The 113,932-nt window shown below is 56.1% G+C and carries 106 protein-coding genes, 4 tRNA genes, 1 pseudogene and 1 other annotated feature (2 of these 112 running past the window's edge); of the genes and pseudogenes, 54 read left to right on the forward strand and 57 right to left on the reverse strand.

Features of this window, described 5'->3' with window-relative positions:
* Positions 1-625: the 3' portion of a UDP-glucose 6-dehydrogenase gene (gene ugd, locus AC3WOK_RS09295; protein ID WP_492354387.1), read on the forward strand. It extends 542 nt beyond the left edge of the window; the window shows 625 of its 1,167 coding nt (coding positions 543-1,167); its start codon lies beyond the left edge, outside the window; its stop codon occupies positions 623-625.
* Positions 626-677: 52 nt separating this feature from the next.
* Here the strand turns inward: ugd and AC3WOK_RS09300 are convergent, their stop codons facing one another.
* Positions 678-1,682, reverse strand: coding sequence for an NAD-dependent epimerase (locus AC3WOK_RS09300; protein ID WP_492354388.1), 1,005 nt, complete (start codon positions 1,680-1,682; stop codon positions 678-680).
* Positions 1,683-1,875: 193 nt separating this feature from the next.
* On the opposite strand from AC3WOK_RS09300, the gene wzzB reads away from it, so the two are divergent.
* Entirely contained in the window at positions 1,876-2,856 is a 981-nt protein-coding gene (gene wzzB / locus AC3WOK_RS09305; protein ID WP_492354389.1) for an LPS O-antigen chain length determinant protein WzzB, read from the forward strand.
* A 41-nt stretch (positions 2,857-2,897) separates the two neighbouring features.
* Here the strand turns inward: wzzB and hisIE are convergent, their stop codons facing one another.
* The 9 genes from hisIE to hisL form a co-directional block, all read right to left on the reverse strand.
* Complete coding sequence (gene hisIE / locus AC3WOK_RS09310) at positions 2,898-3,509, reverse strand: bifunctional phosphoribosyl-AMP cyclohydrolase/phosphoribosyl-ATP diphosphatase HisIE (protein ID WP_492354390.1); 612 nt, start codon at positions 3,507-3,509, stop codon at positions 2,898-2,900.
* On the reverse strand, positions 3,503-4,279 hold the full coding sequence (gene hisF / locus AC3WOK_RS09315; protein WP_106504324.1) for an imidazole glycerol phosphate synthase subunit HisF: 777 nt from the start codon (positions 4,277-4,279) through the stop codon (positions 3,503-3,505). The genes hisIE and hisF overlap by 7 nt, the downstream gene beginning before the upstream one ends.
* Positions 4,261-4,998, reverse strand: a complete 738-nt coding sequence (hisA, locus tag AC3WOK_RS09320) for a 1-(5-phosphoribosyl)-5-[(5-phosphoribosylamino)methylideneamino]imidazole-4-carboxamide isomerase (protein ID WP_492354391.1) — start codon at positions 4,996-4,998, stop codon at positions 4,261-4,263. The genes hisF and hisA overlap by 19 nt, the downstream gene beginning before the upstream one ends.
* Positions 4,998-5,588 (reverse strand): imidazole glycerol phosphate synthase subunit HisH, encoded by a 591-nt coding sequence (gene hisH, locus AC3WOK_RS09325; RefSeq protein WP_059311171.1) that lies wholly within the window; start codon positions 5,586-5,588, stop codon positions 4,998-5,000. The genes hisA and hisH overlap by 1 nt, the downstream gene beginning before the upstream one ends.
* The gene (gene hisB / locus AC3WOK_RS09330; RefSeq protein WP_063432296.1) at positions 5,588-6,655 is read right to left on the reverse strand and encodes a bifunctional histidinol-phosphatase/imidazoleglycerol-phosphate dehydratase HisB; all 1,068 of its coding nucleotides are present in this window, start codon (positions 6,653-6,655) and stop codon (positions 5,588-5,590) included. Before hisB ends, hisH begins: the two co-directional genes overlap by 1 nt.
* The gene (gene hisC, locus AC3WOK_RS09335) at positions 6,652-7,713 is read right to left on the reverse strand and encodes a histidinol-phosphate transaminase (protein ID WP_492354392.1); all 1,062 of its coding nucleotides are present in this window, start codon (positions 7,711-7,713) and stop codon (positions 6,652-6,654) included. Before hisC ends, hisB begins: the two co-directional genes overlap by 4 nt.
* The gene (gene hisD, locus AC3WOK_RS09340; protein WP_492354393.1) at positions 7,710-9,014 is read right to left on the reverse strand and encodes a histidinol dehydrogenase; all 1,305 of its coding nucleotides are present in this window, start codon (positions 9,012-9,014) and stop codon (positions 7,710-7,712) included. Before hisD ends, hisC begins: the two co-directional genes overlap by 4 nt.
* Before the next feature lie 5 nt (positions 9,015-9,019).
* Positions 9,020-9,919 (reverse strand): ATP phosphoribosyltransferase, encoded by a 900-nt coding sequence (gene hisG, locus AC3WOK_RS09345; RefSeq protein ID WP_000886595.1) that lies wholly within the window; start codon positions 9,917-9,919, stop codon positions 9,020-9,022.
* 45 nt (positions 9,920-9,964) lie between these two features.
* Positions 9,965-10,088: a sequence feature (His leader region), on the reverse strand.
* Complete coding sequence (gene hisL, locus AC3WOK_RS09350) at positions 10,064-10,114, reverse strand: his operon leader peptide (protein WP_001364200.1); 51 nt, start codon at positions 10,112-10,114, stop codon at positions 10,064-10,066. (Overlaps the previous feature by 25 nt.)
* Positions 10,115-10,289: 175 nt before the next feature.
* Between hisL and AC3WOK_RS09355 the strand changes: the two genes are divergently transcribed.
* From AC3WOK_RS09355 to plaP, 4 genes are all read left to right on the forward strand, one after another.
* Positions 10,290-11,114 (forward strand): SDR family oxidoreductase, encoded by an 825-nt coding sequence (locus tag AC3WOK_RS09355; RefSeq protein WP_047346457.1) that lies wholly within the window; start codon positions 10,290-10,292, stop codon positions 11,112-11,114.
* Positions 11,115-11,155: 41 nt separating this feature from the next.
* The gene (locus AC3WOK_RS09360) at positions 11,156-12,085 is read left to right on the forward strand and encodes a LysR substrate-binding domain-containing protein (protein WP_492354394.1); all 930 of its coding nucleotides are present in this window, start codon (positions 11,156-11,158) and stop codon (positions 12,083-12,085) included.
* 219 nt (positions 12,086-12,304) lie between these two features.
* Positions 12,305-12,367, forward strand: coding sequence for a membrane protein YoeI (gene yoeI, locus AC3WOK_RS09365; protein WP_099458931.1), 63 nt, complete (start codon positions 12,305-12,307; stop codon positions 12,365-12,367).
* Positions 12,357-13,715: a putrescine/proton symporter PlaP gene (gene plaP, locus AC3WOK_RS09370; protein ID WP_047346455.1), complete on the forward strand. Its 1,359-nt coding sequence runs from the start codon at positions 12,357-12,359 to the stop codon at positions 13,713-13,715. The genes yoeI and plaP overlap by 11 nt, the downstream gene beginning before the upstream one ends.
* A gap of 100 nt (positions 13,716-13,815) precedes the next feature.
* Here plaP and sbcB read toward each other — a convergent pair whose 3' ends face one another.
* Positions 13,816-15,252 (reverse strand): exodeoxyribonuclease I, encoded by a 1,437-nt coding sequence (sbcB, locus tag AC3WOK_RS09375; RefSeq protein ID WP_415270342.1) that lies wholly within the window; start codon positions 15,250-15,252, stop codon positions 13,816-13,818.
* Between the two features lie 198 nt (positions 15,253-15,450).
* Here sbcB and dacD point away from each other — a divergent pair, with 198 nt between their 5' ends.
* The 4 genes from dacD (at position 15,451) to AC3WOK_RS09395 (ending at position 18,844) form a co-directional block, all read left to right on the forward strand.
* Entirely contained in the window at positions 15,451-16,617 is a 1,167-nt protein-coding gene (gene dacD / locus AC3WOK_RS09380) for a serine-type D-Ala-D-Ala carboxypeptidase DacD (protein WP_045887846.1), read from the forward strand.
* 119 nt (positions 16,618-16,736) lie between these two features.
* Positions 16,737-17,210 (forward strand): DNA gyrase inhibitor SbmC, encoded by a 474-nt coding sequence (sbmC, locus tag AC3WOK_RS09385; protein ID WP_059311178.1) that lies wholly within the window; start codon positions 16,737-16,739, stop codon positions 17,208-17,210.
* A 92-nt stretch (positions 17,211-17,302) separates the two neighbouring features.
* Positions 17,303-18,361, forward strand: coding sequence for an FUSC family protein (locus AC3WOK_RS09390; RefSeq protein WP_492354395.1), 1,059 nt, complete (start codon positions 17,303-17,305; stop codon positions 18,359-18,361).
* A gap of 147 nt (positions 18,362-18,508) precedes the next feature.
* The gene (locus AC3WOK_RS09395) at positions 18,509-18,844 is read left to right on the forward strand and encodes a DUF496 family protein (RefSeq protein ID WP_008499467.1); all 336 of its coding nucleotides are present in this window, start codon (positions 18,509-18,511) and stop codon (positions 18,842-18,844) included.
* A 48-nt stretch (positions 18,845-18,892) separates the two neighbouring features.
* Here AC3WOK_RS09395 and AC3WOK_RS09400 read toward each other — a convergent pair whose 3' ends face one another.
* Together AC3WOK_RS09400 and AC3WOK_RS09405 are read right to left on the reverse strand one after the other, a co-directional pair.
* Positions 18,893-19,228: a gamma-glutamylcyclotransferase family protein gene (locus tag AC3WOK_RS09400; protein WP_047346450.1), complete on the reverse strand. Its 336-nt coding sequence runs from the start codon at positions 19,226-19,228 to the stop codon at positions 18,893-18,895.
* Between the two features lie 53 nt (positions 19,229-19,281).
* Positions 19,282-19,357: transfer RNA gene (locus AC3WOK_RS09405), tRNA-Asn, on the reverse strand.
* A 161-nt stretch (positions 19,358-19,518) separates the two neighbouring features.
* Here AC3WOK_RS09405 and emmdR point away from each other — a divergent pair.
* Positions 19,519-20,973: a multidrug efflux MATE transporter EmmdR gene (gene emmdR / locus AC3WOK_RS09410; protein WP_123138894.1), complete on the forward strand. Its 1,455-nt coding sequence runs from the start codon at positions 19,519-19,521 to the stop codon at positions 20,971-20,973.
* 103 nt (positions 20,974-21,076) lie between these two features.
* A tRNA-Asn gene (locus AC3WOK_RS09415) sits at positions 21,077-21,152 on the forward strand.
* Between the two features lie 142 nt (positions 21,153-21,294).
* Here the strand turns inward: AC3WOK_RS09415 and AC3WOK_RS09420 are convergent.
* The 3 genes from AC3WOK_RS09420 to shiA all read right to left on the reverse strand — a co-directional run bounded on the left by AC3WOK_RS09420 (position 21,295) and on the right by shiA (position 25,924).
* Positions 21,295-23,061, reverse strand: a complete 1,767-nt coding sequence (locus AC3WOK_RS09420) for an aminopeptidase P family protein (protein WP_492354396.1) — start codon at positions 23,059-23,061, stop codon at positions 21,295-21,297.
* A gap of 18 nt (positions 23,062-23,079) precedes the next feature.
* A complete protein-coding gene (locus tag AC3WOK_RS09425; protein WP_447855923.1) occupies positions 23,080-24,534 on the reverse strand; it encodes an AMP nucleosidase in 1,455 nt (484 codons plus the stop codon).
* 73 nt (positions 24,535-24,607) lie between these two features.
* Positions 24,608-25,924, reverse strand: a complete 1,317-nt coding sequence (shiA, locus tag AC3WOK_RS09430; protein ID WP_059310263.1) for a shikimate transporter — start codon at positions 25,922-25,924, stop codon at positions 24,608-24,610.
* A 256-nt stretch (positions 25,925-26,180) separates the two neighbouring features.
* Between shiA and pagP the strand changes: the two genes are divergently transcribed.
* Complete coding sequence (gene pagP / locus AC3WOK_RS09435; RefSeq protein WP_447855921.1) at positions 26,181-26,756, forward strand: lipid IV(A) palmitoyltransferase PagP; 576 nt, start codon at positions 26,181-26,183, stop codon at positions 26,754-26,756.
* On the opposite strand, the gene AC3WOK_RS09440 is transcribed toward pagP, so the two are convergent.
* Genes AC3WOK_RS09440 through AC3WOK_RS09450 form a run of 3 tightly spaced genes read right to left on the reverse strand, consistent with a single transcriptional unit; the run spans position 26,753 to position 31,862 of the window.
* Positions 26,753-27,718, reverse strand: coding sequence for an acyltransferase (locus tag AC3WOK_RS09440; protein WP_447855919.1), 966 nt, complete (start codon positions 27,716-27,718; stop codon positions 26,753-26,755). The genes pagP and AC3WOK_RS09440 overlap by 4 nt on opposite strands.
* Positions 27,715-30,777: an efflux RND transporter permease subunit gene (locus AC3WOK_RS09445; RefSeq protein WP_447855917.1), complete on the reverse strand. Its 3,063-nt coding sequence runs from the start codon at positions 30,775-30,777 to the stop codon at positions 27,715-27,717. The genes AC3WOK_RS09440 and AC3WOK_RS09445 overlap by 4 nt, the downstream gene beginning before the upstream one ends.
* A complete protein-coding gene (locus AC3WOK_RS09450; protein ID WP_447855916.1) occupies positions 30,777-31,862 on the reverse strand; it encodes an efflux RND transporter periplasmic adaptor subunit in 1,086 nt (361 codons plus the stop codon). The genes AC3WOK_RS09445 and AC3WOK_RS09450 overlap by 1 nt, the downstream gene beginning before the upstream one ends.
* Before the next feature lie 396 nt (positions 31,863-32,258).
* Between AC3WOK_RS09450 and AC3WOK_RS09455 the strand changes: the two genes are divergently transcribed.
* The 3 genes from AC3WOK_RS09455 (at position 32,259) to ldtA (ending at position 36,391) form a co-directional block, all read left to right on the forward strand.
* Positions 32,259-32,690, forward strand: a complete 432-nt coding sequence (locus AC3WOK_RS09455) for a universal stress protein (RefSeq protein ID WP_063432480.1) — start codon at positions 32,259-32,261, stop codon at positions 32,688-32,690.
* A gap of 47 nt (positions 32,691-32,737) precedes the next feature.
* On the forward strand, positions 32,738-35,431 hold the full coding sequence (locus tag AC3WOK_RS09460; RefSeq protein WP_492354397.1) for a cation-transporting P-type ATPase: 2,694 nt from the start codon (positions 32,738-32,740) through the stop codon (positions 35,429-35,431).
* Between the two features lie 63 nt (positions 35,432-35,494).
* Positions 35,495-36,391: a L,D-transpeptidase gene (gene ldtA, locus AC3WOK_RS09465; protein WP_492354398.1), complete on the forward strand. Its 897-nt coding sequence runs from the start codon at positions 35,495-35,497 to the stop codon at positions 36,389-36,391.
* 134 nt (positions 36,392-36,525) lie between these two features.
* Here the strand turns inward: ldtA and AC3WOK_RS09470 are convergent.
* A tRNA-Asn gene (locus tag AC3WOK_RS09470) sits at positions 36,526-36,601 on the reverse strand.
* A gap of 321 nt (positions 36,602-36,922) precedes the next feature.
* Here AC3WOK_RS09470 and nac point away from each other — a divergent pair.
* Both nac and cbl read left to right on the forward strand, forming a co-directional pair.
* The gene (nac, locus tag AC3WOK_RS09475) at positions 36,923-37,840 is read left to right on the forward strand and encodes a nitrogen assimilation transcriptional regulator NAC (protein WP_045908128.1); all 918 of its coding nucleotides are present in this window, start codon (positions 36,923-36,925) and stop codon (positions 37,838-37,840) included.
* A gap of 96 nt (positions 37,841-37,936) precedes the next feature.
* Positions 37,937-38,887 carry an HTH-type transcriptional regulator Cbl gene (gene cbl, locus AC3WOK_RS09480; protein ID WP_047346080.1) on the forward strand — a complete coding sequence of 317 codons (951 nt, stop codon included), beginning with the start codon at positions 37,937-37,939 and terminating at the stop codon, positions 38,885-38,887.
* A 54-nt stretch (positions 38,888-38,941) separates the two neighbouring features.
* Here the strand turns inward: cbl and AC3WOK_RS09485 are convergent, their stop codons facing one another.
* On the reverse strand, positions 38,942-39,862 hold the full coding sequence (locus AC3WOK_RS09485) for a LysR family transcriptional regulator (protein WP_492354399.1): 921 nt from the start codon (positions 39,860-39,862) through the stop codon (positions 38,942-38,944).
* Between the two features lie 140 nt (positions 39,863-40,002).
* Here AC3WOK_RS09485 and AC3WOK_RS09490 point away from each other — a divergent pair, with 140 nt between their 5' ends.
* The 3 genes from AC3WOK_RS09490 (at position 40,003) to AC3WOK_RS09500 (ending at position 41,439) form a co-directional block, all read left to right on the forward strand.
* A complete protein-coding gene (locus AC3WOK_RS09490) occupies positions 40,003-40,392 on the forward strand; it encodes a RidA family protein (protein ID WP_059310254.1) in 390 nt (129 codons plus the stop codon).
* A 456-nt stretch (positions 40,393-40,848) separates the two neighbouring features.
* Entirely contained in the window at positions 40,849-41,106 is a 258-nt protein-coding gene (locus AC3WOK_RS09495; RefSeq protein WP_045286302.1) for an AbrB/MazE/SpoVT family DNA-binding domain-containing protein, read from the forward strand.
* Positions 41,107-41,439 carry a type II toxin-antitoxin system PemK/MazF family toxin gene (locus tag AC3WOK_RS09500; protein ID WP_059310252.1) on the forward strand — a complete coding sequence of 111 codons (333 nt, stop codon included), beginning with the start codon at positions 41,107-41,109 and terminating at the stop codon, positions 41,437-41,439.
* A gap of 54 nt (positions 41,440-41,493) precedes the next feature.
* Here AC3WOK_RS09500 and AC3WOK_RS09505 read toward each other — a convergent pair.
* The 6 genes from AC3WOK_RS09505 to AC3WOK_RS09530 form a co-directional block, all read right to left on the reverse strand.
* A tRNA-Asn gene (locus AC3WOK_RS09505) sits at positions 41,494-41,569 on the reverse strand.
* A gap of 168 nt (positions 41,570-41,737) precedes the next feature.
* Complete coding sequence (locus tag AC3WOK_RS09510) at positions 41,738-43,927, reverse strand: TonB-dependent siderophore receptor (RefSeq protein WP_063957608.1); 2,190 nt, start codon at positions 43,925-43,927, stop codon at positions 41,738-41,740.
* A gap of 26 nt (positions 43,928-43,953) precedes the next feature.
* A complete protein-coding gene (locus AC3WOK_RS09515) occupies positions 43,954-45,279 on the reverse strand; it encodes a lysine N(6)-hydroxylase/L-ornithine N(5)-oxygenase family protein (RefSeq protein ID WP_492354400.1) in 1,326 nt (441 codons plus the stop codon).
* Positions 45,276-47,018: an aerobactin synthase IucC gene (gene iucC, locus AC3WOK_RS09520; protein WP_492354401.1), complete on the reverse strand. Its 1,743-nt coding sequence runs from the start codon at positions 47,016-47,018 to the stop codon at positions 45,276-45,278. The genes AC3WOK_RS09515 and iucC overlap by 4 nt, the downstream gene beginning before the upstream one ends.
* The gene (locus AC3WOK_RS09525; RefSeq protein WP_492354402.1) at positions 47,015-47,962 is read right to left on the reverse strand and encodes a GNAT family N-acetyltransferase; all 948 of its coding nucleotides are present in this window, start codon (positions 47,960-47,962) and stop codon (positions 47,015-47,017) included. The genes iucC and AC3WOK_RS09525 overlap by 4 nt, the downstream gene beginning before the upstream one ends.
* Positions 47,962-49,704 (reverse strand): IucA/IucC family protein, encoded by a 1,743-nt coding sequence (locus AC3WOK_RS09530; RefSeq protein ID WP_492354403.1) that lies wholly within the window; start codon positions 49,702-49,704, stop codon positions 47,962-47,964. The genes AC3WOK_RS09525 and AC3WOK_RS09530 overlap by 1 nt, the downstream gene beginning before the upstream one ends.
* 138 nt (positions 49,705-49,842) lie before the next feature.
* On the opposite strand from AC3WOK_RS09530, the gene AC3WOK_RS09535 reads away from it, so the two are divergent.
* On the forward strand, positions 49,843-51,054 hold the full coding sequence (locus tag AC3WOK_RS09535; protein WP_492354404.1) for an MFS transporter: 1,212 nt from the start codon (positions 49,843-49,845) through the stop codon (positions 51,052-51,054).
* Here the strand turns inward: AC3WOK_RS09535 and mtfA are convergent.
* The gene (gene mtfA / locus AC3WOK_RS09540) at positions 51,051-51,836 is read right to left on the reverse strand and encodes a DgsA anti-repressor MtfA (protein WP_063957605.1); all 786 of its coding nucleotides are present in this window, start codon (positions 51,834-51,836) and stop codon (positions 51,051-51,053) included. The two genes, AC3WOK_RS09535 and mtfA, sit on opposite strands and share 4 nt — an antisense overlap.
* Positions 51,837-52,056: 220 nt before the next feature.
* On the opposite strand from mtfA, the gene AC3WOK_RS09545 reads away from it, so the two are divergent.
* The 3 genes from AC3WOK_RS09545 (at position 52,057) to psrA (ending at position 54,720) form a co-directional block, all read left to right on the forward strand.
* Positions 52,057-52,203 (forward strand): DUF2256 domain-containing protein, encoded by a 147-nt coding sequence (locus tag AC3WOK_RS09545; protein WP_074164730.1) that lies wholly within the window; start codon positions 52,057-52,059, stop codon positions 52,201-52,203.
* A complete protein-coding gene (locus AC3WOK_RS09550) occupies positions 52,200-53,729 on the forward strand; it encodes a cryptochrome/photolyase family protein (protein WP_492354405.1) in 1,530 nt (509 codons plus the stop codon). The genes AC3WOK_RS09545 and AC3WOK_RS09550 overlap by 4 nt, the downstream gene beginning before the upstream one ends.
* A 91-nt stretch (positions 53,730-53,820) precedes the next feature.
* The gene (gene psrA, locus AC3WOK_RS09555; RefSeq protein ID WP_492354406.1) at positions 53,821-54,720 is read left to right on the forward strand and encodes an L-proline-binding transcription factor PsrA; all 900 of its coding nucleotides are present in this window, start codon (positions 53,821-53,823) and stop codon (positions 54,718-54,720) included.
* Here psrA and AC3WOK_RS09560 read toward each other — a convergent pair.
* From AC3WOK_RS09560 to AC3WOK_RS09570, 3 genes are all read right to left on the reverse strand, one after another.
* Entirely contained in the window at positions 54,695-55,483 is a 789-nt protein-coding gene (locus AC3WOK_RS09560) for a substrate-binding domain-containing protein (RefSeq protein ID WP_492354407.1), read from the reverse strand. The genes psrA and AC3WOK_RS09560 overlap by 26 nt on opposite strands.
* Positions 55,480-56,793 (reverse strand): MFS transporter, encoded by a 1,314-nt coding sequence (locus tag AC3WOK_RS09565; RefSeq protein WP_429054591.1) that lies wholly within the window; start codon positions 56,791-56,793, stop codon positions 55,480-55,482. The genes AC3WOK_RS09560 and AC3WOK_RS09565 overlap by 4 nt, the downstream gene beginning before the upstream one ends.
* Before the next feature lie 280 nt (positions 56,794-57,073).
* Positions 57,074-58,372, reverse strand: a complete 1,299-nt coding sequence (locus tag AC3WOK_RS09570) for a serine hydrolase domain-containing protein (RefSeq protein WP_492354408.1) — start codon at positions 58,370-58,372, stop codon at positions 57,074-57,076.
* 101 nt (positions 58,373-58,473) lie between these two features.
* On the opposite strand from AC3WOK_RS09570, the gene AC3WOK_RS09575 reads away from it, so the two are divergent.
* Positions 58,474-59,367, forward strand: a complete 894-nt coding sequence (locus AC3WOK_RS09575; RefSeq protein ID WP_492354409.1) for a LysR family transcriptional regulator — start codon at positions 58,474-58,476, stop codon at positions 59,365-59,367.
* On the opposite strand, the gene fumA is transcribed toward AC3WOK_RS09575, so the two are convergent.
* Entirely contained in the window at positions 59,356-61,005 is a 1,650-nt protein-coding gene (gene fumA / locus AC3WOK_RS09580) for a class I fumarate hydratase FumA (protein ID WP_059310240.1), read from the reverse strand. The genes AC3WOK_RS09575 and fumA overlap by 12 nt on opposite strands.
* Before the next feature lie 55 nt (positions 61,006-61,060).
* Complete coding sequence (locus AC3WOK_RS09585) at positions 61,061-62,569, reverse strand: anion permease (protein WP_072250552.1); 1,509 nt, start codon at positions 62,567-62,569, stop codon at positions 61,061-61,063.
* 610 nt (positions 62,570-63,179) lie between these two features.
* On the opposite strand from AC3WOK_RS09585, the gene AC3WOK_RS09590 reads away from it, so the two are divergent.
* Both AC3WOK_RS09590 and AC3WOK_RS09595 read left to right on the forward strand, forming a co-directional pair.
* Entirely contained in the window at positions 63,180-65,960 is a 2,781-nt protein-coding gene (locus tag AC3WOK_RS09590) for a flavocytochrome c (RefSeq protein WP_492354410.1), read from the forward strand.
* 94 nt (positions 65,961-66,054) lie between these two features.
* Positions 66,055-67,017: an FAD:protein FMN transferase gene (locus tag AC3WOK_RS09595; RefSeq protein ID WP_492354411.1), complete on the forward strand. Its 963-nt coding sequence runs from the start codon at positions 66,055-66,057 to the stop codon at positions 67,015-67,017.
* On the opposite strand, the gene dcuR is transcribed toward AC3WOK_RS09595, so the two are convergent.
* Entirely contained in the window at positions 66,998-67,717 is a 720-nt protein-coding gene (gene dcuR / locus AC3WOK_RS09600; RefSeq protein WP_063431846.1) for a two-component system response regulator DcuR, read from the reverse strand. The two genes, AC3WOK_RS09595 and dcuR, sit on opposite strands and share 20 nt — an antisense overlap.
* Positions 67,714-69,330 carry a sensor histidine kinase gene (locus AC3WOK_RS09605; RefSeq protein WP_492354412.1) on the reverse strand — a complete coding sequence of 539 codons (1,617 nt, stop codon included), beginning with the start codon at positions 69,328-69,330 and terminating at the stop codon, positions 67,714-67,716. The genes dcuR and AC3WOK_RS09605 overlap by 4 nt, the downstream gene beginning before the upstream one ends.
* 165 nt (positions 69,331-69,495) lie before the next feature.
* On the opposite strand from AC3WOK_RS09605, the gene AC3WOK_RS09610 reads away from it, so the two are divergent.
* On the forward strand, positions 69,496-70,359 hold the full coding sequence (locus tag AC3WOK_RS09610) for an N-acetylmuramic acid 6-phosphate etherase (protein WP_492354413.1): 864 nt from the start codon (positions 69,496-69,498) through the stop codon (positions 70,357-70,359).
* Between the two features lie 52 nt (positions 70,360-70,411).
* On the opposite strand, the gene AC3WOK_RS09615 is transcribed toward AC3WOK_RS09610, so the two are convergent.
* On the reverse strand, positions 70,412-71,485 hold the full coding sequence (locus tag AC3WOK_RS09615; protein ID WP_059310234.1) for a porin: 1,074 nt from the start codon (positions 71,483-71,485) through the stop codon (positions 70,412-70,414).
* 284 nt (positions 71,486-71,769) lie between these two features.
* Here AC3WOK_RS09615 and AC3WOK_RS09620 point away from each other — a divergent pair, with 284 nt between their 5' ends.
* The 3 genes from AC3WOK_RS09620 (at position 71,770) to AC3WOK_RS09630 (ending at position 74,420) form a co-directional block, all read left to right on the forward strand.
* A complete protein-coding gene (locus AC3WOK_RS09620) occupies positions 71,770-72,471 on the forward strand; it encodes a phosphohydrolase (RefSeq protein WP_059310233.1) in 702 nt (233 codons plus the stop codon).
* Between the two features lie 61 nt (positions 72,472-72,532).
* Positions 72,533-73,948: a DNA cytosine methyltransferase gene (locus AC3WOK_RS09625; protein ID WP_059310232.1), complete on the forward strand. Its 1,416-nt coding sequence runs from the start codon at positions 72,533-72,535 to the stop codon at positions 73,946-73,948.
* Positions 73,929-74,420: a very short patch repair endonuclease gene (locus AC3WOK_RS09630; RefSeq protein WP_059310231.1), complete on the forward strand. Its 492-nt coding sequence runs from the start codon at positions 73,929-73,931 to the stop codon at positions 74,418-74,420. The genes AC3WOK_RS09625 and AC3WOK_RS09630 overlap by 20 nt, the downstream gene beginning before the upstream one ends.
* Here AC3WOK_RS09630 and yedA read toward each other — a convergent pair.
* The gene (gene yedA, locus AC3WOK_RS09635; RefSeq protein WP_059310230.1) at positions 74,392-75,306 is read right to left on the reverse strand and encodes a drug/metabolite exporter YedA; all 915 of its coding nucleotides are present in this window, start codon (positions 75,304-75,306) and stop codon (positions 74,392-74,394) included. The two genes, AC3WOK_RS09630 and yedA, sit on opposite strands and share 29 nt — an antisense overlap.
* Before the next feature lie 178 nt (positions 75,307-75,484).
* Here yedA and AC3WOK_RS09640 point away from each other — a divergent pair, with 178 nt between their 5' ends.
* The 3 genes from AC3WOK_RS09640 (at position 75,485) to dgcQ (ending at position 78,431) form a co-directional block, all read left to right on the forward strand.
* Positions 75,485-76,396 (forward strand): DUF808 domain-containing protein, encoded by a 912-nt coding sequence (locus AC3WOK_RS09640; RefSeq protein WP_492354414.1) that lies wholly within the window; start codon positions 75,485-75,487, stop codon positions 76,394-76,396.
* A 78-nt stretch (positions 76,397-76,474) separates the two neighbouring features.
* Entirely contained in the window at positions 76,475-76,657 is a 183-nt protein-coding gene (locus AC3WOK_RS09645) for a YodC family protein (RefSeq protein ID WP_008500307.1), read from the forward strand.
* 73 nt (positions 76,658-76,730) lie between these two features.
* Complete coding sequence (dgcQ, locus tag AC3WOK_RS09650) at positions 76,731-78,431, forward strand: cellulose biosynthesis regulator diguanylate cyclase DgcQ (RefSeq protein ID WP_063957593.1); 1,701 nt, start codon at positions 76,731-76,733, stop codon at positions 78,429-78,431.
* Here the strand turns inward: dgcQ and AC3WOK_RS09655 are convergent.
* Together AC3WOK_RS09655 and yodD are read right to left on the reverse strand one after the other, a co-directional pair.
* Positions 78,416-79,216: a mannosyl-3-phosphoglycerate phosphatase-related protein gene (locus AC3WOK_RS09655; RefSeq protein ID WP_059310228.1), complete on the reverse strand. Its 801-nt coding sequence runs from the start codon at positions 79,214-79,216 to the stop codon at positions 78,416-78,418. The two genes, dgcQ and AC3WOK_RS09655, sit on opposite strands and share 16 nt — an antisense overlap.
* 302 nt (positions 79,217-79,518) lie before the next feature.
* On the reverse strand, positions 79,519-79,746 hold the full coding sequence (yodD, locus tag AC3WOK_RS09660; RefSeq protein ID WP_008500310.1) for a YodD family peroxide/acid resistance protein: 228 nt from the start codon (positions 79,744-79,746) through the stop codon (positions 79,519-79,521).
* A gap of 129 nt (positions 79,747-79,875) precedes the next feature.
* Between yodD and dsrB the strand changes: the two genes are divergently transcribed.
* Positions 79,876-80,064, forward strand: coding sequence for a protein DsrB (dsrB, locus tag AC3WOK_RS09665; RefSeq protein WP_013097741.1), 189 nt, complete (start codon positions 79,876-79,878; stop codon positions 80,062-80,064).
* Between the two features lie 107 nt (positions 80,065-80,171).
* Here dsrB and rcsA read toward each other — a convergent pair whose 3' ends face one another.
* The 14 genes and pseudogenes from rcsA to fliF form a co-directional block, all read right to left on the reverse strand.
* Positions 80,172-80,795: a transcriptional regulator RcsA gene (rcsA, locus tag AC3WOK_RS09670; RefSeq protein WP_008500313.1), complete on the reverse strand. Its 624-nt coding sequence runs from the start codon at positions 80,793-80,795 to the stop codon at positions 80,172-80,174.
* Positions 80,796-81,082: 287 nt separating this feature from the next.
* A pseudogene (gene fliR / locus AC3WOK_RS09675) lies at positions 81,083-81,875 on the reverse strand (flagellar biosynthetic protein FliR); the annotation flags it as partial.
* Between the two features lie 7 nt (positions 81,876-81,882).
* Complete coding sequence (gene fliQ, locus AC3WOK_RS09680; protein ID WP_008500315.1) at positions 81,883-82,152, reverse strand: flagellar biosynthesis protein FliQ; 270 nt, start codon at positions 82,150-82,152, stop codon at positions 81,883-81,885.
* Positions 82,153-82,161: 9 nt separating this feature from the next.
* The gene (gene fliP / locus AC3WOK_RS09685; RefSeq protein ID WP_047345993.1) at positions 82,162-82,899 is read right to left on the reverse strand and encodes a flagellar type III secretion system pore protein FliP; all 738 of its coding nucleotides are present in this window, start codon (positions 82,897-82,899) and stop codon (positions 82,162-82,164) included.
* Positions 82,899-83,273 (reverse strand): flagellar biosynthetic protein FliO, encoded by a 375-nt coding sequence (gene fliO / locus AC3WOK_RS09690; protein ID WP_059310226.1) that lies wholly within the window; start codon positions 83,271-83,273, stop codon positions 82,899-82,901. The genes fliP and fliO overlap by 1 nt, the downstream gene beginning before the upstream one ends.
* Positions 83,274-83,275: 2 nt before the next feature.
* Positions 83,276-83,689, reverse strand: coding sequence for a flagellar motor switch protein FliN (gene fliN / locus AC3WOK_RS09695; protein WP_014170738.1), 414 nt, complete (start codon positions 83,687-83,689; stop codon positions 83,276-83,278).
* A complete protein-coding gene (fliM, locus tag AC3WOK_RS09700; protein WP_014170737.1) occupies positions 83,686-84,690 on the reverse strand; it encodes a flagellar motor switch protein FliM in 1,005 nt (334 codons plus the stop codon). Before fliM ends, fliN begins: the two co-directional genes overlap by 4 nt.
* Before the next feature lie 4 nt (positions 84,691-84,694).
* Positions 84,695-85,165, reverse strand: coding sequence for a flagellar basal body-associated protein FliL (gene fliL / locus AC3WOK_RS09705; protein ID WP_047345991.1), 471 nt, complete (start codon positions 85,163-85,165; stop codon positions 84,695-84,697).
* Positions 85,166-85,271: 106 nt separating this feature from the next.
* Complete coding sequence (gene fliK, locus AC3WOK_RS09710) at positions 85,272-86,516, reverse strand: flagellar hook length control protein FliK (protein ID WP_492354415.1); 1,245 nt, start codon at positions 86,514-86,516, stop codon at positions 85,272-85,274.
* On the reverse strand, positions 86,513-86,956 hold the full coding sequence (gene fliJ / locus AC3WOK_RS09715) for a flagellar export protein FliJ (protein WP_010432373.1): 444 nt from the start codon (positions 86,954-86,956) through the stop codon (positions 86,513-86,515). Before fliJ ends, fliK begins: the two co-directional genes overlap by 4 nt.
* A 21-nt stretch (positions 86,957-86,977) precedes the next feature.
* Positions 86,978-88,348: a flagellar protein export ATPase FliI gene (gene fliI, locus AC3WOK_RS09720; RefSeq protein WP_059310224.1), complete on the reverse strand. Its 1,371-nt coding sequence runs from the start codon at positions 88,346-88,348 to the stop codon at positions 86,978-86,980.
* Positions 88,348-89,055 carry a flagellar assembly protein FliH gene (gene fliH, locus AC3WOK_RS09725; RefSeq protein ID WP_492354416.1) on the reverse strand — a complete coding sequence of 236 codons (708 nt, stop codon included), beginning with the start codon at positions 89,053-89,055 and terminating at the stop codon, positions 88,348-88,350. The genes fliI and fliH overlap by 1 nt, the downstream gene beginning before the upstream one ends.
* Complete coding sequence (gene fliG, locus AC3WOK_RS09730) at positions 89,048-90,046, reverse strand: flagellar motor switch protein FliG (RefSeq protein ID WP_047345986.1); 999 nt, start codon at positions 90,044-90,046, stop codon at positions 89,048-89,050. The genes fliH and fliG overlap by 8 nt, the downstream gene beginning before the upstream one ends.
* Positions 90,039-91,715 carry a flagellar basal-body MS-ring/collar protein FliF gene (gene fliF, locus AC3WOK_RS09735; protein ID WP_492354417.1) on the reverse strand — a complete coding sequence of 559 codons (1,677 nt, stop codon included), beginning with the start codon at positions 91,713-91,715 and terminating at the stop codon, positions 90,039-90,041. Before fliF ends, fliG begins: the two co-directional genes overlap by 8 nt.
* A 228-nt stretch (positions 91,716-91,943) precedes the next feature.
* Here fliF and fliE point away from each other — a divergent pair, with 228 nt between their 5' ends.
* Positions 91,944-92,258 carry a flagellar hook-basal body complex protein FliE gene (fliE, locus tag AC3WOK_RS09740; RefSeq protein ID WP_008500329.1) on the forward strand — a complete coding sequence of 105 codons (315 nt, stop codon included), beginning with the start codon at positions 91,944-91,946 and terminating at the stop codon, positions 92,256-92,258.
* Positions 92,259-92,332: 74 nt separating this feature from the next.
* Positions 92,333-92,746: a lipoprotein YedD gene (gene yedD / locus AC3WOK_RS09745; RefSeq protein WP_025759923.1), complete on the forward strand. Its 414-nt coding sequence runs from the start codon at positions 92,333-92,335 to the stop codon at positions 92,744-92,746.
* Between the two features lie 583 nt (positions 92,747-93,329).
* Here the strand turns inward: yedD and amyA are convergent.
* Genes amyA through fliD form a run of 4 tightly spaced genes read right to left on the reverse strand, consistent with a single transcriptional unit; the run spans position 93,330 to position 97,121 of the window.
* On the reverse strand, positions 93,330-94,817 hold the full coding sequence (amyA, locus tag AC3WOK_RS09750; protein WP_492354518.1) for an alpha-amylase: 1,488 nt from the start codon (positions 94,815-94,817) through the stop codon (positions 93,330-93,332).
* 52 nt (positions 94,818-94,869) lie between these two features.
* Positions 94,870-95,244: a flagella biosynthesis regulatory protein FliT gene (gene fliT, locus AC3WOK_RS09755; protein WP_264437935.1), complete on the reverse strand. Its 375-nt coding sequence runs from the start codon at positions 95,242-95,244 to the stop codon at positions 94,870-94,872.
* Positions 95,244-95,654: a flagellar export chaperone FliS gene (gene fliS, locus AC3WOK_RS09760; RefSeq protein ID WP_492354418.1), complete on the reverse strand. Its 411-nt coding sequence runs from the start codon at positions 95,652-95,654 to the stop codon at positions 95,244-95,246. Before fliS ends, fliT begins: the two co-directional genes overlap by 1 nt.
* A gap of 15 nt (positions 95,655-95,669) precedes the next feature.
* A complete protein-coding gene (fliD, locus tag AC3WOK_RS09765) occupies positions 95,670-97,121 on the reverse strand; it encodes a flagellar filament capping protein FliD (protein ID WP_492354419.1) in 1,452 nt (483 codons plus the stop codon).
* A 380-nt stretch (positions 97,122-97,501) separates the two neighbouring features.
* Between fliD and AC3WOK_RS09770 the strand changes: the two genes are divergently transcribed.
* From AC3WOK_RS09770 to sdiA, 16 genes are all read left to right on the forward strand, one after another.
* Positions 97,502-98,338: a flagellin N-terminal helical domain-containing protein gene (locus AC3WOK_RS09770; protein WP_249428001.1), complete on the forward strand. Its 837-nt coding sequence runs from the start codon at positions 97,502-97,504 to the stop codon at positions 98,336-98,338.
* Between the two features lie 164 nt (positions 98,339-98,502).
* Positions 98,503-99,921, forward strand: a complete 1,419-nt coding sequence (locus tag AC3WOK_RS09775; protein ID WP_492354420.1) for a hypothetical protein — start codon at positions 98,503-98,505, stop codon at positions 99,919-99,921.
* A gap of 26 nt (positions 99,922-99,947) precedes the next feature.
* Positions 99,948-103,283, forward strand: coding sequence for an O-linked N-acetylglucosamine transferase family protein (locus AC3WOK_RS09780; RefSeq protein WP_492354421.1), 3,336 nt, complete (start codon positions 99,948-99,950; stop codon positions 103,281-103,283).
* 3 nt (positions 103,284-103,286) lie between these two features.
* Positions 103,287-104,441, forward strand: coding sequence for a DegT/DnrJ/EryC1/StrS family aminotransferase (locus tag AC3WOK_RS09785; protein WP_492354422.1), 1,155 nt, complete (start codon positions 103,287-103,289; stop codon positions 104,439-104,441).
* A 12-nt stretch (positions 104,442-104,453) separates the two neighbouring features.
* Complete coding sequence (locus tag AC3WOK_RS09790; RefSeq protein ID WP_492354423.1) at positions 104,454-105,152, forward strand: WbqC family protein; 699 nt, start codon at positions 104,454-104,456, stop codon at positions 105,150-105,152.
* 1 nt (position 105,153) lies between these two features.
* Positions 105,154-106,116: a glycoside hydrolase family protein gene (locus AC3WOK_RS09795; protein WP_492354424.1), complete on the forward strand. Its 963-nt coding sequence runs from the start codon at positions 105,154-105,156 to the stop codon at positions 106,114-106,116.
* Positions 106,110-107,075 carry a glycoside hydrolase family protein gene (locus tag AC3WOK_RS09800; protein ID WP_492354425.1) on the forward strand — a complete coding sequence of 322 codons (966 nt, stop codon included), beginning with the start codon at positions 106,110-106,112 and terminating at the stop codon, positions 107,073-107,075. The genes AC3WOK_RS09795 and AC3WOK_RS09800 overlap by 7 nt, the downstream gene beginning before the upstream one ends.
* Positions 107,072-107,524, forward strand: a complete 453-nt coding sequence (locus AC3WOK_RS09805) for a GNAT family N-acetyltransferase (protein ID WP_492354426.1) — start codon at positions 107,072-107,074, stop codon at positions 107,522-107,524. Before AC3WOK_RS09800 ends, AC3WOK_RS09805 begins: the two co-directional genes overlap by 4 nt.
* Entirely contained in the window at positions 107,521-108,258 is a 738-nt protein-coding gene (locus AC3WOK_RS09810; RefSeq protein ID WP_492354427.1) for a class I SAM-dependent methyltransferase, read from the forward strand. The genes AC3WOK_RS09805 and AC3WOK_RS09810 overlap by 4 nt, the downstream gene beginning before the upstream one ends.
* A 148-nt stretch (positions 108,259-108,406) precedes the next feature.
* On the forward strand, positions 108,407-109,126 hold the full coding sequence (locus AC3WOK_RS09815) for an RNA polymerase sigma factor FliA (RefSeq protein ID WP_059310219.1): 720 nt from the start codon (positions 108,407-108,409) through the stop codon (positions 109,124-109,126).
* 54 nt (positions 109,127-109,180) lie between these two features.
* Positions 109,181-109,732, forward strand: a complete 552-nt coding sequence (fliZ, locus tag AC3WOK_RS09820; protein ID WP_010432406.1) for a flagella biosynthesis regulatory protein FliZ — start codon at positions 109,181-109,183, stop codon at positions 109,730-109,732.
* Between the two features lie 86 nt (positions 109,733-109,818).
* Positions 109,819-110,619: a cystine ABC transporter substrate-binding protein gene (gene tcyJ, locus AC3WOK_RS09825; protein WP_021240470.1), complete on the forward strand. Its 801-nt coding sequence runs from the start codon at positions 109,819-109,821 to the stop codon at positions 110,617-110,619.
* Between the two features lie 106 nt (positions 110,620-110,725).
* Positions 110,726-111,712 (forward strand): D-cysteine desulfhydrase, encoded by a 987-nt coding sequence (gene dcyD, locus AC3WOK_RS09830; RefSeq protein WP_492354428.1) that lies wholly within the window; start codon positions 110,726-110,728, stop codon positions 111,710-111,712.
* 21 nt (positions 111,713-111,733) lie between these two features.
* On the forward strand, positions 111,734-112,402 hold the full coding sequence (gene tcyL / locus AC3WOK_RS09835; RefSeq protein ID WP_047345976.1) for a cystine ABC transporter permease: 669 nt from the start codon (positions 111,734-111,736) through the stop codon (positions 112,400-112,402).
* Positions 112,399-113,151: an L-cystine ABC transporter ATP-binding protein TcyN gene (gene tcyN, locus AC3WOK_RS09840; RefSeq protein WP_047345975.1), complete on the forward strand. Its 753-nt coding sequence runs from the start codon at positions 112,399-112,401 to the stop codon at positions 113,149-113,151. The genes tcyL and tcyN overlap by 4 nt, the downstream gene beginning before the upstream one ends.
* 221 nt (positions 113,152-113,372) lie before the next feature.
* Positions 113,373-113,932: the 5' portion of a quorum-sensing transcriptional regulator SdiA gene (gene sdiA, locus AC3WOK_RS09845; protein ID WP_059310217.1), read on the forward strand. 163 nt of this gene lie beyond the right edge of the window; only the first 560 of its 723 coding nucleotides appear in the window; the start codon lies at positions 113,373-113,375; the stop codon falls past the right edge of the window.

Consider the following 113,932-nt stretch of genomic DNA (forward strand, 5'->3'; position numbering starts at 1 on the left):
AGATATTCAGGTGCTGTTTACCGATTCCACTGAAGCCGAGGCGATTAAGCTCTTTGCAAATACCTATCTGGCAATGCGTGTGGCTTATTTCAATGAGCTCGACAGCTATGCAGAGAGTCTTGGGCTGAACACCCGTCAGATTATTGAGGGCGTGTGCCTCGATCCTCGCATTGGTAACCACTACAACAATCCTTCATTTGGCTACGGCGGCTATTGCCTGCCTAAAGACACAAAGCAGCTCCTGGCGAACTATCAGGCGGTGCCAAATAACCTGATTTCAGCGATTGTTGATGCTAACCGTACGCGTAAAGACTTCATTTCTGATTCTATCCTCGCGCGTCAACCGAAAGTCGTCGGCGTATACCGTCTGATCATGAAGAGCGGTTCCGATAACTTCCGAGCCTCTTCAATTCAAGGGATCATGAAGCGCATCAAGGCGAAAGGGGTTGAGGTTGTTATTTATGAACCGGCCATGCAGGAAGATCAGTTCTTCAACTCCCGCGTGATCCGCGATCTGGATGCTTTCAAGAAGGAAGCAGATGTCATTATCTCAAACCGCATGGCAGAAGAGTTGGCTGACGTGGCGGATAAAGTATATACCCGCGATCTGTTTGGTAGCGACTGATTCTCGGCTTTATCCTGTAAAAAACCCGGCTGATTTGCCGGGTTTTTTATTTTCAGACCTTATAGAAATCGCGGTACCAGTCGACGAAGTTTTTCACCCCATCCTTAACCGAGGTTTGCGGTTTAAATCCAATCGCATCATAAAGTGGCTGGGTATCGGCGCTGGTTTCCAGAACATCGCCTGGCTGAAGAGGCAGCATATTTTTCTCGGCTTTTTTACCCAGAGCATCTTCCAGCGCGGTTATGTAATCCATCAGTTCTACCGGTGAACTGTTACCGATGTTGTAAACCCGGTAAGGCGCTGAGCTGCTTGCAGGTGACCCGGTCTCAACGGTCCAGTTTGAGTCAGGGTGGGGAATGACATCCTGCAGGCGAAAAATTGCTTCTGCAATATCATCGATGTAAGTGAAGTCGCGCTTCATTTTACCGTAGTTATAGACATCGATGCTTTTGCCTTCAATCATCGCCTTCGTAAACTTGAATAGCGCCATGTCCGGGCGCCCCCATGGGCCGTACACGGTGAAGAAACGCAGTCCGGTGGTTGGCAGATTGTAAAGATGCGAATAGGTATGCGACATCAGCTCATTGGCTTTTTTGGTCGCAGCGTACAGCGAGACAGGGTGGTCCACGGAGTCTTCGGTGGAGAATGGCATCTTGCGGTTGAGGCCATATATGGAGCTGGAAGACGCATAAAGTAAATGCTGAACGTGGTTATGCCGGCAGCCTTCCAGCACGTTGAGATGGCCAATAAGATTAGCTTCCGCGTATACGTGAGGGTTGTCCAGAGAGTAGCGTACGCCCGCCTGTGCGGCCAGATGAATCACGCGATCGAACTTCTCGCGCGCGAAAAGCGCTGCCATACCTTCGCGGTCGGCTAACTCCAGCTTGTGGAAGGTGAAGCTCTCGGAGTTTAGCAGTTCCAGCCGCGCCAGCTTCAGATTGACATCGTAGTAGTCATTCAGATTATCAATACCGACAACCTGATGACCAGCCTCAAGGAGGCGTTTACTGACATTTGCACCGATAAAACCTGCTGCACCCGTTACCAGAAATTTCATCTCTTCCCTCATAAACCTATCTTCTTACTGATGCCGTAGCGCATCGCATGGTTGCTATGATAGCGCGAAGGGAGCAAGTTACATAACCCATCTTTCCGATATAACTCATCGGATTCTTATAGAAAAATTGGCAGCAATAGATAAACTATACAAACATAACTATGTTTGCCCGTTTTCATTCGTTAGGGAATGTATGACACAAAACAACAATAGCCAGGTCAACCGAAGCAATGATCCTGAGCAAATTGATTTACTTGATTTAGTGCTGCAACTGTGGCGTGGGAAGTGGATGATAGCAACCTTTGTTGTTGTTTTTATTGCCCTTGCTATGGGATATCTGTTAGTAGCGAAAGAGAAATGGACCTCAAGTGCGATTATTGCGCAACCTGATGTAGCTCAAATTGCGACCTATTCTAACGCTTTGAATATCCTATATGGTAGCGCTGCGCCATCGATGCTTGATGTTCAAACTCGCGCTATAGGCCGTTTCAATTCATCCTTCTCTGCATTGGCACAGGCACTTGAAAATCAGGAAGAACCTGAAAAACTGACGATTGAGCCTGCGGTAAAGGGGGAAGCTTTACCATTAAGCGTTTCCTATACCAGTACATCTGCAGAGGCTGCTCAAAAGCAACTGGCGCAATACATCCAGCAGGTCGATGAGCAAACGGCTAAAGAACTTACCGTTGATCTTAAGGACAACATTAAAGAACAGATCAAGACCCTGAACGATTCCCTGCAAAACCAGGAGAAGGTTGCTCAGGAGCAGAAAGATCTGCGTATCAAACAGATTGCTGAGGCGCTCAAGAATGCTGAAGCAGCGAAAATTACCTCCCCGCAGATTCAGCAAACCCAGGATGTGACGCAGGAAACAATGTTCCTGCTGGGTAGCGTGGGGCTGAAGTCTATGATTGAAAACGAAGCATCTCGTCCACTCGTCTTTTCTGCAGCATACTATCAGACTAGGCAAAACTTGCTGGATATCCAAAACCTGAATGTAAACCCGGATACTATTCACGTCTATCGTTACGTCATGAAACCGGATCTGCCCATTCGCCGCGATAGCCCGAAAAAAGTGATTATTCTGATTCTTTCCGTGCTGCTGGGCGGAATGGTTGGTTCTGGTGTGGTACTGGGTCGCAACGCGCTGCGCAACTACAAGCCAACAGCCTGATTCACCTCAGATAAAAAAACCGGGGAAATTCCCCGGTTTTTTTATTTATGCCGCTTCCTAAGATTCTCTATCACCGCCGTCAAATCCAGCTCCTGATCCTGTAGCAGCACCAGCAGGTGGTACATCAAATCCGACGCTTCATTCGTCAGCTCCTCTCGGTCATGCACCGTAGCGGCCAGCGCGGTTTCAACGCCTTCCTCACCCACCTTCTGCGCAATACGCTTGGTGCCGCTTGCATACAGCTTCGCCGTATACGAGCTGGAAGGATCCGCCGTTTTACGCTCTGCCAGCAACTGTTCCAGTTGGTACAGGAATAACCACTGGTGGCTCGCCTCTCCAAAGCAACTGCTGGTGCCCTTGTGGCAGGTTGGTCCGATGGGGTTTGCCAGCACTAGTAGGGTATCGTTATCGCAGTCGGGCGTAATGCTTACTACATTCAGGAAATGGCCCGAGGTTTCGCCTTTGGTCCACAGGCGTTGTTTGGTGCGCGAGAAAAACGTCACTTTACCGCTGTCGAGCGTTTTTGCCAGTGCGTCCTGGTTCATATACCCCAGCATCAGCACTTCGCCTGAAACCGCATGCTGCACAACCACCGGCAGTAATCCGTCAGTTTTTTCCCAGTCCAGCTGCGCCTGTTGTTGCTTTGTTAACATACCCTGATCTCCACGCCCTGGTCGGCCAGGTACGTTTTTAACTCACCAATATTAATAATCTGTTTGTGGAACACGGACGCGGCCAGCGCGCCGTCAACGTTCGCGTCGCGGAAGGCTTCCAGGAAATGTTCCATGGTGCCCGCGCCGCCGGAGGCGATCAGCGGTACGTGGCAGACCGCACGGACTTTTTTAAGCTGTTCGAGATCGTAACCGTTACGCACGCCGTCCTGGTTCATCATGTTCAACACGATTTCGCCCGCGCCACGCTTCTGCACTTCCTGCACCCAGTCGAGCGTTTCCCACTGCGTCACACGCGTCCGGCTCTCATCGCCGGTATACTGGTTGACGTGGTACTTGCCCGTTGCGGCGTCATACCAGGTGTCGATCCCAACGACAATACACTGTACGCCAAAACGATCGGCGAGTCGGGTAATGAGCTCCGGGTCAGCTAGGGCAGGGGAGTTGATGGAGATCTTGTCGGCACCAAACGAGAGAATTTTGGCCGCATCGTCAGCGGATTTGATCCCGCCCGCCACGCAGAAGGGGATATCAATCACTTCCGCCACGCGCGCTACCCAGCTTTTATCAACCACTCGGCCATCGCTGGATGCGGTGATATCGTAAAATACCAGCTCGTCTGCACCTTCTTCGGCATAGCGTTTTGCCAGCGGAACGATGTCGCCAATGATCTCGTGGTTGCGGAACTGCACGCCTTTCACAACCTGACCATCGCGTACGTCAAGACAAGGGATTATCCGTTTTGCCAGCATTGAATCGCCTCCGTCACAGTAAATTTTCCTTCCAGCAGGGCCCGGCCCACAATCACACCCTGCACGCCCGTTCCGCGCAGCGCGGCAATATCATTCAGATCGCCAATTCCACCCGAAGACTGGAAGGCCACCTGCGGATAACGGGCGCAGACTTCTTCATATAGAGAAACGTTAGAGCCCGCCAGCGTACCGTCGCGGGAGATATCCGTGCACAGCACGTGCTTCAGGCCGACGGGCAGATACATCTCGACCAGCGCTTCCAGCGTCACGCCGGAGTTTTCCTGCCAGCCGCTGACTGCCACCTGTTTATTACCCTGTTCATCAATGCGAACGTCCAGCGCCAGCACCAGCGCGTCGGCGCCAAAGCGGCGGAACCAGCCTTTGACGGTCTCAGGGTCTTTCACCGCGGTTGAACCGACCACCACGCGCGCCACGCCCGCGTCCAGCAGCGCTGCCACGTCATCTTCAGTACGCACGCCTCCACCAACCTGGACGGGCACGTCAACGCCGGCAACCAGATATTTAAGCAGTGGGATCTGGCGTTTCGCCGGGTCCTTCGCGCCGGTCAAATCCACGAGATGCAGGACCTGAGCACCCTGCGCGGCATACTCCTGCAGGCGCGGCAGCGGGTCGTTCCCGTAGTCACGCTGCTGCCCGTAGTCACCCTGGTGGAGACGAACAACCGTGCCGTCAATTAAATCTAAAGCGGGAATAATCATCACATCTCCAGGAAGTTTTTCAGCAGCTGCGCGCCCGCGGCGCCAGAGCGCTCCGGGTGAAACTGCACGCCGAAGAAGTTGTCTTTCTGCACGGCCGCCGTAAACGCCTCGCCGTAATTGCACTGGGCGATCGTATTTGCGTTCACCGGCATGGCGTAGCTGTGCACGAAGTAGAAATATGCGCCGTCTTCAATGCCGCGAAACAGGCGGTCGCCCGCTTTGGCGTAAACGCGGTTCCAGCCCATGTGCGGCAGAGGCAGGCCGTGGTCGACCATTTTCGGCACGTCTTCGTCAATAATGCCCAGCAGGTCGACGCCGTTACTCTCTTCGCTCCGGCGGCCCAGGATCTGCATGCCCAGGCAAATGCCCAGCACCGGCTGGGTACAGGCTTTGATAAGCTCAACCAGCTCGCGCTCGTGGATCTGATCCATTGCCGCCTGCGCGGTGCCCACGCCCGGCAGGAATAGCTTGTCGGCGCGCAGCACCACGTCCGGGTCGCGGCTGACCACGGGCTCATAGCCGTGGCGCGAGATGGCCGACTTTACGGAGTTCAGGTTGGCGCATCCGGTATCCAGAATCACCACATTCATTACAGCACTCCTTTCGATGAAGGCAGGGCGTCACCTTCCACGCGAATCGCCTGGCGAAGGGTACGGCCGAAGGCCTTGAAGAGACTCTCCACGCGGTGGTGGTCGTTCTTGCCCTTGGTCTTCAGGTGTAGCGTCAGGCCCATGGTGTAGGACAGTGAACGGAAGAAGTGCTCCACCATTTCGGTACTCAGGTCGCCAACGCGCTGGTAGGTAAAATCGGCTTTATATTCCAGGTGCGGACGACCGGAGATGTCCATGGCGCAGCGCGCAAGGCACTCATCCATCGGCAGGACAAAGCCAAAACGGTTAATGCCGCGCTTATCGCCGAGCGCCAGCTTCAGCGCTTCACCCAGCGCCAGACCGGTATCTTCCACGGTGTGGTGATCGTCAATGTACAGGTCGCCTTTTACCGCAATCTCCATGCGGAAACCGCCGTGGGTGGCAATCTGGTCCAGCATATGGTCGAAGAAACCGACGCCGGTGTGGATCTTGCTGCCGCCTTCACGGTCCAGCCAGACCTTCACGTCTATCTGCGTCTCTTTGGTGTTGCGCTCTACGTGGGAATAGCGGTCACGTTTTGTCAACTGCTCGCCAATCTTCGCCCAGTTAAGGCTGTTGCGGTCATAGCGTAGCCCCGCGATGCCCATGTTTTCCGCCAGCGTAATATCAGTGATGCGATCGCCGATGACATAGCTGTTGGTTTTATCCAGTGCATCTTCCGGCAGGTAGCGTTCTACCAGCTTCACCTTCGGCTTACGGCAGTCACACTCATCGGCCGGCATGTGCGGGCAAATCAGCACTTCGTCGAATACGACACCCTGAGAGGTCAGTACCTGCATCATCAGATTATGCGGGCCGTCAAAGTCCGCCTGCGGGAAGCTGTCGGTGCCCAGACCGTCCTGATTGGTAATCATCACCAGCTTAAAGCCGGCCTTTTGCAGCTTGAGCAACACCGGAATGACGTCTGGTTCAAACGCCAGCTTGTCGAAACGATCGACCTGAAAATCTGCTGGTGGCTCCGAAATAAGGGTGCCGTCACGATCGATGAAAAGGATCTTCTGGGTCATACTTTCTCCGCTTTCAGGGCGTCAATCACGCGCTGGCTCTCTGCACGGGTGCCTACGGTAATACGCAGGCAGCCGCTCAGGGAGGGTTGTTTATTCTGGTCTCGTAAGATAATGCCCTGATCCCACAAAGATTTAAATACGGCACTGGAAGCGGTGAAGCGCGCCAGGATGTAGTTCGTTTCGGAGTCAAACACCTGCTCCACGCAAGGAATCTCTTTCAGGGCGGTCACCAGATACTGACGCTCCTCAAGAATCTGCGCCACGCGCTCGCGCATCGCGTTGATCCCCTGTGGGGTTAGCGCCTGCGCTGCAATATCAGCAACCGGCGTGGAAAGCGGATACGGGGCGATCACTTTCAGCAGCAGGTCGATGACCTCTTTATTCGCCAGGGTGAATCCGCAGCGCAGACCCGCGAGGGCGAAAGCCTTCGACAGCGTGCGCAGCACCACAAGATGCGGATACTCTTCCAGCCAGCCTGCCAGCGTCGCCTGCGGGCAGAACTCGATATAGGCTTCGTCGGCTACCACCAGGGCTTTGCCGCGCGTCATCTCAAGCAGGGTGCGGATATCCTGCGGGTTGATAATCTGCCCGGTCGGATTGTTCGGGCTGCAAACAAACACCACTTTTACGCCTTCGAGATTGTCGGCAATCTCCTGAAGATCCAGCTGCCAGTTGTCCAGCGCCTGCACGTTGCGGCACGCCACGCCGAAGGTCTCTGCGCTGACGCTGTACATGCCGTAGGTCGGCTGGCAGTACATCACCGCGTCTTTGCCCGGCTCGCAGAAGCCGCGGATCAGCAGCTCAATGCCTTCGTCCGCGCCGCGGCTGACCAGCACCTGCTCTGGCTTCACGCCCGCGTACTGCGCGTAGTTTTCGATAACCGCTTTCGGCTGACACTCCGGATAGCGGTTCAGCGTTTGCTGCGACAGCTCAAACTGCACCGCCGTCGGGAATTCATTGGCGTTCAGCCAGACGTCACCGTTACCGCCCAGACGACGTGCAGACTGGTAAGGCGTCAGGCGACGGACATTTTCGCGGGCTAACTCTTCAATGCTCATGCTTGCTCCTTAAGGGCTGCAACGCGCAGCGTAACGGCATTTTTGTGGGCGGTCAGGCGCTCGGCGGCAGCCAGCGTCTCAATGGTGGACGCCAGCGAGGCAAACCCTTCACGGGAGAGTTCCTGCACGGTCATGCGTTTCTGGAAATCCGCCAGCCCCAGGCTGGAACAGGTAGAGGTGTAGCCATACGTTGGCAGAACGTGGTTGGTGCCGGAGGCGTAATCGCCCGCGGATTCCGGTGACCAGTCGCCGAGGAACACCGAGCCCGCGCTGGTGATGCTGTCGACCAGATCGCGCGCGTTGCGGGTCTGAATAATCAGGTGCTCCGGGCCGTACTGGTTGGAAATGGCAATGCACTGCGCCAGATCGCGCGCCACAATCAGGCGGCTGGCCGACAACGCCTGACGTGCCGTTTCGGCGCGGGGCAGGTCTGCAAGCTGGCGCTCGACGGCTTCGCCGACGCGCGTGGCCATATCGGCATCCGGGGTTAGCAGTATCACCTGCGAGTCCGGGCCGTGTTCAGCCTGCGAAAGCAGGTCGGACGCCACGAAATCCGGCGTTGCGCCGCTGTCGGCAATGACCAGTACTTCAGACGGACCGGCAGGCATGTCAATTGCCGCGCCGTCCAGACGCTGGCTGACCTGGCGCTTGGCTTCGGTCACAAAGGCGTTGCCCGGGCCAAAAATTTTGTCGACCTTTGGAATGGATTCGGTGCCAAACGCCAGGGCAGAAATTGCCTGCGCGCCGCCCACTTTATAGACCGCCTGCACGCCGCACAGCTTCGCCGCATACAGAATCTCGTCGGCAATCGGGGGCGGTGAGCAAAGCACCACTTTCTGGCAGCCGGCGATGCGCGCCGGGGTGGCCAGCATCAATACGGTGGAGAAAAGCGGGGCAGAGCCGCCGGGAATATAGAGGCCGACGGACGCAACCGGACGGGTCACCTGCTGACAGCGCACGCCGGGCAGGGTCTCGACATCCACGGTCTGCAGCTTTTGTGCGGTGTGGAAGGTATCAATGTTTTTCACCGCGACGGCCATCGCCTGCTTGATGTCGTCACCCAGACGATTGCTGGCATCGATGATTTCCTGCTCGGTTACCCTCAATGCGCCGACGTCCGTCTTATCAAACTTTGCGCTGTACTCACGCAGCGCGTCATCGCCGCGGGCTTTGACGTTATCAAGGATCTCTGCCACGGTGCGTGAAATGCTTTCGGAAGCCGAAATCGCCGGGCGCATCAGCAGCTCGCGCTGTTGCGCTTCGCTACGCGTATTCCACTCGATGATTGTGTTAAAACCCATGGCCGTTACTCCATCATCTTCTCAATTGGCAGCACCAGGATAGAGCTTGCCCCCAGCGCCTTCAGTTTTTCCATGGTTTCCCAGAACAGGGTTTCGCTGCTGACCATGTGCATCGCCACGCGCTGCTGATCGCCCGCCAGCGGCAGGATGGTTGGGCGCTCGGCGCCCGGCAGCAGGGCAATCACTTCATCCAGACGTTCGGTTGGGGCGTGCATCATGATGTATTTGGATTCACGCGCCTGAATCACGCCCTGAATACGTGTCAGGAGTTTGTCGATCAACTGCTGCTTCGCGTCAGCCATCTCGCCATCGCGCTGGATCAGGCACGCTTTAGAGCGGTAGATCACTTCCACTTCGCGCAGACCGTTCGCTTCCAGCGTGGCGCCGGTAGAGACCAGGTCACAGATGGCGTCCGCGAGACCCGCACGCGGGGCCACTTCAACAGAGCCGTTCAGCAGACAGGATTTAAACTGCACGCCTTTCTGGTCCAGGTAACGCTTTAACAGGTGAGGGTAGGAGGTGGCGATACGTTTTCCGTTAAGCGCGGCCGGGCCGTCCCACGCTTCATCGACCGGCGTCGCCAGCGACAGGCGGCAGCCGCCGAAGTCCAGGCGGCGCAGGGTGAAGTAACGCGGGTCTTCCCCCTGAGCGCGACGGGTCAGCAGCTCTTCTTCCAGCACGTTTTCACCGATGATGCCGAGGTCAACGACGCCATCCATGACCAGGCCTGGAATATCGTCATCACGCACGCGCAGAATGTCGATGGGCATGTTTTCAGCCAGAGCAATCAGACGCTGGGTGTGCAGGTTAATTTTAATCCCGCAGCGTGCCAGCAGTTCGCGTGAATCGTCACTCAAACGGCCTGATTTTTGAATAGCTATGCGTAAACGTGAGTTATCTAACATTCTTTATTCCTCGTTAACCTGTTTTAACCTGTCTGAATTTGGTCCAAAAAAAAGCCCCCGGAAGAAGATCTTCCGGGGGCTTTTTCATGCGTTCATGCACCACTGGAAGATCCAAACGTCTTCCAGCACACATCGCCTGAAAGACTAGTCAGGATGATGGTGATGATGGTGGTGTTTAAATTGAACGCGTGTCATATAAATTCTCGATGAATGCTTATTCATTTGATGTCTTTTAACCTAAACCAGTTATACGACATATTGCAAGGGCTTTTTTTGATCATTAATTCATTTCATATTGATGCTATGAATTGTGTGTTCTGCCGGGCTGGCGTAGCCTTATAAAAGACGAGTGAGAGTCAGGAGAATTCGCATGAAAAAGGTCGCGATTGTCGGTTTAGGATGGCTGGGAATGCCGCTGGCGATGTCATTAGCCGCGAAAGGCTGGCAGGTGACCGGGAGCAAAACCACGGCGGATGGGGTAGAGGCAGCGCGCATGTGCGGTATTGACGGCGTGGAATTGCGCCTTGAGCCGCAGCTGGTGTGCGATGCTGACGATCTGGACACGCTGATGAACGTCGATGCGCTGGTGATAACCTTACCCGCCCGTCGCAGCGGGCCGGGCGAGTCATTTTACCTGCAGGCGATGCAGGAGATTGTCGACAGCGCGCTGGCGCACCATGTTCCTCGCATTATTTTTACCAGTTCAACCTCGGTCTATGGTGAGGTTGAAGGCGTAGTGAAAGAAACTTCCGAGCGCCGTCCCGTTACCGCGAGCGGGCAGGTCCTGAAAGAACTGGAAGACTGGCTGCATAATCTTCCCGGTACGCAGGTCGATATCGTCCGTCTGGCGGGACTGGTCGGCCCCGGGCGTCATCCGGGACGTTTTTTTGCCGGGAAGTCTGCGCCAGACGGCCAGCATGTCGTCAACCTGGTGCATCTTGGCGATGTCATTGGCGCGATCGAACTCCTCTTACAGGCTCCAAAAGGTGGACACATCTATAATATATGTGCACCGTCTCATCCCGCGCGCAGCACGTTTTACCCGCTGATGGCGCGCCAGCTGGGCCTGGCTCCGCCGGTTTTTGGTGAGACAAAGGATGACAGTAAAGGCAAAGTTGTTGATGGCAATCGCATTTGCCATGAGCTGGGGTTTGAGTATCAGTATCCCGATCCGCTGGTGATGCCCATGGAATAAGTCCCGCAGCGGAGACGATCGCGTACCGGAAGGGGGCGAATATGAAACCGCTGCTGGATGTTCTTATTATTCTGGATGCACTGGAAAAAGAGGGGAGCTTTGCGGCTGCGTCGGCAAAGCTCTTTAAAACCCCTTCGGCGCTGAGCTATACCGTTCAAAAGCTGGAAAGCGATCTCAATATCCAGATCCTCGATCGCTCCGGGCACCGCGCGCGGTTCACCCGTACCGGGCAAATGCTGCTGGAAAAGGGACGTGAAGTCCTCCATACCGTTCGCGAGCTGGAAAAACAGGCCGTCAAGCTCCACCAGGGGTGGGAAAATGAGCTTGTTATTGGCGTGGATGATACTTTCCCTTTTTCTCTCCTGACGCCGCTCATTGAAGCCTTCTATAAACATCACAGCGTGACCCGGCTTATCTTTATCAACGGCGTGCTGGGGGGCTCCTGGGATGCCTTAACCCAGGGCAGGGCGGATATTTTTGTCGGCGCACTCCATGAACCACCCCAGTTGAGCGAGTTTGGTTTTGCCCGTCTGGGTGTGCTGGAGCAGGTATTCGCCGTGGCACCCCATCATCCGCTGGCTCAGGAGCCAGAGCCCTTAAATCGACGCGTAATTAAGAGCTATCGCGCGATAGTGGTCGGGGACAGTTCTCGTCCAGAGTGTGCGGTTTCCTCGCAGCTGCTTGACGAGCAGGAGGCCATTACCGTTTTTGACTTTAAAACCAAACTGGAGCTGCAAATAAGCGGTCTGGGCTGCGGCTATTTACCCCGCTATCTGGCGCAGCGGTTTATCGACAGCGGTGCGCTTGTTGAAAAACAGGTACTTGCTCAAAGCAGTAATGAATCGGTGTGGGTCGGCTGGAATGAACAAACTGCCGGGCTGGCCAGCGCCTGGTGGCGGGACGAAATTTTAGCAAATAGTGCTATCGCCGCCGTTTACTCTCAGCCCGACGTCCAGAAATCAGCCAGTTAGCAAAAAGAAAATTGTCCCGCGCTTTGCAAAGTATTGCCTTTTGTATCCGATGTGGGGCAAAATGCCGCCGCTGCAACCAAATGAATAATCGACGATATAAAAGGCGTCGGTTATTTTTTTTTGCATGTACGAAACGAAACTAAAAACCAAGAGGCCGGGCTTCGTACCGGATAGATATTTACTAAAATCCGACAGTTGTTGTCGCTGAGGAAGAAAGAAATGGGGCAATTTTTCGCTTACGTGGCGGTTATCACCGTAAAGGAGAATAACTATGTCGCATAACGCAACTCCAAACACCTCTCGCGTGGAATTACGTAAAACGCTTACGTTGATTCCGGTTGTTATGATGGGCCTGGCCTATATGCAACCAATGACGCTGTTCGATACATTCGGTATCGTATCAGGCCTCACGGACGGTCATGTGCCGACGGCTTACGCCTTCGCGCTGATTGCAATCCTCTTTACCGCGCTCAGCTACGGTAAACTGGTGCGTCGCTATCCGTCTGCCGGTTCCGCCTACACCTACGCCCAGAAATCCATCAGCCCGACAGTTGGCTTTATGGTGGGCTGGTCATCGCTGCTCGACTACCTGTTCGCACCGATGATCAACATTCTGCTGGCAAAAATTTACTTTGAAGCCCTGGTGCCGTCGATTCCATCCTGGATGTTCGTCGTGGCGCTGGTGGCCTTTATGACGGCCTTTAACCTGCGCAGCATCAAATCCGTTGCCAACTTTAACTCCGTTATCGTTGTGCTTCAGGTTGTCCTGATTGCCGTTATTCTTGGCATGGTGATCTACGGCGTGTTCCACGGCGAAGGCGCTGGCACCCTGGCGAGCAGCAAGCCGTTCTGGTCTGGTGATGCACACGTGATCCCGATGATTACCGGGGCAACTATTCTCTGCTTCTCCTTTACCGGTTTTGACGGGATCAGCAACCTGTCTGAGGAAACCAAGGATGCAGAGCGCGTCATTCCGCGTGCTATTTTCCTGACGGCGCTGATTGGCGGTCTGATCTTTATTTTCTCGACCTATTTCCTGCAACTGTACTTCCCGGATATCTCTCGCTTCAAGGATCCGGATGCGTCTCAGCCGGAAATTATGCTCTATGTGGCGGGTAAAGCGTTCCAGGTTGGCGCGCTGATCTTCTCCACCATCACTGTACTGGCGTCCGGTATGGCTGCGCATGCAGGCGTTGCGCGTCTGATGTACGTCATGGGCCGTGATGGCGTATTCCCGAAAAGCTTCTTCGGCTACGTTCACCCAACGTGGCGCACGCCGGCGATGAACATCATCCTGGTCGGTGCAATTGCGCTTCTGGCGATTAACTTTGACCTGGTGATGGCTACAGCGCTGATTAACTTCGGTGCGCTGGTGGCGTTCACCTTTGTTAACCTGTCGGTTATCTCTCAGTTCTGGATCCGCGAAAAGCGTAACAAGACGCTGAAAGATCACTTCCAGTATCTGTTCCTGCCGATGTGCGGTGCCCTGACCGTGGGCGCGCTGTGGGTTAACCTGGAAGAGAGCTCTATGGTGCTTGGTCTGATTTGGGCGGCTATCGGCCTGGTTTACCTGGCCTGCGTCACGAAGAGCTTCCGTAACCCGGTTCCTCAGTACGAAGACGTTGCGTAATACTGTGTCGGGTGGCGGCTACGCCTTACCCGACCTACAAACCCCGTAGGGGACAAAAAAAAGCCGGAGACATCGCCTCCGGCTTTTTTATATTCATCACTCAGACTATCTCTTGCGCGTACTTGAATAACGCTTTCAGCAGCGCCTGCTTCTCTTCGTTCCCTTCGTATTGACCGTAAAGCATCTCCAACTCCTGTGCGTAGTTGTGCAGATACTCCGGCGTAAACACGTTGCGACGATGCTGCAGCCAGCGTTCCTGCTCAGCTTCATCCAGCGTGCCGGGGTAATTACGCGCGCGGTAGTTAAACATCAGCTTTTCAATGCGTTTATCGGCGAAAGTGATATCCAGCGCCGGCAGGTTACGCGGCTCGGTTTGCAGAACGATATTCATGGCCGCCCGATCGGCATCGCTGAAGAACCCGTTGTACAGCTGGGCATCCACGTTTTCTGACGGCACGAACGGCTCGGCTTCGGCAAAGATGGCGACCACTTTCTCGCGCACCTGCGGGTTTTCCCGCAGCACTTTCAGGTTATCAAGGCAGTGCTGTCGGTTAATGCCCAGCCTGTCGGCATCTTCCGGGCGCAGCGTATTCGCCTGCGCCAGTACCGGGCATTTATTGATATGCACCAGTTTGACCGGCACCGCAGGCAGATCGCCGAGTTCATTTTTCGGGGTGTAAAGCCGCTCGCGCAGGGTATCGCTGTCGAGCTCCAGCAGCGGCGAAATGTCGCCGGCTAAATCCACCATGATGACCGCATTACGGTTGTCCGGATGCCACGCCAGCGGTGCGACCCAGCTGGTATTGCCGCGCCAGGCGCCAAACATGCCGGAAATATGCACCAGCGGCTTCATCTGCGGCACGTCAATCAGCGTGGTCAATTTCTGCTTGCTGCGGTGGCTCAGCAGATACTCAAACAGCCTTGGCTGCGCGCTTTTCACCAGCCTCGCCATGGCAATGGTGGCATAGACGTCCGCCATCGCGTCGTGGGCATTGCTGTGCTCGATACCGTTGGCGCGCGTCAGGTGCTCCAGCCGGAAGCTCGTCAGCCCTTCCTCATTTTCCGGCCAGTTGATGCCTTCAGGACGCAGGGCATAGCAGGCGCGCATGATGTCGAGTAAATCCCAGCGCGAATTGCGGTTCTGCCAGCTCCAGGCGTAGGGATCGTAGAAGTTGCGATAAAAGATGTTGCGCGTCACTTCGTCATCGAAACGGATGTTGTTGTAACCGACCACGCAGGTATGGGGGACGGTGAACAGATCGTGGATGCGGCGGGCGAACTCCGCCTCGCTAAGGCCTTTTTCCCGCGCTTCCTGCGGCGTGATCCCGGTGACCATGACCGCGCCCGGCTGCGGCAGGTAGTCATCAGCGGGCTTACAGTAGAAGACCTCAGGCTCGCCAATGATGTTGAATTCGTCGTCGGTGCGGATGGCGGCAAACTGCGCCGGTCGGTCCAGCGCCGGGTGAGTGCCAAAGGTTTCGTAGTCGTGGAACAAAAAAGTCGGGCGTGCGGCAGAGTCAGACACCAGTAATACCATCCTGTTAAAAAATGACGTGACTATGGTAAACGATCGCGCGGGCCAGACCGAATAAAAAGCACCGTTGTGACACAAATTTGCGCGGCAGCTTCAGCGGAAAATCTGCGTCCTGTCACATTTTTTTGCAATTAAGCCAGGTAACGACATCAGAACTCCCGTAAAAAGGTCATCGATTTTTAATGACCTGAGGATATACCGTTGAAACGCCGTCTGTTTATTGCTGTTTCTTTACTCGCTTCGAGTGTCTCATCTGCTTTTGCGGCCGAACCGCTGGATTTTTCGCCGCAGCCTCCGGCCATTCAGGCTGGCTCCTGGGTGCTGATGGATTACACGACTGGTCAGATCTTAACGGCGGGCAACGAACATCAACAACGTAATCCGGCGAGCCTGACCAAGCTGATGACGGGCTATGTGGTGGATCGGGCCATTGATAGCCATCGCATTACGCCGGACGACATTGTCACCGTAGGACGTGATGCCTGGGCAAAAGGCAACCCGGTTTTTGACGGTTCGTCGCTGATGTTCCTGAAAGAGGGCGATCGCGTCTCCGTGCGCGATCTGAGCCGCGGTCTGATTGTCGATTCCGGTAACGATGCCTGCGTGGCGCTGGCAGATCACGTGGCGGGCGGCCAGCCGCAGTTTGTGAAGATGATGAACGACTACGTGCAAAAGCTAAACCTGCGCGATACGCACTTTGAAACCGTCCACGGGCTGGACGCGCCGGGCCAGCACAGCTCGGCTTATGACCTGGCCGTACTCTCCCGGGCCATCATTCACGGCGAGCCTGAGTTTTACCATATGTACAGCGAAAAGAGCCTCACGTGGAATGGGATCACCCAGCAAAACCGCAACGGCCTGCTGTGGGATAAAACCATGAACGTGGACGGTCTTAAAACGGGGCATACCTCGGGGGCAGGCTTTAACCTGATTGCGTCCGCCGTTGACGGCCAGCGTCGCTTGATTGCGGTGGTAATGGGGGCGGACAGCCCGAAAGGGCGCGAGGACCAGGCCCGGAAACTCCTGCACTGGGGGCAGCAGAATTTCGATACGGTGCAGATCCTGCACAACGGTAAAAAAGTGGGGACAGAGCGTATCTGGTACGGCGATAAGGAGCAGGTGAAGCTGGGCACCGACCAGGACTTCTGGCTGGCCCTGCCGAAAGCGGAAGTGCCGAATATCAAAGCCAAATACGTGCTGGATAAAAAAGAGCTGGAAGCGCCAATTGCCGCGCATCAGCGGGTCGGTGAGATCCAGCTCTATGACCGCGACAAGGTGGTAGCCCACTGGCCGCTGGTGACGCTGGAGGCCGTTGATAAAGGCGGCCTGTTCTCCCGCATGAGCGACTATCTGCACCACACGCTTTAACTGCTGCTGAGCAGACTGGCAGGGTTGCGAGTCTGCTCACATAATAAACACTTCACGTTTGCCGATCGGCCAGAATTCGCTTTATAGTGTATAAATATACAGTGATAAATGGAGGCAGCATGGACTACAGCATTAAGCAGCAACAGAAACGTAAGATTGCCGGTTTTCATTTGGTCGGGCCGTGGGAACACACGGTAAAACAGGGTTTTGAACAGCTGGTGATGTGGGTCGACGGGCGTCACATTGAGCCACTGGAGTGGGTTGCGGTCTACTACGATAACCCGGATGAGGTCCCGGCAGAAAAACTGCGCTGCGACACGGCCGTCACGGTACCGGATGATTTCGTTATCCCGGAAAACAGCGAAGGCGTCATGATGACGGAAATCGCGGCCGGGGATTATGCCGTGGCGACGGCGCGCGTGGAAAACTACGACTTCGCCACGCCTTGGTATCAGTTCTTTAATTCCCTCCTGCAGGACAATAAGTACCAGATGGCGCTTAAGCCCTGCTTCGAGCGCTATCTCAACGACGGCAATGCAGACGGCTTCTGGGATATCGAAATGTACATCGCAGTAGAGCATAAAACGGTTTAAGCCTGCTAAATGAAGGGTTTTTCAGCCGGAAGCGATCCGCCCGGCTGAAAACACAGTACAATTGTGATTTGCCGTGTAGCTGGAGAGCGGGTGTGCGTCCCGACAAATCATTAACCCCTTTTGAAATTCGCTTGTACAAACACTACCGCGTGGTGCATGGATGTCGCATCGCGCTGGCGTTCGTGTTGACGTTTGTCCTGGTCCGCATGCTGGATGTTCCGGAAGGGACGTGGCCGCTGATCACGCTGGTGGTGGTGATGGGGCCCATCTCGTTTTGGGGAAACGTTGTTCCGCGCGCCTTCGAGCGAATTGGCGGGACCGTTTTAGGCTCGGCGCTTGGGCTTATCGCCCTGAAGCTGGAGCTTATATCGTTTCCAGTTATGCTGGCATGGTGCGGTGCCGCTATGTTCCTGTGCGGCTGGCTGGCATTGGGCAAAAGACCGTATCAGGCGCTGCTGATTGGGATTACTCTCGCGGTGGTGGTTGGTGCGCCCGCCGGAGATATGACCACCGCGCTGTGGCGAAGCGGGGATGTCATTCTGGGGTCACTGCTGGCCATGCTCTTTACCGGTATCTGGCCGCAGCGTGCTTTTCTGCACTGGCGCATTCAGATGGCCAACTACGTTACCGCATTTAACCGCGTCTATCAGGCCGGTTTTTCTCCCAACCTGGTTGAGCGTCCCCGGCTGGAAAAGCATCTGCAAACGATCCTCAACGACGTGGTCAAAATGCGCGGCCTGATCACCCCCGCCAGCAAAGAAACCCATATTCAGAAAGCAATTTTCGAAGCCATCCAGACGGTAAGCCGCAACCTGGTCTGCATGCTTGAACTGCAGATCAACGCGCACTGGGCCTCGCGCCCCAGCCATCTGCTGATGCTTAACGCGCAGACCCTCAAAGAGACCCAGCAGATGACGCAGCAAACGCTGTTGACCATCGCACACGCGCTCTATGAAGGTAACCCGCAGCCGATACTGGCGAACAGCGAGCGGCTGAATGAGATCGTTGCGGAGCTGAAGCAGTTAATCAATGAACGCCAGAGCGATAACGTGGCAGAAACACCTATTCACGGCTATGTCTGGCTGAGTATGGAACTGGCGCGTCAGCTTGAGCTGCTATCGCATCTTATTTGCCGGGCGCTGCGCAAATAAAAGGCGTATGTGACGCCTGCTGCTTCGATTCAGCAGCAATTGGGGTTATGATAGATTTAAACGATATACTCATTGTCATTCGCAGCCGCTGTCTGTTACAACGGTTGCCTTAACGAATCCGAATCTCACATTATCAGGGGTGTAAAAATGGAAACTACCAAGCCTTCGTTCCAGGATGTTCTGGAATTCGTCCGCCTGTTCCGCCGCAAAAACAAACTGCAGCGTGAAATCCAGGACGTTGAGAAGAAGATCCGTGACAACCAGAAGCGTGTTCTGCTGCTCGACAACCTGAGCGACTACATCAAGCCAGGTATGAGCGTTGAAGCTATTCAGGGCATCATCGCCAGCATGAAGAGCGACTATGAAGACCGCGTTGATGACTACATCATCAAAAACGCTGAGCTGTCCAAAGAGCGTCGTGACATCTCTAAGAAGCTGAAGGTGATGGGCGAAATCAAGAACGGCGAAGCAAAAAGCGAATAATCGCAGCGAATAGTGAAAAAGGCTCTCTGGTGACAGAGAGCCTTTTTTTTATGATTCAGAACGCGGCTGTAGCTGATAAATCCAGGCATTAACCTGTTTGCCTTCGAGGGTGGTTACCGTGACCTCAACCCGATCGTAGCCGTCTTCAAATTCATCGAGCATTTGCCAGTGTGCGGCAAGGTTATCAGAGATAAACAGATAGCCTTCGACGCGGGGCCCGTCAGGGTGGAGCACAATCCCCGGGAAGTCTGCCGCAGCGCCCCAGCCTCGTTCGTAAAACGTGCCGGATACGAAGCCGGCCAGCCATTCACCGCCAATGTTTTCAAGAATATGCGCATTAGAGTGGCCCGGACGCAGCGTGCCGTAGACAAACAGAGCGTTCATTTTCCCTCACCCGCAAAGCAAAAAGCCTGCTTTTAAAGCAGGCTTTTTAAATTTGGCTCCTCTGACTGGACTCGAACCAGTGACATACGGATTAACAGTCCGCCGTTCTACCGACTGAACTACAGAGGAATCGTTGTGGAGGCTTATCTTAGCGGCGAAAAAAGTTTTGTCAAACCTGATCTTAGAGAAAATCGACCGATTGCTGATTCTGTCGTCAGTTTGTTGTAAATCCACACATCTTTTTCTGGAAAATACTTTGCAGGATGAGCATTTCTCCCCCATCATTTGAAATGGAGTTTCAACTTTTCTCTCTAAGGTCCATTTTGAACGTCACTGCCTCCTTACGCCAGGCGATAACGCGCACGCCATGGTATGCAAAACGTAAAAGCTATCGTGTTCTGTTCTGGCGTGAAATCACCCCTCTTGCTGTGCCTATCTTTCTGGAAAATACCTGCGTTCTGCTGATGGGGGTTCTGAGTACCTTCCTGGTGAGCTGGCTGGGGAAAGAGGCGATGGCCGGGGTCGGGCTGGCGGACAGCTTTAACATGGTGGTGATCTCGTTCTTTGCCGCCATAGACCTCGGGACGACGGTGGTGGTGGCCTTTAGCCTCGGCAAGCTTGACCCCAAGCGCGCGCGCGAGGCGGCCCGTCAGTCGCTGATGATCATGACCATTTTTTCGATCGTTCTGGCGGCGGTGATCCACTATTTCGGTAAAGAGATTATCGACTTTGTCGCCGGGGAAGCCACGAACGAGGTTAAAGACCTGGCGCTGACCTACCTGGAAATGACCGTCTTAAGCTATCCGGCGGCGGCCATTGCGCTGATTGGCAGCGGTGCGCTCCGCGGGGCGGGCAACACCAAAATCCCGCTGCTGATCAACGGCGGGATGAATATCCTGAATATCATCATCAGCAGCGTCCTGATCTACGGCGTGTTCTCCTGGGAAGGGCTGGGGTTCGTCGGTGCCGGACTGGGGTTAACCATTTCACGCTATATCGGCGCGGTGGCCATCATCGGGGTGCTGATGGCGGGGATCACGCCTTCGCTGCGCCTTACGCTGAAAAGCTATTTCCGCCCCTTTAATTTCGCCATTATCTGGGAAGTGATGGGGATCGGCATTCCCGCGAGCATTGAATCGGTGCTGTTTAACGGCGGGAAGCTGCTCACGCAGATGTTTGTCGCCGGGATGGGGACCGACGTTATCGCCGGTAACTTCATCGCCTTTTCCATCGCCTCGCTGATTAACCTGCCGGGTAACGCGCTGGGTTCGGCCTCGACCATCATCACGGGTAAGCGGCTCGGGAAAGGGCAAATAGGGCAGGCGGAGCGGCAACTGCGGCACGTGTTCTGGCTATCAACCATTGGGCTGACCCTGATCGCCTGGGGCACCGCGCCGTTTGCCGGGCTGATGGCCTCGTTCTATACCCACGAAGATGATGTTAAAGAGGTCGTTAAGATCCTCATCTGGCTCAACGCGGCCTTTATGCCCATCTGGGCGGCCTCATGGGTTCTGCCCGCCGGGCTGAAAGGCGCGCGCGACGCCCGCTTTGCGATGTGGGTATCGATGCTCGGCATGTGGGGTTGTCGCGTTGTCGCGGGGTATACGCTCGGGGTGATGCTCGGATGGGGCGTTATCGGGGTCTGGCTGGGGATGTTCCTTGACTGGGCCGTGCGGGGCGCGCTGTTCTACTGGCGTATGGTCAGCGGGCGCTGGCTGTGGAAATATCCGCGGAAAAATGCCTGACAATTGCGCGAAATGGAGAATTATTCGGCAAACGATCGGAAATATGCATTCTGCCTTTGACATCATGGGGGAGCATCGATAATATGCGCCCCGTTCACACGATTCCTCTGTAGTTCAGTCGGTAGAACGGCGGACTGTTAATCCGTATGTCACTGGTTCGAGTCCAGTCAGAGGAGCCAAATTTGAAAAGCCTGCTTTTAAAGCAGGCTTTTTGCTTTTCTGCGGCGGGTAAAATTGTCGGGTGGCGGCTTCGCCTTACCCGACCTACAGGACATGTAGGCCCGGTAAGCGAAGCGCCACCAGGCACCAGACCGCACGAAATTACACACGAATCGGCGCCGTCGCCTCCTCGAGCCACGCACGCGCTTCACTATTCACCAGCGGCAACAGCGCCTCACGTACCTGCCGGTGATACGCATCCAGCCACTTTTTCTCCTGCTCGCTCAATAGATGCAGCTCAACCTGAGTTAAGTCGACAGGGATCAGCGTCAGCGAGGCAAATCTACAAAACCCCGGACGGCTCTCCACAATCTCCACCTGGTTTTCAATGCGAATACCGTGGCTATCGCCCAGATAATATCCCGGCTCGATAGTCATGATATTGCCCGCCACCAGCGGCCACGGGTTGACCTTTTTGGCAATACGATGCGGGTTTTCATGGATCAAAAGCTGATGCCCCACGCCGTGCCCCGTACCGTGATCGTAATCCAGCCCCATCTCCCACAGCGGACGACGCGCAAAAGCGTCCAGCTGATGCCCCTGAGTTCCGGAAGGAAACTGCAGGGTAATGAGTGATAGGAAACCTCTCAGCACGGCGGTGTAGTGCAGGCGCTGCTGCGGATCGACCTGACCCCATGCCAGCGTGCGCGTGGCATCGGTGGTGCCATTAGCATACTGACCTCCGGAATCGTTCAGGTAAAAATGGTCATGGCCGATAGGCTTGTTGCTGGCCTCGCTGGAATGGTAATGGCACATCGCCGCATTGCTGGAGGAGGCGGAGATAGTGGCAAAACTCTGCTCGATAAACCCCGGCTGCTGTTTGCGGAACGCGAGCTGCTGCGCCTGCGCGTCCAGCTCAGTCAGCGGTTGTCCTGCCGCCTCGCGCAGCGGCACTTCACGGCTTAGCCAGGCGAGGAAGTTGACCCACGCGGCACCGTCCTGGTGATGACACTCGCGGTAACCCGCAAGTTCGACCGAGTTTTTAGTTGCCTTCATCAGGGTAATAGGGTCGGTCCGCCAGACAATTTCTCCCCGTGGTTCAATGGCGAAGCGCAGGGCTACCGGCGCGGAGTCGGCATCCACCATCACCCGCTTACCTTCAGCAATCTGCTGGCAACGTTCGATAAAGGCGTCCTGCGGCGCAATGGTGAACGCACTGCGCACCGCGTCTGGCAGGGCGCTGAGCTTGTTGTCGTTAACAAACCACTCAACGTGACCGTCACGGCCAAGCAGGACAAAGGAGAGCGGGACCGGGCTGTAAGGGATATCCGCGCCCCGCACGTTCAGGAGCCAGGCGATGTTATCCGGCAGGGTAACGGCCAGATAATCGGCATTGTTCGCCGCCAGCACGGCGGCAGCGCGCTGGCGTTTGTCTGCGCTGCTTTCGCCGCTCAGCTCAACCGGCATTTCACGAATCAGCCCCGCCGGCGCGGCAGGGCGGTCAGTCCACAGGGTATCAAAAGGAGACTGACTCAGTGGCACCAGCTCGCACGGTGTGGTGGAGAGCTGCTCAAACTCCGAATGGGTCATCAGCAGCGCCTCAAAGCCGATGCGTGTCCCTACCTCAACGTTTTCCGCCAGCCATTGCGCCAGCGGCTCGTTATGCAGGTGGTGGATCTCAACCTCATCCGTATTGACCTGCACGCGCGCCTGAACCTGATAGCGGCCATCGACGAACAGCAGCGCTCTATCCTGCAGCACCAGCGCCACGCCGGCCGAACCGTCAAAGCCCGTCAGCCAGGCCAGCTTTTCGTCGTAGGGCGCGCAGTATTCGCTCTGCCAGGCATCGGCGCGCGGGACGATCATCCCGTCGAGGTTATTGGCTTCAAGCCACTGGCGCAGGGCAGAGAGCGGTGATGTGCTGTACATTCTTTATCCTTATCGTGATTAGCGGAACGGCGGCTCGTTAAAGGTGCGCAGCTTGCGGGAATGCAGCTTGTCGCCTTCCGCCCGCAGCAGGTCGATGGCGCGAATGCCAATTTGCAGATGCTCTGAGATAGCCCCCTCATAGAAGCGGTTGGCCTGGCCCGGCAGCTTAATTTCGCCGTGCAGCGGCTTATCGGAGACGCACAGCAGCGTGCCGTAGGGGACGCGGAAGCGATAGCCCTGCGCGGCGATGGTGGCGCTCTCCATATCAATCGCCACCGCGCGGCTCAGGTTGAACCGCAGCGCGGAGGCGGAGTAGCGCAGCTCCCAGTTGCGGTCATCCGTCGTGACGACCGTACCGGTGCGCAGGCGCTGTTTAACCTCTTCACCCGGCATGCCACTGACCTCTTTGGTGGCGTCATACAGCGCGCGCTGCACTTCGGCGATGCTCGGGATTGGGATATCCGGCGGCAGTACGGCGTCAAGCACGTGGTCGTCGCGCAGGTAGGCGTGGGCGAGAACGTAATCGCCAATCAGCTGACTTTCGCGCAGGCCGCCGCAGTGGCCAATCATCAGCCACACGTCCGGGCGCAGTACCGCCAGATGGTCGCAGATGGTTTTCGCATTCGACGGTCCCACGCCAATGTTGATCAACGTGATGCCCTGACCGTCGGCGGTGATCAGGTGCCAGGCGGGCATCTGGTGTTTTTTCCACGCCAGGTCGGAAATGGCCTGCTCGGGCGCTTCGGTCTCCGCGGTGATCCAGATCCCGCCCGCACAGGACAGCGCGATGTAAGGGCTCTCCGGGTCAAGGATCTGGCTACAGCCCCAGCGGACAAACTCGTCGACGTAGCGGGTGTAGTTGGTAAAGAGCACGAAGGGCTGGAAATGTTCGGCTGGCGTACCGGTGTAGTGGCGCAGACGTGCCAGGGAGAAATCGACCCGGCGGGCATCAAAATGCGACAGGGGAGAAAATTCTGCCGGGTGATAAATCCCGTCAGCCGTCTCATCGCCAATCTGCGAAAGTTCAGTCGTCGGGAAGTGGCGGGTCAGTCCCGCGCTCATGGAGCGGTCAAGCGTTAACGCCGAGCCGTCAATCACGTAGGGATACGGGATTTCATGCTGTGAGGGCTCAACGGCTATATGCGCACCGTAGTCCTGGTACAGCAGCGTGAGCTGTTCTTCAAGATAAGGGCGGAACAGTGCAGGGCGGGTGACGGTGGTGCTGTAGCAGCCGGAGTGGGTAAAACGCGCGTAGGCGCGGGTTTTCGGCGTGGTGCTAGCGCTGCCGTCCCAGGTTACAGAGAGCGATGGATAAACAAAAAGGCCCGCGATTCTGGCCTTTTCGTCGGGGAGTTTCCCTGTTTCGATATACTCGCTAATGGCGCTGCGCAGCGCATTGACGGACTGTTCATACAGCGCGTCGAGTTTTTCCAGCGCCTGAGCCGGGGTCAGGCTGGAGCCCTTATTATTCATCTCTGTCTCCTTGTTCCACAGGTGTGCGACTCTACCCGATAGTATGTCACACGCCTGTGAAACAAAAGTGAGATCAGCGGTGGCTCGTCTCTTTCATCAATAGCGCCGTCGCCGCCGACAGCAGGCAGCCGGCCAGCAGATAAATGGCCACGCTGTGCCAGTTTCCGCCGGAGAAGGTCACCAGCGCGGCGGCAATAAACGGCGTAAACCCGCCGCCGACAACGCTTGCGACCTGGTAACCCACCCCTGCGCCGCTGTAGCGGTAGCTGGCGCCGAACAGTTCGGTAAACATCGGCTGCTGGACGCAGACCACCATATCGTGAGCGATGTTCGCGAGCATGATGGCGAAGAAGACAATCCAGAAGATCGACTGCGCCTCCAGCGCCATAAAGAATGGCCACGCGCTGAGGGTTCCCACCAGCGCCCCGGTAATGTAGACGCGACGGCGGCCAAACCGGTCCGCCAGCCAGGCGAAGCAGGGGATTGTCAGGCAACTGATCCCCCCGACCACCAGGCCGATATTGAGGAACAATTCGCGCGGCAGGCCGAGGTTCTGCGTCGAATAGTTCAGCGCAAACGCGGTGACGATATACATCGTCAGCAGTTCGCACAGGCGCAGGGCGATAATTTTCAGAAAAGCGCCAGGGTGCTGAACCAGGGCTTCCATCACCGGCAACCGTTTTTTGGCGGCCGGCTTTTCCTGCTGCTGCTGTTCGAATTCAGCGGACTCTTCCATCCCGTTACGGATCCACAGCGCGGCAATGACCAGCACGATGCTGAAGATGAACGGAATGCGCCAGCCCCAGCTCAGGAACTGCTCGTCGGTGGTGAGCTGGCTGATTAAGGAGACCAGCCCGGTGGACAGGAGCAGACCCACGCCATAGCCAACCTGCACGCCGCTGCTGTAAAAGGCTTTCCGGTGCTTCGGCGCGCTCTCTACGGACAGCAGCGCCGCGCCGCCCCATTCGCCGCCCACGGCGAAACCCTGGATGGCGCGCAGCGTGACCAGCAATACCGGCGCCCACCAGCCAATCGCGGAAAACGAAGGGAGAATGCCAATCAGCGCGGTGGCGATCCCCATCATCCAGACGGTGAGCATCAGCATGCGTTTGCGGCCGAGGCGGTCACCGAAGTGGCCGAAGATCACACCGCCCAGCGGGCGAAACAGAAAGCCAACGCCGAAGGTGGCAAACGCGGCGAGCGTGCCCATCGCGGGGCTGACCTGCGGAAAGAACTCGCGGTTAAAGACCAGGGCGGCGGTAATGCCGTAGAGCAGAAAATCATACCAGTCGACGACGGCACCCGCGAAGCTGCCTAAGGCTGCGCGGCGGGCACGATTGAGCGAAGATGTCTCCTCGTTGGGACGTTCGGAGATGAGGGTGGAGTCCATAGTTGTCCTGTCTGTACTGATTTTTAATTATTGGTATAAGAAAAGGTCACTCACGTTGCGTCCGTCATATAAACGGAACCTATGAGACTACCGCGACAAAACGCCTGAGAAAACGTTTTTATCTTTCCGGAAGGCGCTGAATAAATAAATTTCATCTTACCCTGCCTCGAGATAAATCAGTCTGTTTGGCTCCGGTTAGTGCTGAATGGATTACAGTAATAGATACCGCTGCGTGACTTAAGCTGAGGGAAAAACGATGCAACGTAACTTTTCGGCCATCTGGATTGTCCTGTTTTTATTCGCCGCACCGCTTCATGCCGAGCCGAAAGTCTATGGAGAACAGCGTATTAGCGGCTGGTGGAATGCGCTGACGGAGGATATATCCCAGACCTGGGAAGAGCCGCAACGTTACGATTTGTACCTGCCGTTCCTTAGCTGGCACGCTCGCTTTATGTACGACAAAGAAAAAACGGACAATTACAACGAAATGCCGTGGGGCGGCGGGCTGGGCGTTTCCCGCTATAACGAAGAGGGCAACTGGAGCGCGCTCTTCGCGATGATGTTCAAGGACTCGCACAACGAATGGCAGCCCGCGATGGGCTATGGCTGGGAGAAGGGCTGGTATCTGGATAATGCCAAAGATTTCCGCCTTGGGCTCGGTGCCGCAGCGGGCATCACGGCGCGAGATGATTTTGCCAACTACGTGCCGCTACCGTTCATCTTCCCGCTGTTTTCAGCCGGCTATAAGCGCGTTACCGTCCAGTTCACCTATATTCCAGGAACCTATAACAACGGTAACGTGCTCTTTGCCTGGATGCGCTTAGGCTTTTAAAGGGTGATCACTTTTTTTGCCACGGCGTTGGACAATACCAGCATGGAGAAGAGCACCGAGGTGACGAAAGTGAGCACAATCAGCGCCAGCTTCATACCGAGAGAGGTCACCGGGATCAGCGCCGTCAGCAGGTGAAACACCGAGTAGTGGACAATATACACGCCGGTCATTGTTTTGCTGATGGCGGCCAGCACTGACTCCTTAAACTCAGCATTGCGGCGAAAGCGCACCCCGTTCGCCGCAATCACCAGCGCAATAATCAGAATGTAGATTTGCGAGCCGGTAAGAATAAAGGCGTTTCTGTCGGCCTTGAACAGGGCAAAAAAGAAGTGGCGTTCGTAAAACCAGGTGAAGAGATAAATAAACGGGATGGCGATAACCGCCGCCCTGACGACATTTTTGCGGCTAATCCACTCGGCGATTTTCGGGTCGCAGAAGAGTTGCCCCGTCAGATAAAACAGCAGCCATGTCCACAACCGATACTGCGGTGAAAGCGAAAGGACGTGCGTTTCAGGATAAAGCGCCGATAGCAGATCGTATCCGTAGGAAAAGAGCAGCAGGGCGGCAATCGCCCCGCAGAATAGCGCTCGCCGCTGGCTAAGCCACTCCACCGCCGGGTGGAAGGTGTAAATCACGACAAAGGCGAACACGAACCAGGGCTGGATTAAATACCCGCGCTGGTAAGGCTCCCACAGGTAGTAGATCGTTATCCAGAACAGAAAAACAATTATCAGACTTTTAATCTTACCCAACTGCCAGCGGGTGCCGTGCCGGGATTGTCCGTCGAGATAGCCCGCAACCACAAAAAAAAGCGGCGTGGCGATGGTCGAAATAAAGGTTAAAAGCCCAAGGATCCAGTGATAGTCGTAATCATAATGATCCCAGGTATTGTAGATAGTGAAGAAGGTGACCGCCGTCATACAGCCCAGCGTCTTGATAATATTCAGCCCTGTCGCATTCATTGTTGTTTGGCTTCGTCCTTACGATGGAAACACGCATAGATCACCGGGAGTACCAGTAGCGTCAGGATTGTAGCAAACCCAAGTCCAAACATAATCACAACGGCCATGCTCTGGAAGAAAACGTCCAGCAGCAGCGGAGCCAGGCCAAGTACGGTAGTGAACGCGGTGAGCAGGATGGGGCGCAGGCGCGAGGTGGCGGCATAAACGATCGCGCTGTGCTGATCCTTTTGCGTTTTCTGCTGTTCGATCTCTTCCACCAGCACGATGCCGTTGCGGATGAGCATTCCGCTCAGGCTCAGCAGGCCAATCAGCGCCATAAAGCCAAAGGGAATGCCGGTAATTAAAAATCCCGGCGTGACGCCAATCAGCGCCAGCGGTACGGTCAGCCAGATGGCGACGGCATTTTTCACCGAGCTAAACATCAGCACCGTAATGACAAACATCACCAGATACCCGACAGGTAGCGTAGTGAACAGCCCTTGCTGCGCTTCGCTGGAGTTTTCCGCGTCGCCTCCCCACTCAATGCTGTAGCCGTGTGGCAGGGGAAGGGCATCTACCTGCGGCTTCACGCGGGCGAGAATATCGCCGGAGGTTTGCTGGCTTAGCGGGTCCGGGTCCGTCTGAACCGTCAGAACCCGCGAGCGGTCGCGTCGAAGGATGAGCGGATCTTCCCACTCCAGCGAAAAGCGGCTGACGACGTTACTCAGCGGGATATACTGCTGCCGCGTCTGGCTCCACACCAGCACGTTGTTCAGGTGATTGGCGTCCAGCCGTTCGCTTTCAGGGGGCCTCACCACCACGGGCAGCAGGTCACTGCCTTCCCGATACAACCCCGCCCGGCTGCCGGAGAAATTCATCTCCAGCGCGTTGTCGACGTCCTGTTTATCTACGCCAAGCTCGCGGCCCAGGGCGGCAACGTACTGTGGGCGGATCACCTTGCTGCGGTTTTGCCAGTCGTTCCTGACGCTGCCCGTGGCCGGGTCGCGGGTGAGGATGTCGTCCACCTGGCTGGCAATCAGGCGCAGCCGGTCAGGATCGGGACCTTTAATGCGTACCTCAATGGCGCTGTCGCCGGAGGGGCCAAACATCACGCGCTTGGTGCTGGCGTTGACCTGCGGATAGTTTCGCGCGATGTACTCGTCCACGTGGCGCGTCAGGGCGGAGATGTTGCGCTGGTCGTCCATGCGCACCATGATCTGCGCGTAGTTGCTGTACTGCCGCTGTCCGCTGTAGGTCAGAATAAAGCGCATACTTCCCTGACCAATGGTTGAGACGGTGGTTTCCACGCCCGGCTGGCCGTTAATGGTTTTTTCGATATCGCCGGTCATTTTCTCGGTCCATTTAATATCGGTGCCGTAGGGTAGCCAGAGGTCGACAAAGAAAATCGGCGTATTAGACGACGGGAAAAAGTTTTGCCGTACGGCGCCAAAACCCCAGACGGACGCTGCCAGCAGCGCAGCCATCACAATGAGCGTCGATGCCTTATGGTGCAGCAGCGTGTTAAGCAGGCGCTGGTAGAGGCGGTAGAGTCGTTTATCGTAAGGATCTGACTCATCGGTTTTATCGGGGGTGTTGTCGTTTTTAAACAACCACCACTTAATCAGCACCGGGGTGAGGGTGAGCGCCGAAAACCAGCTCAGCATCAGGGAAATCAGCAGCACCTGGAAGAGTGATTTACAGTATTCCCCGGTGGAATCCTGCGACAGCCCGATAGGGGCAAACGCCAGTATGGCAATCACCGTCGCCCCCAGCAGCGGCAGGGCGGAGCGGCGGATGATGTAGTTCACAGCGGCCAGCAGAGGCGAGCCCTGCTGTCGGGCAATCAACACCCCTTCGACAATCACGATGGCGTTATCCACCAGCATGCTGAGGGCGATAATCAGCGCCCCGAGCGAGATGCGCTGCAGCTCAATGCCCCACAGATACATAATCAGCAGCGTGCCGAGCACGTTGAGCGCGAGCGAAAACGCAATGATGATCCCGCTGCGTACGCCCATAAAGATCAGCAGCACGCCGATGACAATCGCCAGCGCCATCAGGAAGTTAATAATAAAACCGTTAACAGAGTGGCCCACTTCGGCTGCCTGATCGTAAAACAGGTCTATTTGTATGCCTGCCGGTTTTTCCGCCGACATCTGGTTTAGCTTCGCCTCCAGCGCGTGGCCCACGTCGATTACGTTCACGCCGGGAATAAACGAGACGCCCATGGTGACGGCTTTTTTGCCGTTGGCATGGTAGATACTGGCTGGCGATTCGTTCAGCCCGCGAGACAGCGTGGCGATATCCCGCAGGCGCGTCGCCGCACCGGTGCCGGAAGGCGTGATGATGATATCCGCCAGTTCATCAAGATTCTCGAATTCACCGGTCGGGTGCAGGCGAATGGATTCGGTGCCGGAGGTGATTTCTCCGGCGCTGGAAACGACGTTAAGCCTGCTGAGCAGGGCGGAAAGCTGGTTCAGCGTAATGCCGCGCGCGGCCATTTTAGTCAGGGAGATATCGATGTTGACCTGCTGGCTAATGGCCCCGCCGATGGCAACCTTCGCGACGCCGGGGACCAGAATCAACGCGCGGCGCAGCTGCTCCGCATATCTCACCAGTTCAGGATTACTGAATTCATCTCCGGAAATGGCGAAGAAGAAGCCGAACACGTCGCCGAAATCGTCATTCACAAAGGGCGCGATGACGCCGGGCGGAAACTGACGCGAGGCATCGCCCACGCGGCGGCGAAGTTCATCCCAAATCTGCGGCAGTTCGTTCGAGTGATAGCGTGAAGCGATGTTAACGGTGATTTGCGACAGACCGTTTGACGAGATGGAGCTCACGTTGTCCAGATAAGGCAGCTGCTGAAGGGCATTCTCCAGCGGCAGCGTAACCTCCTCTTCAACCTGCTGAGCGGATGCGCCGGGATAGTGGGTGACCACCACGGCGGTTTTGATGGTAAAGGCGGGATCTTCCAGCCTGCCGATATTCAACAGGGCGAAAATACCGCCGATGCCCAGCAGCAGAATCGTTAGCCAGACGCGAACAGGGTTATTAATAAATTGACGAGAGATATCCATTACAGTCCCCGTTCACGCGTCCAGATACGCACTGGCTGGTTAGCGTGGAGCTCCCCAACGCCTGCGGCCACCACGCGCTCGCCCGCCTTAAGCCCGCTGGTGATTACCACGCCTTCGGTACTCACTTGCCCCACGCTGACCTTGCGGTCTTCAAGATGGAGCGTGTCGCCTTCTCCCGTTACGACCCAGACGTGCGGCTCATTGCGCGGGCTGTTGTCCGGGTTAAAGACTGCCTCAACCGGTACGACGAGCGCCTGAGCGCCTGCGCCAGCCGGGAGATTGGTTAAATTAATGGTCACCGTACCGCTTACGCCACCGACGGCGGGAAAATCATCGGGTCGCGGCATGGTGAGTATCACTTGCCAGGTCAGGGTATTGCTGTCGCTGCTGCCCGAATGCTCTTTGTAGACGGCGGTAAATTCCCGATCCGGAAGGGCGTTAATTTTCACCACGGGGCGGTACTGCGCGTTGCGAATATCAAAGGTCTTAAACAGGTTTTCAGGAATGCTGAACACCACGTCCAGCAGATCGGTACGGGTTAACGTCGCGATGGGCTGACCGGCGGACACCACCTGATGGTTTCGCACGTGCACGCTGGCCGCCGTCCCGCTAAAGGGCGCAACGAGCGTCATCTGATTTAGCTCTTCCCGGGCAATCTGCAGCGCCGCATTCGCCGAATCGCGGTTCGCACGCTGCACGTCCATCTCGGCTTTTGAAATGGCCTGTCGTCCTGCCAGCGTCTGGAAGCGGTCGAACTGCCTCTGGGCCAGCGTCGCCGCCGTTTGTCTGTCATTTACCCGCTGCTGGGCTTCACGGGCATTCAGTCTGGCAAGCTGTTGCCCCTGCTTGATGGCAGCGCCCTGACGTACATCAAGCGTTTCAATTTGACCGGCGCGCTTGAAGGAAAGGTCTGTGGCATCGCCCGATTCAATGCGGGCGGGAAAAACGCGCTGCTGGGCGTGACCCGGAGCCGTCACCTCCGCCACTTTTACCATTCTGGGCAGGGGAGAGGCTTGCTTGGGTTTCGGATCGCATGCCGTGAGCGTTAACAAAACGAACGGTAAAAGAGAGAGGTAGCGGTTCACTGTATTCCCCTAATAAATAACTGTTTTATTTATTCCATAACCTGGACAGGGGGTGACACTATTCTGCCAGAACAGTGACGACCATATAGGTAAATAAACCAATCGCCGTGCTGGCGATAATGGCAAGCGCAATAAACATACCCAGGCGGATCAGGCTTAAACCATACATACATTCCTCCATGAGCCGGAAGCGGTGTCTGACTATGAGCATAGTCGGCGAAAAGATAAATGTTAAATAACCATTATCAGTGGGGAAGCGCTAAACCTGATATTCCTGTGCTACGTTTAATATTATTCATCTCTTTTTATCGTAACTGGCATTAAGGGCAACCCCCTGCATTTAATGCGTTTTTTGCTTCATTCACTCTCGTGTTGGTTATAAAAAGGATGCTCGATATGTATAAAAACATTCTCGTTCCGGTGGATGTCTACGAGACAGGTCTGGCGGATAAAGCGTTGCAGCATGCACGGTTTCTGGCGCAAAGCGCGTCGGGTGACATTCATTTGCTGCACGTCATGCCCAAATTTTCAGCCGAACTGACGCGTGGTTTTATTTCAGATGCGCGCAAAATGGATGAATATATGATTAATAATTCGAAAGAAAAACTGTCTGACCTGGTCAAAAAATTGAATCTGCCAGAAGAGCGTGTTCATCTCCATGTCCGTAGCGGGAACGTTCGTGATGAGGTTATTAAGCTGGCGGATGAACTTGCTGCCGGTGCAATTATTGTCGGCTCTCGAAATCCAAATATTCAAACCCATTTGTTAGGATCAGAGGCGGCAAGTATTGTTCGTTACGCACATGTTCCTGTTTTCGTTATTCGTTAATTACAGAGAAGCAAGGTGATTTCTGAATAGAACCTGAGGAAGGAACGATGAAAACAGGAAAACCTGAACGTCCGTATTATCAACAAACCGTTGACGAAACCCTGTCGAATATCCACTCCACCCTGGAAGGCCTTAGCGGCACTGAGGCATCAGCCCGACTTCAGCAGCACGGTGAGAATGCGTTACCGCAAAAAAAGGGCAAACCGGCCTGGCTGCGCTTCCTGGCGCATTTTAACGACGTATTGATTTACGTTCTGCTGGTGGCCGCGTTGCTTAAGCTCTTTATGGGCCACTGGGTAGACATGTTTGTGATCCTTGGGGTTGCCATCATTAACGCGCTGATTGGCCATATCCAGGAGAGCAATGCTGAAAAATCGTTGCAGAGCATTCGCAATATGCTTTCCAGCGAAGCCGTGGTGGTACGGCAGGGGAATCATGAAACGATCCCCACCACGGCGCTGGTCCCGGGTGATATCGTGGTGATCCGCGCCGGGGATCGGATCCCTGCGGATCTGCGCGTGATTGAAGCGCATAATCTTCGCGTGGAGGAAGCCATCCTGACCGGCGAATCCACCGTTGTTGAGAAAAACAGCGATGCGTTAAGCGGGGAACTGCCTTTAGGTGACCGGTATAATCTGCTCTACTCAGGCACCACCGTCAGCTCCGGCGGCGGTAAAGGCGTGGTGGTAGCAACCGGGGGCGAGACCGAGTTGGGTCACATCAATCAGATGATGTCCGACATTGAAAAGCACCGCACGCCGCTGATGGTGCAGATGGATAAGCTCGGTAAGACCATCTTCATCACCATCCTGGTGATGATGGTGGCGCTGTTTGTCTTTAGTCTCCTGTTCCGGGATATGCCGGTTTCTGAACTGGTGCTGTCGCTTATCAGCCTCGCCGTTGCCGCCGTGCCGGAAGGCCTGCCGGCCATCATTTCCATCATCCTTTCACTTGGCGTACAGGCCATGGCGCGTCGCAAGGCCATCATTCGCAAGCTGCCCACGGTGGAAACGCTGGGGGCGATGACGGTCATCTGCTCGGATAAAACCGGCACCCTGACGATGAATGAAATGACGGTCAAAGCGGTGATTACCGCTGACGCGACCTACCGCGTGGAGGGCGACAGCTACGAACCGGTGGGGAATATTCACCCCGTAGATGACCCGACGCCCGTCAGCGTGACGCAGGGTTCCCTGCTGGAACGCTACCTGCGCACCATTGACCTCTGTAATGACAGCCAGCTGATCAAAGACGAGCAGGGGCTGTGGAAAATCACCGGGGGCCCAACCGAGGGCGCGCTGAAGGTGCTGGCGGCGAAAATCCCGCTCCCACCGCTCGATACCGAAATGCGCAGTAAAATCCCGTTTGATTCGCAGTATAAATACATGTCCACGCTCTACCGGCTGGGCGATGAAGAGGTGATTTTAATCACTGGCGCGCCGGACGTCCTGTTCCGCCTCTGCCAGTACCAGCAGACGAATGACGGACTGCAGCCGTTCGATCAGCCTTACTGGGAAGGGAAGATTGAAGAGTATGCCCGGGAAGGGCTGCGCATGGTGGCTGCGGCCTGGAAACCTGCCCACGAGGGGCAACGCGAGCTGGATCACCCGGACCTGCAAGATGGCGTGATCCTGCTGGGTATTGCAGGAATGATGGATCCGCCGCGTCCGGAGGCCATTACCGCCATTGCCGACTGTCTGCAGGCCGGGATCCGCGTGAAAATGATCACCGGCGACCATCCGCAAACGGCAATGAGCATTGGGCAAATGCTGGGGATTGGTAACGCCGCAAGCGCTATCACCGGGCGTGAGCTGGAGGCGATGGACGATCGTCAGCTGAGCGACGCCGCCCAGCAGTACGATATTTTCGCCCGTACCAGCCCGGAGGATAAGTTCCGCCTTGTGCAGGCCCTTCAAAGTAAACAGGAAGTCGTGGGCATGACCGGGGATGGCGTAAATGATGCCCCGGCGCTCAAGCGGGCGGATGTGGGTATCGCCATGGGGATTAAGGGGACGGAAGTCACCAAGGAAGCCGCCGACATGGTGTTAACGGATGACAACTTTGCCACCATTGCCAGTGCGGTGCACGAGGGACGTCGGGTTTACGATAACCTGAAAAAGACCATTCTGTTCGTTATCCCCAGCAACATCGCGCAGGCCCTGCTGATCATCATCGCGCTGCTGGCGGGGAACCTGATCCCGCTAACGCCGGTCCTGATCCTGTGGATGAACATGGCGACGTCGGCAACGCTGTCGTTTGGCCTGGCGTTTGAAGCGGGTGAGAAGGACATCATGAACCGGCCTCCGCGTAAGGCGAATCTTCATGTGATGGACGGCTATGCCATCTGGCGCGTGGTGTTTGTTGGTTTGATGATTGCCATTAGCGCCTTCGTGCTGGAAGCCTGGCTACAGCCGCGTGGCTATTCGGCGGAATTTATCCGCACCGTGCTGCTGCAAACCCTGGTCACTGCGCAGTGGTTCTACATGCTCAACTGCCGCGTGAATGACGGCTTTTCGCTGAGCAAAGGTCTGCTGGCGAACAAAGGGATTTGGATCGTGAGCGGCGTACTGCTGGCGCTACAGCTTCTTATTATCTACGCACCCTTCATGCAGATGCTGTTTGGCACCGAGGCGCTGCCGTTCCGCTATTGGGTCATCACCTTGCTGATTGGTTTTGTGATGTTTCTTATTGTCGAGGCGGAAAAAGTACTGACGCACAGGTGGCGCAAAACCGAGGCGTGATAGCGTAAACTGAGAAAGCCTGCCTGAGCCCAGGCTTTCTCTTTTTTTTGAGCACAGGAAACTATGATTCGACTTGTCTGGTTCGTCCTTACGCTGTGTGCCGCTGTTCCCGGTGCGTTTGCCGTAACCTATCCTCTACCGCCGGAAGGCAGTCGTCTGGTGGGAACCCCGATTATCATCAACGTTCCTGAAGGCAACACGCTGCCTCTGGAAGCCTTTGCCGCGCGCTACGGGCAGGGGCTAAGCAATATGCTGGAAGCGAACCCGGGCGTGGATCCTTTTTTGCCCAAATCCGGTACCCGGCTGGTCATACCCCAGCAGCTGATTTTGCCTGACACCGTCCGGGAAGGCATTATCGTGAATGCGGCAGAAATGCGCCTCTACTATTATCCGCTAGGCGGTAACACCGTTGAAGTGCTGCCCATCGGCATCGGCCAGGCCGGGCGTGAAACGCCGCGTAACTGGGTGACGGCGGTTGAGCGCAAGCAGGAGGGACCCACCTGGTCGCCCACGCCCAATACGCGCCGCGCCTATGCGGCAGAGGGGAAAACGCTGCCGGCATTCGTGCCCGCCGGGCCAGATAACCCGATGGGGCTGTATGCGATCTATATCGGCAGGCTGTACGCCATTCACGGCACAAACTCGAATTTCGGCATCGGGCTGCGGGTGAGCCAGGGCTGTATTCGTCTGCGTAATAACGACATCAAATACCTTTTCGATAATGTCCCCGTTGGAACCCGCGTGCAGCTTATCGATCGGCCCGTGAAAACCACCACCGAGCCGGACGGTAGCCGCTGGGTGGAGGTGCATGAGCCGCTGTCACGTAACCGTGCGGAATTTGAATCAACCAATAAGGTTCCGCTGCCAATTTCAGCCGCGCAGCGGACACAGTTGGTAAACGAGGGAGCGGGAGCCGAACTGGAGCGGCGGTCGGGGATGCCGGTGAAGCTCAGTCAATGAGTTCGTTTAGCCCGGTGGCGCTGCGCTTACCGGGCCTACAGTCCCGTAGGTCGGGTAAGGCGAAGCCGGCACCCGACAATTTTACCCGCTGCAGAAAAGCAAAAAGCCTGCTTTAAAAGCAGGCTTTTCAAATTTGGCTCCTCTGACTGGACTCGAACCAGTGACATACGGATTAACAGTCCGCCGTTCTACCGACTGAACTACAGAGGAATCGTGTGAACGGGGCGCATATTATCGACCTGCGTTCGCCTTGTCAAAGGGTGGATCAACGCCTTTTGATCGTTTGCTGACAAAATCGGCAAAGTGGTGTTTTTGCCAGCGGAATGCACCGCTTTGGTGCGCGTATACCCCTAATGGGGCAGATCATAAACTGCTGTTTCAGTAATAAAACCCACCTCCGTGATTAGGTTTCCTTATTTTCAGGCGCTTAGCGAACAATTCAGACCGCCTGGTAAAAGTGGCATTCATATTGCAAAACCTGTTCAACAACGACAGCCGGTTCCGGCACAGCATTTTCGAACAGGGGGCAAAATGAACTTAAGACGACTGAAATACTTCGTAAAAATCGTCGATATCGGCAGCCTGACTCAAGCGGCAGAAGTGCTGCATATCGCGCAGCCTGCGCTGAGCCAGCAGGTGGCTACTCTGGAAGGCGAGATGGATCAGCAGCTGTTGATTCGCACCAAACGCGGCGTCACGCCAACGGAAGCCGGTAAGATCCTGTATACCCACGCGCGCACCATCCTCCGCCAGTGTGAACAGGCGCAGCTGGCGGTAAACAACGTGGGTCAGACCTTGAGCGGGCACGTTTCTATCGGCCTGGCGCCGGGAACGGCCGCATCGTCTATTACCATGCCGCTGCTGCAGGCCGTTCGCGCCGAGCTGCCTGAAGTGCTGGTTTACCTGCACGAAAACAGCGGGTCCGTACTGAATGACAAACTGCTGAGCGGCCAGCTGGATATGGCGGTTCTTTACGATCGCTCCCCGGTTGCCGGGATCACCAGCCAGCCGCTGCTGAAAGAAGATCTTTACCTCGTGGGCACCCGCGACTGTCCGGGCCAGAGCGTAGACCTTACCGCCGTGGCAGAGATGAACCTCTATCTGCCGCGCGATTACAGCGCCGTGCGCGTGCGCGTGGATGAAGCGTTCTCCCTGCGCCGCCTGACGGCAAAAATCATCGGCGAGATCGACTCTATCTCCACGCTGACCGCGGCCATTGCCAGCGGAATGGGGGTGACGGTTCTGCCGGAATCTGCCGCGCGCTCGCTGTGCAGCGCGGCAAACGGCTGGATGGCGCGCATCACCACGCCTTCAATGAGCCTGCCGCTGTCGCTGAACATGTCCGCACGCGGATCGCTCTCGCCGCAGGCGCAGGCGGTCAAAGAGATTTTGATGTCGCTGGTCAGCAAGCCATCGCTTGAGAACCGTGAGCTTCAGCTCGTGAGCTGATATTCCATAAAAGCATAAGATGCTGGTTTTTATTATTTGTTCTGCAGCTCAGCTGACTCTAACAATAGAGCTATCTCAGATGCGCCGGAGTGAATCGTGAATTTCCAGCAACTTAAAATTATCCGTGAGGCGGCCAGGCGGGACTACAACCTGACCGAGGTCGCCAACATGCTTTATACCTCTCAGTCCGGCGTCAGCCGCCATATCCGCGAGCTGGAAGAAGAGCTGGGGATAGAGATCTTTATCCGCCGCGGCAAGCGTCTGCTGGGCATGACCGAGCCCGGCAAGGCCTTGCTCACCATCGCTGAGCGGATCCTCAACGAGGCCAGCAACGTTAGACGCCTGGCGGATCTCTTTACCAATGACGCCTCTGGCGTGCTTACCATCGCCACCACCCACACCCAGGCCCGCTACAGCCTGCCGCCGGTGATTAAAGCCTTTCGCGAACTTTTCCCGGATGTCCGTCTGGAGCTTATTCAGGGCACGCCGCAGGAAATTGAAGTGCTGCTGCAAAACGGCGGGGCAGATATCGGCATCGCCAGCGAGCGTCTGAGCAACGACCCGCTGCTGGTGGCCTTCCCGTGGTTCCGCTGGTACCACAGCTTATTACTCCCGGTCGATCATCCGCTGAATCAGGTCTCTCCCCTGACGCTGGAAGAGATTGCTAAGTGGCCGTTGATTACCTACCGCCAGGGCATTACCGGGCGCTCGCGTATTGATGAGGCCTTCAACCGTAAAGGGTTAACGCCGGACATCGTGCTGAGCGCGCAGGATTCCGATGTGATTAAAACCTACGTCGAGCTGGGCCTGGGCATTGGCCTGGTGGCGGAACAGTCCGGCGGCGAGCGCGAGGCCGGGGATCTGGTGCGTCTGGATACACGCCATCTGTTTGACGCCAATACCGTCTGGCTCGGCCTGAAGCGCGGGCAGCTACAGCGCAACTACGTGTGGCGCTTTATCGAGCTCTGCAACGCCGGGCTGTCCGTCGATGAGATTAAACGCCAGGTGATGGAGCCGGAAGAAGTGGCGATTGATTACCAGATTTAAGTGCTGGCTTGCCCGGTAGCGCTGCGCTGACCGAATCAGGGGACAGGGATGTCGTCACTTGTTGTAAGTAGTGGGGACATGCTGCTGCATCAATTCAACGATCCAGTCAATAAAAACGCGCAGTTTAGCGTTGACGTGGCGGTTCGGCGGAAACGCCAGGTGCAGGGGCATTGGACTTATACGCCATTGTGTAAACAACGGAATCAAAGCGCCGGCAGCCTGATGCGCTGCCGCCATATAGACGGGTAGCGCAATCACGCCCAACCCGGCTAACCCGGCTTCGAGGTAAGCATTGCCATCATCCACGGCAAGTACATAGCTGCCCGTGATTTCAATATGTTCACTCTCACTGCGCAGTACCAGAGGATCAATCTTGCCGGTGCGTGAGGACAAGAATCCTACTCTGCGATGGTCGGAATTTTCCAGCTCTCGCGGGTGCGCAGGGGCGCCAAGGCGTTCCACATAGCTGGGGGCGGCGTAGACGCCGATTTGCAAATGTCCGACATGGCGAGCTATGAGGAACTGGTCGTTGATTTCGCCGCCGCGCAGGACGCAATCCACGCTGTCACCAATCAGATCCACCACCCGGTCGCTCACGCCCATGTCGAACTGGATGTCAGGGTAGCGTGCGTGGAACGCCGGTAGCGCCGGTACAAGGATGAGGCGGGCCAGCGGACTGGGCACATCCACCCGTAGCCGCCCCCTGGGCGTCATCGCCGCGCTGGACAGGCAGTTTTCAGCATCTTCCATGTCCGCCAGCAGGCGGATGACGCGTTCGTAGTAGACCGCGCCGTCGGGAGTCACGCCGAGCCTGCGGGTGGTGCGATGGAGCAATTTGACGCGTAGGCGCGCTTCCAGCTGCTGAACGAGCTGCGTCACCGTCGTTTTGCTCATATGAAGCGTTTGGGCAGCCTTTGTGAAGCTACCTGCCTCCACCACGCGAGCAAAGGCGCGCATCGCATCGAAACGATCCATTCCATACCTCTCTTTTCGCCGATTGTTTGGATATTACAAACAATGATGGACAAAGTCGCTTGTTTATCCGCCCGATCCTGCACCTGTAAAGTGTCCTTATGTTCACCGGGCTGATTTCGCCCCATTGCAAAGGTACAAACATGACGGCACGCGATGCAGTTTTCCCCACCGGTCGGCAGGCGCTCTATGAGCGCAATCGCTATTCACCGGCCATCAAATCCAATGGTTTCCTGTTCGTTTCGGGTCAGGTTGGCAGCCGTGAGGATGGTTCGCCTGAGCCCGATCTAAAAGCGCAAGTCCGGCTGGCCTTCGATAATCTTAATGCTGTCCTCGCGGCCGCGGGCTGCACGTTCGCTGACGTGGTTGACGTGACCCTCTTTGTCGTCGATCCCGAGTCAAACCTCGACGCTATCTGGAGTATCCTGCCAGAATATTGGGGGAAAGCGCCTTATCCTACGTTGACCGGGATCGGCGTGACGTGGCTGTACGGATTCCACTTTGAGATTAAGGTGATTGCCAGGCTGCCCTGAGCGTTACGGGACTTTCCGCCAGTCGAAAGATAAGACAGAGGAAAATTTATGAAAGCAGCGGTTTGTTGCCCGGTGGCGCTGCGCTTACCGGGTCTACAGTCCCGTAGGCCGGGTAAGGCGAAGCCGCCACCCGGCAAATTTTCCGAATGCACAAAAGTAAAAAGCCTGCTTTAAAAGCAGGCTTTTCAAATTTAGCTCTCTTTAATCGCTCGATTGCTGTCATTTCGCCGGCACGGCTCCAGTCCTGAAACCGCCTCGCATTTCGTTTATCCGATCCGCCATATTCCTTTGAAGCACATAAACAATTTTCTATTCTCGGCCTTCCTACTACGAGCAACGTTCCCGCCTGCTTTCTGCCCACTTAATTATGAAAAGGAAATCACCATGAATCTGATGAATAATTGCGCACTTCCTGCCATGAATGTTATATTAAAATATAATATTAGGAGGTGCGCTATGTATACAACTCGCCTGAAAAAGGTTGGCGGATCCATCATGCTGGCGGTTCCTCCCGCCGTGCTGAAAACGCTGGAACTGTCGACGGACAGCGAAGTCGGCATGACCATTAATAATGGTTGCCTGATTATTGAACCCCAGAAACGGCCTCATTATTCGCTTGAGGAGCTGCTGGCGCAGTGCGATCCGCACGCTGAAATGAGCGAAGAGGAGCGGGAATGGATTGATGCGCCTGCGGTGGGCAAGGAGATTCTGTAAATGGACAGAGGGGAAATCTGGCTTGTTTCACTGGATCCGACTGCTGGCCACGAGCAAAGTGGAAAACGTCCGGTACTTATCGTATCGAAGGCATCGTTTAACAAGCTGACCCGGCTACCGGTAGTGGTTCCCGTCACCAGCGGCGGAAACTTTGCGCGTACAGCAGGTTTCACCGTTTCACTGGAAGGGGCGGGGACCAAAACAATCGGCGTTATTCGCTGCGACCAGCCCAGAACCATTGATATGGCTGCCAGGAACGGCATGCGGCTGGAACGCATACCTGACGCCGTTGTAAATGAAGTGCTTGCGAGGCTGGATGCGATTCTGAATTAAGATCAGAAACGCAGAAAAGCAAAAAGCCTGCTTCAAAAGCAGGCTTTTCAAATTTGGCTCCTCTGACTGGACTCGAACCAGTGACATACGGATTAACAGTCCGCCGTTCTACCGACTGAACTACAGAGGAATCGTGTGAACGAGGCGCATATTATCGACCTCGGTTCGCCTTGTCAAAGGGGGAAAACACGCTTTTCGCTCGTTTGCTGACTATTTCAGCAAATCGCTGATTTTATAGCAAATTTGCCTTGAAATTACACAAGGAAAAGCGCCGCCCGCAGGCAGGCGGCGCGAAGGGTTAGAACAGTACGGAGTAGTTCAGGCCAAACGTGCGTCCACGGCCCTTATAGGTATACAGGCCCGGTGCGCCGTAGGTTGGGCTATACAGCCCCGGCGCGCGCTGGCCCCAGGCGGTGGTGTAGTCTTTGTCCAGCAGGTTTTCCACGCTGAAGCTGACTTTACCCACCGGCAGGGCGTAGCTGCCCAGGAAGTCGACCGTGTTATAGCCATCGATCTTCTTGCCGTCGGCGTCTGACACGTCAAAGGTCTGCGTGCTCTGCACGCGCAGGGTCCAGTCGCCCGGCGCCCAGTTGACCCATGCGCTGGCTTTCGACGGGCTGGCGCTGTCTACCGTCAGCTTCTCCCATTTGCCGTTTTCGCGGGTTTCAGACTTAATGGCGTTAAAGTTCGCGCCCGTGCTCCAGTCGCTGTTAGTGAAGAAATAGTCCACCTGACCTTCCACCCCGTAGATACGACGCTTGTCGTCTTCCAGGTTGATGGTCATATCCGTCTTGTTGATGGTGATGGTTTTATCCGAGAGCGAGTAGTACGCCGCAACCTGCGTGCGCAGGTTGTCGCCGGTATAGCGCCAGCCCAGCTCGTAAGCGTTGACCTTGATGCCGTCCAGCTTCGAATCGTTCACGTTCACGCTGTTCAGCAGGCGATAGTGGCCGTCGACGAGCTGATAGGTACCCGAGCCGTAGTACTTCGCCAGGTCCGGAATTTCGAAGCCCTGGGAGAAGTTAAACCACAGCTGCTGCTGTTCGGTCAGGCGGCCAAGGATCCCGGCGTTAAACAGGAAGTTGTTGTAATCGGTTTTCCCGCCCGGCACCGCGTCTGCGGAGGTGGCTTTCCCGGTGGCGATAGCCTGCTGCTGGGCGTAGCCAACAAAGTCGTCCACCTTGTTTTCGGTGTACTGGTAACGCACGCCGCCGCTCAGGGTGATGGCGTCAATGTCGTAACTTGCCTGCAGGAACGGGGCGAGGTTGGTGATGCTGTAGCCCGGGTAACGGCCCACGTTGTAGGCGTTGTCCAGCTCCATGCCGCCGCTTGCCGCGGCTTTGCTCAGGTCGAAGAACTGCTGGTTAGCATCAAAGGTTTCGTGGTCGGCATCCACGCCCCAGGTCAGCGTCAAATCGTCCACCGGCTTGCTGTTCAGCGTCAGCTTGCCGCCGTAGAAATCGGTTTTCTGCTGAGAGGCACCGATGCTGCTCACCACACCTTTGGTCAGGGTCGGGAACGGATAATAGGTCAGGCTCTCGTCGCGGTAGTAAATCTGCGCAACCAGGTCCTGGCCCCAGAAGTCGGTATTCGAGTACTGCAGGTTAATCAGATGGCGCTCGGTCCCCGGGACGCGGTCAGAGTCCAGGTTGCCTTTGTTGTACGCGTTCGCATCCCCCGTTACCGCGGAGAAGTTCTTCCCGAGATAGAGCCCGTGCTTGCCGTCGGATTCGCTCTTGTAGTACTGCGTGGTTAACTGCAGCTGCTGGTGATCGTCAATGTTGATGGTGCCTGTCCCCATCACATCGATACGGTCGGAATACTGCAGGCCGGTCTGGGTGTTATCAATAATCACCTCGTCGCCGTTGCCGTCGTACCAGCCGCCGTAGCGCTGATACGACACCGACAGACGACCGGACGCGTTATCATTGCCGCCGCTGACTGCCGCCGACACGTTCTCATCGTGGTCGTTGTGGCTGTTAAAGCCGCTTTTTGCCCCGGTCTGGAACTCAACCTCGGTCTCCGGCTGCCCTTTTTTGGTGACGATATTCACCAGGCCGCCGGTGCTGCCGCCGCCGTAGAGCGAGGTGGCACCGGAGATTACTTCAATGCGATCGATATTGAACGGGTCGATAGAGTCCAGCTGACGGCTGTCGCTGCGCGACGAGTTCAGGCGCACGCCGTCCACCATCACCATCATGGAACGGCCGCGCAGGTTCATGCCGTAGTTGGTACGCCCCTGGCTGCTGACGTCCATCCCCGGGATCAGCTGCGCCAGCACCTCTTTAATCTCTTTTCCGCCCTGAACCTGCTGCTCAATTTCAGCCCGCTCAATGACCCAGGTCGTCTGCGCCATCTCCGCCACGCTGCGGTGCGCGCGGCTGGCGGAGACAACGATATTTTCTTCCTTTTGTTCTTCCGCCCACGCAGAGGTAGAAAGCATTGCAAGCAAGCAAGGATTTAAAACCCAAAGATGAGAACGTTTCATTGTTATGTTGATCCTGATTGTGTGTGTCAGTACTCGGTGGTTTTTGCTAATGATTTAAAAACCGGATTGCCGTTCGGGCTGGCGGTGGTCCGCCAGTGGATAACGCCGGGTGTGGTAGCCAGCTCAAACGGCTCGTCCGCGTGCGCGCGATTCAAAATTCGCGCCGCGCGCCAGGCCATCAGGCTGAGCTGGGGTTCGGCAATACCGAGACGGTGCATCCCGGCATTCACGGCAAACAGGCGGTTGCTCTGCGGGCCGTCCCATTCGAGGGTGAAATCGTTGTTGATGCAGAAGGCTTCGTCCGTATCCAGCTTCAGGCGGTGAGACAGCGGCGCGAGGAACGCCGGCTGCACGGCGCGGTAGCCGGTGGCAAAAATCACCACGTCGCTCTCCAGCTGCTCGCGGCCGCCGTCGAGGTGATGCTGAATGCTCAGACGATGTCCGTTTTCCTGACGCGTCAGCGCCGATACCGAGCGGGACGGCAGGAGATGCGCCCAGGGTTTTTCACGCAGCACTTCAAAGCGGTGGTACATGGCGCGGTAAATCGCCAGCAGGGACTCGGTGGTGATACCGTCAGAGGTCATCTTCTGCTCGTGCAGCATCTGGCGACGGGCCTCTTCACCGAGCGTGGAGAAGCTGTCCACGTACTCCGGCGTAAAGTACTCGTTGGCGAACGCGGCCTCATCCAGCGCGTTGTAATTATTGCGGCGCGATACCCAGTTCAGGCTCAGCGGCTGGCCCCATTCGCCGCGGAAGATGTTTAAAAACAGGTCCGCACCGCTCTGGCCGCCGCCGACGACGGTAACGCGCTTGCCAGCGAGCTCCGGCGTGCGCAGCATCATCTCGCTGGCGTGGAAGCAGGTATCGTCCTGCACGGTGACGCAGTCGGGCAGATTGATCTGTTTGCCAATCCCCACGCAGACATGGCGCGCCAGGAAGCGATCGCGCTGGGTTACCACCTCAAACAGGCCGCTTTTCTCATCAAAGCTGACCTGCTGCACCTGCTGGCTGAAGGCGAGGTTGGTGAGGTTTTCCGCCGCCCAGCACAGGTAATCGGCGAACTCTTCGCGGGAGACGGTGCGCTGCTCGGTGGTCAGGAAACGGTAAAATTTCTTACGCTGCACCAGGTAGTTCAGGAAGCTGTGGCGGTTGGTAGGCTCCACGGCGCTGACCAGATCCTTCAGGAAGCTGGTCTGCATGTGGCAGTCCGGCACCATCATCCCAGGGTGCCAGGAAAAGTGCGGTTTGCGCTCAAGGAACAGCGAGCTAAAGCCGTCCAGCCCTTCTGCGAGGGCGGCGATGCTGAGGTTAAACGGGCCAATACCAATGCCGATGAAATCATAGGTTTTCATTGCGCTGACTCCCGTGAGGCCAGAAAAAGAGGGTTATCGAGATCGGTGACATAGTTCGGCAGCATGCGGCTGCCGCCGTCGTGTTCGGAGAAGGTCAGTTTGACCGGGTTGAGGATCACGCGAATAATCTGCGGCTTGAAGAGATCGAATTTAACGAAGCGGTCCGCCAGATCCGGGTGCGCGGCCATATAACCCCGCAAAACCTGCGCCAGGATCTGGTAGAAGCGCGTTTCGCTGACGCCGCTTTGCAGGGTAAGACGCGAGATAAAGCGCAGCACCGTCACAAAGTTACCGGTTTGCAGGTCGTGAATAATATAATCCGCGCTCAGGCGCGCCGTGACGGCCTTCACCTGCTCCGGCAGGCTCTGCGCCTGCGGGAAGTCCTCATCCACCAGGCGCATATCGCCCTGGAAATCCTTCAGCAGGATGCGCTGCGGGACGTAATCTTTCATCACCAGCGTCACGTTCTGCCCGTGGGCGATCAGCGCCACGCCGTAGCGGCAGAGCAGGTGATAGAACGGGATCACCGTGGTTTCAAAGAGCTTTTCCAGCCACGCCTCGGCGCTTAACCCCGAGCGTGCGATCCACGCGTCGATCAGCGGACGCCCGGCGTTATCGGTTTCCATCAGCGCCGCCATCAGCACCGCCTGTTCACCGTCCTCTAAATAACAGGACGGGTTTTCGCGCCAGATCACCCCCAGCATCTCCTGGTAGCGGTAGGGCGCTTTCGGCAATGCGGCATAGCCCGGATGCGACAGATACCCGGCAGCGGGCTCGCCCAGGACCTGCGCACCGCAGCGGGCAAGCGTCGCATCGCTGGCAAACTGCTGCTGTAGCCAGCGCGAGGCCAGCGGGCCGGCGGCAATGTATTTGCCCGGAATCCCGCGATAGCAGGAGGTGTTGTAGATGGTCAGCGGCAGCTTGATGTCATACGGCGCGCGGCGGCTGGCGTTGGTGAGCGTGCGCAGGGACTGCTGCGCCAGATACTCATCGCCAAACTCGCCCAGCTCAACCATCTCACCGCGCGCCAGCTGCGCCAGGAAATGAATGGCGATCTTCTGCTGCCACTGCCACGGGTGCAGCGGCACGGGCAGCCAGCCGTCGTCGAGGCCCAGCGCCTGCCAGCGGGCGTCAAACCGCGCGCGCTCGGCGTTGTCCATCGCGCTGGCCAGCAGGTTGTGAATGTCGCAATCGGCGTCGCTGCTCCAGACCAGATGTTCCCGCTGGACGGCGACCCAGTGCAGGCGAAAACGCCCGCGGTATTCCGGCGCGTACTGGCGCAGGGCATCCAGGCCCCAGCCGCGGCGACCTTTGTTAAAAATAAACTTCGGATGGCCGCTCATCAGGCACTGCAGTTCGTCCGGGTCGAGGTGGATAAGCGCGTCGGCATCCAGCGCTTCGCGCGCCTGTAAAAGCTGAATATCCCCCCGCAGCGTGGCGTAGAGATCTTCCATATGCTCCGCCGTTTGCGCGTCGCTCATCTCCAGCACCGTTGCCAGCTGCAGCAGCGCGCTTTCGGCTTCCACTGCCGCGCCGCTGAGGGTCGTCAGGCTGTTCGGGTCGATATGCAGCCAGCCCCAGATCCCGCGCGTGGCGCCAAACTGCCATGTTTCGCTGCCCATGGCGATCTGCCAGCGGTCCGACGAAAGCGGTTCGGCGCGCAGGGTGCGTTCGTATTCCAGCTCGGCGAGGATCTTCGCCACCATCTCACGGTTCACTTTTTGCCAGAGTGCGTTCACAGGCCCACCTCGCTGAAGAAGCGGTGACGCTGGCTCATGATGAGGCGCGAGCGCTTGTGCGGGAAGTCGAACTCTTTCACCGTGTCAAAACCGGCAGAGGAAAGGTGACGGAACAGGCGCTGGTTGTCGAAGCGCGGCTCGGCGACAATGCGCGCGGTGCGCGGCTCGTCGAGATACAGATAGTGGCTCAGGCCGCGCAGCCAGCTGCGGATGTACTGCGCGCCGCGCCAGTTTTCTTCACCCACCAGCATGTGCAGCCCGCGGTCAAACGGCTGCCAGCGATAGTGGCGGCCAATGCGGTCTTCCGGCGCCCAGTAGAGCTCAAAATAGCCGAACGGCTGGTCGTCGAAGCAGCCGATAACCGGGTAGCAATACGTTGAGTCGAGCTGGCGGCGCAGGTAGTTTTCTTGCTCGTCCTGCGGACCGGCCATCTCCCAGAAGGCGTTCACGCGCGGGTTATTCATCCAGCGGGTGAATCGCTCGCCGTCCAGCGCCACGTCCGCCACGCGGAAGCTGAGGGTGCGCTTAATTTGCGGATCGTAACGGCGATACACCTCGCCCTGCGGGCGGTGAGGGCGCAGCGGGAAGTACAGCTGGCGGCTCTCGTCAAACTGCATCCCGCCGCTGGCCTGCGGCCGTTCACCCTTCAGCCAGAGCGGCAGCTGCCAGAAGGCGTCGCGCGCCAGATAATCTCCGTGGGCCTGGCTAAACAGCGCCTGCGCCTGAGGTTCATCCTGCCACGCCGCCCACGGCAGCGTGATGCCGGTTAGCGCAGGCGCGGCGACGAACAGCTGATCCAGGGCTTCGACCAGCCAGCCGTCCGGGATGTTGTGCAGGCGCTCAAGCACCGTGCTGCCGTCGAGACCCAGCGCCAGCGGCAGCGCGCGGTCCGTGGCGGTGCAGCGAAAGCCGTAGCCGGAATGGACGATATTCGCGATGGCCATCACGCCTTCTCCTTGTAAAACGGGTTGCTAAAGTCGAAATAGATCACCGCCGGATCGGCGATGGTGTTTTCATTGCGGTCGTGCAGGTAGCAGAAGAAGTTGCCTTTGCAGTTCCAGGTTGGGCTGTCCAGCACGTAGTCGAGGCAGCGGGTCTGCTTCGCGGTCTGGCGCAGGCCCACCAGCGCGTCGCGCACCCGGGACATCAGGCTCTCTTCGCTGTCGAAACCCGCGGCGGCGAGGGCGGCGGTGACGGCAAGCGTGGAGTTCAGCAGCAGGTAGTAGGGGAAGTAGCGCAGCAGCTGGCTCTCACCAAAGCGGTTTTCCACCTCGCTTTCGCCCGCCTCCTGCAGCCACGCATCGGCCCCTTCGGTCCACGCGCTGCCCTGGCAGTCGCGGTAGATAAGCCCGACGGGGAAGTCCTGCTGCATCTCAACGAGGATATTTTGCTGGTGCGCCAGCAGGACCAGACCGTAGTCCGCCTCGGCGCTGAACAGCGGGAGTAACACGCGGTCGCAATAGGCGTCCAGCCAGCAGCGCGCGGCCTGGGCGAGCGGTAAATCCAGACGCTGGCTCAGACGGCGCACCGCCGCGGCCAGCAGGCTGTCACCGCCGTCCGGCGCGGCCTGCGTCAGGCTGACCAGCACGTTGGTCTGCGTAGCCGGCGTGTCAAACAGCAGGTTGACGCGCAGGGCCATCAGGCTCTCTTCCTGAACGGCGCCGCTTTCGTCACGCAGCCCGGCCCAGCCGTCTTCCTGCATGACGCGCATGGTGGGGTAGCGCGCCTGGAGCTCTTGCCAGCGCACCGTTTTCGCCAGACGCGCCAGGCGCATCCCGCGCTTAACCTCTTTCACCGACAGCGTGCGCACGGAGTTCGTCAGGCGCACGCTGAGGGAGAACTTAATCATGTCGCTGTTGGTTTCGCTGTACAGCGAGCGTGAGGAGCTGGTGGGCAGCCACTGCGCGCCCGCTTCACCCAGATCCAGCAGGGCCTCTTTTTCCACCAGACGCTGGCACCACTCCTGCTGCAGCAGATAGTCGGCCTGCCACGGGTGCATCGGCAGCAGCCAGCGGGTGTCGGTGAAGTGGCCGAGCAGCTCTGGCGCGCTCTGGGCGGCGAAGCGCAGCAGGCGTTCACGCAGGGAGACGTTCAGGCTGTCGCCGGCAATCAGCGTGCTTTCTACGGCAAACCAGCGCAGCGGGAAGCGGGAGGCGAAGTCGGGCAGATAGCGGCGCGCTTCGGCTTCATCAAACGGCTCGTGCGACTTCGGTGCCGGGTGAAACGCATGGCCGACCAGCAGCGCCTGTTCCGCGTCTGCAAACGTTAGCGGCTTATCGCGCAGGGTTGCCCAGCCGTGGCGTAAATCAATCGCCTGCCAGGTGTGCGCATGGCTTTCGAGGACGCGCTGCTTAAAACGCGACAGCGTAGCGGCATCGAGAGCGCCTTTTACGGACGCTTTTTCAAGAAGTAAATCAACCAGTTGGGGGAATGTGACGGCGTCACCGTCATCGCTGTCGCTCTGAATAAGGGTTGCCGGGAAACGGTACTGATGATGCTGGGTGGGAGAGAAATAGCGTACCGGAACCCGAATAGCCTGGGTTTGAGAAAGCGGGATATGAATCTGCGATAGCGCATCCTCAGTGGCAGAGGGGAGATAGCGCCAGTCCTTCGTTTCGCGCAGCAGGGCGTTTAGAAAACACTGGGCAGCAACGTCTGTACCGACAGCGCGGGGCAGAGCACGCATAGATGTACCTCATTCCATGATTGATAATAATTCTCGTTATGATATTCATTCTGTTTACAGTCGCAACCATTTTTGCAATATTTGTTTTCATAAACTTCATGATTTCCACACATTTATTGACACTATGTTCACATTCTTATGCGCGCTGACTCTGAAACATTGACCGAAAACGTCACCTCAAAAGCCAACTGGCCCCTGGCGCTATGTGCCGGTTTATTAGGTATTGGGCAAAACGGCCTGCTGGTGATGCTCCCGCAGTTGGTCACCCTGACCGGGCTGTCACTCTCGGTCTGGGCCGGGCTGCTGATGTTCGGATCCATGCTCTTTTTACCGGCCTCGCCCTGGTGGGGACGCCAGAGCGAGCGGCGGGGGTGTAAGGCCGTGATGCTGGCCTCGCTGGGCGGCTATCTGGCCAGTTTTGTGGTGATGGCGCTGGTGGTCTGGGCGATGTCGGCCGCAAGGCTCGATAGCGTCTGGGGACTGGCGGGGCTTGTTCTCTCACGTCTGATCTACGGGCTGACGGTCTCGGGCCTGGTGCCTGCGGCCCAGACGTGGGCTATTCAGCGCGGTGGGCTGGAGAAAAGAATGGCCGCGCTGGCGACGATAAGCTCCGGCCTCAGTTGCGGGCGTTTGCTCGGCCCGCCGCTGGCGGCGCTGATGCTGAGCGTCAATCCGGTAGCGCCGCTCTGGCTGATGGCGGTCGCGCCGTTTATCGCTCTGCTGCTGGTGCTGCGCGAAGTCGCTGACCCGCCGCTGCCGGCGGTGGCGCACCAGGCGACCCGCCTGCAGGCCTCCATGCTGCCGTTCCTGCTGCTGGCGCTGCTGCTGGCGGCGCTGGTCAGCCTGATGCAGCTTGGCCTGTCACCGCATCTTAGCCCCCTGCTGGACGGTAACGCCCGGGATATTAGCCATCACGTTGCGCTCCTGCTGAGCCTGGCCGCGCTGGCCACGCTCGCGGCGCAGTTCCTGGTCGTCCGCCCGCAGCATTTCAGCCCGGTGACGTTGCTCTGTATGGCGGCGGCGTTGATGGTCGTGGGCCTTGGGCTGATGGCTGTCGCCGGCTTAGCGCTGTTCTACGTGGGGATTGTTATCACGTCGCTCGGTGCGGCGATGGCCACGCCGGGCTACCAGCTGCTGCTGAACGATCGGCTAACCACCGGGAAAGGGGCCGGGGTTATCGCCACCAGCCATACGCTGGGCTACGGCGTCAGCGCGCTGCTGGTGCCGGTGGTGACGCGCTTTTATGGGGAGCACTCTTTAACGCTGGGCGCGTGGGGTATGGCGCTGCTGTTTTTAGCGTTGAGCATAGGGGTATGGTCTACCGAGCGTACCCCTGCTGAAAAACCTTAATGGATCGCGCCGCCAGACGCCTCATTCTGCCGCAGGCGCTGCAGGGGATCCTGCTGATAAAACTGGCAGAAACGCTGCCAGAGCGCCGGGAAGCGTGGGGCAAATAGTTCCGGCGCGCTGAAGAAATACTCCGAGAGTACCGCGAAGCACTCTGCGGGGTCGGTTGCTGCATAGGCATCAATGCTGGCTGCGCTTTCACCCACCAGGTCGATTTCGTCCTGGATGTTATCCATCGCCGCGTGCAGATCGTGCTCCCAGCCCGCCACCTCGCGAAGCGGGATCAGCGGTACGCCGCTGGCGCGATCGCCGTTGCGGGTATCCAGCTTATGCGCCACTTCATGAACAACCAGATTAAAACCGGACGCGTCGAACGAGTCCTGAATGTCTAACCAGTTCAGGATTATCGGCCCCTGCTGCCAGCTTTGTCCGGACTGCACCACGCGCTGGTTATGCACCAGGCCTATATCATCTTCCCACTCGTCATCCACCACGAACGGTGCCGGGTAGATCAGCACTTCGTGAAAACCGTCCAGCCACTCGATGCCGAGCTCAAGCACCGGCAGGCAGAAAAGCAGGGCGATACGCGCGTTTTTCAGGGGATCGAGCTCGAAGCCCTGCAGCGGGACCAGGCGTTTTTGCTGCAAAAAACGATCCGCCATCTGAACCAGTTTCGATTGTTCATCCGGCTTAAGATTAGCCAGAACAGGGATCGCCAGCGCGTCATCCCACGGCAGCGCCATATCCCGGCCAGCCTCATTCGTTTTCCAGGGCCACTTAATCATCGCTTTGCAAACTCGTCATTTGAACAAAATGGAAAGGTCAGGTTGAGTTAAGATGCCAGAAAATCGGTCATTGCTACAATTCCAGCCTGAATAAACTATCATTTCGTACGTAGCGGTGGGTAGCGGTTTGCAGGCATCACCTTCATTTTGTGAAGTCTGTCGTAGGCTTACACCACAGGCTCGTGACGAAATCAGTACGGTATGAACAAAGGCTATCCCGATGAGCGACTTTAAAGGTAATAAGCAGAACCTGCCCAGCCGGACGTGCGTGCACTGCCAGCGGCCCATGACGTGGCGTAAGAAATGGGCGAAATGTTGGGATGAGGTCAAATACTGTTCTGAGCGCTGTCGCAGGAGCCACCGTTGACCGAACTGCGCCTCATTCTGGGCGATCAGCTTAATCCGCACCACAGCTGGTTCGATACCTGCAATCCGAATGTCATTTACGTGATGCTGGAGCTTCGGGCAGAAACCGCGTATGTGCTTCATCACGCCCAAAAAGTTATCGCCATTTTCGCGGCCATGCGCGCGTTTGCCTCTGGGCTAAAGGAGAAGGGGCATCGGGTGAGGTATGTCCGACTTTCAGACAGCTCAAACCGCGGCGCGCTGGAAGACAATCTCAACGCGCTTGTTGCGCATTACCATGCCGACAGGGTGATGTGGCAGGAACCCGACGAATGGCGTCTGGATACGCAGCTGAAGGCGTGGGCGAAAACGGTGACCGTCGAAACGGCATGCGTCAGCAGCGAGCATTTTTTCACTACCCGTGAGCAGGTAGGTGCGTTCTTTGCGACGCGCAAAAGCTGGCGAATGGAGTTTTTTTATCGGGAAATGCGACGTCGGCACGATGTACTGTTGACCTCTGAAGGCGAGCCAGAAGGGGGGAAATGGAATTTCGATGCTGAAAACCGCAAGCGCTGGTCCGGCGAACCGTCCGCACCGGGTGACTCGCGTGCCTGCCACGATCGTTCAGACTTATGGGCGGAGCTCCAACGCTGCGGCGTAAACACCTTCGGCGAACCGCAGGCCGAGCATTTTCGCTGGCCGCTCAACCGTTCGGAAGCCAAAGACAGGCTGGATGAATTTGTCACTCACGTGCTTCCGCAGTTCGGCGCATGGCAGGATGCGATGCACGTGGATGAACCTTTTCTTTTCCACTCGTTAATTTCATTTGCGCTGAACACTAAAATGCTGAATCCGCGGGAAGTGGTCGCCGCCGCCCAGCAGGCGTGGCGCTCTGGCCACGCGCCGCTGCCTGCCGTCGAAGGATTTATCCGACAGATTCTCGGCTGGCGGGAGTACGTGCGCGGGATCTACTGGTCGCAGATGCCGGGCTATCGGGAACTGAATGCATTAGACCAGCACGCCCCGCTGCCGGACTGGTTCTGGACGGGCAAGACGCAAATGCGCTGCCTGGCGCATGCTATTGGGCAGTCACTTACTGAGGCTTACGCCCACCATATCCAGCGCCTGATGATCGTCGGGAACTTTTGCCTGCTCAGCGGGATGTCGCCGCAGGCCGTACATGAATGGTATCTGGGGGTCTATATTGATGCCTTTGAGTGGGTGGAACTGCCCAATACCCTCGGCATGAGCCAGTTTGGCGATGGCGGGCTACTGGCCAGTAAACCCTATGTCTCAAGCGCGTCTTATATCCATAAAATGAGTAATTACTGTCAGGGGTGCCGGTATCAACATAGCCAGCGTACCGGGGAGCTAGCGTGCCCCTTCAATGCCCTTTACTGGGATTTCTTTGCGCGCAACCGGGCGCGTCTCGGTAACAATCCTCGCCTGGGCATTGTCTTTAAACAGCTTGCGGATATTAACGAAGAGGAGCGAAAGGCCATTGCCGACCGCGCCGGATACATTCGCCTGCATCTCAACGACCTTTGAGTATTTCATCACCGCGTCGGTTGCGGAAGGTCAATAAGACGCTATTATTTTTGACTTTGTTGCGTATTCCCTGACAGGACATCCAGACGCTATGCCCGTGAATTTTGACCTCAACGATCTTTATGCTTTCCGAGCGTTAGTGGAATACGGTAACTTCCGCGTCGCCGCTGAATCTATCTGCCTGTCCCAGTCGGCGCTGAGCCGCAGGATTGAGAAGCTGGAGGCCGCGCTGGGAACTAAGCTCTTTGACCGCACCACCCGGCGCGTGGTCTTAACGTTATACGGGCAAAACTTTGCGGAACGCTCCGCGCAGCTGCTCGACAACGTTGAGTCAATGCTGGCGGATGTCGATAAGGTCAGCGAAGAGCGGACGGGGCTGATCACGGTCGCCACGGTACCCTCCGCGGCCTGCTATTTTATGCCAGACGTGATCCGTCGTTTTCAGTCCCGCTATCCACGCGTTCGCATCAAGCTCATCGACAGCAGCGCGGGGAATGTGATTGACGCCGTGGCCCGAAGCCAGGCGGATTTTGGCATCTGCTTTGCAGGAAACTTGCCGTCAGAAATCGAGTTTTTCCCGCTGGTGGAGGATGTCTACGTCGCGGCGTGCCGAAAGGATCACCCGCTGGCGCAGAAGAGCCACCTGACGTGGCAGGCGTTTTATCAGCAGGATTACATCTCTCTCGATAAAACGTCAGGTAACCGTAACCTGCTCGACCGGATGCTGGGGGATATTGTTCCCGAGCGCCCCAGCGTTTGCGAAACCCGTCACGTCACCACGATGCTCGGCATGGTAGAGGCGGGGATCGGCATTGCTGCCGTTCCCGCCATGTCGATGCCCACGTCAGAGCACACCGTGCTGACGCATCTGCCGCTGGTGGCGCCGGAAGTGAAGCGCGCCGTGGGGCTTATCCGGCGCCGGGGGCGTATCCAGTCCTATATTGCGGCTGAGCTGGAAAAACATATCACCGAGCAGTATCGCCGGACGTAACGGGGATCATCCCCGTCTCCTGGATGACGGCCCGGGAGGGCGGCGAGGCGAGATAGGTCAGCAGCGCTTTTCCCTCGGCGGGATGCTCCGCGTGACGGGTCACCGCCCCGGCGAAGCGCGTAATGTATTGCAGATTATCAGGGATTTTACCGACAAAGGTGACGCCCTCAACCGGCAGCAGCTCGCTGACCTGCTGGAAACCCACGGCGTACTTTCCTTTCGCCACTTCCGAGGCGACCGGAATACGCTCGACCTTTGTCGCTTTACCCGTCACCTCTTTCTCTATCCCCAGCTTTGTGAACAACGTCTGGCTGACATACCTGCCGCTGGCGCTGTCAGAGTAGGCGATGGAGCTGGCCTGCAGCAGCGTTTTACGCAGGTTTGCATCGTTACTGATATCGGGGACCCCGTCGCCTTTTTTGACCACCATGCCGATGGGGGAGTCCGCAAGCTCGGCTCGCGAGCCGGGCTCGGTCAGGCTGGCTTTTTCAAGCTTCTCCAGCGCATCGCCCACCATAATCACCACGTCGGCTTTCTCACCGCGCGCGAGCCTGTTGGGGATCGCCTGCGGCGTAGCGCCCATTGAGGGGCCGGGGATAATAACAATCTTATCCCCGGTCCGGCGTTCATATTCCGGCGCCAGCTTTTCAAGGGCGGCTTTGAAACCGCCTGAAATCATCACCTTGACGTCCTGAGCACAGGCGTTGGCGCTCAGGAAGGCCAGCACCAGCGCGCTGGCCGTATAGTGAGACGTAAGTTTCATGCGGCCTCCTGTGACTTGACGGTGTTTTGCAGCGATACCGCGCGACGGCGATAGAGGTAGAGCGTTGCCAGCAGCGCACACACCGCGGCGAAGCTCATCCAGTAGCCCGGTGAGGCTTTATCACCGGTGTATTCAATCAGCGCGGTGGACACCACCGGGGTAAAGCCACCGAATACCGCCGTTGCCAGGCTGTAAGCCAGCGAGAAGCCTGCCACGCGCACTTCCGCAGGCATAATTTCCGTCAGGGCCGGGATCATCGCGCCGTTATACAGGCCGTAAAGGAAGGAGAGCCACAGCAGGACGCTCAGCATCATGGAGAAGCTGGGGGCGTTAGCCAGCATCGTCAGGGCCGGGTAGCTGGTCGCCAGCGCCAGCAGGGTCATGGCAATCAGCACCGGCTTGCGTCCGAAGCGGTCCGACAGCGCGCCACCCACCGGCAGCCAGATAAAGTTAGAGATAGCCACCAGCAGCGTCACCAGCAGGCTGTCTGAGGCGCTCAGCATCAGCACCTTTTTGCCAAAGGTGGGGGCGTAAACGGTGATCAGATAAAAAGCCGTTGTGGTCATCGCCACCATCAGCATGCCCGCGACCACTACCTGCCAGTTAGCCAGCAGCGTTTTAAAGACCTGGCGCATTTCCAGATGATGGCGGCGCGCGCTGAACTCTTCCGTCTCCTCCAGCTTGCGGCGCAGGAAAAAGATAAACGGCACGATTAAACAGCCGAACAGGAACGGGATGCGCCAGCCCCATTCGCGAATGGCGCTCTCTTCCATCAGGGCGTTCAGGGCAAAGCCCATCGCCGCCGCCACCATAATGGCGACCTGCTGGCTGCCGGACTGCCAGCTGGTGTAAAAGCCCTTGCGGCCCGGCGTGGCGATTTCAGCCAGATAGACCGATACGCCCCCAAGCTCCGCCCCGGCGGAAAAGCCCTGCAGCAGGCGGCCCGTCAGGACCAGCAGCGGCGCCCACAGCCCGATGCTTTGATAAGACGGGATAAGCACAATCAGGAAGGTGCCCGCCGCCATGATGGAAAGCGTGACGATCAGCCCCTTTCTGCGTCCCACCTTGTCGATGTATGCGCCAAGCACAATGGCCCCGATCGGGCGCATCAAAAAGCCCGCGCCGAAGACGGCAAAGGTCATCATCAGCGACGCAAATTCACTGCTCGCCGGGAAGAACGTGTGGGCGATATAGGTGGCATAGAAGCCGAAAAGAAAGAAATCGAACTGCTCAAGAAAGTTGCCGGACGTCACGCGAAGTATCGCGCCCGCTTTCGACCGTACGGTTGCAGGTGAGGTTGAGGAAAACATGGTTATCTCCAGTTTATTGTTGACGTTTTACGCGTCTGTTTCTGAAAACTGGATCAGGATGGGAAAATAGATAAGCGCAATTAACACATTGATTGATGCGCGGGGCGCATCAATGGCGATGCGGTAACAACGAGCGCTATAAGCAACAATAACTTAACAAATCATTGGCTTTTTATTCACCAATGTTCCGTAAGTCGCTGATATTGCGATTTTGTGAAGTCGCGCAGAGAGGCGCTTCCGAAAGAGCCGGGTAACCGCTTCGTTACCCGGCGGGTGCAGTTTAGCGCAGCGCCTCGGCAATGGCGCTGAACATCAGGGAGGCCTCCAGCGGCTGGGCGCTAAAGGACGGCTCCGCCTGCGGCCAGGTAGACCACTGGACGATGACCAGGTTTTCCTTCTGGTTCACTACGATCATCTGACCAAAAATGCCCAGCGCCCAGAGCGAGCCTTTCAGCGAATCCTGCGCTGCCGGCTCAACGCCGGTGGCGTTGGCGGGCACCGCGTTGTTCCACCACTGATAGCCGTACAGCCCGTCCGGGTGGGCGTCTGATACCGAGCCTTTCGCCTTCGTCCAGTCTGACGACTGCTGGATCCAGCCATCCGGAAGGATCTTTTTACCGTCCGGCAGCGTGCCGTTGTTGCGGATAAACTCCCCGAAGCGGCCCCAGTCCTCCAGCGTGGCGTTAAAGCCGTGCGCGCCGACGTCGTGCTGGCCTTTGCTGTAGGCATGCCATACGCCGTCGCTCGCCATGCCGTACGGCTGCCAGATGCTTTTCTCCAGATACGCTGCCAGCGTCATTCCGGTGGCGCGCTCCAGCACGTCCCCCAGCAGCCAGGCGCCGCCGGAGGAGTAAGACCAGCTCTCGCCGGCCGGGTGAGCCCTGCGTAACCCCTTCACCAGCCTGCGCACGCAGTCGTAGGTACCCGGCTTCGCCTCGCACTCGGTGAGCTGCGCGAAGTCGGAGTTCGGGTTGGTGTAGTCCTCGTTCCACGCCACGCCGGAGGTGTGGGTGATAAGCTGCTTAAGCGTCACGCCGTCCCACGCGGTGCCTTTCAGATCGGGTTCATACCGCGTGACCAGGTCGTCGAGCGAGTGAATTTTTCCCTCTTTGAGAGCTACGCCCACCAGGGCTGATACCACCGATTTGCCTACCGAACGCGAGGTCCAGAGCGTGGAGTCGGTATTGCCCTGGGCGAGATACTTCCAGGCGATTTTGCCGTCCTTCAGCACCAGCATGCCGCTGACGTTCTGGCGTTTAAGATACTCCTGAAGGCCGTAGCGCCTGCCGTTGACCTCATAGTGGGCGTCCGCGAGTGGCTTGTCCGACATTTCCAGCGGCGCGGCGTTACCGTGGCGGAAAACATCCCCGGCGTAGTTGCGGTAGTCATTGCGAAAGCCCACCACGCGATCGGCCTGGCTCCAGGTGAGCATCTTATGGGTGTCCGGCAGCGCGGCGTCAAAGGGGACAGGGCAGGCGCTGAGGCCGGTGTCTTCGCAGGCGGCCATTGCCGCAGGGGAGAGCAGGCTGCTGAAGACAAGGCCCGCCAGCAGGGCATGGTTTACTTTTCTGTTTTTCATATCCGTCTCGTATAGGTTAAGAACGGCTTCAGTTTAAAAAGCCCGGCGCTATAATAAAAAACGCATAATGGGGGAAAATCCCCCTCAAAAACGGAGAAAACGTGGCGGGTCTACTCTATTCCTTTGCACAGCTTGAGGCATTCACCGCCGTGGCTGAGAACGGCAGCCTGAGTAAAGCGGCGGTGGCGCTGAAGAAAGACCGCACGACGCTTCGCGATCTGATTGATTTTCTTGAGGACGGGCTGGGTTACCCGCTGTTTATTCGCGAGGGACGCACCCTGCGGCTCACGGCTGAAGGAGAGCAGCTCCAGCGCCAGGCGCATCTGCTGATGCGGCAGGTCAAAGCCTTTGAGGCCTTTGCCAGAGAGGTGCCCCACGGCGCCACGCAGGACCTGACGCTGGTCTACGATCCTTTTACCCCCAGAACCTTTCTCCACGGTGTCATCGCTGAAATGGCGGCGCGAAAAATCCGGCTGAGCCTCATCTGCGCCTCGCGCGATGAATCTGAACGCCTGCTGGCGAGCGGCCGCGCGGATCTGGCCATCTGTCAGGCGCGAAACCGCAGCGTGGGCAATGACATGGAGTGGCGGGCCCTGGGGGCAATCGATATGGATTTTTACGCCTCCGGCACGCTGTTTACGGATATGTCATCTCCGCTTTCGCTGCTTGACCTCTCCCTGGTTCCACAGGTTGTAATGCACCCCGCCTCGGACGAGCCGGTTGCGCGGCGCCTGCAGATTTCAGGGCACACCCTTTTTACTAACGAGCCGGAGATGCTGCGCGGCCTGCTGGAGCGCGGATGCGGCTGGGGATTCTTGCCGACCCATTTTGATGCAGTGCGGTGGCAAAACGTAAAAAGGCTGCGCACCGAAGTGGGCAGCCAGGGGATTAGTCAGACGATGGTCATCATCTGGAAGCCGGGGAGCGACAAGCGCGCCGTCATTGCTGTCGCGCTTGCGCTATTGCCGGACGTGTGGAAGCGCTCAGCGCTGTGAACAGCCTTTGCACTGCTGGTTCTGGATCTGCTGGAAGAAATCGTTGCCTTTGTCATCTACCAGGATAAACGCCGGGAAGTTTTCCACTTCGATTTTCCAGATGGCTTCCATTCCCAGCTCCGGATACGCGACGCATTCCAGGCTCTTGATGCTGTTTTGCGCCAGCACCGCCGCCGGGCCACCAATGCTGCCCAGGTAGAAGCCGCCGTGTTTATGGCAGGCGTCGGTCACCTGCTGGCTGCGGTTGCCTTTCGCCAGCATGATCATGCTCGCACCGTGGGACTGCAGTAAATCGACATACGAGTCCATACGTCCCGCAGTGGTCGGGCCGAGCGAGCCGGACGCGTAGCCTTCCGGCGTTTTGGCCGGTCCCGCGTAGTAGATCGGGTGATCTTTAACGTACTGCGGCAGTTCTTCGCCGTTGTCGAGCAGCTCTTTCAGCTTCGCGTGGGCGATGTCGCGCGCCACGATGATGGTGCCGTTCAGCGACAGGCGGGTAGAGACCGGATGAGCGGAGAGCTGCGCCAGGATCTCATTCATCGGCTTGTTCAGGTTAATGCTGACCACGTCGCCTTCGCCTTGCTGGCGCAGCGATTCAGGAATGTACTGGCCCGGGTTGTGTTCCAGCTTCTCAATCCAGATCCCGTCGCGGTTGATTTTCGCCTTGATGTTGCGGTCCGCGGAGCAGGAGACGCCCATGCCGATCGGGCAGGAGGCGCCGTGGCGCGGCAGGCGGATAACGCGGATGTCGTGGGCGAAGTATTTACCGCCGAACTGCGCGCCGAGGCCGAGGTTCTGCGCTTCCTGAAGCAGTTCCTGTTCGAGCTGAACGTCGCGGAACGCCTGGCCGTGTTCGTTACCTTCGGTTGGCAGCGCGTCGTAGTAGCGTGTGGAAGCCAGCTTCACGGTTTTCAGCGTGCTTTCCGCCGAGGTGCCGCCAATCACAAACGCGATATGGTACGGCGGGCACGCCGCGGTACCCAGGGTGCGCATCTTCTCAACCAGGTAGTTTTTCAGCTTCGCCGGGGTGATCAGCGCTTTGGTTTCCTGGTAGAGATAGGTTTTATTCGCGGAGCCGCCGCCCTTCGCCATGCACAGGAATTTGTATTCGTCGCCGTCCACGCTGTAGAGGTCAATCTGCGCGGGCAGGTTGGTGCCGGTATTCACCTCTTTATACATGTCCAGCGCCGCATTCTGGGAGTAGCGCAGGTTGTCTTCAATGTAGGTGTTGTACACACCCTGACTCAGCGCGGCTTCATCTCCGCCGCCGGTCCAGACGCGCTGGCCTTTTTTACCCATGATGATCGCCGTGCCGGTATCCTGACAGGTTGGCAGCACGCCCTTGGCGGCGATTTCAGAGTTACGCAGGAATTGCAGGGCAACGTATTTGTCGTTCTGGCTGGCTTCCGGGTCGTTGAGAATAGCGGCAACCTGCTTCTGGTGGGAAGGACGCAGCATAAACGCGGCATCGTGGAAGGCCTGCTGCGCCAGCAGCGTCAGCGCCTCTGGCTCGACTTTCAGGACTTCCTGACCGTCGAATTCGGCAACGGAGACGTGCTCTTTGGTCAGCAGATAGTATTCGGTGTCGTCATGCGCGAGAGGGAAGGGGTTCTGGTAGTAAAACGGTTTGTTTGACATAGCGTATTGCTCCACAAAAATAAAACCGCCGGAGGAGAAGTCCGGCGGTCAGGAATCAGAACATCATGGACATCCACGGATAACCAATCAGCAGCAGGGCCGCCAGGAAGATGGCACCGAAGATGGTGCCGAGGCGCCAGTAGTCTTTGGTTGGCAGGTAGCCGCTACCGTAGTAAATCGGGCTTGGGCCAGTACCGTACGGGGTGATGATCCCCATCACGCCCAGCGAGGTCACCATCAGCAGGACGAACACTTCCATATTCATGCCCGGAATGGTGGAGGCGATGGTCAGCATCGCCGGCAGCAGCGCGGTAGTGTGCGCGGTGGTGCTGGCAAACAGGTAGTGCAGCAGGTAGAACGCCAGCAGCAGGACGATGGTCGCCACGCCCGGAGAGATACCGCTCATCAACAGACCGCCTTCTTTACCTAACCAACTGATAAAGCCGGTAGAGGAGAGGCCGTCCGCCAGCGCCACCAGGGTGGCGAACCAGACGAAGGTGTTCCACGCGGCTTTGTTACCGGTGATATCGTTCCACTCCAGCACGCCGGTCCACAGCATCAGGCCTACGATGAGCAGGGCCGCCATCGCCGGTTCAATCCACGCGGCAGCGAAGATCCACATCAGCAGCGCGCAGCACACGAACACCAGCAGCAGAATTTCATTGCGGGACAGTTTGCCCAGTTTTTCCAGCTCGCGGGTCGCCCACAGCGGCACTTCGTTATTCACTTTTACTTCAGGCGGGTAGAACCAGTAGGCCAGCAGCGGCATGGCCAGAATCAGCAGGATACCCAGCGGCAGGAAGGCGAGGAACCAGGTCCCCCAGGAGATATCAATCCCAACCGTACTTTTTACCAGCGCCAGCGCCAGCAGGTTCGGCGCGAGGGCGGAGAGGAACATAGAGCTGGTGATACAGGCTGCGGTGATCGCCACCCACATCAGGTAGGAACCAATCTTGCGTGCGCTTGGGTCGTTCGGTTTTGAACCGTACAGCGGCGGCAGGTTAGCGATGATCGGGTAGATGGTCCCGCCGCTGCGCGCGGTGTTGGACGGGGTGAACGGCGCCAGCAGCAGGTCCGCGAAGGTGATAGCGTAACCGAGCGTCAGGCTGCGACGGCCCAGGTACTTCACCAGAATCAGCGCCAGACGGCGACCGAAGCGGGTTTTGTCATAGCCTGCGGCAAACATGAAGGCACCGAAAATCAGCCAGACGGTAGAGTTACCAAACCCGCTCACCGCCCATTTAAAGGAGGCGCCCGCCAGCTTGAATTTTGGATCCGCCAGCTGGTCAGGGCTGAACAGCACCCACTGGCTGCACAGGGCAATGGCGACGACGCCCGTCAGGCCGATGACCGCGCCCGGCAGCGGTTCGAAGATCAGGCCGACGATCACGCCGACAAAGATAGCGAAGTAGTGCCACGCGTAAGGCGGTAAACCTTCAGGGACGGGAACAAACAGCAGCAGTACGGCGACGATGACGGGCAATGCCATCATCAGCAGTCGTTTTGCTTTTCCGTTTGATGCCTGGTTCGCCACAGGGGGCGTTACAGCAGTTTTTGTATTCATAGTTTCACGTCTTAAGTTGTCAAGGATTCGGTTGCTCTGAAAAAACAAAATCGCTTTCTTAAGTTTTTTTGCTTTCTTTAGTTATTTAAGGTGCTGTTTTGTATTTCCAGTAATAGCGATTTAACGCTTTTTGGTTTGCGCTAAATTAAAAATTGATGATGTTTTTATATTGCGCCTTTGGATGCCATAACTATTGATTGAGATCAAAAAAACAGAATTGCAGCGTTATTTTTATGCTTTTATTAATAACCACTCTGGCGTATGTGGGTATTACGTATTTTACGAGTGTATTTTATCATTCCTGTAACATCATTATTATTTGTAATTTTTCATGTTGTTGATTTATATTGGTTTTTATGTGTGATGGTGAATTGGTTTTACCATTAATCATTTAACGAATTTTAAATTATTGTGAATGGTTGAATTACAATCGCTAACACCAATGTGTTATTTGTGTTATCGCAGGGATTAAATAGTTTTTTAACTAACGTAATAACTTTAGAAACTAAAAAAATCATTATATTAATATCATGACATCGGCAAATAACGACGAAATAAAAAACCAATCCGATAACGAATTCTTAATTTTTAAAAGTTTGGAGTTTCTATTATGAGCACTAACGAACGTATTCTTAGCCCCTTCACATTACCGAATGGCACTGAACTGAAAAACCGTTTGTTAATGGCCCCTATGACAACCTGTACCGGCTATTATGACGGCACCGTCACCAGCGAGCTGGTGGAGTACTATCGGGCCCGTTCCGGCAGCATTGGCACCATCATCGTTGAGTGTTGCTTCATCGACGATCTCGGTCTCGCCTTCCCGGGTGCGATCGGTATTGATAATGACGAAAAAATCGCCGGGCTGGCGAAAATCGCGGAGGCGATTAAATCCAAAGGCTCTAAGGCGCTGCTGCAGATCTACCACGGCGGCCGCATGGTTGACCCGAAACTGATCGGTGGCCGTACGCCTGTTGGCCCAAGCGCTGTTGCCGCGCCGCGTGAGGGCGCAGCAACGCCGGTTGCGCTGACTGGCGAAGAAGTCGAAGGCATGATCGCCAAGTTTGGTGAAGCCGTACGCCGTGCTATTCAGGCCGGCTTCGACGGCGTGGAGATCCACGGCGCAAACACCTACCTGATTCAGCAGTTCTATTCGCCGAACTCAAACCAGCGCGACGACGAGTGGGGCGGCAGCCGCGATAACCGCGCGAAATTCCCGCTGGCGGTGCTGGATATCACCCACAAGATGGTGCGCCAGTACGCGGACGATGCGTTCATCGTTGGCTATCGCTTCTCCCCTGAAGAGATGGAAGTCCCGGGCATTCGCTTTGACGACACCATGTACCTGCTGGAGAAACTGGCGGCGCGCGGCGTGGATTATCTGCACTTCTCCGTCGGCGCCACCCTGCGACCTTCCATCGTCGATACCCAGGACCCGACGCCGCTTATTGAAAAATACTGCGCCATGCGTTCAGAAACGCTGGCACAGGTTCCGGTCATGGGCGTGGGCGGCGTGGTGAATGCCGCGGACGTCAATGAGGCGCTGGATCATGGTTATGACCTGATTGCCGTGGGTCGCGCGACTATCGCTTACCCGGACTGGACCGACCGCATCGCGTCCGGCGAAAGCCTGGAGCTGTTTATGGACAGCACCAAACGCGAGGAGCTGAGCATTCCTGAACCGCTGTGGCGCTTCTCGCTGGTGGAGGCGATGATCCGCGACATGAGCATGGGCGAGTCCAAATTCAAACCGGGCACCTTTGCGGAGAAAGTGCAGGATGACGCGAACGAGCTGGTGATTAACGTCAGCCTGGAGACCGATCGCATTGCCGATATCGAGCTGGCGTCTGGCCCGAGCGAAGACGTTGAGTTCGTTACCAGCTTTGAAGAGATCCGTACCCGCATTCTGGACGCCAATACCCCGCACGTCGATGCCATCACCGGCGCAACCAGCCAGAGCGAAGCGGTGAAAAAAGCGGTCTCTAAAGCGATGCTGAAATCCAGCAAAGCGCTGGCGGCAGAAGAGGGCGTTGACCCGAATGAAACCCGCTGCGTGGACGTTGTGGTGGTCGGCAGCGGCGGTGCCGGTCTGGCCGCGGCCATTCAGGCCCACGACGAAGGCGCAAGCGTGCTGATTGTTGAGAAGATGCCAACCATCGGCGGTAACACCATTAAAGCCTCTGCCGGGATGAACGCCGCAGAGACGCGCTTCCAGCGGGTGAAAGGCATTCAGGACAGCAAAGAGCTGTTCTATCAGGAAAGCCTGAAAGGCGGCGGCAACAAGAACAACCCGGAACTGCTGCGCCGCTTTGTTGAGAACGCGCCGCAGGCGATTGAGTGGCTGGCAACGCGCGGCATTATGCTGAATGACATCACCACCACCGGCGGGATGAGCATCGACCGTACTCACCGTCCAAAAGACGGTTCTGCGGTAGGCGGCTATCTGATCAGCGGCCTGGTGCGTAACGTCAACAAACGCAACATCGAGGTTATGCTGGATACCTCCGTCAGCGACATCATCGTCGAAAACGGCGAAGTAACCGGCGTGCGCCTGACCACCGAAGAGAACGAAACGCTCACCGTGGCATCCAAAAGCGTGATTGTCGCCACCGGCGGCTTCAGCGCCAACAGCCAGATGGTTGTTAAATATCGTCCGGATCTGGAAGGTTTCGTCACCACCAACCACAAAGGGGCGACCGGCGGCGGTATCGCGCTGCTGGAACGTATTGGCGCAGGTACGGTCGATATGGGCGAGATTCAGATCCACCCGACCGTTGAGCAGAAAACGTCGTACCTGATTTCCGAATCCATCCGCGGCGGCGGGGCGATTCTGGTCAACCAGCAGGGGAACCGCTTCTTTAACGAGATGTCGACCCGCGATAAAGTCTCGGCGTCAATCATCGCGCTGCCGGAGAAATACGCATACATCGTCTTTGACGAGCACGTACGTGCCAAAAACAAAGCCGCGGATGAGTACATCGCCAAAGGCTTTGTGACCAGCGCCAGCTCGCCTAAAGCCCTGGCCGAGGCGCTGGGCATGGATTACCACGCTTTCCTGGCGACCCTGGAGCGCTACAACGGTTTCGTTGAAAAACAGCACGATGACGACTTTGGACGTACCACCGCGCTGCGTGCGCCAATCAATGAAGGGCCGTTCTACGCCATTCAGATTGCGCCGGGCGTGCACCACACCATGGGCGGCGTGACCATCAACACCGAAACCTGCGTGCTGGACAGCAACCACAACGTGCTGCCAGGGGCGTTTGCGGCGGGTGAAGTGGTCGGCGGGATCCACGGCGGTAACCGTATCGGCGGTAACGCAGTGGCAGATATCATTATTTTTGGTACGCTTGCCGGACATCAGGCGGCGATGCGCTCGAAAAGAGCGTAAGGCACCTGTTATGTAGGCCGGATACGCGCAGCGCTATCCGGCAATTTCCCCGGCGGCGCGGTGCTTGCCGGGGCTACATCTGAGGAAACATGCCATGTCTGATGACAACCGCGTCTACAGTTACTCCGCCGTTCTGATGGGCTCACCCATCCTCCTGAAACTCTTCTCCCATGACGAAGCCCTCGCATCCCGTGCGTTTCGCCTGATCAAACAGTATGAAGATCTGCTCACCGTCAACCGCGCACGCTCGCAGGTGATGGACATCAACCATGCGGCCGGCCAGCATCCGGTCACCGTCAGCCGACCGGTGTTTGAGCTGATCCGCTGTGCAAAAGCGGCAAGCCTGCTCAACGACAGCGCCTTTAACCTGGCCATTGGCCCGCTGGTGAAGCGCTGGAAAATTGGATTCCAGGGAGACCGCGTTCCGCCTGCCGATGAAATTGCGTCACTGCTTGCGATTACCCGTCCTGAGGACGTCATTCTTGACGAGGCCAGCAGCAGCGTGTTTCTGGCCAGAGCGGGTATGGAGATCGATCTGGGGGCCATCGCCAAAGGGTATATCGCCGACAGGGTGCGTGATTACCTTCATAAAGAGGGCGCTGAGCTGGGGCTTATCAACCTCGGCGGAAATATCCAGACGCTGGGCTCGCCGGAAGGGGGCTGGAACGTGGGGCTTAAAAAACCGTTCGCCGCAGAAGCGCTCATTGGCACCCTGACCGTTGAGAACCTGTCGGTCGTCACGTCGGGAACGTACGAGCGCTATTTTGAACAGGACGGCAGGCGTTACCACCACATTCTCGATCCGCGCACCGGGTATCCGCTGGATAACGAACTGGATAGCGTGACTATTATTTCTAAAAACTCCATCGACGGTGATATCTGGACCACGCTGATGTACGGCCTGGGCGTGGAAAAGGGCTGCGCCGCCCTGCGCGCGCGCCCCGATATTGACGCTATCTTTGTGACCAAAACAAAAGAAGTGGTGTTCTCTTCAGCACACCACTTCCGCTTTACCCTGCTGGATAACGACTACCGCGTTATTGACAGTATTGCTTGAGCAGGCCCGTCTGCTCCGGCTGGAGACGGTAGCGATACACCGGACGCCCGGTGGCGCCGTAGTGAATGCTGGTGAACAGAATATTGATTTGCGCCAGCCAGATCAGATATTTGCGGCAGGACACGCGGGAGATATTGACCGCGCTTGCCAGGTCATCGGTGGAAAACTCCGTCTCCGGGTGTGCGTCGATCCACTGGCAAATCGTGCGCAGCGTTTGCGGCGTTAACCCTTTCGGCAGCTTTTTACTGTCCGCCAGCTCCGGCGCCCCGCCGTGGATCAGCCGGTCGACGTCCGCCTGCTCATAATACTGGTGCGATCCCATCAGATTGTGCTTTGCCTTCCAGCCGTTCAGCGCCTCTTCAAAGCGCGGGAACTGGAACGGCTTTATCAGATAATCCACCACGCCGTAATGGATGGAGGTCTGGATCGTGGCGGCATCGGCGGCCGAGGAGATCATAATCACATCGATTGGGCGGCCGGATGCGCGGATAACGGGCAGCAGATCCAGCCCGTTATCCTGCTGCATATAGACGTCCAGCAGCACCAGATCGACAGGCTGGCTGGGGTTATTAATGATGGCCTCGGCCTGGTTTAGCGTGGAGGCGACGCCGCAGCAGCTAAAGCCTTCAACACGGTTGACATACAGACGGTTGAGGTCGGCTACCATGGCGTCATCATCGACAATTAATACATTTATCACGCGATATTCCTCTCGCTATCCCAGGGGATGTGAACAAAAAATTGGGTAAATACGCCTGGCTCAGACTCGACGGTGATATCGCCGCCGAGGTTCTGGATTTGCTGGCGGGCAAGGAACAGCCCAACGCCGCGGTTTTCACCTTTTGTTGAGAAGCCCTTTGTAAAAATAGCCTCCAGCTGCGTGGGATCAATGCCGGGGCCATCGTCGCTGACTTCACAGCTGAGCCAGCCGTTCTGATAGTGCAGCAGCAGAGTTATTTCACCTTCCGGCTGGCCTTCCATCGCGTCCAGTGCGTTTTCAATTAAGTTACCGAGCACGGTGACCAGCACCGCTACTTGTTCTTCGCTGGCGGTATCGGGGATCTGGCATTCGTCCGCCAGCGTCAGGGTGACGCCCGCTTCTTTCGCCCGGTTGATTTTACCCAGCAGGAATCCGGCAATCACCGGGGATTTTACCTTGCTCTGTATCGTACCGATATCCGTCTGGTAATGATGCGCCGTCTGGATGATGTACTCTTCCAGCTTGTCGTAGCGCTTAATGTGCAGCAGGCCCAGGATGACGTGCAGCTTGTTCATAAACTCGTGCGTGTGGGCGCGCAGGGCGTCGACGTAATTGACCATGCCATCGATACGCTGCATCAGCTGGCTGATTTCCGTTTTATCGCGGAAGGTGGTAATGGCGCCGATGACCCGATCCTGACTTTTAACGGGCACCATGTTGCACAGCAGCAGCCGCCCGTTGCAGCTGATCTCCTGATCCTGGCGCGCAACGCCCGTCTTTGAGACTTCACGCAGGCCGGCCAGCAGGGGAGCGCTGGCGTTTTCGGTCTGCTTGCCGGAAGGCAGAAGCAATATTTCTCTGGCGGTGTGGTTAATCATCGTCACGCGCCCGTGAATATCGACGGCCAGAACCCCTTCACGCAGCGACTGCAGCATCGCCTGACGCTGTTCGAACAGGGCGGAAATTTCGTAAGGCTCGAGCCCGAACAGGATGCGTTTCAGGACCCGCACCAGGCCCCAGATTGCCATAGAGCTCATAAAGATGCTGAACAAAATGGTCCAGACGGCGTTTAGCCGCCCGCGGGTGATTTGCTCTTCAACCTTATTGAGGGAGATACCCACCGCTACTACGCCGATCTGCTCGTGCTGACTGTCGTAGACGGGCGTAAAAACGCGCAGTGCTTCGGCGAGCGCGCCCCGGTTAACCGATACGTTCTCTTTGCCTTCCAGCGCCGGAGTTAAATCGTCGCCGATAAAATGCAGCCCCAGCAGCGCCTCGTTCGGGTGAGAATAGCGGATCCCGCGCATATCGGTCACGACGGTGAACAGCAGATCGTTTCGTTTCGTCACCGCCTGGGCGATGGGCTGAATAATATTCTCCTGCGGTGCCTGCATCAGGCCGCGCCGTATCTCGGGGCTGTCGGCGAGGGTGCGGGCAATGCCGAGCGCGGTGTCTTTGACGTCATCGCGCGTTGCCCGGGTGATCTGCACCGCATAGAGCGCAAAGACCACCAGCAGCACTGAACCGATAATCGCGCACACCATCAGCGTGACCAGGGTGTTCAGCTTCATGGGGCGCTTGCGCGTCGGAAGGAAAGGCTGCAAATCGCTCATTAACACTCCGCGATGATTAAGAAAGGGGGTAATTATCGCTGATGACGCGCTTTTCTTAAAGCCGAGTAAAGCCGTGGATTTGGTCCTCTTTTCGTGACCCTCCTCGCAGGTCATCGATATAAAACACTTTATAGTGTGTGCGTACTCATAATAAGGAGGCTGTTTATGAGCATTATGCTTACCGGTTCGGTCAAGGAAAGACGGCACGCCAGCACGATGAATATTGATAGATTGTCCACGCTGGACATGCTGAAAGTCATTCACCAGGATGATGCACTCATTTCTGCTGCTATTACCCCCTGTTTACAAACTATCGCCCGCGTGGTGGATAACGCCGCCGCGACCCTCAGCCACGGGGGGCGGCTGGTGATTGTCGGCGCCGGGCCGTCAGGCTGCGTCGCACAGCAGGCTGCCGATGACTATGCGCCGGGCAAAACCCCAGTGATTGCCGTGACGCCACAGGAAGGGGAAGGGAGTTACGAGCGCGGCGTTGCCGACCTGCAGGCCATCAAATTTGGTGAACACGATATGATGCTGGCAGTAAGCGTCAGCGGAAAAACGCCGTGGGTCTGGGGCGCAATGCGGCATGCCTGGTCGCTGGGTTCGCCGGTCGCCATCATGACCGATGATGCGCAAAGTGAAGCCGCGCAGCTGGCGAGCATGGTTATCGCTCCGGAACTCGGGGCTGACGTGGTCGCCGGCTATCTCAACACCAAAGCTGGGATTGCACAAAAAATGATCCTCTCAATGATTACCACCGGGCTGGCCGTTCGAACCGGACGCGTTTACAGCAACCTGCGCGTGGATCTTGAGGCAAGCAATACCAAATGGGCCGAACGGCAAATCGCTATTGTGATGGAGGCGGGGGGATGCACCCGGGCGCAGGCAAAAGCCGCGCTGGAGAGCTGTAATCATAATTGTAAAACGGCGGTACTGATGGTGCTAACAGGGCTGGATGCGTGGAAAGCCCATGAGCTGCTGGCGCAAAATAACGGGTTTATTCGCGTGGCGCTGCAGGAAGCGCCGTAAGATCTTCAGATAGTAAAAAGGCCGCAATTGCGGCCTTTGGTATTTTTGATGATTAGAACTGGTAAACAATACCCATAGCAAACTGATCGTCAGTTGCGTTGCCAGTGATGGCACCGTCTTCTTCGTCCAGCAGGTTAAATTTATAGGCAGTATAAACGTTCATATTTTTATTGAAGTAGTACCAGGTACCCACTTCAATATAATTTACGCGGTCAGCGTCAACGCCTTTATAACCATTGCGGGCATACAGGTCTTTACCCTGTGAGTATACGTAGCCCAGGGATGGACGCAGACCAAAGTCGAATTGATACTGAACAACGGCTTCCACGTTTTGGGTTTTATTGGCGAAGGCATTGTATCCAACTTTAGTCATATTACGGGTTTCACCGTACATCACCGCAGCATAAACGTTGTTTGCATCATATTTTGCAGACAGAGACCAAACTTCCGCCGTATCGCCATAACCGTCAGCAGACTGCTCATCGGTACGGTCGGATTTACCGTACACGCCAACGAAACCAAAGCCATCAATGTTATAATTCACAGACATGCTGTAACCATCACCATTCGCTTTGAATTCATTGCGGTTATCGTTTTTACCCTGGTACTGTACAGCAAAGTTAAGACCTTCAACCATGCCGAAGAAATCGGTGTTACGGTAAGTCGCAACGCCGTTGGTACGCTGTGTCATAAAGTTATCAGTGGCAGCCCATGAGTCTCCACCCCATTCAACCAGCATATCGGTATACGCCGCGCCGTCATAAGCCACGCCGTAATTGCGGCCATAATCGAATGAGCCGTAGTCTGCGAATTTCAGACCCGCGAAGGCCAGACGTGTACTTTCGTCCTGCTCACCTTCAGGTGTGCTGGCGTCAATGTTATATTCAAACTGGCCGTAACCGGTCAGTTCGTTATTGATCTGTGTTTCGCCTTTCACACCAAAACGGGCATATGAAGTATCTTCATTTTCACTGTTGCTTGTGTCAGTGTCCGACCAGATGCGTTCACCCACCATCTTGCCGTAGAAATCAACTTTATTGCCGTCTTTGTTGTAAATCTCAGCCGCATTTGCTGCGCCTGCCATTAATAAGGCGGGTACAAGAATAGCCAGAACTTTTCTTTTCATTATATATTCCCTTGAAAGATAATTTATATGAATATATGTAATCACTCTCCATAATTACAGGGTCGATACTATTCCAGGAGTTGTCATTTAGTTTCAAAAATAAATGTAATTAAATTCGTTCAAATATTGCAAAATATTTCTATTAATCTCTTTATTTTTCTTGTGAATTAATTAATTGAATTTATATGATGTAATTATTATTAAGTATTTCACAATTCTATTATTAAATTGATTTAATTCGGTTGTGTTATAATTCATTCTCTTTTTAACAACAGGACATGACGATGGAACTTGCCCGGTGGCAGCACGGCTTTGAGCGCTGGCTCGAGGAAAACCACACGACCGACGATACCGCACATGATATTTCGCACTTTCGTCGCGTCTGGATGACGGCGCAAAAAATCATGACTCACCAGGCGGCAAATCCTCTGGTGGTCCTGGCCGCGTGTTATTTTCACGACATCGTCAGCCTGCCGAAAAACCATCCTGAACGCGGCCGGTCATCGCAGCTGGCAGCGCGCAAGACGGGTGACATTCTGCGCCGGGACTTCCCGGACTTCCCGTCTGAATGCTTTCCCGCCGTTGAGCATGCTATAGAGGCGCACAGCTTCAGCGCCGGGATTCCCCCGCAGAGCATGGAAGCCAAAATTGTGCAGGACGCTGACCGGCTGGAGGCGCTAGGGGCTATTGGTCTGGCGCGCGTCTTTGCCGTCTCGGGCGCGCTGGGCGTACCGCTGTTTGACGCGGACGATCCCTTTGCCGATGCGCGCCCGCTCGACGATCGCGCGTTTGCCCTCGACCATTTTCAGACCAAGCTGCTGCGCCTGCCTGATACAATGCAAACGGAAATGGGCCGCGAGCTGGCACGCCACAACGCCGATTTCCTGATCCAGTTTATGGCGAAACTGAGTGCTGAACTACACGGCGACTGTATTGGGCAGGATAGCCAGGTGCTGAGCCGCTTCCGTCGCAGTTTGCGCGAATGAACTGTGGTAATCTGTTCCCAGTCTTTCTTCTCCGGTTAAAAGAATGCAGGAAAATCGATCAGTGACAGAGCCCGCGCCTGAGCAGGCTGAGAAATCAACGGCAACGGTGCAGGCGTTACTGCGCCAGCTGTTGGATAGCTATGATGCTAAAACGCTGGCAAATCTGCTGGTGGCACACGGCGAGAGCCACTGGAGCCCGGCCATTCTTAAACGTCTGCTGACCAGCGAACGGGCAGGGCGTCGCCTGAGCGAAGGCGAGTTTCGTTATCTGCAAAACCTACTTCCGCGTCCTCCTGCTGCGCACCCGAACTATGCCTTCCGCTTTATCGATCTGTTTGCCGGTATCGGCGGCATCCGACACGGTTTCGAAGCTATCGGTGGTCAGTGCGTGTTTACCAGCGAGTGGAACAAACATGCCGTGCGTACCTACAAGGCTAACTGGTACTGCGATCCGCATGAGCATCATTTCAACGCGGATATCCGCGATGTCACCCTGAGCCATAAAAGCGGCGTGAGCGATGAACAGGCCGCCGAACACATTCGTCAGACCATCCCGGCGCATGACGTGCTGCTGGCGGGTTTCCCGTGTCAGCCTTTCTCGCTGGCCGGGGTTTCAAAAAAGAATGCCCTCGGACGCGCCCACGGTTTCGCCTGCGATACGCAGGGAACGCTGTTTTTTGACGTGGCCCGTATCATTGACGCCCGTCGTCCGGCCATCTTCGTGCTGGAAAACGTCAAAAACTTAAAAAGCCACGACGGCGGGAAAACCTTCCGCATTATCATGCAAACGCTGGATGAGCTGGGCTATGACGTGGCGGATTCTCAGGACATGGGCGCGGATGACCCAAAAATCATTGATGGCAAGCATTTCCTGCCCCAGCATCGTGAACGTATCGTGCTGGTGGGTTTCCGCCGCGACCTTAATCTCAAGGGGGATTTCACCCTGCGGGATATCCCGTCTCTCTATCCGGAGCGACGTCCCACCGTGGCCGACCTGCTGGAACCTGTCGTTGACGCGAAATTTATCCTCACCCCGGTGCTGTGGAAATATCTCTACCGCTATGCCAAGAAACATCAGGCGAAAGGCAACGGCTTCGGCTTTGGGATGGTAAACCCCAACGATCCGCACAGCGTGACCCGCACGTTGTCCGCGCGCTACTACAAAGACGGCGCGGAAATCCTCATCGACAGGGGCTGGGACAAGGCGCTGGGTGAAAAAGATTTCGACGATCCGCACAACCAGCGTCACCGCCCGCGACGCTTAACGCCGCGGGAATGCGCCCGGCTGATGGGCTTTGAGTCCCCGCAGGGTTACCGCTTCCGCATTCCGGTTTCGGACACCCAGGCGTACCGCCAGTTTGGTAATTCGGTGGTGGTTCCCGCGTTTGCGGCCGTGGCAAAACTGCTGGCCTCGCGCATCAGACAGGCGGTGGCGCTCCGTCAGGGTGAGGCCGTCAATGACGGATGTTCACGATAAGGCGACGCGCAGTAAAAACATGCGTGCCATCGGCACGCGTGACACCGCCATTGAAAAACGTCTGGCCGGGCTGCTGACGCAGGCGGGATTTGAGTTCCGCGTGCAGGATCCCGCCCTGGCGGGTCGCCCCGATTTCGTCATCGACGCATGGCAGTGCATCATCTTTACCCACGGCTGTTTCTGGCACCACCACGACTGCTACCTGTTTAAGGTTCCCGCGACGCGCACCGATTTCTGGCTGGATAAAATTGGCAAGAACGTCGAACGCGACAGGCGAGATCTCACCGCGCTGATTGCGCAGGGTTGGCGGGTGCTTATCGTCTGGGAGTGTGCGCTGAGAGGCAGATTAAAACTGAACGACGTCGACCTGTCGGAACGGCTGGAAGAGTGGATCTGCGGCGGCGGCCAGACCGCGCAGATCGACACACAGGGTATTCACCTGCTTAAGGTTTCTCCACCTCGCAAGGGGTAACCACGGGTTTTGCTGGCAGCAAATATTTGCCTAAGGTGACCAGCACGACGGCGAAAACAATCACCCCTAAAGCAATCCATTCAACGGAAGAGAGCGTTTCGCCGCCTAATCCCGTGCCGAGCAGAACGGCCACCACCGGGTTGACGTAGGCATAGCTGGTGGCGACAGCCGGGGAGACGTTGCGGATCAGGAACATATAGGCATTAATGGCGATGAGGGATCCAAACAGCGCCAGATACCCTACCGCGAGAAAGCCCGACAGGCCCGGCAGGGTAGTCAGCTTTTCTCCCGTCAGCGCGGAGGCGAGCAGCAGCACAATCCCCGCGGCGAGCATCTCAATCGCGCCGGCCATCATGCCGGTGGGAAGTTCGATGCGTGAACCGTATACGGAACCAAAGGCCCAGCTCATTGAGCCAATCAGGATAATCACTGCGCCCCACGGATTCCCGCTCAGGTTACCGCCGCTATTGAGCAGAATAATGCCGGCGAGGCCAATACCAATCCCCAGCCATTCCAGCTTGCGGGTGCGGATGCCGAAAAGGCGGCTGAAGCAGAGGGTAAAGAGCGGAACGGTGGCAACGACCACGGCGGCGATCCCGGACGGTACGTTCTGGTGCTCGGCAATCGTCACAAACCCATTTCCCACCGCCAGCAGCAGCAGGCCGATCAGGGCGGCATTCAGCATCGGGCGCAGAGGGGGAAGCTTATGTCCGCGCAGCAGCAGAAACGCGAGCAGCAAGACGCCAGCGGAGAGGAAACGGATGCCCGCCATCATCAGCGGCGGCCAGCTTTCCACGCCGATGCGAATGACAAAGTAGGTTGAGCCCCAGATGATGTACAGCGAAAAGAGTGCCCCAATGAGCGGTAGCAATTGCCGGAAACGCATAATCCCTCACGACGTAATAAAAAGGTCGCTGATAGTAAACGCGAAAACTATCGTGCTGGCGAGTCCTTTAATTGTGCAGTTGATGTTAATTTTTTGTTGACGTGAGGTGCCTGTTTCCGGGTTTGCGCTTTTGCTCCATACTATTCACCTAATTACCAAAAAATGAAGGATTAAGATTTTGGCAGGAAGTAGCTTATTAACATTGCTGGATGATATTGCCACCTTACTGGATGACATTTCAGTGATGGGTAAACTGGCGGCGAAGAAAACCGCAGGCGTGCTGGGCGATGATTTATCGCTTAACGCCCAACAGGTGAGTGGGGTGAGGGCCAACCGCGAACTGCCGGTGGTGTGGGGCGTGGCGAAAGGCTCCTTCCTGAATAAGGTGATTCTGGTGCCGCTGGCGCTGCTGATTAGCGCCTTTATTCCCTGGGCGATCACGCCGCTGCTGATGATCGGCGGGGCATTTCTCTGCTTCGAGGGCGTGGAGAAAGTTCTGCACTCCTTTAGCGCGCGCAAGGAGAGCGATACCCCGGAAATGCGCCAGCAGCGTCTTGAAGCGCTGGCCGCACAGGATCCGAAAACCTTCGAGCGCGATAAGGTCAAAGGCGCCATTCGGACCGACTTTATCCTGTCCGCAGAAATCGTCGCCATTACGCTGGGCATTGTGTCTGACGCACCGCTCCTGAATCAGGTCCTGATCCTCTCCGGCATCGCGATTCTGGTCACGGTAGGCGTGTACGGTCTGGTAGGATTGATCGTTAAGCTGGACGATATTGGCTACTGGCTTGAAGATAAATCGAGCGCGGTAGCAAGAGGCATCGGTAAGAGCTTACTGGTGCTGGCCCCCTGGCTGATGAAGAGTTTGTCCGTGGTGGGCACGCTGGCAATGTTCCTCGTGGGCGGCGGTATTGTGGTTCACGGCATTGCGCCGCTGCACCATGCTATCGAACATTTCTCCTCGGCGCAGGGTGCTGTTGTCGCGGCGATACTGCCTACGCTGCTGAATCTGGTGCTCGGCTTTATCATTGGCGCTATCGTGGTCGCGGCGGTGAAGCTGGTTGAGAAATTACGCGGCACGGCGCACTAATTGTAACCCGCTGTGGGATGCAAAAAGACCATTCCTCGTCTAAATTGAAACAGTTTCACCCTGATACAGGAGGCAGGTATGGTCTTTTTGGTCAGTGATGAAGTTAAGCCTAAGAAGGGCGGCCCACGTATGATTGTGACCGGGTATTCCAGCGGAATGGTGGAATGTCGGTGGCACGATGGCTATAGCATCAAGCGGGAGGCATTTCGTGAAGATGAGCTTCAGCCGGGTGACGGGCAGCACAAGCGAGATAAGGCTTAATCTCATAACGCCCGGCTTTGCCGGGCGTTTTTATCTCAAGTACCAGGCGTAAAGCAGTAATCAGGGAGTGTGTGTGCAGCGCGATACCTTTGTTGTAAAACAATCTTTTCTACAATGGCTGCATAAGCGTAGCAATCCGGGGTTGATTGTTAATCTCTGTTTTTTGACCGTTCTGGTGTTTTCCACGCTGCTGACCTGGCGTGAGGTGGTGGTGCTGGAAGAAGCGTATATCTCGAGCCAGCGTAACCATCTGGGTACAGTGGCCAGTTCGCTGGACCGGCAGCTACAGAACAGCGTGGACAGGATGCTGTTGTTCCGTCAGGGCATGCGTGATGCGATCCAGACGCCGCTGGCGTTTGATGTCTTACAGAATGCGGTGTCGCGCTTTAACGCGGTCCGCATGCTCCCCACCTGGCAGCTTGCCGTTGATAAAAAACGCACCCTTCCCATTAACGGCGTTTCGGATGCCTTTGTTGAAAAAACCACGCTTCTGAGTCGTGACGCTGAGCGCATCAGTCATGAAATTTCTGCCGCGCTCGAAGTGGGGTATCTGCTCAGGCTGGCCTCGTCGAGAGCGCAAACGGAGTCGCGGGTCATCTACGTCTCCCGCGCCGGTTTTTTTCTTTCCACCGACACGCCGGATCGGGCGGGCGATATCACCTCCCGCTACTACCACCTGGTCACGCAAGCCTGGTTTACCCAGCAGTCGGAACGTAACAACCGCGCTCGCGCGGTGCGGTGGTTTATCTCCACGCCTTCATCCTGGACCAATGACGAACGCACGATCACCGCCAGCGTCCCCATCTATTTCGATCACTACTGGTATGGCGTCGTGGCGATGGATTTTGCGTTAAACACGATGCAGCGTCTGCTGGCCGACGCGACGGAAGACCGAACGGAGGGGGAGTACCAGCTGTACGACACCCGGCTCAATATGATTGCCACCTCTGCCCATGCGGGTAACCCGGTTAACCACTTTGACGAACGCGAGACGGCGCAGATTGCCCATGCGATTGAGAACGATACCGGCGGTGGCATCCGCCTCGGAAGCCGTTTTATTAGCTGGGAGCGGCTCGATCACTTCGACGGTGTCGTCCTGCGGATCCACACCCTGCATGAAGGTGTACAAGACGACTTCGGCAGCATCAGTATTGTGCTGGCGCTGCTGTGGGCGCTCTTCAGCGCCATGCTGTTGATCTCGTGGCTGGTTATCCGTCGGATGGTGAGTAACATGTATACGCTTCAGCATTCGCTCCAGTGGCAGGCCTGGCACGACCCGCTTACCCGGCTGAATAATCGCGGCGCGCTGTTCGATCGCGCAAAAATTCTGTCGGATACCTGTCGCCAGAAGTCTCTGCCATTTTCGGTGATTCAGATCGATCTCGACCATTTTAAAAACATCAACGACCGTTTCGGCCATCAGGCCGGGGATAAAGTGCTATCCCACACGGCGGGGCTGATTGCCAGCGCCTTACGCAAGAATGATGTGGCAGGCCGCGTCGGCGGGGAAGAGTTTTGTATCGTCCTGCCGGGGATCGATCTGGAGGAGGCGAGAGGCGTCGCGGACCGTATTCGCTGCCGAATCAACAGTAAGGAGATCCTGGTGAAGAAGAGCACGACGCTGCGCATCAGCGCGTCGCTGGGCGTCAGCGGGGCGGATGAAGCGGGGAACTACGATTTCGAGCAGCTGCAGTCCGTGGCGGACGCCCGGTTATATCAGGCTAAACAGACCGGGCGTAACCGGGTCGTCTGGCGGGATCAGGACAGGAAGTGATCCAGCCCCTCGTGCCAGCCCGCAGGCCCGGGCTGCTGGGTGTGATACACCCGCTCGGGGTTGTCATCCCGTAGCGCGATGCCCTGGCGGTTAATGCCCTTAATCACCACCGCGTAGTCAACGCTGTCCAGCAGCGGCGCATCGTTAGGACCATCACCGAGCCCCAGGGTAGTGGGTTCAATCTCTTCCCGCTCGCGGTACTGCTCAATTAGCCAGTTAACCGCCACGTCCTTGCCGCAGCGGACGTCCAGAATATGCCAGAAGCGCGCGCCCTGCAGGCATTGCAGGCCGCTCTGCGCCAGCGCCTCTTCAAACTGGAGCAGGTTCTCGTCGGTGTCACGCCAGATGAGCGTAACGGAGGCTTCATGCCTGCGGGCAAGCGCCGAACGATAACGCGTCAGGCCTGTCCACTCGCTGATGACGCGATCGTCCACGTCGTCAAAGGTGGTGAATTTAAAGCCCATCTGCAGACGGATGTGTTCGATTCGCGGGCGAATGTCCCGGTGCGTCATTCCTCTTATCTGACGCGGTATCTTTTCCCAACGCACGTCAGGCTGAATAACCGCGCCGTTCTCGGCAATAAAAGGTAACCCTTCCAGCCCCAGATCCTGCTGGATATCCAGCATCTCAGCCGCCGTTTTGCTGCTGCAGAGAATGACCGGCACCTGGTTATCCAGTAGCCTGTCCAGCCAGGGCATTGCGGGTTGCCACGCATAGGTATGAATATCCAGCAGCGAGCCGTCCAGGTCAGAAAAAATCAGCAGTGAATCCCGCAGTGAAGGCATAGTGGCTCCTGGTAACGGCTGCGCTACGAACTAAGAAAATTCCTAAAAAAATACCGAGGTGGAAACCGGGAAAAAGAGAACAGTCCCTGGCAAACCCGCATTCGGCGTATGTTATTGCTCATAACTAAAAGCATTATGTTAAAAATATTATATTCATCATGAGAATATATGCTTGTCAGACAAATTCGTTGGGGATAGTGTGGTTTGTACATCAGATTTCCTGGTGTAACGAATTTTCAAGTGCTTCTTGCATAAGCAAGTTTTGATCCCGGTCATCCCCATGACCGGGATTTTTTTCGCCCCTACCGATTGGCTTCCGACACGCTAAAGTCGTGAATATCCAGCTCGAAGGCCTCCGCCAGCTCACGATAGGTGTGATAATCCCTGCCGTTGACGATGACGCGGTCCGAATTGTCGTCCGACCGGCGGACTTCTGACTCACTGATCTCATTGATGGCGGCAAGCAGGGCATCGACATCCACCTCGACTTCGCGCTTGATGGTGTCGCTGTACTCTTTATCGGTCTTCATTGCGGGGTTCCTCATTCAACCGTGTCCAGTGGTAAGTATAGACTGTGCATAAAAACGCCATTCACGCCGGGCAGCGATGTGCGTTTTTGCGTTTTGTTCTACACTGGCTCAAAACCAGAGGAGGAATGTATGAAGGTCAACGATCGGGTAACCGTTAAAACGGACGGTGGGCCGCGCCGCCCGGGTGTGGTGCTGGCAATTGAAGAGTTTAGTGAGGGCACAATGTACCTGGTATCACTGGAAGACTACCCGCTCGGCATTTGGTTTTTTAACGAACTGGGGCATCCTGACGGCATTTTTGTTGAGAAAGCAGAGTAGTGTGGCGTCGGGTAGCGCATCGCATGCCCGACAACGTCCGCAAAAGCAAAAATCTCTGGCCAGGCCAGAGATCAAAGGTAGGGTGCACAGGGTCTTTTCTTAAGCGACTAACGCATGTTGACGAAAATCCCGTTCGTCACATTATCGGTCAGGCGTACCACGTGGTAGATCACTTGCTTATTATGCGTTTTAATTTTCCTTTTAATATTTCCTTTGTGTGACGAAACGGTTTTAGCTTTAATATTCATCTGGTCGGAGATCTGAATAGTGCCCTGGCCCGCCATCCACATTCTCAGCATACTTGATTCAGTCCTGCTTAATGATAGGGTGGGTAAGTTAACCGCTCCTACATTTTTAACTTCTTTATTCAAATAATCACCCAGAATGTCATCCAGCGACTCTGGTTTAATCGATTTAGAACTGATCAATAAATTTTTACGGACCAACAAATACTCATCGAAATGGATATTTGCGATCGCCATAAAAACAATAAACAGGGTTTTTGGATGCTGATTAATGATTTGCTTAATGTGCTGACTGTTGGCTGGATCGTGAATGAAACAGTCCTCATTAATAAACACCACGCCTGGTTTTAGTTCGTCACAAGCGGCTGCGAGTTCGTCAACGGTGTGCGCATCGTTGATGTCTCTCTTTCTTACCCCTCTGCTTGCCAGGTACCCGGTTAACCCTAGCCGGGTGTAGCTGCATAAATCCATAATGATCGTTGACATGGCATACCCTCACTCAATGCGTAACGATAATTCACCATCTGCCTGAGAGCTCAAAACAGCCATACGGGATGGAAAAAAATAATAAACCTGTGAGCATGACAAAGACTTTCAGGCGGACTCACTATCCCGTAAAGTTACGTATAATTTGCCAGGAATCTTCTTAAAGTAAAGTAAATATTAAGTATTGTGAGGTGGTTAGAAACAATTAAACCGCGTCAGATATATCCTGGAAGATGTTTTTCAAGTTTTATTTTAGGAATATCCTCAGAAAGACAATAGCAACAGTGAGGGTTATTATTTGCGAGGCAGTTCGCTGACAATATCCGCTAACAGGTTGAATATCTCGCCGAATAAATGTTCACAGAAGGGAGCGATAAGTGGCATCAGTAATGACATTAATAAAATTCCGACCGTCAGCGTCAGCGGAAAGCCAATCACAAACACCGACAGCTGCGGTGCCATTCGGTTCAGTAAGCCTAATGCCAGGTTGACGGTCAGCAGCAGGGTGATGATCGGCAGCGCCAGCATCAGCCCATTCAGGAATATCAGCCCCGCAGCGCGGGTGAGCGCCAGGAAGGCATTGCTGTTCACCGGATTTTCCCCAATCGGCAGCGTATGGAACGTATCCACCAGCATGGAGATAAGCCACAGATGGCCGTTGAACGACAGGAACAGCAGCATGGCGAGCAAATCAATAATGCGCGCCAGCACGGGCATGTTGAGATGGCTGCCGGGATCAACAAACGTGGCGAACGATAACCCCATCTGCAGGCCAATCAGCTCCCCTGCAGTACGCACCGCGGCAAAGGCGAGCTGCATGGTGAAGCCTACGGCGACGCCAATCATGACCTGCTGCAAGGCTACCCACACCGCATTCGCCGAGAAAATGGGAATATCCACGGGGGGCAGGGACGGGGCGACGATAATGGAGATGATGATGCCAAGCCCCACTTTGACGCGCTTGGGGATCGATTTCTCGCTGAGAATCGGGGCGGTTGATATCAGCGCCATGATGCGCAGCATCGGCCAGAAATAAACGCCGAGCCACTGAACCCACTGGTCACTGGTGAAGTGCAGCATCGTCAGGTCAGCCGATGATGTACGGCAGGTTGGTAAACAGGTTGCGCATATAGTCCAGCAGCAGGTTCAGCATCCATGGCCCGGCCACGATAATCGCCACGAACACGGCGATGATTTTGGGGATGAACGACAGCGTCATTTCGTTAATCTGCGTGGCGGCCTGAAGAATACTGATAATCAGACCGGTGACCAGCGCGACAAGCAGCAGTGGAGCGGCAACGGCAATGGCGATTTTCATCGCTTCCGTGCCCATCATCATGACCGATTCGGGTGTCATTGCCGTTCCTTAACTGTAGAAACTCTGCGCCAAAGAACTGACCAGCAGCTGCCAGCCATCGACCAGTACAAAGAGCATGATCTTAAAGGGCAGGGCAATGGTGGCGGGCGGAACCATCATCATCCCGAGCGCCATCAGGACGCTGGCGATCACCAGGTCGATAATCAGGAACGGAATAAAGATGGTAAAGCCAATCTGGAACGCGGTCTTCAGCTCGCTGGTGACGTAGGCAGGCAGAAGAATGCGCATGGGCACCGCTTCCGGACCCTGCAGCTCGCCGGTGTTGGACAGGCGGGCAAAGAGGGCGAGGTCAGCTTCGCGCGTCTGGCGCAGCATAAATTCCCGCAGCGGCTGCGCGCCTTTATCCAGCGCCTCCTGCATGGAGATTTTATCTTCGCTGAACGGCTGGTAGGCGTCGGTGTAAATCTTATCGATCACCGGCGACATAATGAAAAAGGTCAAAAACAGCGCCAGCCCCAGCATAACCTGGTTTGGCGGGGCGGAAGGGGTTCCCAGCGCGTTTCGCAGCAAACCAAAAACAATGATGATGCGGGTGAAGCTGGTCATCATCAGCAGAATGGCCGGAATAAACGTCAGCGAGGTGATGAACACCAGCGTCTGAACCGGAAGCGACCAGCTTTGACCGCCGCCTGCGAGAGGGGTTGAAACCAGACCGGGCAGCTGCGCATAGACCGCGGGAGCAAACAGGCCAACGCCCGCAAGCGTCAGGGATAACAAACGGCGCATCAGGATCTCCCGGAACGCTTAAGCAAACTCTTCATGACGGACTGAAAATCCGCAGGGGCGTCTGCGCGCTCGTCCACCACAACAGGGGCGGGCGGCAGCTTATGTAATACGCTGATGTTTGAGGCCGTGACGCCCAGGACCAGGCGTGCGTCGTCCACTTCGACGATGACCACGCGTTCGCGAGGCCCCAGCGTGGTGCTGGCGCTGACCTTCAGGCCGCGGGTACCGGCGGTTTTACCCGCCAGGCCAAAGCGCTTCGCCAGCCATGCGGCGATAAGAATAAAGGCAATAATACCGAGCAACGCCCCGCTCACCTGGAGCAGAGGTGAGCCGGGAACGGCAGAAGGTTGTGATATTGTTGCCTGGGTTTTCATGCTTAACGGCTCAGACGACGCATACGTTCAGACGGGGTAATGATGTCAGTGATACGTACGCCGTATTTATCGGCAACTACCACCACTTCCCCCTGAGCAATCAGATAGCCGTTGATCAGGATATCCAGCGGCTCACCGGCCAGGCCGTCAAGCGCCACCACGGAACCCTGCGTCAGGCGCAGCAGCTCTTTAATGGTCATGCGGGTGCGTCCCAGCTCAACGGTCAGCTTAACCGGGATATCCATAATCAGGTCGATGTCCTGCAGCGTGCCGCTAACGTCACCGCCGCCGAGCTGCTGGAATACGGCATCCGCTGCACTTTTGGCCGGGGTCGTTTTTTGCTCGTTTAACGCGTCAGCCCACAGATCGTCCAGTGCTCCGCTGTTTTCATCGGACGGATTGTTCATGTCACTCATTTGGGCTGTTCCTCATTCAGCGAATTCAAAATCGGGTTGATCAGGTGCTCAACGCGTAACGCATACTGACCGTTAATCGTGCCGTACTGGCTTGTCAGCACGGGGACACCATCCACGTGGGCAATAATGCGGTCGGGTTTTTCTATCGGCAAAACATCGCCGGGTTGTAATTTCAGGATCTGGGATAACCGCAGCGGGATATCGGCGAAGCTCGCCACCAGCTCAAGCTGCGAATGCTGGACCTGGCGGACCAGGTTTTCACGCCAGTTCTGGTCTTCGTTGCGGGAGTTCTCCAGCGGCGGGTTCACCAGCAGCTCGCGCAGCGGTTCGATCATGCTGAACGGCAGGCAGATGTTGAACTCGCCGGTCAGGTTACCGATCTCTACGTGGAACGGCGTGTTCACGACGATATCGTTCGGGGAGGTGGTGATATTGGTAAATTTCACCTGCATCTCAGAACGGACGTACTCCACTTCCAGCGGGTTAATCGCTTTCCACGCGTCGCTGTAAGACTCCAGCGCCAGCTTAAGCATGCGGTTAATGACGCGCTGTTCGGTGTGGGTGAATTCACGACCTTCTACTTTGGTCGGGAAACGCCCGTCGCCGCCGAACAGGTTATCCACCGCGATGAACACCAGGCTTGGTGAAAACACCACCAGGCCGGTGCCGCGCAGCGGCTTCAGGTGAATCAGGTTAAGGTTGGTTGGCACCGGCAGGTTGCGGGCAAACTCGTGATACGGCTGAATGCGGATCGCACCGACCGTAATGTCCGGGCTACGACGCAGCAGGTTAAACAGCCCCATACGGAACTGACGTGCAAAACGTTCGTTAATGATCTCCAGCGCCTGCAGACGTTCACGTACCACGCGACGCTGGGTATTCGGGTCATAGGGGCGAATATCGCTATCGCCGCCAATACCCGGTTGCGGATCGTCATTTTTATCGCTGTCGCCGTTAAGCAGCGCATCGATTTCTGCCTGAGAAAGAATACTGTCGCCCATGTCGTTACCGCAGAATGAAAGCTGTGTACAGAACGTCAGTGACTTCCTGCTTAGGTTGACCATTTACCAGCGGAGTCGCCAGCGTTTGTTTAATGGCGTCGACCAGCTTTTGCTTACCCACATCGGTGGCAAGCGTCGAAGCGTCCTGACGGGAGAACAGCAGCAGAAGGCGGCTACGCACCTCCGGAAGATAATCATTCAGACGCGAGCGCGTGGCTTCATCCTTCAGGCGCAGCGTAATACCGACATACAGCACGCGGTCCGCATCACCGAGATTCACGGTGAAGGTGTCCAGAGGGAAAAATACCGGCGCCGGCGGTGGTGCAGGTTCGGCTTTGGCCGCAGCGGTAGAAGGTTCCTGCTGCATACGCCAGTAACTATAGCCCGCAGTAGCGCAGGCGGCGAGCGTGATCAACACCAGCAGCGGGATCCAGATGGAACGCTTACTTTTTTTGGTGATAGCGGAGTCAGTCATCTGATACGAGCTTCCTGTTTCGGTACAGCTTAATAAGGTGATTATCCCGTGTCCTGCTGTCGTCAAAGCGTGGAAAAGACGGGGATAATCACGCTACCTCTGGCGTTTAGGCGAAGATGTCTACGGCACTGTTACCGCGCGCCGCGGATTGCAGGGCGGATGGGACAGGCAGTAGCTCATCGCTCTCTTCATTAAAACCGCCGGTATTGCCGGAACGCGAAGCCTGGTGCTGCTGCTGGGAAGAGGACTGCTGCTGCCCGGCAAAGCTCTCGCTGCTGACGCTGCTTTGCGTAAGCTGGATGCCGTTCTCCGCAAGCGAGGTCCGCAGGACCGGCAGCGCCGCTTCCAGTGCCGCACGGACATGGCCGTGCGCAGAGACCATCTGCAGCTGCGCCTGGTTATCATCCAGCTTAAGCGAGATTTGCACTTGACCCAGATCTTCCGGGTGCAGACGCAGCTCCGCTGTCTGCTGACCCTGCTTAGTGAACAGCGTGATGTGCTGGCTCAGGGATTGCTGCCATTCGTGGGTGCCCAGAGGCTGGCTTAATACCGGCGTGGGGGCAACGGTGGCGGCAGGCTGGCTGGTCGCATGGCTGGAGATAATCGGTGCCAGAGTGGCCGTCGGCGACGTTGAGGAGGACGCGCTGGCGAATTCCTGCTTCTCTGCCGCTGCGGCCACGACCGGCGCTGCAGGTACGTTGCCCGATAGCGCCGGGTCGCTGTTTTTCGCCAGGCTTTGGCTCAGGTTCTGGTAAGGCGCAGCCGTCTGCTCTTTATCATGGCTTCCCGGCAGGGCGTTCAGGGACGGCTGGCCCGCACCCGCTTGTGCAGGCGTGGCGGAACCGAGCGCAGACCGTGCGGTAATCCCGTCGCTGGCTGCCGCGCGAGAGGTGCTGGTCTGCTGGTGCGGCAGCATGGCCATCAGCGCGCTTAATCCGGCCAGCTCTTCTTCGCTCAGGTCGCTTTTGCCGTCATCTTTGTCGCTGGCCGCGGTAAGCGTTTTCAGGGCATCGCCCTTTGATACCGGCACCAGCCCGGAAACCAGCGTTTCAGGCAAGGCGGCAGGCGTGGTTTCATCGCCACGCAGCGCAGGCTGACGCGCGAGCAGGTCGGCAATTTTGGCCTGCAGGGTGGTATCGCCTTTGGCGTCCTGCGCGACGTTGGACAGCTTACTGCCGGCGGCTTTCAGGTCGGCCAGGGTCAGCGGCGCATCTTTGCCCTTGCCCGTTGCGTCCGTCAGGGCGCCCGCCAGCAGAGAGAGAAAGTCTTGCGCACCGTCGGTGCCTTTCCCCGTCTGCGTGCCGCCTGACAGGTCGCTGTCGCTCATCAGCAGTTGTTGCAGTGTGATCATTCCGGTTTCCTCATTGATGCGCGCTGGGCAAACTCATCCATTTTTTTCTGATCCAGGCGGTTTTCCGCCAGGGTTGACGCCGCGACCTGTCGGTCCTGTAGCGTTTGCCAGGCCTGCAGCCGCTGTTTTTTCTCGCGCCAGAAGTTGAGCGCGGTATCCACTTTTTCGGTCCACTGGTTAAGCTGCAGGCGGTGTTGCTCAATCGCCTTTTCCAGCGTCTGGATAAACTGCTGATAGTTGATCCAGCGCTGGCTGCCAATGCCCTGCGTCATATCGGTATTCAGGTTGGTGCGATATTCATGCTGATAGTCGATTAACATCTTCAACTGCTCTTCAGCCTGCTGGCACCCGCGTCGCATTGCGCCGAGCTGCAGTGCGGCATCATCAACTTCTTTTTCAGCCAGATCTTTTAGCGTTGATAACGCGCTGTTTTGCGCCATGACCTTCGCCCTCCACCTGTGTTACACCTGCGGGAAAATCAGATCCAGAGCCTGGATTGAGTCTTCCCAGTCGGCGCGTTCAAAAATACCTTGTTGCAAAAACGCCTCCAGCTGCGGCCAGAGCGCAATCGCTTTGTCGAGCATCGGGTCGCTGCCTTTGGCATACGCCCCAACGCTCACCAGATCGCGGTTGCGCTGGAAGCTGGAGAGCAGTTGTTTGAAGTTACGCACGCGGGCGTAGTGCTTCTCGGTTATCAGCGCCGTCATTGCGCGGCTGATGGATGCTTCAATATCAATCGCCGGGTAATGCCCCGCTTCGGCCAAACGTCGCGACAGTACAATATGTCCGTCAAGGATCGCGCGCGCGGAGTCGGCAATCGGGTCCTGCTGGTCATCGCCTTCCGTTAGCACCGTATAGAACGCGGTGATGGAGCCGCCACCGCTGATGCCGTTCCCGGCACGCTCAACCAGGGCAGGGAGCTTGGCAAAGACCGAAGGTGGGTAGCCTTTGGTCGCAGGCGGCTCACCGATGGCCAGCGCGATCTCACGCTGCGCCATCGCGTAGCGGGTCAGGGAGTCCATGATCAGCAGCACGTGCTTGCCGCGGTCACGAAAATCTTCGGCGATACGGGTGGCATACGCGGCGCCCTGCATGCGCAGCAGCGGTGAAACGTCCGCCGGCGCGGCGATAACCACCGAGCGGGCGCGGCCTTCCGCACCCAGAATGTTTTCAATAAAGTCTTTTACTTCACGGCCACGCTCGCCGATCAGCCCCACGACGATCACATCGGCCTGCGTGTAGCGCGCCATCATGCCGAGCAGGACGGATTTACCCACGCCTGACCCGGCGAACAGGCCCATACGTTGTCCGCGACCGACGGTCAGCAGGGCGTTTATCGGGCGTACGCCGGTATCCAGCACGTGCTCGATAGGGGTTCGCTGCAGGGGGTTAAACGGCTGAGTGATCAGCGCGCCGGTTTCGGTGGTGTCCGGGGAGGGCAGACCGTCGAGCGGTTTCCCGCTGCCGTCCAGCACGCGGCCCAGCAGGGCTGGTCCAAGCGGCAGCTGTTTCCCGCTCTGCAGCCCGTCGCCAGCGATGTTTTTAGCATACACGCGCGCGCCGGGCAGAATGCCTTCCACCTCTTCAAGCGGCATCAGGAACAGACGCTGGCCGTTAAACCCGACCACTTCGCTTTCAACTTCACGCGTTTCCAGACCATCCTGGCGCTCAATCACGCAGGTCGCGCCCAGCGGGAGCTGCAGGCCGGTGGCTTCAAGCACCAGGCCGGTGGCCCGCGTCAGGCGGCCATAACGACGAACGGACGGCAGCTGCGCCATCTTCGTCTCAAAGTTGTCGAGCGTGGTGAGCCAGCGGGTGAGGCGTGCGGTCATCAGACGACTCCCGGTGCCGCCAGGCGGCACAGTTCCTGCCAGCGGGTGGCGACGCTGGCATCCAGGTCACCTTCATCGGCAGAGACTTTGCATCCGCCGTGGTGTAACGACGGGTCACCGCGCAGGCGCCAGCCGTGCAGGCTCAGCGTTGCCCCCAGGCTCTCTTCCACGCGCTGCAGGTCATCCGGATGGACGCGCAGCTGCGGCTTGCCGCTGAACAGCGGCTCCTGCTGCAGCAGACCCTGAATTTGTTTAATCAGCGCCGTGTTATCCACCACGGGCGTCTGGCCGATAACCTGACGCGCGGCTTCCAGCGCCATCTGCATCAGCCGCGAGGCAATCACGCTGTCCAACGCGTCCAGCGTATGCTGAAACTCGCTGACCAGCTGCTGCATGCGGGCATGGATCGGCACCTGCTGCTGGCGCGCCTGATCGATGCCGTGCTCCAGCCCTTTCGCCAGGCCTTCCTGATAACCCTGCTCGTGGCCTTTCTGCCGGCCTTCGTTCATGCCGGCGTTATAGCCCTGCTCGTGCGCCTGCATTTGAAGCTGAGCCAGCATCTGTGCCTGCTGCTCTTCTTCGCTCAGCTCGGGCTGCTCGACGTCCGGGTCACTCTCCTCGGTCGCTATCACGGCTGGCGTGAACTCGGAGAGGGGAGGAGCCAGATCGTCCGGCGTCCAGCGCTTCCACGGCAGCTCATTAGACATAGGTGTCGTCTCCGCTGCCAATCACCATCTCGCCGGTTTCCGCCAGACGACGAACGATAAGCAGGATGGCTTTCTGTTCGTTTTCCACCTGAGACAGACGAACCGGGCCGCGGTTGGCAAGGTCGTCGCGCAGGATATCCGCCGCACGCTGCGACATGTTGCGCAGGAACTTCTCGCGCAGCGGCTGCTCGGCACCTTTGAGGGCGATAAGCAGGGACTCGGAATCCACTTCCTGGAGCAGGCGCTGGATGCTGCGGTCGTCCACTTCGACCAGGTTTTCGAACAGGAACATCTCGTCGATAATTTTCTGCGCCAGCTCGCCGTCGAATTCGCGAACCGCCGTAATGACCGCCTCTTCCTGCTGCGTTTTCATCAGGTTGATAATTTCCGCCGCCGTTCTTACGCCGCCCATTTTGCTGCGCTTGAGGTTCTGACCGTCGAGCAGGTTGTTCAGCACTTCGGTCAGCTCCGCCAGCGCGGCCGGCTGGACGCCACCGAAGGTCGCGATACGCAGCATCACATCGTGACGCAGACGCTCTTCGAACAGCGCCAGAATATCGGCCGCCTGACCACGTTTGAGGTGGACAAGGATGGTGGCGATAATCTGCGGATGCTCGTCGCGAATAAGGTCGGCGGCACTCTGCGGTTCCATAAAGTTGAGCGTTTCGATACCGCTGGCGGTATCGCGCGTTTCCAGAATGTCTTCCAGCAGGCTGGCGGCACGCTCTTCGCCCAGTGCCTTGACCAGCACGGAGCGCAGGTAGTCGTTGGCGTTGACGTTGAGCGCGGCAAACTGCTCGGCTTCCTGCTCAAATTCCGCCAGCACTTCGGTCAGCTGTTTGTTGGAGATCTGACGCACGTTGGCCATGGCCGCACTCAGAATTTGCACTTCCCGCTGGGAGAGGTGTTTAAACACCTCTGCCGCGCGATCTTCGCCAATGGTCATCAGCAGGATGACGCTTTTATCGGTGCCCGTAAGCGTATTACTCATGTTCGTTACCCATCCACTGGCGGATGACCAGCGCCACGACGCGCGGATCGTTATCTGACATTTCGCGAATGCGCTGGCTCATGACCTCAGCGCCCATGCGCTGGTTAGCACGACGCTGCTGCATCTGTTCATCTTTGCTGAGGCGGACTTCAACCGCTTCTTCCGTCTCCTGACGCGTGTTCATCTGCTCGCGAGCCGCTTTTTCGGCTTCAGCACGACGCTGGAGCTGTGGACGAACGCCCTTACGCCACAGCAGCCACGCGACAATCAGCACCAGCAGCCAGCGTCCTGCGGACAGCAGCTGGTCGATAAACGCCTGCTGTTGCCAGAACGGCAGTTCACCACCGGTCTCTTCAACTGAGTTGAACGGCGAGTTCACCACGTTGAGGCTATCGCCGCGCTTCTCGGAATAACCCATCGCTTCACGGGTGAGGTCTTCGATCTGCTTCATCTGCTCGGCGGTCAGCGGCAGCGGTTTGCCATTCGGCAGCGTTTTGTAGTTCACGACCACGGCGACGGACAGACGCTGAATATCGCCCACGTTCAGTTTGGTGTGGCGAATCGTCCGGTCTACTTCGTAGTTTGTGGTTTCGTTACGGCTGCTGGTACGCGGACCGGCGCTAGTGGCCGTCGAGGTGGTTTGCTGATTTTGCTGACCGTTCTGCTGATTGGCCGGCGGCGTAGAGATCGGCGCCGCGTTAGCCGGGGCAGGCTGGTTAGACAGCGCGCCCGGCACGCCGCCCGGGTATGCGCCACCGACCTGTTCATTCGAGTTGATCTGGCGCGAACGCATGACCGCCTGAGACGCATCGCCGTTCGGGCTGTACTGCTCTTCGGTTTGTTCTTTATTGGCGAAGTCAATCTGCGCGGTAACCTGCGCATGCACGTTGCTGTTGCCTACAACCGGGCCGAGGATGGCTTCAATACGACGCTGGAGACGGCTTTCGACATCGGCGGCATATTTCAGCTGCGCGTCGTTCAGATCGCGACCGGCGGTATTGGATTGCGTCAGCAGGTGGCCGCTCTGGTCGACCAGCGTCACGTTACCCGGCGGCAGACCGGCCACGGCGCTGGAGACGAGGTGCGTCACCGCGCTGATTTGCCCTTCGTCCAGCGCGCGGCCAGGCTCGAGGTTCACGGTTACCGAAGCCGAAGGCGATTTCTGTTCGCGGACAAATAAGGAAGGTTTAGGCATTGCCAGGTGCACGCGGGCGCTCTTCACCGGGCCTAATGTTTCAATGGTGCGGGCCAGTTCACCTTCCAGCGCACGCTGGTAGTTCACCTGCTCGCTGAACTGGCTGATACCGAATTTTTCCTGATCCAGCAGTTCAAAGCCCACCGCGCCGCCCTTTGGCAGCCCCTGCTGAGCCAGACGCAGACGGAGTTCGTGCACCTTATCCGCAGGAACCTCAAGCGCGCCCCCGTTATCGGCAAAGCGATAAGGGATGTTCATCTGGGTCAACTGGGTGACGATGGCGCCGCCATCCTTATCGGAAAGGTTACTGTAGAGCGTCCGGTAGTCAGGGCTTTTCGCCCAAAGGACCATCGCTACAAGGATCGCAATTGCGGCAGCGCCTGCCACGATCAACGGGATTTTAGGATTCGCGCGAAGGCGGTTCATCCACTCGAGTGATTTATTCTGCGGCGCTGTCGATGCTGTTGCACTCATTGCGCACCTCTTAAATCCTGGTGGTTTACGTTATTCGTGTAGAGAAACAAAACTGACTCCCGGGTCGGCAAACACGACAAAAGTTCCATATTGATGGCCCTGCCATTATTTGATGATTCGTGATTTTCTATGCGTCAAATAACCTGGTTTTTTAACGCTATTTACCGCCATTATCTTATTGACAAGCTGTTAGTCTTGACCGCGTAAAAAACCATCCAGGGGAGAGTCATGGCTATTCAGGGTATTGAAGGGGTAATCAGTCAGCTGCAGGCGACGGCGATGACGGCCCGTAATCAGAATGTGGCAGATCAACAGCCGAGCATCAGCTTTGCGGGGCAACTGCATGCCGCGCTTGACCGTATCAGTGATACCCAAACCGCCGCGCGCACCCAGGCAGAGAAGTTCACCCTCGGCGAGCCGGGCGTGGCGCTGAATGACGTCATGACCGATTTGCAAAAAGCCTCGGTATCCCTGCAGATGGGGATCCAGGTGCGTAACAAGCTGGTGTCGGCCTATCAGGAAGTCATGGGGATGCAGGTTTAACGCCTGTCGATCTTCGCTGGCAGCCTTAGCGCTTTAATGCCACAATATTTTTTTCTTCGAATGCAGGAAAGATGATGAAAAAAATAGCAATTGCTGGCGCGCTGCTGGCACTGACCGGATGCGTTCAGGTGGATAACTATCAGGATGTGATCAAGCATCCTGTCCCGGCGCATCTGGCGGGATACTGGCAGTCGAAAGGGCCGCAGAGCAAAATGGTCAGCCCGGAGGCGATTGCCACGCTGGTGGTGACGGAGGAGGGCGATACGCTGGACTGCCGTCAGTGGCAGCGCGTGATTGCCGTGCCGGGTAAAATCATGCTGCGTTCAGACAGCTATTACAACGTGACCCGCAAGCTGGATATCTATCCGCTGGAGCGCGATGGCTCTGTGCTGGAGTACGACGGAATGGAGCTGCAGAAGGTCGACCGTCCAACGGTTGAATGCGCCGATTACCTGAGCAAGAATCCGCTGGAAAGTAAACTACCGTAGCCGTTTGTTGCCGGGTGGCGCTGACGCTTACCCGGCCTACGGGACTGAGGGAAAACGCAAAACGGCAACCTTGTTGCCGTTTTTGGTATTTGCGCCCTCTTCCTGTGGGAGAGGGATCCCCACAAAATAATGCCTGCACAGACGGCCCCCTCTCCCTTGAGGGAGAGGGCTGGGGTGAGGGGTAACATACGGCTCTGGTGGTCATTCCGTTCACTTCATGTTCCTTGCTACTCTGTAACGACATGACCGGTGAACGTGCCAGGGTGGCTCAATCGCCACCACCCTGGCGACCCGGGCTCCCGGCGGTAAATCGCCGCTTCGCGGTTCCCTCAGCTTATTCCTTCAGGCTATCGGGTCGGGCATGAGCCTGCATCCCTGCAGGCCACGCCCTCTCGGCGCATTCCTGCGCCTCGCCCCGGCCTTACGGAAACGCCTCGGCGATTTACAGCCGGACCAGGGCATCGCTGTAAGCCATTAATTTTTCTGAAGCAACATTCATCGCTTCCGGTTGAAAAATTACTGGGGATCCCTCAGCCATAGGGAGAGGGACGGGGTGAGGGTATCAGGCCGCATTTTTCCAGTACTACAGCGCATCCTCAATGACCCACACGCTCACGCTTCCACCTTTGCAGGTAAAAGTCCCCTCGCCATCCGCTGCCGTGGTGACCGTCTCTTCGCGATTGCCGAGAAAATCCCGCCACGTTTTGTTGCCGTAGTTTTCCCCAAGACAAATCACCTTCTCGCCGTCGTCTCCGTTCGACATCACCACCACGCAGCCGGGATCGTCATCGGTGCCGCTGCGGCTGAAGGCGATACAGTTAGGATGGTCAAAAAACAGCGTCTGCACGCCGTGGGCAAAACGCTGGCGAGCGAGGATCAGCTCGTGAAGCTGCTCAATGACCGGCATATCAATATGGTACGTTTCACCGTCTCCTCCCGCGTCGTCATAGCTGGCGCCGAAGAGATCGGGATAGAAGACGCTCGGTACGCCATTTTCCCGTAGCAGGATCAGCGCGTAGGCCAGCGGTTTAAACCAGGCTTCGACCGGTGCTTCCAGCGCCTGCAGAGGTTGGGTGTCGTGGTTCGCGACGAGGGTGACTGCATGAAACGGATCGGCTTCCACCAGCGTACCGGTGAAGATTTGGCTCATGTCGTAATCCCGCCCCTGGCGCGACGCCTCGTGGAATTTCATTTGCAGGGGGGCGTCGAAGAGCATGGTTTTGCCCTCGACCTGGTCAATATAGGCCTGAAGTTTATCCACCTCGTGGGACCAGTATTCCGCCACAATAAACAGCGGCTGGTCGGCGACCTCCTGAACGTGTTCAATCCACTCTTTGTAAAACCAGGCGGGAATGTGTTTCACCGCGTCCAGGCGGAAACCGTCGCATCCCGTCTGCTCCATTACCCACCGTGCCCAGTATTTGATCTCCTCGGTCACGGCGTGATTGCGAAAATCGATATTCTCGCCCATCAGGTAATCGAAGTTACCCATCTCGTCATCAACCTGGTCGTTCCAGCCTTCGCCGGTATAGTCGTTGACGATTTTGAAGATGCCGTCTTCATCGGGGTTTTCTATATGGTCGACGCCGCTGAAGCATTTGTAATCCCAGATGAACTGCGAATATTGTCCTGCGCGGACAGGGAAGGTGTAGCGGGTCCAGGCTTCACACTCGATGACTTCATCGTCGATTTGCGTGCGGTCCTGCTCGTTGACGCGCTGAACGCGAACGGGCTCTTTCTCGTCAGCTCCCATTTTGTGATTGACCACCACATCCAGCAGAACGGCAATCTCGTTACTTTTGAGGGCGGCGATGGCCTCCAGCAGCTGCGCTTTATCGCCGTATTTGGTGGCAACGCTGCCTTTCTGGTCAAACTCGCCGAGGTCGAACAGGTCGTACGAATCATAGCCAACCGAATACCCGCCGGATGCACCCTTGTATGCGGGCGGCAGCCAGATCATGTTGATGCCGATTTCGTTAAGATTGGGGGCTAACGCCGTGACCTCTCGCCACAACTCACCGCCAGCGGGGTAATACCAGTGAAAACATTGTAACAGGGTGGGGTTTTTCATCATCCTTGCTCCAGAAGCCGTGTGGCTGACTTCTGGAGTATGGATGAAGAAATCATAATTGTGTGTCGCGGGTCAAACTTTCTGGATAAAGAATATTCCCCGACAGCTTTCCATAGGTAGACGTGATGGATTGCTGTTTACCGGTTTGATCAATCAGGCTACGCAGTTCGTCCATGCGCGCGGCAAGCAGCGTTTTTAGCTCGGTCTCATTTTGCAGAGCCTTTTCAAGTAAAAAGCGTGCTTGCTCAATTTGCGAGGGATGAGCCTCTGAAATCGGGTTTTTGGAAATGTTCTCTACCAGCTGAACATAGGTAATCTCCAGCGTAATGAGCTCGTCCCAGAGGCCGGAACGAGCATGCTTTAGCATGGTAAGGCTGAGGTTATAAAGGGCCTGCCAGTTGTCGAGTGCGGTCGCTGGATTATTCATCAAAAGATATCCTGAGAAGAAGAACCATTGGGACCAATGTGTTTCCACGCGTCCGCAATGTTATTGAGCAGCGCTTCGACCTCGATAATCGCCTCCACGTCATTACGCAGATTCGCATGCAACAAGCGTCTGACCATGTAGTCGTACAGCGCGGCAAGATTGCCCGGCAGTTCACTGTCGATTTCCATATTCAGACCGGCTTTTAAACCATTATCGATGATATTAATTGCCTTCGATAAGGCTTCACCTTTCTCGGTGATTTTACCTTCGTCCAGGAAAAGACGCGCGCGGACAAGGGCACTAAGTGCCCCGTCAAACAGCATTACGACAAGTTGATGCGGACTGGCACTTAGCACCGCGCTTTCCAGCCCGACCTGCTGATAAGCTCGGGCGCCATTTTGTGCATACATATACGTTCCTTACGACTAAGAACTGAATTGCTGTTTCAGGTAGGTGGCCGTGTTGTTCAGTTTACTCATCATGGTATCAAGACTGTTGAACTGGGATTTATAACGGGCCATCGTGGCTTCGATGCTCGCTTCCATTGCGTCGTAGCGCTTATCTAACGTTTTCAACGTAGAGTTGATACCGTCAGTGGCGCTTTTGATAATCCCTTCTTTACCAGTGGTCGTGCTGAGCATGGTGGTCAGCGTTGCGCCCATCTGTGTGGCCAGACCGGTTGTTTTACCATCACCTACAAAGTAGGCCTGTACGGCTTCCGGGCTGTCTGTCAACGCTTTCGTCAGCTTGGTATCGTCGATTTTCAGGTTACCCATCGAGCCGTCGGCACCCACGGTTGGATCCTGAGTGATACCGAGCTGGGCCATGATCGAGTAGGAGCCAGACTGGACGACGGTTAACATATCGCGCAACTGCGACTGAACAGAACGCACCGTGTTATCACCCAGCAGCGCACCGTTGCTGCCAGACTGATCGGCCCCGGCTTCCACCTTCACATATTTAGTTATGCTGGCGATGGTTGACTGCAGGGAGTTATAGGCGGTGACCCAGTCCGTAACGGCTTTTTTAGTGGCATCGGTTGAACGGGTAACGTCCAGATTCTCGCTCTTGGTGCTTTCTGACTTCAGCGTCAGCGTAACGCCCGGCAGCGCGTCATTAATCGTGTTAGTAGAGCGTTCAATGTCGATGTCATTAATGGTTACCACGGCATTTTTGGATGCGGTTTGCTGATTCATCGCACCGGTATTCGTCGATGAATCGTAGCTAATAATGCCTTTTAACGTGTCGTCGCCAGTCACCGTTACCGTCATGTCGTTTGCCGTGCCGGTAGTTTTGGAGGACAGCATTAAGGTGTACTGGTTGTCCTTCGACTTCACTACGGTTGCCGTGACGTTGCCGTTGGCCTTGTTAATCGCGTTAGCAATGCCGTTCAGGCTAGTGTCGCCGTCGGCAAGATCGACACTCAGCGGCTTGGTGGTGCCTGGCTGAGTAATAGTTATGTTGCGCGTTGTGCCGGTCGTCGCACCCAACTGCGCGGTGGCGCTGGTCTGTACGGCAGATGTTAATACCTGGGCTTTAGCCAGCGATTTAACCTGTACGCTATAGGAACCTACCGCTGCACCGGCAGTGGTCGTGGCGCTAAAGGCGGTGTTGGTCGAGCCAATCGAAGCTGCGTTCCAGGTATCCGTTTTACCCAGGGCAGCAGTGGCGGTATTCAGTGAAGTCATGGCGCTTTGCAGCTTACTGAAGGCGCTCAACTGGGCATTATAAGAGGTCTGTTGTTTGGTAATGGTGTTCAGCTTGGTTTTTTCAGCCGTTTCGAGGTTGTTATACAGTGTTGCCAGATCCAGACCTGAACCTACGCCCAGACTCGTAATCGTTGCGCCTGAAGAGAGAGTGATTGAGCTACTCGCCATTTTTTTATTTCCTTTAGCCAATGGTAGTTTCAGGTAGTTATCGGCGACTTATGCGGATAGTTTACGTTTCAGGTAAAAAAATTATCGACTGAATAGCGCTCAACCTTACGTTCATATAGCACTATTGGCGCGTGAGAGGCATATATAAAAGAAAAACGAGTGAGGTATAAAACGCGAAACCATTTCCTGATAAAAAGAGGGACGGATAGAGAGTTTAGCGGGTTTTAATAATTATAAACTCATTAAAATCAATTGGTTAATATTTTTTTGACGAAACTTCTAAAGTCTTATTCAGACCCGTCGATAACTTTCATGACGGTGAGAGACGCCGTGAGTGTTAAGGCACCGACCCTAGAAACCATTTTTGAAGGAATTAAATTATGGCAGTTATCAATACTAACCTGTTGTCCCTGACCACTCAGAACAACCTGAACAAATCTCAGTCTTCTCTGGGCACTGCTATCGAGCGTCTGTCCTCTGGTCTGCGTATCAACAGCGCGAAAGATGACGCTGCTGGCCAGGCGATTGCTAACCGCATGACCTCCCAGGTTAAAGGTATGACCCAGGCGGCGCGTAACGCTAACGACGGTATCTCCCTGGTTCAGACTGCTGAAGGTAACCTGAACGAAATCAACACCAACTTACAGCGTATTCGTGAGCTGTCTGTTCAGGCTGCTACCGACACCAACGGTTCTTCTGACCTGACTTCTGTAAACACTGAAATCACTCAGCGTCTGGCTGAAATCGACCGTATCGCAGGCTCAGCTAACTTCAACGGTAAGAAACTGCTGGACGGTTCCGTATCTACCGCTCTGAAAATTCAGGTTGGTGCTGGTACTTCTGCTAACGATACTATCTCTATCGACAGCAACGCGCTGATCAACGCGACCTCTGGTACTCTGAGCGCTGGCCTGAGCACTGCAATCTCTGATAACGCCTCTGCACAGGCTGTTATCTCTGCTGCTGATGCTGCAATCGCTAAAATTGATACCGCGCGTTCTAACATGGGTGCGATTCAGAACCGTTTCGAATCTACCATCAACAACCTGAACAACTCTATCAACAACCTGTCTGCTGCTCAGTCCCGTATCCAGGACGCTGACTACGCTACCGAAGTTTCCAACATGTCTCGCGCGCAGATCCTGCAGCAGGCTGGTACTTCTGTACTGTCTCAGGCAAACCAGGTTCCACAGGCTATGCTGTCCCTGCTGCGTTAATCGCCGCGCCTGTTTCATAAAAGGTTGCTGGAAACAGCAACCTTTTTTTTTGCCCGTCAGACAATCTCCGAAATAAGCCCTTATTCCCGGGGGTGTTCCTTCCATTATCCCGAATATTCCCTTGTACGATGGGTAAGAATCGCAATCTTACTAAGAGAATCGGGATGAACAAGTTCGAGCGTACACGATCGCTGCATCAGTTTTACCGTGACGAATTTTCGCGGCTAATTTTTTTGCCAGAAACGGATGCATTGCCTGCGCATATCGTGACCGAAATTCTGCACTATAAAAATTCTGATATTGCCACGCTCGAGCCTCAGATCATGGATGCAACGACCGATCTGGATGCGCATAAAGAATTCGCCGTTAAACGCATGCTGTGCGCGATTGCTGCCGCAAACGCCGCGTTTGATTTTAAAAATCAGGGTAAGCCGACGCCATTTTCGAAAGAGCTTAGCGAAACCATTACCGGCTGGGTCGTCGAGGCAATCCAGCACGACGACAGTATTAATCTTCTGGTGGCGGGTATTCAGGTCTTCTTTCGTATCAACGAAATTGAAGCCGCGCTATTCCTCATTTCAAATTACTACGCGGTGGTTAACCCATCTCCGGCCGTGATGAAAATATTGCTGCTAGTGTGTCTGATGGAAGATGACTTTAATCAGATGCAGACCCTTATTCAGCAGCTGACCGCTAATCCTGAGCATATTGGTGAAGATACGTTCACCATGATGATGATCGTCATGGGAATTCATAAGCTGGGTGGCTGCCCTGAATCGTTCATTGATTTTTCCGCATTGAAAATGGCTGATTACGAGCCTGATTTTTCGCTCTATGAATGGCTTATTCCTGCCGAAGAAAATGGAAAAACTACGGTTCTGGTCGCGTGTGACAAGCGCTATTACTTCGATCATGCCCTGACGCTGTTAGGATCGATCTACCATACCAATGGCGACCAGCTTAACGTCCATCTGCATCTTTATAACCCTGATGATGAGACATCGGCGCACGTTCATTCACTGCACCAGCGTTTTCCTGGCATGGCGGTATCCGCTACGGCCGAAAAGATTGCACCCGTATTTGGTATCAACGTCTGGTACGCCTCAAGGCGTTTTGTTTTCCTCAGCTATGCGCTGAGCGTATTCAACGCGCCGATTATGGTACTTGATGCGGATTGTCTGGTTCGCAAGAACTGGGCCGATATAAAGCAATATTTCCCGCAAAGTGAGATTGTCCTCTCGTACAGCAACGGCGCACCGCCGTGGGAACAGGTTCCCGCGGGCTTTGTCTATACGTCCCCCGGGGCGCTTTCACGTAAATACCTGTCGCTTGTTGCGACCTTCATTGACTGGAATTTACGCCGCGGCAACGCGGAATGGTTCCTCGATCAGGTCGCACTGTCGGTCTCTCTGGATGCGCTGCCTGCGGTTGAGCAGATGGCCGTTCATCGCGAACCGCTGGTGAAACTGATCGACATTCGCTACACCGACGACACGTTCAGTTGGACAGTGACCACCCAAAAATCAGGCGGCGAAGCGTATCAGAACTATAAAGCCGCTATGCAACAAACCTATTTTTGTTAACCCTGAACTCACGGAACTCTCTCTGAATGTTGTATCCAGATAATCGATTCACGCTAGCGGGTTTACAGGCTGCTGCTGCCCTGTATCAGTTCCATGCCGGTGCGCCCGCGAGTGCGCGCGTCCTTGATTTAGGCTGCGGGCACGGGGATGCGTTGTTATCCGCCGCGCTGGCCTGGCCTGGCTGTATCGGGATTGGTATTGATATCAACGAAGATGCCATTGTCGAGGGACAGCGACAGGCGCAGCGTCTGGGCATCACCCAGATCGAACTGGTTGCGGCAGGGCTTAACGACGTGCTGAGTGTGTCACCGGGAGAGTTCGATTACATTCTGATTCGCGGGAGCTTTATTCCTGCTGACATGGCAGGGCGAGACGCGCTGCTGCAGTGGTGCCGTCGGCACCTTTCAGCACAGGGCATCATTGCCTTACATCAGGTGTTTACCCCCCCGGAATCTGCGTCAGAATATGTCCAGGATGCGTTGGCTTTCCACGCGCGTCTTGCGGACCGGCCTGAAGAGAAGGTTGCGTTCGCTCGGGGCATGCTCAGCTATCTGGCATTGACCCAGCCGGAAAGCGAGGTCAAACAATATGTGCTCGCGATGGAACGCGCTGACGATGCCGCCCTTATCGACATTATGGCACGCGCCACACTGACTTCCGCTCAGTTCATTCACTTCAACGAGAGCCTCTCATCCTGCGGGCTGCGCTACGTGGGGGATGTGCTTCCTCAGTACGAAAGCGGGGAGAGCGTTAGCGAGCAGATTCACCAGTTGCATACGCTGGTGTCATCGGGGCAGGCGTCGACCGCCGCTCAGCAATACCTTGATTTTGCCGTAAACCGTCGCGAACGCGTCAGCCTCCTTTCCCGCGATGATGCCGTTAACGCGGCGGCACTGGATTTTACCCGGTTAAACACGCTGCACTGGGCCGGTGATTTCAGACGCTGCCATAACGATCGCGGCGAGGTTGTTAATGCTCATACCAACGCGGAAGGGAAGTTTTTCTCGACGCAAAATCCCACAACGCTGCACATTCTCGATCTGCTTGGTGGCGCATGGCCGCTGAGCCTCTCGTTTGAACAACTGGTATTCAACGCTCGTCTTCCCGAAAAAGAGGAGGATGTCGCCCAGCACGTGCTGGAGTCTCTGAAAGATCTCTTTCTCAATCAAATTCCGGGACTGCACTGGGCGGGTTCACCGGGGCCATATAATGCTCAACCTGAAGACGAGCTCACGCTAATTGCTCCCCTTCCGGTGGGACAAAACGCTGAGGTTACGCTTAATCTCTGGGGGGAGCATGTAACCCTCAGTGAGGGTGAGCGAGAGTTCGTGGCCGCGGGCATGGATGTGAATCGGTCCAGTAGTAGCGAATATTTTTCTGCGCTGAAAACGAAAGGTCTGTTAAAAGGCAGCCCTCAAGCGTGGCGCAAAGCGCAGCAGCATTTTCTGCGGCTGGGAGATGTTGATAACCTCAAGCGCAGCATTGAGACGCTTTTACTACTAAACGTCGGGCCGCAACAGGGCGGTTTACTGGCGGACGGACAGAACATGGCAGGGGAGAAGGATGAACAGGATCCTGCCATCGACCTCATCTATCAAAAAGTAAACGCCCTGATTGCCTCAGGCCTGGCGAAAGACGCCCGTGACTACATTGCGGGACTGATTGAAAAAGACCCCGATAATCTGCATATGCTTCGCTGCGCTTCCCGCGCCTGCCTGCTGATGGGCGACTGGGATGAAGCGCTATCGGCACTCTGTCAGCTCATGAGCCGCTACGCTGCCGGACAGGATATCTGGTTTGATCTTGCAACCGTACTGCAGAAAAAGGGCGAGCTGCATTATGCCGCCCGGATCCTGCAGGCGCTGCTGCGGCTGAATAAACATAACGCGTCATTCTGGAACACGCTGGCGGTGGTTTATCACGCGCGTCGCAATATGGCCATGGCTGAACGCTGCGCAAGGGAGTCTTTGCGCTATAACGCCACGAACCCATTGCACCTTGCGATGATGGGCATCATTCTAAGTGATAATCAGAAGCTGACGGAAGCACGCTATTTCCTTGAGAAATCGCTTGAGTTTGCGCCGGGCGATTTTGACTGCTTCACCAGCCTGCTGTTTGTTCTTACCCACGACTTTTCCATCTCCCCGGACGTGCTCTTCGAACGCCATCTTGCCTATGGCGAGCTGGTTGCCGCGTGGGCGAAAAAATTCGACCTGTCGCTGCCGTGGCAGGGTAGCAAGGATCCTGAGCGTCCGCTGCGCGTAGGCTTTGTGTCCGGAGATTTCCGTAACCATCCCGTAAGCCGTTTTCTGCGCCCGTTCTGGGACGGCATGGATCGGGAGCGGTTTTCCCTCTATGGATATAGCACGCTGGACAAAGATGATGCCGTTACGGAGCACTTCCGTAATACCTCCACGAAGTGGTTATCCGTTACCCATCTCAATAACGTTGAGCTGGCAAAACAGATCCATAGGGATGGGATCGATATTCTTTTTGATCTCTCGGGCCATACCACCGGAACGCGTTTACCCGCGTTTGCCTTTAAGCCTGCACCGGTGCAAATCACCTGGCTCGGCTATCCGGGCACGACCGGGATGCAGCAGATGGATTACCGCATTATCAGCACCGGTTTTGTCAGGAATGCTGCGATAGACGCTCAGTTCACGGAGAAGCTTATCGCCATCCCACTCGATAATTTCTTCGAGCCGGATGCCTCCAGCCCCGACGTCAATGCGCTGCCAGCCCTGACGAACGGCTGGTTTACCTACGGTAGCTTCAACCGCCCTAAAAAATTGAATGACCAGGTCTTTGCGCTGTGGGCACGCATTCTGCTGCATAACGTCACGTCACGCTTGCTGATTGGTTTTATGGACGATGACGCGATGATCGCCCGTTACCGCAAAAAACTAAACGCGCTGGGCGTGGCGGATGATCAGCTTATCTTCCGTAAAACAACGGGACTGGAGGCCTACCTTCATATGCACCATGAGGTGGACATGCTGCTTGATTCCTTCCCGTACAACGGGGGAACCACGACCAGCCATGGCATATGGATGGGCGTCCCGACGCTTACTCTGGCAGGCGCAACGTATCCCGCGCGGCAGGGGCTGGAGATCATGCATATCTACGGGCTGGACGAATTTGTGGCGGAAAGTCAGCAGGACTATTTCGACAAAGCCGTTAGCTGGCAAACCCGCCTGGAAACCCTCAACGCCCTGCGCCAGCACATGCGGAGCACAATCCCACCGCAGGGTCAGAGCAATGTGGCGATTCCTTTCCAGCAGGCCCTTCGTGAGGCATGGCGAAAATGGTGTGCTGATGAAGCACCTCACAGTTTCCGGGTATCAGGTACTGAGGATTAACCTATGAAAAATGTCTACGTAACCAGTCCACTTCTTCCGCCGCTTGAGGAGTTCATCCCTTACCTGGAAACCTTGTGGGAAAGCAAAATTTTGACCAATAGCGGGCAATTCCATCAGCAGCTGGAGGAGGCGCTGGCCGCGTATCTGGGCGTGAAGCATGTCTGCCTTTTCTCCAACGGCACGCTTGCGCTGCTGACGGCACTTCAGACATTGCGTATTACCGGCGAAGTGATTACCACGCCGTACTCCTTTGTCGCCACGTCTCATAGCCTGCTGTGGAATGATTTAACGCCGGTTTTTGCCGATATCGACCCCGTTACCTTTAATATCGACCCGGACCGTATTGAAGAGCTAATTACCCCTCAAACGACGGCCATCATGCCGGTCCACTGCTATGGCATTCCCTGCGACATGGCGCGCATCCAGAAAATTGCCGATACCTATGGCCTGAAGGTGATTTACGATGCGGCCCACTGTTTTGGTGTTAAACAGGATAACGCCAGCATCCTCAATTACGGCGATTTGTCCGTGCTGAGCTTCCACGCAACGAAGGTGTTTAACACCTTCGAAGGAGGAGCCATTATTTGCCATGATGCCAAAACCAAGCAGCGTATCGATTACCTTAAAAATTTCGGTTTTGCCGATGAAACCATTGTGATGGCGCCGGGTATCAACGCCAAAATGAATGAAGTGCAGGCGGCGATGGGGCTGCTACAGCTGAAGTATATTGATAGCGCGCTGCACGAACGCGCAATTATTTATCAACGCTACGTTGAGCTGCTAGATTCCACGCTCCCTGCGCTGGAATACATTAAGCCTGCCGACAATATTGAATGGAATTACTCCTATTTCCCGGTGCTTATTCGCGCTGATTCCGCGGTAAGCAGGGATACCATCTATGCGGAGCTGCGCAAGCATAATATCTATGCCCGGCGCTATTTCTATCCGCTGATCAGCGCATTCCCGATGTATCGCCACTTCCCGACGGCGAATGCGCAACATCTCCCGGTGGCTGATGAAATTTCTCATGCTGTACTCTGTCTGCCAATTTATCCAGGTCTGCCCGTGGCCGATCAGCGTCGCATTATTGAGATTATCCAGGATTTGTTTATTAATGCGGCCCGTGCGGCAGAACCTGCGCTGGTCGTTAATGGATAAGAAGGGAAACCGATGAAGTTGGCAATCATGCAGCCCTATTTTTTCCCGTATTGCGGCTATTTCCAGCTGATGGCGGCAGTGGATGCGTTCGTGGTGTATGACAACATCAAGTACACGAAAAAAGGGTGGATTAACCGTAACCGTATCCAGACTCGCGGCGCGGAGTCGTTAATTTCGCTGCCTTTAAAAAAAGACTCCGACTTTCTGGATATCCGGGCGCGGCAGCTCTCGGCTGCGTTTGACCGTAATAAGCTATGTAATCAGATTGCGGGTGCGTACCGCCACGCGCCCTGGTTTTCCGCGGTAATGCCGGTAGTTGAGAACATTATTCAGAACCCGGACGATAACCTTTTTGATTATCTGTGGCAGGGGTTGATCGGGCTGAGGGATTATTTCGGCTTATCCTGCGAGCTGATTGTTTCGTCTTCGTTACCGGCGAATCACGCCTTAAAGTCCCAGGATCGCGTCATTGATATTTGTCAGGTGATGAACGCCCGTACGTATATTAATCCCCCGGGGGGTATGGCGCTCTATTCCCGACAGGATTTTGTTGAACGCGGGCTTGAGCTGCAATTTATCCAGCCGCATCCGTGGCGCTACCCGCATTCTGACGCGGAGTTTATCCCCTGGCTGTCGATTATTGACGTCATGATGTTTAACCCTCGCGATGAGGTGGTACGTCGCCTGCAACGTGGTTATGAGTTAATTTAATATGTTTACATGGAAAAAATTGGGGAAGGTCTTTACCCCGCAGGAAGTCACCCATCTCCCATGGCTTAAAGAGTTTGCGCAGGCTCCCGCGACGCTGATTTTTGATAATTTCGTGCGCGTCTACTTCTCCTGCCGCCCGCCTGCCGATGAACAGGGTAAATACGTCAGCTATTCCGCCTGGGTGGATTTGGCCCGTGACGATCTCTTCCGCGTATTGCGCTTTGCCCGCGAACCGATTCTCCCGCTGGGGGGGTACGGAGAATTTGACGAGTTTGGTACCTATCCCGTCTCCGTGATGCGCGATAACGATGTGATAAAAGCCTGGTATGCAGGCTGGACGCGCTGCGAATCCGTGCCGTTCAACGTGGCGATTGGCATGGCGGTAAGCCATGACAAGGGGGAGAGCTTCGTTAAAGCGGGGCCGGGGCCGGTAATCGGTTACTCGCCGGATGAACCGTTCGTGATGAGCGGGCCCAAAATTCGCAGATTCAATAACCAGTGGCAGCTTTTTTATATTGCCGGTCGAAAATGGAAGTGGGTGGATGGCCGCGCTGAACCGGTCTACAAGATTCGCATGGCGACATCTGAAGATGGCATCACCTGGACGAAGCTGAATAAAGATCTGATCCCCAGCCGTATAGAAGAGGACGAGGCGCAGGCCAGTCCGGATGTGTTTTACGCCAACGGCAAATACCACATGTTTTTTTGCTACCGTTACAGCGCCCATTATCGTGGAAAACAGAACGGTTACCGCATCGGATACGCGTGGAGCCTGGATATGATCGCGTGGCATCGGGATGATAGCAAAGCCGGTATTGACGTTTCTGCTTCCGGATGGGATGCAGAGATGATCAGCTATCCGCACGTCTTCGAACTGGATGGCAAGATTTATATGGCTTATCTGGGGGATCAGGTAGGGCGCTACGGCTTTGGACTGGCACAACTTGAGGGAAAATTATGTTAACCCTGAACTGGCGTAAGCATGGGCTTATCTATTCGCCGTCACAGTTTCCGCCGCTGGCAAATGGGGTTGGCTTTGCTCAGTCTCCACAGGCGCTGGTGTTTGATGACTTTGTCCGTATCTACTTCTCCACGCGCGAGCGGGAGGAAAATACCGCAAAGTTTATTAGCCGGGTCTGCTATGTGGATATGGATAAATCTTTGCGGGAGGTGCTTCGCGTCAGTCCCGAACCGGTGATTGCGCCTGCTGAGTTGGGCACATTCGACGAGCACGGTATTTTCCCCTGCAACGTCCTGCGTCACGAAGACAAAATTCTGGCCTGGACAACGGGCTGGAATCGCCGCGTTTCGGTCTCAGTTGATACGGCAATTGGCCTTGCGGTCAGTACGGATAACGGCGAACATTTCACTCGCATCGGCACCGGCCCCGTAATGGGCCCCTCGCTGCACGAGCCGCACCTGGTGGGGGACGCGTTTGTTATCCACACCCGTGAACGTTTCCATATGTTGTACATCTTTGGCACGGGCTGGAAAAAGCGCACGCCGGATTCGGTACCGGATCGCATCTATAAAATTGCCCATGCGGAATCAAACGATGGCATTAACTGGCAGCGCGACAGCAGGCAAATAATCCCTTCTGTTCTGGGCGATGACGAATGCCAGGCGCTGCCGACGGTGATTGAAATCAACGGCCGGTATCATATGGTCTTTTGCTTCCGGGAGTGTTTCGATTTCCGCACCGGGCAGGGGCGCGGTTACCGTCTGGGCTATGCCTGGTCTGATGATTTACACCACTGGCATCGTGACGACAGCCAGATGGCCGCGCTGGCGTCCGTGGATGATTGGGACAGCGATATGCAGTGCTATCCGCATCTCTTCCGCTGCGATGACAAAGTCTTTTTGCTTTATAACGGCAATGCGTTTGGCAAGGCCGGGTTTGGCCTCGCGGAAATGGTGATATGAATCGCTGGGTGTTCTGCCAGAACCGCGCCACACCGGAGGAGATCGTCGTCCATTTTAATCAATGTGACCCGCTTTTTATTGCCTCAATCACCGGTGTAATAGCGTTACAGGACTATGCCAAAAAAATTGTGGATCGGGCATGGCGAGTAGAAGCCTGGCATAACAACGCGCTCACAGGGCTGGTTGCAGCCTATTATAACGCGCAGCGTCAACAGGGGTTTATTACCAATGTTTCCGTTTTGCCTGACGCTCAACAATGCGGTTTGGGCAGCCAGCTCTTAATTCAATGCATTGGACATTTACAGCGCCTGGGTGTGGCTGAAATTAATCTTGAAGTCGATGAGAATAATGCGTCGGCGCAACGTTTATATCTAAAACATGGATTTACCTTCGTCGTTTCAAACGGCTCAAAGATAACCATGACTTTGCAGAGTGAGATAACAACATGACTCTTCGTGATTACAATCAGGAAATCAAAGATACAGCCGATCATCAGTATGCCTATAATTTTGATTTTGATGTGATGCATCCTTTTATGATTCGTGCGTTTACGCCTTTCTTTAAGCCGGGTAATTTACTTGAGCTTGGGAGTTTTAAAGGCGATTTTACTGCACGCCTTGCTGAAAAATTCAACGACATCACCTGCGTGGAGGCCTCGGCAGAGGCGATGGCCATTGCCAGCGAGCGTCTGGGTAAAAACGTATCATTTGTCCATTCTCGTTTTGAGGATGTTGAACTGCCGGAACGCTATGACAATATTGTTCTCACGCACGTGCTGGAACATATCGACGATCCCGTTAAGCTCTTAAAACGTATCAATGATGAATGGTTAACGGATGCCGGACATCTTTTTCTGGTCTGTCCTAACGCACATGCCGCTTCCCGGCAGATTGCCGTTAAAATGGGGCTTATCTCGCATAATAGCGCGGTGACGGAGGCTGAATATCATCACGGTCACCGTTGCACTTATTCTCTGGATACGCTTGAGAGAGACGCTCGTCTTGCAGGTCTTAACGTTGTTTATCGTACGGGTATTTTCTTCAAGGCGCTCGCTAATTTCCAGTGGGACAAACTTCTACAGACAGATATCATCTCTAAGCAATATCTTGAGGGGTGCTACGAGTTAGGCCATCAATACCCGGATTTATGTTCGAGCATATTCTTGCTGTGCAAAAAAGGCTGACTTTATTCTTACTGCAGGATGCATGTTATCTCGACATGCATCAGTAACCTTCAAATAACCCCTCATTTTACCCACTATTCATCCAATTGAACGCCCTGCAGAATCGGATAATCATGCCGATAACTCAACTAACGCAGGGCTGTTTATCGTGAATTCACTCTATACCGCTGAAGGTGTAATGGATAAACACTCGCTGTGGCAGCGTTATGTCCCGCTGGTGCGTCACGAAGCATTGCGCCTCCAGGTGCGCTTGCCGGCGAGCGTGGAACTCGACGATCTGCTACAGGCGGGCGGTATCGGGTTATTGAATGCAGTTGACCGATACGACGCTCTGCAAGGAACGGCATTTACGACTTACGCAGTTCAGCGTATTCGTGGTGCGATGCTGGACGAACTGCGCAGCCGCGACTGGGTGCCGCGCAGTGTTCGCCGCAACGCGCGCGAAGTGGCGCATGCGATGGGGCAGCTGGAACAGGAACTGGGACGTAACGCAACGGAAACCGAAGTGGCGGAACGTCTTGGCATTGCTGTTGAAGAGTATCGTCAGATGTTGCTCGATACCAATAATAGCCAACTCTTCTCCTACGACGAGTGGCGCGAAGAGCATGGCGATAGCATCGAGCTGGTGACGGATGAGCACCAGCAGGAAAACCCGTTACACCACTTAATGGAAGGGAATTTACGCCATCGCGTGATGGAGGCTATTGAAGCTCTGCCTGAACGCGAACAGCTGGTGTTGACCCTTTATTACCAGGAAGAGCTTAACCTCAAAGAGATTGGCGCTGTTCTGGAGGTGGGAGAGTCGCGGGTGAGCCAGCTGCACAGCCAGGCCATTAAACGCTTACGAACCAAGCTGGGTAAGTTATAGGTGATTGATTCACCTGAAAAATGCCGCACAACGTATTGACAACCAGGAGTTATCATGACGGTGCAGCAATCTAAAAGACGGCCTTTAAGCCGCTACCTGAAAGACTTTAAACACAGCCAGACGCATTGCGCCCACTGTAACAAGCTACTCGACCGTATCACGCTGGTTCGCCGTGGCGAAATCGTCAATAAGATCGCGATTTCGCGCCTCGACACGTTGATGGACGAAGCAGCATGGCTCGAAGAGCAAAAAGAGTGGGTGGCGCTTTGCCGTTTCTGTGGCGATCTCCACTGCAAAGAGCAAAGCGACTTCTTCGATATTATTGGCTTCAAACAATTCCTGTTTGAACAAACGGAGATGAGCCACGGAACCGTTCGCGAATATGTGGTTCGCCTGCGTCGCCTCGGCCAGCATCTGACCGTGAACAATATTTCCCGCGATCTGCTCAAGACCGGTTATCTGGATGAGAATCTGGAGCCGTGGCTGCCAGCGACCAGCACCAACAACTACCGTATTGCCCTGCGTAAGTATGCGCAATACAAGGTACAAATGCCGGGGGTCGTGAAGCAGAAAGCCCACGCCGGAACAACTTCTGATATATATTAAAAAAGAATAAGATGTAGCGCAGTCGCCTTTGACGTTGCAGGCGATTTCTCTACACTACGTAAAAATTCCACTATATCGGGGTATTTATGAAATTTGCACTTCTGGGTCGTCAGGCGCTGATGGGTGTTATGGCCGTTGCGCTGGTTGCGGGCATGAGCGTGAAAACGTTCGCTGCAGAAAACCTGCTGAATAAAGTAAAAGAGCGCGGTACGCTGCTGGTTGGGCTGGAAGGGACCTATCCTCCGTTCAGCTTCCAGGGCGATGACGGTAAGCTGACCGGTTTTGAAGTGGAATTTGCTGAAGAGCTGGCGAAGCACCTCGGCGTGAAAGCGTCCCTGAAACCGACCAAATGGGACGGTATGCTGGCGTCGCTGGATTCCAAACGTATTGATGTAGTCATTAACCAGGTGACCATCTCTGACGAACGTAAGAAGAAATATGACTTCTCCACCCCGTACACCGTATCCGGTATTCAGGCGCTGGTGAAAAAAGGCAACGAAGGCACCATCAAAACGGCTGCGGACCTGAAAGGTAAGAAAGTCGGCGTGGGTCTGGGAACCAACTACGAAGAGTGGCTGCGCCAGAACGTTCAGGGCGTGGATATCCGCACCTATGATGATGACCCGACGAAATACCAGGATCTTCGCGTGGGCCGTACCGATGCCATTCTGGTTGACCGCCTGGCAGCGCTGGATCTGGTCAAGAAAACCAACAATACCCTGGCGGTAGCGGGTGATGCGTTCTCTCGTCAGGAATCCGGCGTGGCCGTTCGTAAAGGCAACGAAGACCTGGTAAAAGCGATCGATTCCGCGATTGCTGACATGCAAAAAGACGGCAGCCTGAAGGCGCTCTCCGAGAAGTGGTTCGGGGCAGACGTCACCAAATAAGTCTTTGACGTAAAAAAAGGCGCTTTTAAAAGCGCCTTTTTTATTTCTTACGCGTCTGCGTGCATAATGAAAAATATCACATTTTGTCTGAGTTACCGGAGAACCCATGCCACTACAGAATTTAACGCGCTTTCCTCGCCTGGAGTTTATCGGCGCGCCAACGCCGCTGGAGTACCTGCCGCGATTTTCTGATTATTTAGGCCGCGATATTTTTATTAAGCGTGACGACGTGACGCCGATGGCGATGGGAGGCAACAAGCTGCGCAAGCTGGAGTTTCTGGCGGCGGACGCCCTGCGCGAAGGCGCGGATACGCTCATTACTGCCGGGGCCATTCAGTCCAACCACGTTCGTCAGACGGCGGCAGTGGCGGCAAAACTTGGGCTCCACTGCGTGGCGTTGCTGGAAAACCCGATTGGCACGCGGGCAGAAAACTATCTGACCAACGGTAACCGCCTGCTGCTGGACCTGTTTAACGTGCAGGTTGAGATGGTCGACGCGTTGACCGACCCGACCGCCCAGCTTGACGAGCTGGCGACGCGTCTGGAAGCGCAGGGTTTTCGTCCCTACGTTATTCCCGTCGGCGGTTCGAATGCGCTGGGCGCGCTGGGGTATGTGGAAAGCGCGCTGGAAATCGCGCAGCAGTGCGAGGGCGCGGTAAGCCTCTCCTCTGTGGTGGTGGCGTCTGGCAGTGCGGGCACGCATGCCGGGCTGGCGGTGGGTCTGGAGAAGCTGATGCCGGACGTCGAGCTGATTGGCGTGACGGTATCCCGCAGCGTGGCGGACCAGAAGCCAAAAGTGGTGACCTTACAGCAGGCGGTAGCCGGGCAGCTGGAGCTGAAGGCAAAGGCCGATATTCTGCTCTGGGATGACTATTTTGCACCGGGCTACGGCACGCCTAACGAAGAGGGAATGGAAGCGGTTAAGCTGCTGGCGCGCCTCGAGGGCATTTTGCTCGACCCGGTCTATACGGGTAAAGCGATGGCCGGACTGATTGATGGCATTGCGCAGAAACGCTTTAAGGATGAAGGGCCGATTTTATTTGTCCATACCGGCGGGGCTCCTGCGCTGTTTGCCTACCATCCTCATGTCTAAAAATCAGGTCGAAAAATAATAATGCAAGAAAGTATTCAACTGGTTATTGATTCGCTGCCGTATCTGCTGAAAGGCGCGGTGTTTACATTACAGCTCAGTATTGGCGGGATGTTCTTCGGGTTGGTGCTGGGCTTTGTGCTGGCCTTAATGCGCCTGTCACCCATTCTGCCGGTACGCTGGCTGGCGCGTTTTTATATCTCCGTGTTTCGCGGTACGCCGCTTATCGCCCAGCTCTTTATGATCTACTACGGCTTACCGCAGTTTGGTATCGAGCTGGATCCGATCCCCGCAGCGATGATTGGCCTGTCGCTCAATACCGCAGCGTACACCTCTGAAACCCTGCGCGCGGCCATCTCCTCCATTGACAAAGGGCAGTGGGAGGCGGCGGCAAGTATCGGTATGACCCCCTGGCAGACGCTGCGCCGCGCCATCCTGCCGCAGGCGGCCCGGGTTGCGCTTCCGCCGCTCAGCAACAGCTTCATTAGCCTGGTGAAAGATACGTCCCTGGCGGCAACGATTCAGGTCCCTGAGCTGTTCCGTCAGGCGCAGCTGATTACCTCCCGCACGCTTGAAGTCTTCACCATGTATCTGGCCGCCTCGCTGATTTACTGGGTGATGGCGACGGTACTGTCTGCCCTGCAAAACTACTTCGAAAACCAGCTTAACCGCCAGGAGCGTGATCCAAAATGAGTGCTATCGATGTCAAAAACCTGGTGAAAAAATTCCACGGTCAAACGGTGCTCCACGGGATCGATCTTGAAGTTGAGCAGGGTGAAGTGGTGGCGATTATCGGGCCGAGCGGGTCGGGAAAGACAACGCTGCTGCGCAGCATCAACCTGCTTGAACAGCCGGAAGGCGGCACCATTCGGGTTGGGGAGATAACGATTGATACCGCGAAATCCATCAGCCAGCAGAAGGGATTGATCCGCCGCCTGCGCCAGCACGTCGGCTTCGTTTTCCAGAACTTCAACCTTTTCCCACACCGTACGGTGCTGGAGAACATTATTGAAGGGCCGGTCATCGTAAAGGGTGAATCGAAAGAGGAGGCGACGGCGCGCGCGCGTGAACTGCTCGCCAAAGTTGGGCTGGCGGGTAAAGAGACCAGCTATCCGCGCCGCCTGTCGGGGGGCCAACAGCAGCGCGTGGCGATAGCGCGCGCGCTGGCGATGCGCCCGGACGTAATCCTTTTTGATGAACCGACTTCTGCGCTCGATCCCGAACTGGTGGGGGAGGTGTTGAACACCATTCGCCAGCTGGCACAGGAAAAACGAACGATGGTGATCGTGACCCATGAGATGAGCTTTGCACGTGACGTTGCTGACAGAGCCATCTTTATGGACCAGGGAAGGATCGTGGAGCAGGGGCCGGCGAAGCGCTTATTCGCAGACCCTCAACAGCCGCGAACCCGTCAGTTCCTTGAAAAATTCCTCATGCAGTAGCATTTTTGCACTAATTTGCTCCAGAAATTTACCCTGGGGCAAATTATTCTCCCTCTTCACGCTGTGCCATGTTTTTTTATTCCGCCCTGCTCGGATAAACCTTATCAATAGTAAAGTTAATTGTGCTATTGCCGATATTTTGTAGTTAGAAATAAGTTTTCTGTGTTAGGTTATATTCACCATAATAATGATTATCTTTTCAGAGGCTTCATTTAGTAAGTATGAAGGATTCAGACTTTTTCACCTGGCGACGGGATTGCTCACTCCGGTTTCAGGAATTGACCTGTGCCGACGAGGTATATCAGGAACTACAGAGACAAACACAGGCGCTGGAATTTGATTATTACGCGCTCTGCGTGCGCCATCCCGTGCCATTTACGCGGCCTAAGATCTCCGTGCAGACCACTTACCCAAAGCAGTGGATGGCGCAATATCAATCCGCGAACTATTTCGCTATTGATCCGGTTTTAAAACCGGAGAATTTCATTCAGGGCCATCTTCCCTGGACAGACGCATTATTCGCTGATGCACAGGAATTATGGCACGGCGCTCAGGATCACGGTCTACGCACGGGAATAACGCAGTGCCTGATGCTGCCTAATCATGCGCTCGGCTTCCTGTCAGTTTCCCGTACTAGTGTCCTGGAAGGACCGTTTGCCAGTGAAGAAATAGAATTGCGGTTGCAAATGCTGGTGCAAATGGCCTTAACCTCCCTGGTGCGTTTTGAAGATGGGATGGTCATGCCGCCCGAAATGAAATTCAGCAAACGCGAGCGGGAAAT

It is taken from the genome of Enterobacter sp. FW301-JW81 (assembly GCF_058788735.1).

Coding starts and splice junctions, on each gene's coding strand:
- AC3WOK_RS09545 (WP_074164730.1), top strand. CDS start 52,057: ATGAGCGACTTTAAAGGTAATAAGCAGAACCTGCCCAGCCGGACGTGC.
- AC3WOK_RS09490 (WP_059310254.1), top strand. CDS start 40,003: ATGACGGCACGCGATGCAGTTTTCCCCACCGGTCGGCAGGCGCTCTAT.
- hisIE (WP_492354390.1), bottom strand. CDS start 3,509: ATGTTAACAAAGCAACAACAGGCGCAGCTGGACTGGGAAAAAACTGAC.
- AC3WOK_RS09400 (WP_047346450.1), bottom strand. CDS start 19,228: ATGAACGCTCTGTTTGTCTACGGCACGCTGCGTCCGGGCCACTCTAAT.
- fumA (WP_059310240.1), bottom strand. CDS start 61,005: ATGTCAAACAAACCGTTTTACTACCAGAACCCCTTCCCTCTCGCGCAT.
- fliZ (WP_010432406.1), top strand. CDS start 109,181: ATGACGGTGCAGCAATCTAAAAGACGGCCTTTAAGCCGCTACCTGAAA.
- AC3WOK_RS09620 (WP_059310233.1), top strand. CDS start 71,770: ATGGAACTTGCCCGGTGGCAGCACGGCTTTGAGCGCTGGCTCGAGGAA.
- fliP (WP_047345993.1), bottom strand. CDS start 82,899: ATGCGCCGTTTGTTATCCCTGACGCTTGCGGGCGTTGGCCTGTTTGCT.
- fliH (WP_492354416.1), bottom strand. CDS start 89,055: ATGTCTAATGAGCTGCCGTGGAAGCGCTGGACGCCGGACGATCTGGCT.
- rcsA (WP_008500313.1), bottom strand. CDS start 80,795: ATGTCAACGATCATTATGGATTTATGCAGCTACACCCGGCTAGGGTTA.
- AC3WOK_RS09515 (WP_492354400.1), bottom strand. CDS start 45,279: ATGAAAACCTATGATTTCATCGGCATTGGTATTGGCCCGTTTAACCTC.
- AC3WOK_RS09615 (WP_059310234.1), bottom strand. CDS start 71,485: ATGAAAAGAAAAGTTCTGGCTATTCTTGTACCCGCCTTATTAATGGCA.
- fliE (WP_008500329.1), top strand. CDS start 91,944: ATGGCTATTCAGGGTATTGAAGGGGTAATCAGTCAGCTGCAGGCGACG.
- hisG (WP_000886595.1), bottom strand. CDS start 9,919: ATGTTAGATAACTCACGTTTACGCATAGCTATTCAAAAATCAGGCCGT.
- AC3WOK_RS09530 (WP_492354403.1), bottom strand. CDS start 49,704: ATGCGTGCTCTGCCCCGCGCTGTCGGTACAGACGTTGCTGCCCAGTGT.
- dcyD (WP_492354428.1), top strand. CDS start 110,726: ATGCCACTACAGAATTTAACGCGCTTTCCTCGCCTGGAGTTTATCGGC.
- AC3WOK_RS09610 (WP_492354413.1), top strand. CDS start 69,496: ATGAGCATTATGCTTACCGGTTCGGTCAAGGAAAGACGGCACGCCAGC.
- amyA (WP_492354518.1), bottom strand. CDS start 94,817: ATGAAAAACCCCACCCTGTTACAATGTTTTCACTGGTATTACCCCGCT.
- hisF (WP_106504324.1), bottom strand. CDS start 4,279: ATGCTGGCAAAACGGATAATCCCTTGTCTTGACGTACGCGATGGTCAG.
- AC3WOK_RS09495 (WP_045286302.1), top strand. CDS start 40,849: ATGTATACAACTCGCCTGAAAAAGGTTGGCGGATCCATCATGCTGGCG.
- hisB (WP_063432296.1), bottom strand. CDS start 6,655: ATGACCCAGAAGATCCTTTTCATCGATCGTGACGGCACCCTTATTTCG.
- sbcB (WP_415270342.1), bottom strand. CDS start 15,252: ATGGTATTACTGGTGTCTGACTCTGCCGCACGCCCGACTTTTTTGTTC.
- hisD (WP_492354393.1), bottom strand. CDS start 9,014: ATGGGTTTTAACACAATCATCGAGTGGAATACGCGTAGCGAAGCGCAA.
- dsrB (WP_013097741.1), top strand. CDS start 79,876: ATGAAGGTCAACGATCGGGTAACCGTTAAAACGGACGGTGGGCCGCGC.
- AC3WOK_RS09780 (WP_492354421.1), top strand. CDS start 99,948: ATGTTGTATCCAGATAATCGATTCACGCTAGCGGGTTTACAGGCTGCT.
- AC3WOK_RS09785 (WP_492354422.1), top strand. CDS start 103,287: ATGAAAAATGTCTACGTAACCAGTCCACTTCTTCCGCCGCTTGAGGAG.
- AC3WOK_RS09535 (WP_492354404.1), top strand. CDS start 49,843: ATGCGCGCTGACTCTGAAACATTGACCGAAAACGTCACCTCAAAAGCC.
- AC3WOK_RS09360 (WP_492354394.1), top strand. CDS start 11,156: ATGAAACCGCTGCTGGATGTTCTTATTATTCTGGATGCACTGGAAAAA.
- AC3WOK_RS09805 (WP_492354426.1), top strand. CDS start 107,072: ATGAATCGCTGGGTGTTCTGCCAGAACCGCGCCACACCGGAGGAGATC.
- AC3WOK_RS09770 (WP_249428001.1), top strand. CDS start 97,502: ATGGCAGTTATCAATACTAACCTGTTGTCCCTGACCACTCAGAACAAC.
- plaP (WP_047346455.1), top strand. CDS start 12,357: ATGTCGCATAACGCAACTCCAAACACCTCTCGCGTGGAATTACGTAAA.
- yodD (WP_008500310.1), bottom strand. CDS start 79,746: ATGAAGACCGATAAAGAGTACAGCGACACCATCAAGCGCGAAGTCGAG.
- AC3WOK_RS09570 (WP_492354408.1), bottom strand. CDS start 58,372: ATGAAAAACAGAAAAGTAAACCATGCCCTGCTGGCGGGCCTTGTCTTC.
- AC3WOK_RS09560 (WP_492354407.1), bottom strand. CDS start 55,483: ATGAAACTTACGTCTCACTATACGGCCAGCGCGCTGGTGCTGGCCTTC.
- AC3WOK_RS09565 (WP_429054591.1), bottom strand. CDS start 56,793: ATGTTTTCCTCAACCTCACCTGCAACCGTACGGTCGAAAGCGGGCGCG.
- AC3WOK_RS09395 (WP_008499467.1), top strand. CDS start 18,509: ATGGAAACTACCAAGCCTTCGTTCCAGGATGTTCTGGAATTCGTCCGC.
- fliQ (WP_008500315.1), bottom strand. CDS start 82,152: ATGACACCCGAATCGGTCATGATGATGGGCACGGAAGCGATGAAAATC.
- AC3WOK_RS09800 (WP_492354425.1), top strand. CDS start 106,110: ATGTTAACCCTGAACTGGCGTAAGCATGGGCTTATCTATTCGCCGTCA.
- fliO (WP_059310226.1), bottom strand. CDS start 83,273: ATGAAAACCCAGGCAACAATATCACAACCTTCTGCCGTTCCCGGCTCA.
- AC3WOK_RS09445 (WP_447855917.1), bottom strand. CDS start 30,777: ATGGATATCTCTCGTCAATTTATTAATAACCCTGTTCGCGTCTGGCTA.
- fliT (WP_264437935.1), bottom strand. CDS start 95,244: ATGAATAATCCAGCGACCGCACTCGACAACTGGCAGGCCCTTTATAAC.
- AC3WOK_RS09795 (WP_492354424.1), top strand. CDS start 105,154: ATGTTTACATGGAAAAAATTGGGGAAGGTCTTTACCCCGCAGGAAGTC.
- ldtA (WP_492354398.1), top strand. CDS start 35,495: ATGATTCGACTTGTCTGGTTCGTCCTTACGCTGTGTGCCGCTGTTCCC.
- AC3WOK_RS09590 (WP_492354410.1), top strand. CDS start 63,180: ATGAGCACTAACGAACGTATTCTTAGCCCCTTCACATTACCGAATGGC.
- fliN (WP_014170738.1), bottom strand. CDS start 83,689: ATGAGTGACATGAACAATCCGTCCGATGAAAACAGCGGAGCACTGGAC.
- AC3WOK_RS09790 (WP_492354423.1), top strand. CDS start 104,454: ATGAAGTTGGCAATCATGCAGCCCTATTTTTTCCCGTATTGCGGCTAT.
- wzzB (WP_492354389.1), top strand. CDS start 1,876: ATGACACAAAACAACAATAGCCAGGTCAACCGAAGCAATGATCCTGAG.
- AC3WOK_RS09420 (WP_492354396.1), bottom strand. CDS start 23,061: ATGTACAGCACATCACCGCTCTCTGCCCTGCGCCAGTGGCTTGAAGCC.
- pagP (WP_447855921.1), top strand. CDS start 26,181: ATGCAACGTAACTTTTCGGCCATCTGGATTGTCCTGTTTTTATTCGCC.
- fliM (WP_014170737.1), bottom strand. CDS start 84,690: ATGGGCGACAGTATTCTTTCTCAGGCAGAAATCGATGCGCTGCTTAAC.
- hisC (WP_492354392.1), bottom strand. CDS start 7,713: ATGAGCATTGAAGAGTTAGCCCGCGAAAATGTCCGTCGCCTGACGCCT.
- psrA (WP_492354406.1), top strand. CDS start 53,821: ATGCCCGTGAATTTTGACCTCAACGATCTTTATGCTTTCCGAGCGTTA.
- hisA (WP_492354391.1), bottom strand. CDS start 4,998: ATGATTATTCCCGCTTTAGATTTAATTGACGGCACGGTTGTTCGTCTC.
- AC3WOK_RS09630 (WP_059310231.1), top strand. CDS start 73,929: ATGACGGATGTTCACGATAAGGCGACGCGCAGTAAAAACATGCGTGCC.
- fliK (WP_492354415.1), bottom strand. CDS start 86,516: ATGATCACACTGCAACAACTGCTGATGAGCGACAGCGACCTGTCAGGC.
- tcyL (WP_047345976.1), top strand. CDS start 111,734: ATGCAAGAAAGTATTCAACTGGTTATTGATTCGCTGCCGTATCTGCTG.
- fliI (WP_059310224.1), bottom strand. CDS start 88,348: ATGACCGCACGCCTCACCCGCTGGCTCACCACGCTCGACAACTTTGAG.
- fliF (WP_492354417.1), bottom strand. CDS start 91,715: ATGAGTGCAACAGCATCGACAGCGCCGCAGAATAAATCACTCGAGTGG.
- AC3WOK_RS09585 (WP_072250552.1), bottom strand. CDS start 62,569: ATGAATACAAAAACTGCTGTAACGCCCCCTGTGGCGAACCAGGCATCA.
- tcyN (WP_047345975.1), top strand. CDS start 112,399: ATGAGTGCTATCGATGTCAAAAACCTGGTGAAAAAATTCCACGGTCAA.
- fliL (WP_047345991.1), bottom strand. CDS start 85,165: ATGACTGACTCCGCTATCACCAAAAAAAGTAAGCGTTCCATCTGGATC.
- AC3WOK_RS09510 (WP_063957608.1), bottom strand. CDS start 43,927: ATGAAACGTTCTCATCTTTGGGTTTTAAATCCTTGCTTGCTTGCAATG.
- yedD (WP_025759923.1), top strand. CDS start 92,333: ATGAAAAAAATAGCAATTGCTGGCGCGCTGCTGGCACTGACCGGATGC.
- fliJ (WP_010432373.1), bottom strand. CDS start 86,956: ATGGCGCAAAACAGCGCGTTATCAACGCTAAAAGATCTGGCTGAAAAA.
- AC3WOK_RS09810 (WP_492354427.1), top strand. CDS start 107,521: ATGACTCTTCGTGATTACAATCAGGAAATCAAAGATACAGCCGATCAT.
- AC3WOK_RS09525 (WP_492354402.1), bottom strand. CDS start 47,962: ATGGCCATCGCGAATATCGTCCATTCCGGCTACGGCTTTCGCTGCACC.
- fliS (WP_492354418.1), bottom strand. CDS start 95,654: ATGTATGCACAAAATGGCGCCCGAGCTTATCAGCAGGTCGGGCTGGAA.
- AC3WOK_RS09775 (WP_492354420.1), top strand. CDS start 98,503: ATGAACAAGTTCGAGCGTACACGATCGCTGCATCAGTTTTACCGTGAC.
- hisH (WP_059311171.1), bottom strand. CDS start 5,588: ATGAATGTGGTGATTCTGGATACCGGATGCGCCAACCTGAACTCCGTA.
- AC3WOK_RS09460 (WP_492354397.1), top strand. CDS start 32,738: ATGAAAACAGGAAAACCTGAACGTCCGTATTATCAACAAACCGTTGAC.
- AC3WOK_RS09455 (WP_063432480.1), top strand. CDS start 32,259: ATGTATAAAAACATTCTCGTTCCGGTGGATGTCTACGAGACAGGTCTG.
- nac (WP_045908128.1), top strand. CDS start 36,923: ATGAACTTAAGACGACTGAAATACTTCGTAAAAATCGTCGATATCGGC.
- fliG (WP_047345986.1), bottom strand. CDS start 90,046: ATGAGTAATACGCTTACGGGCACCGATAAAAGCGTCATCCTGCTGATG.
- sbmC (WP_059311178.1), top strand. CDS start 16,737: ATGGACTACAGCATTAAGCAGCAACAGAAACGTAAGATTGCCGGTTTT.
- AC3WOK_RS09485 (WP_492354399.1), bottom strand. CDS start 39,862: ATGGATCGTTTCGATGCGATGCGCGCCTTTGCTCGCGTGGTGGAGGCA.
- fliD (WP_492354419.1), bottom strand. CDS start 97,121: ATGGCGAGTAGCTCAATCACTCTCTCTTCAGGCGCAACGATTACGAGT.
- yedA (WP_059310230.1), bottom strand. CDS start 75,306: ATGCGTTTCCGGCAATTGCTACCGCTCATTGGGGCACTCTTTTCGCTG.
- AC3WOK_RS09425 (WP_447855923.1), bottom strand. CDS start 24,534: ATGAATAATAAGGGCTCCAGCCTGACCCCGGCTCAGGCGCTGGAAAAA.
- AC3WOK_RS09655 (WP_059310228.1), bottom strand. CDS start 79,216: ATGCCTTCACTGCGGGATTCACTGCTGATTTTTTCTGACCTGGACGGC.
- mtfA (WP_063957605.1), bottom strand. CDS start 51,836: ATGATTAAGTGGCCCTGGAAAACGAATGAGGCTGGCCGGGATATGGCG.
- emmdR (WP_123138894.1), top strand. CDS start 19,519: ATGGAGTTTCAACTTTTCTCTCTAAGGTCCATTTTGAACGTCACTGCC.
- AC3WOK_RS09300 (WP_492354388.1), bottom strand. CDS start 1,682: ATGAAATTTCTGGTAACGGGTGCAGCAGGTTTTATCGGTGCAAATGTC.
- AC3WOK_RS09355 (WP_047346457.1), top strand. CDS start 10,290: ATGAAAAAGGTCGCGATTGTCGGTTTAGGATGGCTGGGAATGCCGCTG.
- tcyJ (WP_021240470.1), top strand. CDS start 109,819: ATGAAATTTGCACTTCTGGGTCGTCAGGCGCTGATGGGTGTTATGGCC.
- AC3WOK_RS09645 (WP_008500307.1), top strand. CDS start 76,475: ATGGTCTTTTTGGTCAGTGATGAAGTTAAGCCTAAGAAGGGCGGCCCA.
- AC3WOK_RS09605 (WP_492354412.1), bottom strand. CDS start 69,330: ATGAGCGATTTGCAGCCTTTCCTTCCGACGCGCAAGCGCCCCATGAAG.
- AC3WOK_RS09595 (WP_492354411.1), top strand. CDS start 66,055: ATGTCTGATGACAACCGCGTCTACAGTTACTCCGCCGTTCTGATGGGC.
- shiA (WP_059310263.1), bottom strand. CDS start 25,924: ATGGACTCCACCCTCATCTCCGAACGTCCCAACGAGGAGACATCTTCG.
- AC3WOK_RS09440 (WP_447855919.1), bottom strand. CDS start 27,718: ATGAATGCGACAGGGCTGAATATTATCAAGACGCTGGGCTGTATGACG.
- AC3WOK_RS09500 (WP_059310252.1), top strand. CDS start 41,107: ATGGACAGAGGGGAAATCTGGCTTGTTTCACTGGATCCGACTGCTGGC.